The 113545-nt window shown below is 70.2% G+C and carries 96 protein-coding genes and 1 pseudogene (1 of these 97 cut by a window edge); 54 read left to right on the top strand and 43 right to left on the bottom strand.

Features of this window, described 5'->3' with window-relative positions; all coding sequences use genetic code 11:
• Positions 1 to 195 precede the first annotated feature (195 nt).
• Together V5F75_RS07620 and V5F75_RS07615 are read right to left on the bottom strand one after the other, a co-directional pair.
• Complete coding sequence (locus tag V5F75_RS07620; RefSeq protein WP_394035573.1) at positions 196 to 1590, bottom strand: glutamine synthetase family protein; 1395 nt, start codon at positions 1588 to 1590, stop codon at positions 196 to 198.
• A 175-nt stretch (positions 1591 to 1765) separates the two neighbouring features.
• Positions 1766 to 2107 carry a rhodanese-like domain-containing protein gene (locus V5F75_RS07615; RefSeq protein ID WP_394035575.1) on the bottom strand — a complete coding sequence of 114 codons (342 nt, stop codon included), beginning with the start codon at positions 2105 to 2107 and terminating at the stop codon, positions 1766 to 1768.
• 317 nt (positions 2108 to 2424) lie between these two features.
• Here V5F75_RS07615 and V5F75_RS07610 point away from each other — a divergent pair, with 317 nt between their 5' ends.
• The 3 genes from V5F75_RS07610 (at position 2425) to V5F75_RS07600 (ending at position 5304) form a co-directional block, all read left to right on the top strand.
• A complete protein-coding gene (locus V5F75_RS07610) occupies positions 2425 to 2751 on the top strand; it encodes a YMGG-like glycine zipper-containing protein (RefSeq protein WP_394035577.1) in 327 nt (108 codons plus the stop codon).
• 219 nt (positions 2752 to 2970) lie between these two features.
• Entirely contained in the window at positions 2971 to 3912 is a 942-nt protein-coding gene (locus tag V5F75_RS07605) for an ArgK/MeaB family GTPase (protein ID WP_394035579.1), read from the top strand.
• A gap of 174 nt (positions 3913 to 4086) precedes the next feature.
• A complete protein-coding gene (locus V5F75_RS07600) occupies positions 4087 to 5304 on the top strand; it encodes a cell wall hydrolase (RefSeq protein ID WP_394035581.1) in 1218 nt (405 codons plus the stop codon).
• Between the two features lie 780 nt (positions 5305 to 6084).
• Here the strand turns inward: V5F75_RS07600 and V5F75_RS07595 are convergent.
• The gene (locus V5F75_RS07595) at positions 6085 to 8367 is read right to left on the bottom strand and encodes an NADP-dependent malic enzyme (RefSeq protein WP_394035583.1); all 2283 of its coding nucleotides are present in this window, start codon (positions 8365 to 8367) and stop codon (positions 6085 to 6087) included.
• Between the two features lie 232 nt (positions 8368 to 8599).
• On the opposite strand from V5F75_RS07595, the gene V5F75_RS07590 reads away from it, so the two are divergent.
• Positions 8600 to 10675: an aq_1923 C-terminal domain gene (locus V5F75_RS07590; protein WP_394035585.1), complete on the top strand. Its 2076-nt coding sequence runs from the start codon at positions 8600 to 8602 to the stop codon at positions 10673 to 10675.
• A 349-nt stretch (positions 10676 to 11024) separates the two neighbouring features.
• Here the strand turns inward: V5F75_RS07590 and aspS are convergent, their stop codons facing one another.
• On the bottom strand, positions 11025 to 12797 hold the full coding sequence (gene aspS / locus V5F75_RS07585) for an aspartate--tRNA ligase (protein ID WP_394035587.1): 1773 nt from the start codon (positions 12795 to 12797) through the stop codon (positions 11025 to 11027).
• A gap of 466 nt (positions 12798 to 13263) precedes the next feature.
• Here aspS and V5F75_RS07580 point away from each other — a divergent pair, with 466 nt between their 5' ends.
• Positions 13264 to 15624, top strand: coding sequence for a putative bifunctional diguanylate cyclase/phosphodiesterase (locus V5F75_RS07580; protein WP_394035589.1), 2361 nt, complete (start codon positions 13264 to 13266; stop codon positions 15622 to 15624).
• 105 nt (positions 15625 to 15729) lie between these two features.
• Positions 15730 to 16878, top strand: a complete 1149-nt coding sequence (gene rnd, locus V5F75_RS07575; RefSeq protein WP_394035591.1) for a ribonuclease D — start codon at positions 15730 to 15732, stop codon at positions 16876 to 16878.
• A gap of 171 nt (positions 16879 to 17049) precedes the next feature.
• On the opposite strand, the gene V5F75_RS07570 is transcribed toward rnd, so the two are convergent.
• Positions 17050 to 17460: a gamma-butyrobetaine hydroxylase family protein gene (locus V5F75_RS07570; RefSeq protein WP_394035593.1), complete on the bottom strand. Its 411-nt coding sequence runs from the start codon at positions 17458 to 17460 to the stop codon at positions 17050 to 17052.
• A gap of 210 nt (positions 17461 to 17670) precedes the next feature.
• Here V5F75_RS07570 and moaA point away from each other — a divergent pair, with 210 nt between their 5' ends.
• Both moaA and V5F75_RS07560 read left to right on the top strand, forming a co-directional pair.
• Entirely contained in the window at positions 17671 to 18714 is a 1044-nt protein-coding gene (gene moaA / locus V5F75_RS07565; RefSeq protein WP_394035798.1) for a GTP 3',8-cyclase MoaA, read from the top strand.
• Between the two features lie 422 nt (positions 18715 to 19136).
• A complete protein-coding gene (locus tag V5F75_RS07560) occupies positions 19137 to 20114 on the top strand; it encodes a DMT family transporter (RefSeq protein ID WP_394035595.1) in 978 nt (325 codons plus the stop codon).
• Positions 20115 to 20338: 224 nt separating this feature from the next.
• Here V5F75_RS07560 and V5F75_RS07555 read toward each other — a convergent pair whose 3' ends face one another.
• The 6 genes from V5F75_RS07555 to V5F75_RS07530 form a co-directional block, all read right to left on the bottom strand.
• The gene (locus V5F75_RS07555; RefSeq protein ID WP_394035597.1) at positions 20339 to 20527 is read right to left on the bottom strand and encodes a hypothetical protein; all 189 of its coding nucleotides are present in this window, start codon (positions 20525 to 20527) and stop codon (positions 20339 to 20341) included.
• Positions 20528 to 20659: 132 nt separating this feature from the next.
• Positions 20660 to 21607, bottom strand: a complete 948-nt coding sequence (cysW, locus tag V5F75_RS07550; protein ID WP_394035599.1) for a sulfate ABC transporter permease subunit CysW — start codon at positions 21605 to 21607, stop codon at positions 20660 to 20662.
• 435 nt (positions 21608 to 22042) lie between these two features.
• Positions 22043 to 22783 carry a phosphoadenylyl-sulfate reductase gene (locus tag V5F75_RS07545; protein WP_394035601.1) on the bottom strand — a complete coding sequence of 247 codons (741 nt, stop codon included), beginning with the start codon at positions 22781 to 22783 and terminating at the stop codon, positions 22043 to 22045.
• A complete protein-coding gene (locus V5F75_RS07540) occupies positions 22780 to 23283 on the bottom strand; it encodes a DUF934 domain-containing protein (RefSeq protein ID WP_394035603.1) in 504 nt (167 codons plus the stop codon). Before V5F75_RS07540 ends, V5F75_RS07545 begins: the two co-directional genes overlap by 4 nt.
• Entirely contained in the window at positions 23270 to 24922 is a 1653-nt protein-coding gene (locus V5F75_RS07535) for a nitrite/sulfite reductase (RefSeq protein ID WP_394035605.1), read from the bottom strand. The genes V5F75_RS07540 and V5F75_RS07535 overlap by 14 nt, the downstream gene beginning before the upstream one ends.
• A 16-nt stretch (positions 24923 to 24938) precedes the next feature.
• Positions 24939 to 25268, bottom strand: coding sequence for a DUF2849 domain-containing protein (locus tag V5F75_RS07530; protein WP_394035607.1), 330 nt, complete (start codon positions 25266 to 25268; stop codon positions 24939 to 24941).
• 233 nt (positions 25269 to 25501) lie between these two features.
• On the opposite strand from V5F75_RS07530, the gene V5F75_RS07525 reads away from it, so the two are divergent.
• Positions 25502 to 26302 carry an enoyl-CoA hydratase/isomerase family protein gene (locus V5F75_RS07525; protein ID WP_394035609.1) on the top strand — a complete coding sequence of 267 codons (801 nt, stop codon included), beginning with the start codon at positions 25502 to 25504 and terminating at the stop codon, positions 26300 to 26302.
• A gap of 559 nt (positions 26303 to 26861) precedes the next feature.
• Here the strand turns inward: V5F75_RS07525 and V5F75_RS07520 are convergent.
• Positions 26862 to 27479: a protease inhibitor Inh/omp19 family protein gene (locus V5F75_RS07520; RefSeq protein ID WP_394035611.1), complete on the bottom strand. Its 618-nt coding sequence runs from the start codon at positions 27477 to 27479 to the stop codon at positions 26862 to 26864.
• A 333-nt stretch (positions 27480 to 27812) separates the two neighbouring features.
• Here V5F75_RS07520 and V5F75_RS07515 point away from each other — a divergent pair, with 333 nt between their 5' ends.
• From V5F75_RS07515 to ppx, 6 genes are all read left to right on the top strand, one after another.
• Complete coding sequence (locus V5F75_RS07515) at positions 27813 to 28589, top strand: SDR family NAD(P)-dependent oxidoreductase (protein WP_394035613.1); 777 nt, start codon at positions 27813 to 27815, stop codon at positions 28587 to 28589.
• Between the two features lie 105 nt (positions 28590 to 28694).
• Positions 28695 to 29225, top strand: coding sequence for a CDP-alcohol phosphatidyltransferase family protein (locus V5F75_RS07510; RefSeq protein WP_394035615.1), 531 nt, complete (start codon positions 28695 to 28697; stop codon positions 29223 to 29225).
• Between the two features lie 95 nt (positions 29226 to 29320).
• Positions 29321 to 30409, top strand: a complete 1089-nt coding sequence (locus tag V5F75_RS07505; protein ID WP_394035617.1) for an AI-2E family transporter — start codon at positions 29321 to 29323, stop codon at positions 30407 to 30409.
• A gap of 4 nt (positions 30410 to 30413) precedes the next feature.
• Positions 30414 to 31169 carry a P-loop NTPase family protein gene (locus V5F75_RS07500; RefSeq protein ID WP_394035619.1) on the top strand — a complete coding sequence of 252 codons (756 nt, stop codon included), beginning with the start codon at positions 30414 to 30416 and terminating at the stop codon, positions 31167 to 31169.
• Positions 31170 to 31246: 77 nt separating this feature from the next.
• On the top strand, positions 31247 to 33454 hold the full coding sequence (locus tag V5F75_RS07495) for an RNA degradosome polyphosphate kinase (RefSeq protein ID WP_394035621.1): 2208 nt from the start codon (positions 31247 to 31249) through the stop codon (positions 33452 to 33454).
• 40 nt (positions 33455 to 33494) lie between these two features.
• Positions 33495 to 34979: an exopolyphosphatase gene (ppx, locus tag V5F75_RS07490; protein WP_394035623.1), complete on the top strand. Its 1485-nt coding sequence runs from the start codon at positions 33495 to 33497 to the stop codon at positions 34977 to 34979.
• A 1188-nt stretch (positions 34980 to 36167) separates the two neighbouring features.
• Here ppx and V5F75_RS07485 read toward each other — a convergent pair.
• From V5F75_RS07485 to V5F75_RS07475, 3 genes are all read right to left on the bottom strand, one after another.
• A complete protein-coding gene (locus V5F75_RS07485) occupies positions 36168 to 37916 on the bottom strand; it encodes a formate--tetrahydrofolate ligase (RefSeq protein ID WP_394035624.1) in 1749 nt (582 codons plus the stop codon).
• 176 nt (positions 37917 to 38092) lie between these two features.
• Positions 38093 to 39295, bottom strand: coding sequence for a GGDEF domain-containing protein (locus V5F75_RS07480; RefSeq protein WP_394035626.1), 1203 nt, complete (start codon positions 39293 to 39295; stop codon positions 38093 to 38095).
• 88 nt (positions 39296 to 39383) lie between these two features.
• A complete protein-coding gene (locus V5F75_RS07475) occupies positions 39384 to 39785 on the bottom strand; it encodes a hypothetical protein (RefSeq protein ID WP_394035628.1) in 402 nt (133 codons plus the stop codon).
• A gap of 75 nt (positions 39786 to 39860) precedes the next feature.
• On the opposite strand from V5F75_RS07475, the gene V5F75_RS07470 reads away from it, so the two are divergent.
• The 4 genes from V5F75_RS07470 to radC all read left to right on the top strand — a co-directional run bounded on the left by V5F75_RS07470 (position 39861) and on the right by radC (position 43346).
• Positions 39861 to 40775 carry a diacylglycerol/lipid kinase family protein gene (locus V5F75_RS07470; protein WP_394035630.1) on the top strand — a complete coding sequence of 305 codons (915 nt, stop codon included), beginning with the start codon at positions 39861 to 39863 and terminating at the stop codon, positions 40773 to 40775.
• 118 nt (positions 40776 to 40893) lie between these two features.
• A complete protein-coding gene (sfsA, locus tag V5F75_RS07465) occupies positions 40894 to 41607 on the top strand; it encodes a DNA/RNA nuclease SfsA (protein ID WP_394035632.1) in 714 nt (237 codons plus the stop codon).
• 112 nt (positions 41608 to 41719) lie between these two features.
• Positions 41720 to 42547 carry a type I methionyl aminopeptidase gene (gene map, locus V5F75_RS07460; protein ID WP_394035634.1) on the top strand — a complete coding sequence of 276 codons (828 nt, stop codon included), beginning with the start codon at positions 41720 to 41722 and terminating at the stop codon, positions 42545 to 42547.
• A gap of 94 nt (positions 42548 to 42641) precedes the next feature.
• The gene (gene radC / locus V5F75_RS07455) at positions 42642 to 43346 is read left to right on the top strand and encodes a RadC family protein (protein WP_394035636.1); all 705 of its coding nucleotides are present in this window, start codon (positions 42642 to 42644) and stop codon (positions 43344 to 43346) included.
• A gap of 513 nt (positions 43347 to 43859) precedes the next feature.
• On the opposite strand, the gene V5F75_RS07450 is transcribed toward radC, so the two are convergent.
• The 3 genes from V5F75_RS07450 to V5F75_RS07440 all read right to left on the bottom strand — a co-directional run bounded on the left by V5F75_RS07450 (position 43860) and on the right by V5F75_RS07440 (position 46760).
• Positions 43860 to 44765, bottom strand: coding sequence for a TorF family putative porin (locus V5F75_RS07450; RefSeq protein ID WP_394035638.1), 906 nt, complete (start codon positions 44763 to 44765; stop codon positions 43860 to 43862).
• Between the two features lie 211 nt (positions 44766 to 44976).
• Positions 44977 to 45720 carry a protease inhibitor Inh/omp19 family protein gene (locus V5F75_RS07445; RefSeq protein WP_394035640.1) on the bottom strand — a complete coding sequence of 248 codons (744 nt, stop codon included), beginning with the start codon at positions 45718 to 45720 and terminating at the stop codon, positions 44977 to 44979.
• 83 nt (positions 45721 to 45803) lie between these two features.
• Positions 45804 to 46760: a 2-hydroxyacid dehydrogenase gene (locus tag V5F75_RS07440; protein WP_394035642.1), complete on the bottom strand. Its 957-nt coding sequence runs from the start codon at positions 46758 to 46760 to the stop codon at positions 45804 to 45806.
• 197 nt (positions 46761 to 46957) lie between these two features.
• Here V5F75_RS07440 and V5F75_RS07435 point away from each other — a divergent pair, with 197 nt between their 5' ends.
• The 4 genes from V5F75_RS07435 (at position 46958) to V5F75_RS07420 (ending at position 51303) form a co-directional block, all read left to right on the top strand.
• Positions 46958 to 47458, top strand: a complete 501-nt coding sequence (locus V5F75_RS07435; RefSeq protein ID WP_394035644.1) for a TIGR00645 family protein — start codon at positions 46958 to 46960, stop codon at positions 47456 to 47458.
• Positions 47459 to 47690: 232 nt separating this feature from the next.
• Positions 47691 to 47831 carry a DUF3096 domain-containing protein gene (locus V5F75_RS07430; protein WP_393988082.1) on the top strand — a complete coding sequence of 47 codons (141 nt, stop codon included), beginning with the start codon at positions 47691 to 47693 and terminating at the stop codon, positions 47829 to 47831.
• 129 nt (positions 47832 to 47960) lie between these two features.
• The gene (ppdK, locus tag V5F75_RS07425) at positions 47961 to 50630 is read left to right on the top strand and encodes a pyruvate, phosphate dikinase (protein ID WP_394035646.1); all 2670 of its coding nucleotides are present in this window, start codon (positions 47961 to 47963) and stop codon (positions 50628 to 50630) included.
• 97 nt (positions 50631 to 50727) lie between these two features.
• Complete coding sequence (locus V5F75_RS07420; RefSeq protein ID WP_394035648.1) at positions 50728 to 51303, top strand: hypothetical protein; 576 nt, start codon at positions 50728 to 50730, stop codon at positions 51301 to 51303.
• Positions 51304 to 51483: 180 nt separating this feature from the next.
• Here the strand turns inward: V5F75_RS07420 and V5F75_RS07415 are convergent, their stop codons facing one another.
• The 9 genes from V5F75_RS07415 to leuS all read right to left on the bottom strand — a co-directional run bounded on the left by V5F75_RS07415 (position 51484) and on the right by leuS (position 59631).
• Entirely contained in the window at positions 51484 to 51612 is a 129-nt protein-coding gene (locus V5F75_RS07415; RefSeq protein WP_394035650.1) for a hypothetical protein, read from the bottom strand.
• Between the two features lie 226 nt (positions 51613 to 51838).
• A complete protein-coding gene (gene rplI, locus V5F75_RS07410) occupies positions 51839 to 52420 on the bottom strand; it encodes a 50S ribosomal protein L9 (protein WP_394035652.1) in 582 nt (193 codons plus the stop codon).
• Positions 52421 to 52463: 43 nt separating this feature from the next.
• Complete coding sequence (locus V5F75_RS07405; RefSeq protein ID WP_394035654.1) at positions 52464 to 53411, bottom strand: DUF2232 domain-containing protein; 948 nt, start codon at positions 53409 to 53411, stop codon at positions 52464 to 52466.
• Positions 53412 to 53560: 149 nt separating this feature from the next.
• A complete protein-coding gene (gene rpsR / locus V5F75_RS07400) occupies positions 53561 to 53821 on the bottom strand; it encodes a 30S ribosomal protein S18 (RefSeq protein ID WP_393988076.1) in 261 nt (86 codons plus the stop codon).
• Positions 53821 to 54258, bottom strand: coding sequence for a 30S ribosomal protein S6 (rpsF, locus tag V5F75_RS07395; RefSeq protein WP_393988075.1), 438 nt, complete (start codon positions 54256 to 54258; stop codon positions 53821 to 53823). Before rpsF ends, rpsR begins: the two co-directional genes overlap by 1 nt.
• Before the next feature lie 237 nt (positions 54259 to 54495).
• Complete coding sequence (locus V5F75_RS07390; RefSeq protein ID WP_394035656.1) at positions 54496 to 55158, bottom strand: hypothetical protein; 663 nt, start codon at positions 55156 to 55158, stop codon at positions 54496 to 54498.
• Positions 55159 to 55316: 158 nt separating this feature from the next.
• A complete protein-coding gene (gene holA, locus V5F75_RS07385) occupies positions 55317 to 56348 on the bottom strand; it encodes a DNA polymerase III subunit delta (protein ID WP_394035658.1) in 1032 nt (343 codons plus the stop codon).
• Positions 56349 to 56351: 3 nt separating this feature from the next.
• Positions 56352 to 56981 carry a hypothetical protein gene (locus tag V5F75_RS07380; RefSeq protein WP_394035660.1) on the bottom strand — a complete coding sequence of 210 codons (630 nt, stop codon included), beginning with the start codon at positions 56979 to 56981 and terminating at the stop codon, positions 56352 to 56354.
• Positions 56968 to 59631: a leucine--tRNA ligase gene (leuS, locus tag V5F75_RS07375; protein ID WP_394035662.1), complete on the bottom strand. Its 2664-nt coding sequence runs from the start codon at positions 59629 to 59631 to the stop codon at positions 56968 to 56970. The genes V5F75_RS07380 and leuS overlap by 14 nt, the downstream gene beginning before the upstream one ends.
• 292 nt (positions 59632 to 59923) lie before the next feature.
• Here leuS and V5F75_RS07370 point away from each other — a divergent pair, with 292 nt between their 5' ends.
• Positions 59924 to 61375 carry a sodium:proton antiporter gene (locus V5F75_RS07370; RefSeq protein ID WP_394035664.1) on the top strand — a complete coding sequence of 484 codons (1452 nt, stop codon included), beginning with the start codon at positions 59924 to 59926 and terminating at the stop codon, positions 61373 to 61375.
• Positions 61376 to 61457: 82 nt separating this feature from the next.
• Here the strand turns inward: V5F75_RS07370 and V5F75_RS07365 are convergent, their stop codons facing one another.
• The gene (locus V5F75_RS07365; protein ID WP_394035666.1) at positions 61458 to 62729 is read right to left on the bottom strand and encodes a cyclopropane fatty acid synthase; all 1272 of its coding nucleotides are present in this window, start codon (positions 62727 to 62729) and stop codon (positions 61458 to 61460) included.
• Positions 62730 to 63201: 472 nt separating this feature from the next.
• Between V5F75_RS07365 and V5F75_RS07360 the strand changes: the two genes are divergently transcribed.
• Positions 63202 to 63783 carry a YqaA family protein gene (locus V5F75_RS07360; protein WP_394035668.1) on the top strand — a complete coding sequence of 194 codons (582 nt, stop codon included), beginning with the start codon at positions 63202 to 63204 and terminating at the stop codon, positions 63781 to 63783.
• A gap of 109 nt (positions 63784 to 63892) precedes the next feature.
• Here V5F75_RS07360 and V5F75_RS07355 read toward each other — a convergent pair whose 3' ends face one another.
• Complete coding sequence (locus V5F75_RS07355) at positions 63893 to 64699, bottom strand: hypothetical protein (RefSeq protein WP_394035670.1); 807 nt, start codon at positions 64697 to 64699, stop codon at positions 63893 to 63895.
• Positions 64700 to 65255: 556 nt separating this feature from the next.
• On the opposite strand from V5F75_RS07355, the gene gltB reads away from it, so the two are divergent.
• Positions 65256 to 69968: a glutamate synthase large subunit gene (gene gltB, locus V5F75_RS07350; protein ID WP_394035672.1), complete on the top strand. Its 4713-nt coding sequence runs from the start codon at positions 65256 to 65258 to the stop codon at positions 69966 to 69968.
• 282 nt (positions 69969 to 70250) lie between these two features.
• Positions 70251 to 71672, top strand: a complete 1422-nt coding sequence (locus V5F75_RS07345) for a glutamate synthase subunit beta (RefSeq protein WP_394035674.1) — start codon at positions 70251 to 70253, stop codon at positions 71670 to 71672.
• 209 nt (positions 71673 to 71881) lie between these two features.
• On the opposite strand, the gene V5F75_RS07340 is transcribed toward V5F75_RS07345, so the two are convergent.
• A complete protein-coding gene (locus V5F75_RS07340; protein ID WP_394035676.1) occupies positions 71882 to 72871 on the bottom strand; it encodes an AraC family transcriptional regulator in 990 nt (329 codons plus the stop codon).
• A gap of 163 nt (positions 72872 to 73034) precedes the next feature.
• Here V5F75_RS07340 and V5F75_RS07335 point away from each other — a divergent pair, with 163 nt between their 5' ends.
• From V5F75_RS07335 to V5F75_RS07310, 6 genes are all read left to right on the top strand, one after another.
• On the top strand, positions 73035 to 74705 hold the full coding sequence (locus tag V5F75_RS07335; RefSeq protein WP_394035678.1) for an acyl-CoA synthetase: 1671 nt from the start codon (positions 73035 to 73037) through the stop codon (positions 74703 to 74705).
• Positions 74706 to 74759: 54 nt separating this feature from the next.
• A complete protein-coding gene (locus V5F75_RS07330) occupies positions 74760 to 75527 on the top strand; it encodes an SDR family NAD(P)-dependent oxidoreductase (protein ID WP_394035680.1) in 768 nt (255 codons plus the stop codon).
• A gap of 24 nt (positions 75528 to 75551) precedes the next feature.
• Positions 75552 to 76742, top strand: coding sequence for an acetyl-CoA C-acetyltransferase (locus tag V5F75_RS07325; RefSeq protein ID WP_394035682.1), 1191 nt, complete (start codon positions 75552 to 75554; stop codon positions 76740 to 76742).
• Between the two features lie 171 nt (positions 76743 to 76913).
• The gene (locus tag V5F75_RS07320; protein WP_394035684.1) at positions 76914 to 78041 is read left to right on the top strand and encodes an acyl-CoA dehydrogenase family protein; all 1128 of its coding nucleotides are present in this window, start codon (positions 76914 to 76916) and stop codon (positions 78039 to 78041) included.
• A gap of 91 nt (positions 78042 to 78132) precedes the next feature.
• Positions 78133 to 79308 carry a CaiB/BaiF CoA transferase family protein gene (locus V5F75_RS07315; protein WP_394035686.1) on the top strand — a complete coding sequence of 392 codons (1176 nt, stop codon included), beginning with the start codon at positions 78133 to 78135 and terminating at the stop codon, positions 79306 to 79308.
• A gap of 226 nt (positions 79309 to 79534) precedes the next feature.
• Positions 79535 to 80188, top strand: coding sequence for an FABP family protein (locus tag V5F75_RS07310; protein WP_394035688.1), 654 nt, complete (start codon positions 79535 to 79537; stop codon positions 80186 to 80188).
• A 460-nt stretch (positions 80189 to 80648) separates the two neighbouring features.
• Here V5F75_RS07310 and V5F75_RS07305 read toward each other — a convergent pair whose 3' ends face one another.
• The 3 genes from V5F75_RS07305 to V5F75_RS07295 form a co-directional block, all read right to left on the bottom strand.
• A complete protein-coding gene (locus V5F75_RS07305) occupies positions 80649 to 81365 on the bottom strand; it encodes an SDR family NAD(P)-dependent oxidoreductase (protein WP_394035800.1) in 717 nt (238 codons plus the stop codon).
• A gap of 321 nt (positions 81366 to 81686) precedes the next feature.
• Positions 81687 to 82151 carry a phage holin family protein gene (locus V5F75_RS07300; RefSeq protein ID WP_394035690.1) on the bottom strand — a complete coding sequence of 155 codons (465 nt, stop codon included), beginning with the start codon at positions 82149 to 82151 and terminating at the stop codon, positions 81687 to 81689.
• Entirely contained in the window at positions 82148 to 82402 is a 255-nt protein-coding gene (locus V5F75_RS07295; RefSeq protein WP_394035692.1) for a hypothetical protein, read from the bottom strand. The genes V5F75_RS07300 and V5F75_RS07295 overlap by 4 nt, the downstream gene beginning before the upstream one ends.
• A 152-nt stretch (positions 82403 to 82554) precedes the next feature.
• Here V5F75_RS07295 and V5F75_RS07290 point away from each other — a divergent pair, with 152 nt between their 5' ends.
• Together V5F75_RS07290 and V5F75_RS07285 are read left to right on the top strand one after the other, a co-directional pair.
• Positions 82555 to 83181: a 2-hydroxychromene-2-carboxylate isomerase gene (locus V5F75_RS07290; RefSeq protein WP_394035694.1), complete on the top strand. Its 627-nt coding sequence runs from the start codon at positions 82555 to 82557 to the stop codon at positions 83179 to 83181.
• Positions 83182 to 83322: 141 nt separating this feature from the next.
• Positions 83323 to 83751 (top strand): hypothetical protein, encoded by a 429-nt coding sequence (locus tag V5F75_RS07285; RefSeq protein ID WP_394035696.1) that lies wholly within the window; start codon positions 83323 to 83325, stop codon positions 83749 to 83751.
• 12 nt (positions 83752 to 83763) lie between these two features.
• Here the strand turns inward: V5F75_RS07285 and V5F75_RS07280 are convergent, their stop codons facing one another.
• A complete protein-coding gene (locus tag V5F75_RS07280; RefSeq protein ID WP_394035698.1) occupies positions 83764 to 84720 on the bottom strand; it encodes an alpha/beta hydrolase in 957 nt (318 codons plus the stop codon).
• Between the two features lie 105 nt (positions 84721 to 84825).
• On the opposite strand from V5F75_RS07280, the gene V5F75_RS07275 reads away from it, so the two are divergent.
• From V5F75_RS07275 to leuB, 9 genes are all read left to right on the top strand, one after another.
• Positions 84826 to 85293 carry a secondary thiamine-phosphate synthase enzyme YjbQ gene (locus V5F75_RS07275; protein WP_394035700.1) on the top strand — a complete coding sequence of 156 codons (468 nt, stop codon included), beginning with the start codon at positions 84826 to 84828 and terminating at the stop codon, positions 85291 to 85293.
• A gap of 82 nt (positions 85294 to 85375) precedes the next feature.
• Positions 85376 to 86092, top strand: a complete 717-nt coding sequence (locus V5F75_RS07270) for a LuxR C-terminal-related transcriptional regulator (protein WP_394035702.1) — start codon at positions 85376 to 85378, stop codon at positions 86090 to 86092.
• A 120-nt stretch (positions 86093 to 86212) separates the two neighbouring features.
• On the top strand, positions 86213 to 87559 hold the full coding sequence (locus tag V5F75_RS07265) for an AmpG family muropeptide MFS transporter (RefSeq protein WP_394035704.1): 1347 nt from the start codon (positions 86213 to 86215) through the stop codon (positions 87557 to 87559).
• A 197-nt stretch (positions 87560 to 87756) separates the two neighbouring features.
• Positions 87757 to 88788 (top strand): sulfate ABC transporter substrate-binding protein, encoded by a 1032-nt coding sequence (locus V5F75_RS07260; protein WP_394035706.1) that lies wholly within the window; start codon positions 87757 to 87759, stop codon positions 88786 to 88788.
• 246 nt (positions 88789 to 89034) lie between these two features.
• Positions 89035 to 89391 carry a (2Fe-2S) ferredoxin domain-containing protein gene (locus V5F75_RS07255; RefSeq protein WP_394035708.1) on the top strand — a complete coding sequence of 119 codons (357 nt, stop codon included), beginning with the start codon at positions 89035 to 89037 and terminating at the stop codon, positions 89389 to 89391.
• A gap of 357 nt (positions 89392 to 89748) precedes the next feature.
• Entirely contained in the window at positions 89749 to 90990 is a 1242-nt protein-coding gene (gene argJ, locus V5F75_RS07250; RefSeq protein WP_394035710.1) for a bifunctional glutamate N-acetyltransferase/amino-acid acetyltransferase ArgJ, read from the top strand.
• A complete protein-coding gene (locus tag V5F75_RS07245; RefSeq protein ID WP_394035712.1) occupies positions 90987 to 91391 on the top strand; it encodes a (deoxy)nucleoside triphosphate pyrophosphohydrolase in 405 nt (134 codons plus the stop codon). Before argJ ends, V5F75_RS07245 begins: the two co-directional genes overlap by 4 nt.
• A gap of 281 nt (positions 91392 to 91672) precedes the next feature.
• Positions 91673 to 92545, top strand: coding sequence for an aromatic amino acid exporter YddG (gene yddG, locus V5F75_RS07240; protein ID WP_394035714.1), 873 nt, complete (start codon positions 91673 to 91675; stop codon positions 92543 to 92545).
• Positions 92546 to 92703: 158 nt separating this feature from the next.
• Complete coding sequence (leuB, locus tag V5F75_RS07235; RefSeq protein ID WP_394035716.1) at positions 92704 to 93816, top strand: 3-isopropylmalate dehydrogenase; 1113 nt, start codon at positions 92704 to 92706, stop codon at positions 93814 to 93816.
• Between the two features lie 293 nt (positions 93817 to 94109).
• Here the strand turns inward: leuB and V5F75_RS07230 are convergent, their stop codons facing one another.
• Positions 94110 to 95057 (bottom strand): peptidylprolyl isomerase, encoded by a 948-nt coding sequence (locus V5F75_RS07230; RefSeq protein ID WP_394035718.1) that lies wholly within the window; start codon positions 95055 to 95057, stop codon positions 94110 to 94112.
• A 303-nt stretch (positions 95058 to 95360) separates the two neighbouring features.
• Here V5F75_RS07230 and rpmF point away from each other — a divergent pair, with 303 nt between their 5' ends.
• On the top strand, positions 95361 to 95546 hold the full coding sequence (rpmF, locus tag V5F75_RS07225) for a 50S ribosomal protein L32 (protein ID WP_394035720.1): 186 nt from the start codon (positions 95361 to 95363) through the stop codon (positions 95544 to 95546).
• Between the two features lie 508 nt (positions 95547 to 96054).
• On the top strand, positions 96055 to 96459 hold the full coding sequence (locus V5F75_RS07220; protein ID WP_394035722.1) for a hypothetical protein: 405 nt from the start codon (positions 96055 to 96057) through the stop codon (positions 96457 to 96459).
• A gap of 509 nt (positions 96460 to 96968) precedes the next feature.
• Here the strand turns inward: V5F75_RS07220 and phaR are convergent.
• Positions 96969 to 97412 (bottom strand): annotated as a pseudogene (phaR, locus tag V5F75_RS07215) (polyhydroxyalkanoate synthesis repressor PhaR); the annotation flags it as partial.
• A 353-nt stretch (positions 97413 to 97765) separates the two neighbouring features.
• Between phaR and V5F75_RS07210 the strand changes: the two are divergent.
• Positions 97766 to 98944 carry an acetyl-CoA C-acetyltransferase gene (locus V5F75_RS07210; RefSeq protein ID WP_394035724.1) on the top strand — a complete coding sequence of 393 codons (1179 nt, stop codon included), beginning with the start codon at positions 97766 to 97768 and terminating at the stop codon, positions 98942 to 98944.
• A 160-nt stretch (positions 98945 to 99104) separates the two neighbouring features.
• Entirely contained in the window at positions 99105 to 99827 is a 723-nt protein-coding gene (gene phbB, locus V5F75_RS07205) for an acetoacetyl-CoA reductase (protein WP_394035726.1), read from the top strand.
• Positions 99828 to 99963: 136 nt separating this feature from the next.
• Here phbB and V5F75_RS07200 read toward each other — a convergent pair whose 3' ends face one another.
• The 3 genes from V5F75_RS07200 to V5F75_RS07190 form a co-directional block, all read right to left on the bottom strand.
• Positions 99964 to 100428 (bottom strand): acyl-CoA thioesterase, encoded by a 465-nt coding sequence (locus tag V5F75_RS07200; RefSeq protein ID WP_394035728.1) that lies wholly within the window; start codon positions 100426 to 100428, stop codon positions 99964 to 99966.
• Between the two features lie 50 nt (positions 100429 to 100478).
• A complete protein-coding gene (locus V5F75_RS07195; RefSeq protein ID WP_394035730.1) occupies positions 100479 to 101639 on the bottom strand; it encodes an iron-containing alcohol dehydrogenase in 1161 nt (386 codons plus the stop codon).
• Positions 101640 to 101839: 200 nt separating this feature from the next.
• Entirely contained in the window at positions 101840 to 102736 is an 897-nt protein-coding gene (locus V5F75_RS07190; RefSeq protein WP_394035732.1) for a methyltransferase domain-containing protein, read from the bottom strand.
• A gap of 119 nt (positions 102737 to 102855) precedes the next feature.
• Between V5F75_RS07190 and V5F75_RS07185 the strand changes: the two genes are divergently transcribed.
• Both V5F75_RS07185 and V5F75_RS07180 read left to right on the top strand, forming a co-directional pair.
• Positions 102856 to 103350 (top strand): MarR family winged helix-turn-helix transcriptional regulator, encoded by a 495-nt coding sequence (locus V5F75_RS07185; protein WP_394035734.1) that lies wholly within the window; start codon positions 102856 to 102858, stop codon positions 103348 to 103350.
• The gene (locus V5F75_RS07180) at positions 103347 to 103793 is read left to right on the top strand and encodes a hypothetical protein (RefSeq protein ID WP_394035736.1); all 447 of its coding nucleotides are present in this window, start codon (positions 103347 to 103349) and stop codon (positions 103791 to 103793) included. Before V5F75_RS07185 ends, V5F75_RS07180 begins: the two co-directional genes overlap by 4 nt.
• 81 nt (positions 103794 to 103874) lie before the next feature.
• Here V5F75_RS07180 and V5F75_RS07175 read toward each other — a convergent pair whose 3' ends face one another.
• From V5F75_RS07175 to V5F75_RS07165, 3 genes are all read right to left on the bottom strand, one after another.
• Positions 103875 to 105623, bottom strand: a complete 1749-nt coding sequence (locus V5F75_RS07175; protein WP_509212153.1) for an SbmA/BacA-like family transporter — start codon at positions 105621 to 105623, stop codon at positions 103875 to 103877.
• 219 nt (positions 105624 to 105842) lie between these two features.
• Positions 105843 to 106055 (bottom strand): alkylphosphonate utilization protein, encoded by a 213-nt coding sequence (locus tag V5F75_RS07170; RefSeq protein WP_394035740.1) that lies wholly within the window; start codon positions 106053 to 106055, stop codon positions 105843 to 105845.
• A gap of 1 nt (position 106056) precedes the next feature.
• On the bottom strand, positions 106057 to 107685 hold the full coding sequence (locus V5F75_RS07165) for an acyl-CoA synthetase (protein WP_394035742.1): 1629 nt from the start codon (positions 107683 to 107685) through the stop codon (positions 106057 to 106059).
• A 241-nt stretch (positions 107686 to 107926) separates the two neighbouring features.
• On the opposite strand from V5F75_RS07165, the gene V5F75_RS07160 reads away from it, so the two are divergent.
• Positions 107927 to 109843, top strand: a complete 1917-nt coding sequence (locus V5F75_RS07160; protein WP_394035744.1) for a propionyl-CoA synthetase — start codon at positions 107927 to 107929, stop codon at positions 109841 to 109843.
• A gap of 51 nt (positions 109844 to 109894) precedes the next feature.
• Here the strand turns inward: V5F75_RS07160 and V5F75_RS07155 are convergent, their stop codons facing one another.
• A complete protein-coding gene (locus V5F75_RS07155; protein ID WP_394035746.1) occupies positions 109895 to 110197 on the bottom strand; it encodes a hypothetical protein in 303 nt (100 codons plus the stop codon).
• Between the two features lie 385 nt (positions 110198 to 110582).
• Here V5F75_RS07155 and V5F75_RS07150 point away from each other — a divergent pair, with 385 nt between their 5' ends.
• The 3 genes from V5F75_RS07150 to V5F75_RS07140 form a co-directional block, all read left to right on the top strand.
• Positions 110583 to 111335: an outer membrane protein gene (locus V5F75_RS07150; RefSeq protein ID WP_394035748.1), complete on the top strand. Its 753-nt coding sequence runs from the start codon at positions 110583 to 110585 to the stop codon at positions 111333 to 111335.
• Positions 111336 to 111789: 454 nt separating this feature from the next.
• Entirely contained in the window at positions 111790 to 112500 is a 711-nt protein-coding gene (locus tag V5F75_RS07145; RefSeq protein WP_394035750.1) for an outer membrane protein, read from the top strand.
• A 292-nt stretch (positions 112501 to 112792) separates the two neighbouring features.
• Positions 112793 to 113545, top strand: the 5' portion of a protein-coding gene (locus V5F75_RS07140; RefSeq protein WP_394035752.1) for an MBL fold metallo-hydrolase. It continues 162 nt past the right edge of the window; 753 of the gene's 915 nt are visible here — the first part of the coding sequence; the start codon lies at positions 112793 to 112795; the stop codon falls past the right edge of the window.

The following is a 113545-nucleotide window of genomic DNA, read 5'->3' as shown; positions in this document are numbered from 1 at the left end:
GCTCTTCTCCTCTGAGAGACGACGGGATTGTCTCTCCCGCCTGCCCTTGGAGGCTATTGCGTCATGCGGTAGCGCTCAACCGGAAAAGTCAAAATATGCCGGCAAAGAGCAAAGCGCGGCCGCCCAAGGGACGGCCGCGCCCGGCGGCAAGGAAAACGAGCCGCGATGCACCTGCATCTTCGCCGGCTCTTGTCGTCACAGGTAGGTTTCGTACTCCAGCGGCAGGATGACGCGCGTAAAGGCAGCGAGTTCTTCGGCCTTCATCACCGCATACACCCTGCGGTACTCCTCGCCGAATGCCCGCGCGATGAAGGGCGAGGAGGCGAAGCGCGCCACCGCATCCGCCATGGAGGGGCTGAGCTTGGGCGCCTCGCGGTCATAGGCGTTGCCCGCGAGCGCGGCCGGCGGCTCGATCCTGCGCTCCAGCCCCTCCAGCATGCCGGCGAGGATGGCCGCGAGCACGAGGTGGGGATGGGCCTCCGCCCCGGCGATGCGATGCTCCAGCCGGCGCGCCTTGGGCGGGCCGTTGGGCACGCGCACAGCCACCGAGCGGTTGTCGTAGCCCCAGGTGACGGACACCGGCGCATAGCTGCCGGGCACGAGGCGGCGGTAGCCGTTGAAGCTCGGCACGAACAGCAGCGTGGAATCGATCATGGTGGCGAGCAGGCCGCCCGCCGCGTGGCGCAGCGCGTCGTCCCCCTCTCCGGGGCGGGCGAAGAAATTCTCGCCGTCCCTGTCCACGAGGCTGACGTGCACATGCATGCCGTTGCCGGCGAATTCGGCGAGCGGCTTGGCCATGAAAGTGGCGCGCAGGCCGTTGCGCCGCGCCACGCCGTCGATGAGCCGGCGCAGCAATATGGCATCGTCGGCCGCGCCCATGGGGTCGACCCGGTGGTAGAGATTGACCTCGAACTGGCCGGGCGCCGCCTCGGAGATCACGGTGTCGGCGGGCAGGCCCTGGGCCACGCAGGCCTCGCGGATCTCGTGCAGCACCTCGGCGAAGGCGTCGAGATCGGACATGGAATACATGTTCTGCCGCGCCTGCCCGGTGGCGGGAAACACCGGCTCCGGCACGTCGCCGGGGGCGCCGGGCTTCAACAGGTAGAACTCCAGCTCGAAGGCGACGCAGGGGGTGAGCCCCAGCTCCGCGAAGCGCGAGACGATCTTGGCGAGCTGCTGGCGCGGATCGAGCCGCCAGGGCCGCCCGCGGGGCGAGCCGTCGGGCTCGTGCATGGTGATGAGCACCTGGGCGGTGGGGCGCGAGGCCCACGGCACCGGCCTCAGCGTGCCAGGAACAGGCCAGCACAGGCCGTCCTTGTCGCCGGTCTCCAGGTGGATGCGGGTGGCTTCCACCTCGCAGCCCCACACGTCGAGGCCGAAGATGGACAGAGGAATCGCGACCCCGTCCTTCCACACCTTGCCGAGGGATGCGCCGGGCAGCCATTTGCCCCGGAGGATGCCGGACGTGTCCGGCAGCAGGACCTCCACCACATCGGGGGTGCCGAAGGCATTCAGATAGGCCGCGGCCTCATCCAGCGGCGCATCCGGCGCCGCGGGTTCGAGAGGCTGGCCGGACGCAGGTGCCGGCATGATGCTCCAGATGACAGTTTGCACACGCCGTCATCCAAGCGCGAAGCCGCGAAACCTTCAAGCGCGACGATGACCCAGGCGCGCATCACCCTGCGAAAATTCGCGCGGCGGCCCGCTCGCGCCCGGCGAGGCCCGCCGCCGGCCGGGTGGGCCGGCGGATCGGGAAACGGCGGGCTCAGCCGCGCTCGACGTCGTAGCCGGCGGCCTTCCAGGCCAGGATGCCGCCCTGCATGTGCTCCTCGAACGGCAGGCCGGCCCGCTGGGCGGCCGCCAGCGCCTGCTGGGACCGCTGGCCCGAGCGGCAGGAGAAGACGAGGCGCTTGCCAGCCGGGTCCGGAAGGGGTTCGGCCGCGAAGCGGCTCAGGGGCAGGTTCACGGCGCCGGGAATGCGCTCGGCCTGGGTTTCGTTGGGCTCGCGCACGTCCACCAGCAGGATGGTGCCGTCGGCCAGGCCGGCCTTCACGTCGGCGGGGGTGAGGTGGGTCACACGCCCGCCGAAGGGGTTTGTCTCGCTCATGAATGCGGTGTCCTCGAAAGAAGGCGCAAACCCTGCACCCGGGAGCGACCGCCGCGCAAGCCCCCTACCGCGGTGCAATCACCCGGCGCGCGGCGGTTGACGCGGGCGCGCGGGCGATGCACAACTTACACGCGCATACTTGACCAGAAGCATCCTCCCACCTGTGTGCAGAAGGGGCGGCGGCGGGCGCGGGAGCGGCGGACACGCCGCATCTTCGCCCCATATGTCCGCCCATCTGGCGCCGGGTTCGCGCGGCCAGCCGCGCGTCGTCATCGCGGCCCGGGGCCAGTCCCGCCGGGCGACAGGGAATCAAGACCATGCTGATCCGCGCCGGGCTCGTCGCCCTCACGCTCGCCGGCCTCGCCACCACCGGCCTCGCCACCTCGGCGCAGGCGCAGAACAATACGGCGGCGGGCGCCGTCATCGGCGGCGCCACCGGGGCGCTGATCGGCGGGGCCGTCACCGGGCGTGCCGGCGGCGCGGCGGTGGGCGCGGTGCTCGGCGGCGCCACCGGCGCCATCCTCGGCGCCCAGTCGGAGCAGCGGGCGCCCCAGCCCCTCTATTTCTGGGGCCAGGACGGGCGCTGCTACCTCCAGGACCCCGACGGCGAGGTGATGCGCGTCTCGCGCTCCTATTGCCGCTGATTCCGTTCGTGGATTGTTGATCGGCTCCGTTCCCCCGCACGGTTCCGATGAGCAGGAAGGCGCCGGCTCCCATGCCGGCGCCTTTTTGCTGCGGGCGCGGCCCTGCCCGCCTGCCCCCCGGCCCTGCCCCCCGGCCCTGCCCCCGCGACCTGCCCCCTGGCAGCGGATGGGCAAAGCTGCTGAGATGGCGGCCGATTCACCTCACCCGATTCTGCTCCCATGCCGCTCCCCCCGCCGAACCCGCCCGACCTCGACGCGCTGCGCGCCGGCGGCAAGCGCGCCGTCGCCCAGGCCCTCGCCGCCGTGGAGACACGCCGCGGCCAGCCCGATCTCGTGACCCTGCTCGATGCCGCCGCCAAGGCCGCCAAGGCCCATGTGCTGGGTCTCACCGGGCCGCCCGGCGTGGGCAAGTCCACCCTCACCAACGCGCTGGTGCACCGCGCCCGCGCCGCCGGGCAAACGGTGGCGGTGCTGGCGGTGGACCCCTCCTCCCGCCGCACCAAGGGCGCCCTGCTGGGCGACCGCGCCCGCATCCAGACCGACCCGGAGGACCGCGGCGTGTTCGTGCGCTCCATGGCCGCGCGCGACCGCCTCGGCGGCCTCTCCGACGACGCCATCGCCGCCGTGGTGCTGCTGCGCGCGGTGTACGACCTCGTGATCGTGGAGACGGTGGGCGTCGGCCAGTCGGAAGCCGACATCTCGCTGGTGGCGGACACGGTGGTGCTCTGCATCCAGCCCGCGTCGGGCGACAGCCTCCAGTTCATGAAGGCGGGGGTGATGGAGCTGCCGGACATCATCGTCGTCACCAAGGCCGACATGGTGGAGATCTCCCGCCGCGCCGCCTCGGAGGTCGCGGGCGCCCTCTCCCTCTCGGGCGGGGGCGAGGGCTGGACGGTGCCGGTGGTGCGCCTCTCCGCCGCCAGCGGCGAGGGGCTCGAAGCCTTCGACGCCGCCGTGGACACCCACCGCGCCTTCCTCGCGGCCGAGGGCCGGCGCGAGGCCCTGCGGGCCGCGCAGGAAGGCAAATGGGTGGAGGAGGCCGTCAAGGTGCGCTTCGGCACCCACGGCCTCGCCCGCGCCCGTGGCATTTGCGCCACGGCCGGCGGCCCCTTCGCCCGCGAGGCCGAATTGGCGGCGCGGTTAACCTCCGATCAACGCTGATCGGCCAATGTTCTTGCCTGTCGCCGGCTCGCAACAGCCGGCGCGCTGAGGGCGTTCGCGAGCGGCGTGGACTTATCGGTTCACCCGCCCGAACGCATGAGACACGGCAGTTCCGAGCGGCCGCCGCGCCCCCCGCGCGCAGGCCCCGGCGCGTGAGCGGACGAGGCAGGACCCATGGCTTCCCCGGATGTGTGGCGGCGCACGCTGCCGCTCGTCGTGGCCCTCGGCGCGCTCGGCGCCGGGCCGGCCCCGCTGAAGGCGGGCGAGGCGACCCTTGCCGACAGCGCCGGCGCCGTCCTCATCTCCGCGCCCCTGGCCGCGCCCATGCGCAGCCTGAAGGTCGCGACCCTCGACCTGCCCCGCCCCATCGGCACCGCCCGCGCCGTGCCCGACCTGCCGGCGCCGCCCCCGCCACAGCCGGCCGCCATTCCCGTCACGCCCGACCGGGAGTTCCAATATCCCCCGCCGCTGGTGCTGGGCGCCCCGCAGGCCGCCCCTGCCCCCGTGGACGAGGCGGCGGAGCCGGCCGCGGCTCCCGCCGTGAACGCCCATCTGGAGCTGGCCCTCGACCTACTGCTGGAATTGCCGGTGATCCAGGACGACGGCGCCGGGCTCGCCGCCTCCACCGCGTTCGGCACCGACTTCGACGGCATGGAGGCCGCCGACGTGACGCTGCCCCCCGCGCCCGAGATAGTGCCCGAGGAGGCGCCCGCCAACAACGCATTAGCCGAGGTCTCCCCCGGCGAGGCGAGCGAGCCGGCGGTGCTCCACGACACCACCACCGTGTTCGCCAGCGATCCGCGCCAGTTCCCGCCGCTCGCCTTCGAGTATCACGCGCTCGCGGACCAGGGCTTCGTGCCGCAGCCGCTCTCGCCCCCGGCGCCCGCGCCCACCCTCACACCCGCGGTGGCGGAGGAGCAGAGCCCGGAGCGCGACGGCATCTGGCCCTCCCCCGCCCAGCGTCTGCGCCTGGAAGGCGCCACTCTTGCCCGCGCCCAGAAGTGCCTGGCGGAAGCCATCTATTTCGAAAGCCGCGGCGAGCCCAAGCGCGGGCAGATCGCGGTGGCCCAGGTGGTCGTGAACCGCGTCTTCTCCGGCTACTACCCGGCCGACGTGTGCGGCACCGTCTACCAGAACGCCCACCGGCACCTCGCCTGCCAGTTCACCTTCGCCTGCGACAGCGTGAAGGACGTGATCCGCGAGCCGGACATGTGGGTGCAGGCCAAGGAGATCGCCGCCGACATGCTGGACGGCAGGCTCTGGCTCGACAGCGTGGGCCGGGCCACCCACTACCACGCCTATTGGGTGCATCCGAGCTGGGTGCGGGAGATGCGCAAGCTCGACCGCATCGGCGTGCACACCTTCTACCGCCCCCGCCGCTGGCAGGGCTGAGGCCGAAAGCCGGCGCGGAGGTATATGGGCGAAATCCGCTTGGCGTCGGTTGAAGACCGAGGCCGACCGTTGTCGCCTCACGGCAACCCCGCGACGGTGAAGGACCGGAGGCGGTGGCGGGAGACGATCCCGCCGGGCAAGCCGCCAATCTGAGTGATAGGTGCCGGCCGGCATCGGCTGGGCACGCGGCGGCAACGCTCGGCCGTGTGCCGATCAGGGCATGCGCCGGATGCGCGGTCCAGACGCATCGGGCAATGCGCGGAAACGCCGGGGCGCGCCCGCATCGACCCATCAGGCTAACCCACCACGCTCACCCACCAGACCCTGCCGCGCGCACCCGTGATGCCGGAGCCCGAGAGCCTTCCTCCCGCCCCTTTGCGCAAGCCCGCCCGCGGGGCCTGCGCGAAACCCGCAGCTCCGGCGAGAGACCGGAGCTGACGGGATGGGCCATTCACCGCCAAGACGCGCCTGTCGCGGCGCACGCTCGGCGCGCGCGCCGGCAAGACGCGGGATCGAGGCAGGCTGGAAGCCGTGCTCGGGCACGAGGCCGGCCTGGATTTGCGCCACGACTGCGCCGCACGGCTGCCCCCTACCGGTAGGCGGGAGGGGGAGCATCCGACCGAGATGATTTTTCCGGGGAAGCGAAGGCTGCTTCGCCGCAGGGCACGCGACGGGAAAACGCCGGTTCGCGCCCCCGGCCATCGGCGCGCCGTCTCTCCTGACCCGGGTGCGCCCGGAAGGGCGACGCCTCCTCCCCCGCACGGGGAGGAGGCGCGGCGCTCAGGGACCGGTCTGGGCTTCCACCACCGCCACCGCCGTCATGTTGACGATGCCGCGCGCGGTGATGGACGGGCTGAGGATGTGGGCGGGCTTGGCCGTGCCCATCAGGATGGGCCCGACAGGCAGGGAATCGCCCAGCACCTTCAGCATGTTGTAGGCGATGTCGGCGGCGTCGAGGTCCGGCATCACCAGCACGTTCGCCACGCCCTGGAGGCGCGAGTGCGGCAGGGCGCGCTTGCGGATGTCCTCCACCAGAGCGGCATCGGCCTGCATCTCGCCGTCCACCTGCAAGTCGGGCGCCCGCTCGCGCAGGATCTCCAGCGCCGCGCGCACGCGCTTGGCCGCGAGCGTCTCGTGGCTGCCGAAGTTGGAGTGGGAGAGCAGCGCCACCCGCGGCTCCAGGCCGAACCGGCGCACATGGGCCGCCGCCAGCACGGTCATCTCCGCGAGGTCGGGGGCGGTGGGCTCGGTCTGGATCTGGGTGTCGCAGATGAAGAAGTTGCCCTTGGGGGTGATGAGCAGCGAGAGCGCCGCCAGCTCCTTCACGCCCGGCGCGCGGCCGATGATGTCGCGCACCTGGCGGAAGTGCCGGGTGAAGCGCCCCTCGATGCCGCACAGCATGGCGTCCGCCTCGCCGCGCCGCACCGCCAGCGCGGCGATGACGGTGGGATGGGTGCGCACCAGGGTGCGGGCCGCGTCCGGCGTCACGCCCCGGCGGCCGGCGACGTCGATATAGTCGCGCACATAGTCGCGGTAGCGCGGATCATCCTCGGGATTGATGAGCTCGAAGTCCTGGCCGGCGCGGATGGACAGGCCGAAGCGCTTGATGCGCGTCTCCACCACGTTGGGCCGGGCCACCAGGATGGGACGGGCGATGCCCTCTTCCACCACCGCCTGCACGGCGCGCAGGACGCGCTCGTCCTCGCCCTCGGCGTAGATCACGCGCATCTTGTCCTGCTTCGCACGGGCGAACAGGGGGCGCATGATGAAGCCGGAGCGGAACACGAAATCGTCCAGCACCGCTTGGTAGTGCTCGAAATCGGCGATGGGCCGGGTCGCGATGCCGGTGTCCATGGCCGCCTTCGCCACCGCGGGGGCGATGCGCAGGATGAGGCGCGGATCGAACGGCGAGGGAATGAGCGAATCGGCGCCGAACATGCGCGTCTCGCCGCCATAGGCGCGGGCCACCACGTCGGACGGCGCCTCCCGCGCGAGGGCGGCGATGGCCTCCACCGCCGCCATCTTCATCTCGTCGTTGATGTCGGTGGCGCCCACGTCCAGCGCCCCGCGGAAGATGTAGGGGAAGCACAGGACATTGTTGACCTGGTTCGGGAAATCCGAGCGGCCGGTGCAGATCATGGCGTCGGGCCGCGCCTCGCGGGCCAGCTCGGGCATGATCTCGGGGGTGGGGTTGGCGAGGGCCATGATGAGCGGATGGTCCGCCATCTTCTTCACCATCTCCGGCTTCAGCACGCCGCCGGCGGAAAGGCCGAGGAAGATGTGCGCGCCCTCGATCACCTCGTCGAGGGTGCGCTTCTCGGTCTGCTGGGCGAACTTTTCCTTGTAGGGGTCCATGAGGGTGTTGCGGCCCTCGTAGACCACGCCCTCGATGTCGCAGACCCAGATGTTCTCCTTCCGGGCGCCGAGCTTCACGAGAAGGTTCAGCGAGGCGAGGGCGGCGGCGCCGGCGCCCGAGGCGACGATCTTGAGATCCTCGATCCTGCGGTTGCCCACTTCCATGGCGTTGCGCACGGCGGCGCCGACGATGATGGCGGTGCCGTGCTGGTCGTCATGGAAGACCGGGATCTTCATGCGCTCGCGCAGCTGGCGCTCCACCTCGAAGCACTCGGGGGCCTTGATGTCCTCGAGGTTGATGCCGCCGAAGGTGGGCTCCAGCGCGCTGATGACCTCCACCATGCGGTCCACGGTGAGCGCGTCGATCTCGATGTCGAACACGTCGATGCCGGAGAACTTCTTGAACAGGACCGCCTTGCCCTCCATCACCGGCTTGCCGGCCAGCGGGCCGATGGCGCCGAGGCCGAGCACGGCGGTGCCGTTGGAGACCACGCCCACGAGGTTGGCGCGGATGGTCAGCTCGGCCGCCTGCAGCGGATCGGCGGCGATGGCCTCGCAGGCCGCGGCGACGCCGGGTGAATAGGCGAGCGCCAGGTCCCGCTGGTTGCCGAGCGGCTTGGTGGCCTGGATCTCAAGTTTTCCAGGCCGGGGCAGGCGGTGATAGACGAGCGCTCCGGAACGCAGATCCTCGGAAATATTCGACGCCATCCTTGCTCCTGCTCCTTCACCATCGCCGCGCTACTTGAGTACCGCGCACCCACGGCCGCGTGTGTACGCCCGCGCGATCTCGATATGATCTCTCTTGCGTCAGTCCTGAAACGGGCGCGAAAGGTAGCGGCGCGGTTCGCCGATGTCACGGCCCACCGCACAAATTGAGCAATGCTGCGAACGCACAGGAAGTCTGTGCGATCCGCAGAGGTCGGCGACGAGGACTTTTCCCATGAAGAAACCGCTTGTCATCGGCATCGTGGCCGTTCTCGTCCTCGGCGCCGGCGGATATGCCGGCGTGCAGTATTGGGCGCAGCACAAGGCCCGTGCCGTCATCGACGAGGCGCTCGCCAACGTGCGCGCCACCGGCGCCAAGGCCAGCCTCGGCTCCAGCGCGGTTTCGGTGAAGGATCGCAGCCTGACCCTGGGCGACCTCTCGGTGACCTCAGCCGACGGCGCCCTCTCCCTCACCGTCTCCCGGCTCGCCGCGCGGGGCATGGGCACGCCGCAAGACGGGCGAATCACCGCCGACACGGTCGAGCTGGAGAACGTCACCATCACCCGCACCGGCGGCCCCGGCGGCGCGCGCCTGGTGGAGACCCTGCCCCACGTCGCCATCGAGCGCTACGCCGGCCCGCTGGTGGTGACCCCCACCGCCGGCAATGCGGCCGACCTGGTGGCCGCAAGCCCGGTGGTGCTCGCCCTGCGCCAGCTCGCCGGCGTGGACGCCGCCCGCATCGACGTGCCCCACGCCGTCACCCGCAAGATCGCCGGCAAGGACGATCCCCTGCCCGGCCGGGCGCGGGAGCTGACCCTCGACGGCATCGCGGCCACCGATGTGCGCTCCGGCCGGATCGCCCGCTTCTCCATCGCCCGCCTCGCGGCCGAGGGCCAGCCGACGGATCCCGCCAAGGCGGACGCGGGGGCGGCGGCCCCCGGAAAGGCCGGCAGCGGGCAGGCGGACAGCGGCACCGGCGCGGACGACGCCGCGGATGCCGACGACGGCAGCCTGCCGCGGGTGGAGGTGAGCGCCATTCTCGCCCGCGACATCGACATCACCCCGCTGCTGGCCACTCCCGCCGACGGGGGCCTCAAGCCGGTGCTCGGCGCGCTGGAGACCGGCGCCTTCACCGTCGAGCAGCAGGACGACATCCGCACCGAGGGCGCGAGCCTCAAGCTCACGTCGGTGGCGCTGAAGCCTGCTGCGATCACCGCCGCGCGCCTCGACGCACTCGACGCCCTCTCGGCGGACGAGCCGCCGGCCAACCCCGCGCCGCTGCTGGCGGAGGCCGACGCGCTGCTGCGCGGCATCGCCTTCGCCAATTTCGAGGTGCGCGACATGCGCACCATCGAGCCCGTGGGCGGCGGCCGCGCCGCCCTCTTCGCCCTGAACAAGTTCGAGGGCGGGGTGCTCTCCGAGCTGCGGTTCGAGGGGGTGGAGGGCGACAGCGACGGGCGCGCCGTGAAGTTCGGCAGCATCTCGCTGACCGGGCTCGACCTGCCGCGCCTGCTCGCCCTCGCCCATGCCTCCGACCCCACCCGGCCGGACGTGGCGCTCGGCGGCTTCCGCGTCCTCACGGGGGTCACCCTCGCCGGCATCGAGGTGCCCGCCGACACCACCGGCGACAAGCCCGCCGACCCCATCCGCATCGGCCGCGCGGGGCTCACCTGGGGCGATTTCCCGGATGCCTCCGGCGTGGTGCCCGGACGCATCCGCTTCGAGCTCACCGACGTCACCGGCCCCATCGACGCGGAGGACGGCGAGCCCTTCAACACGCTGGCCGCCGCCGGCCTGAAGGAGGCCACCTTCTCGCTCGCGCTCGGCGCCGTCTATGATCCGGCCACCAGCAGCATCAGCCTCAGCCCCGCCGAGGTGGAGGTGAAGGACGCCTTCCGCACCGCCTTCACCGCGCGGCTGGACAACCTGCCCCTCTCCGCCCTCGCCTCCGAGGAGGCGCTCACGGCGGCGATGCCGGGCGTGAACATCGGCCCGCTCGGCCTCACCATCACCGACCACGGCCTCGCCAGCCTGATGCTGCAGCGCCTCGCCGAGGCGGAGGGGGTGAGCCCGGACGAGTATCGCGCCCACCTGCTCGACCTCCTGAACCAGGGCATCGCCGCGGCCGCTTCCGGCGCGCCCGAGGCCGCCGCCGTGGGCGAGGCCATCGCCCGCTTCATCCGCGACCCGAAGACGCTGGAGATCACCGCGACCCCCAAGGGCCGGGTGCCGCTGCTCGCCTTCATCAACTCCGACGACCCGACCGCGCCGCTGCAGCTCTTCAGCTTCACCGCCGTCAACAAGCCCTGAGGCGCGCGGGCGGGCGTCCGCGCCCGCCCCAAGACACCGGCCGGCGGGCGCCGGAGCCTTGCCGGCCGGCGCGGGCCCTGGCGGAGCGCCGTCCGCCCGCATGGGCGTGCGGCAATCGCGACAGCTGTCGAGACAACGCATCTTCTTCACGCGAGCCGGTTTCCGCGGCTCTTGAAATGCGGCGGCGGCGATGGTCCCGAGCGGCGGCCCTCTCTTTCGCCTGCCGTCCGCGACGGCCGTGACGGCACCTCGGCGCCGGAGCCCGCCGCCCACAGGTCAAAAGAAAGCCCCCGCGCCGGGTGGCGCGGGGGCGATGCAAAACCGGAACCCCGCGCGGCGGGGGCGCCCCTCACTTCTGCGGCGGCACCGGGCGGATGTGCAGCTCGCGCAGCTGCTTCGGCGATGCCTCGTTGGGCGCGCCCATGAGCAGGTCCAGGGCCTGCTGGTTCATGGGGAAGATGGAGATCTCGCGCAGGTTGGTGGTGCCGCACAGCAGCATCACGATGCGGTCCACGCCCGCCGCCATGCCGCCATGGGGCGGGGCGCCGTACTGGAACGCGCGATACATGCCGCCGAAGCGCTCGATCACCGTTTCCTCGTCATAGCCGGCCAGCTCGAACGCCTTCACCATGGCCTCGGGGCGATGGTTGCGGATGCCGCCGGAGGCGATCTCGTAGCCGTTGCAGGCGATGTCGTACTGGAACGCCTTGATGGTGAGCGGATCCTGCGTCTGCAGGGCTTCCAGCCCCCCCTGCGGCATGGAGAAGGGGTTGTGCGAGAAGTCGACCTTCTTCTCGTCCTCCGACCACTCGTAGAAGGGGAAGTCCACGATCCAGGCCAGCTCGAAGCGCTCGGTGTCGATCAGGTTCAGCTCCTCGCCCACCCTGGTGCGGGCGGCGCCGGCGAACTTCACGAACTTCGCGGGATCGCCCGCCAGGAAGAATGCGGCATCCTCCGCCTGGAGGCCGAGCTGCTGGCGGATGGCCTCGGTGCGCTCGGGGCCGATGTTCTTGGCCAGCGGGCCGGCGCCTTCATTGCCCTCGCGCCACATGATGTAGCCGAGGCCGGGCTGGCCCTCGCCCTGGGCCCAGGCGTTCATGCGGTCGCAGAAGGCGCGGGAGCCGCCCTTGGGCGCGGGGATGGCCCACACCTCGTTCTTCTCCACCTCCAGCAGGCGGGCGAACACCTTGAAGCCGGACTCGCGGAAGTGCGCCGACACCTCCTGCATCTCCAGCGGGTTGCGCAGGTCCGGCTTGTCGGTACCGTACTTGCGCATGGAGACGGCATAGGGAATGCGCGGCCAGTTCTGCGTCACCGGCTTGCCGTTGGCGAATTCCTCGAACACGCCGCGGATGACCGGCTCCACCGCCGCGAAGATGTCCTCCTGCTCGACGAAGCTCATTTCCAGGTCGAGCTGGTAGAACTCTCCGGGCAGGCGGTCGGCGCGCGGGTCCTCGTCGCGGAAGCACGGGGCGATCTGGAAGTAGCGGTCGAAGCCGCTCATCATGATGAGCTGCTTGTACTGCTGGGGCGCCTGGGGCAGCGCGTAGAACTTGCCGGGATGCAGCCGCGAGGGCACCAGGAAGTCGCGCGCGCCCTCCGGAGACGAAGCCGTGAGGATGGGGGTCTGGAACTCGAAGAATCCCTGCGCCTTCATGCGGGCGCGCATGGTGTCGATGATGGCGCCGCGGGTCATGATGTTCTTGTGCAGCTTCTCCCGGCGCAGGTCGAGGAAGCGGTACTTCAGCCGGGTCTCCTCCGGATACTCCTGGTCGCCGAACACCGGCAGCGGCAGCTCGGCGGCGGTGCCCAGCACTTCCAGCTCGGTGGCGTAGATCTCGACGGCGCCGGTGGCGAGGTCCGCATTCCCGGTGCCCTCGGGGCGCAGACGCACCTTGCCGTCGATGCGGATGACCCACTCGGAACGCGCCTTCTCGGCGTCCTTGAAGGCGGCGCTGTCGGGGTCCACCACCACCTGAGTGAGGCCGTAATGGTCGCGCAGGTCGATGAACAGCACGCCGCCGTGGTCGCGGATGCGGTGGCACCAGCCGGAGAGCCGGACGTGCTCGCCCACCTCGGCGGTGGTGAGCGCGCCGCAGGTATGGGAGCGATAGCGGTGCATCAAATTGCCCTTTCCAGGCTGAGCGGATGGGACGCGGGAAGCCTTGAAGCTCCTCCCGCGGGCCCCGCGCGCAGCCGGCCGGGCGCGCGCAGCACCGCGCGGGCACAGCCCATGCCGGCCGATGCGCGCACGCACCGCGGCGCGGGCTGTCCGCGTCTGAAGCGGGGCGAAGGTGCATGCGCCCCGCGCCGTGTCAAGCTTTTGACAATGGGAGAGCGGCGATAAGGACGCCTGGACGCAACGAAGACACCGCAATACGTCTATGAACGGATCAAGCGGCGTCGGGATCGTCGATCGCCAACCTGAGCCGGCGCTTTTCGATATGGGCGGGCAATTGTCAAATTTTGTCGGGGGCCTGTGACAGCCACGGTCCTGTTTCGCGCGGCAGCGGCGTGGTATGACCATCCGCACGTGAGGCGCGCGCCGGACCGGAGGCGGCGGCCGGCACCCAAACACGGGATACCGAGTGAGTTCAGGCCCTTCCCCTTCCGGCACCGCTTCGCCCGCCTCCCGCCTGGAGGCCGCCGCCGCCGATGACCTCCGCGAGGATGCCGCCCTTGCGCCCCCGCCGCGCCTGCTGCGGCCACGGGCGCTGCTGGTCGGCCTCGGCGTCGTCATCTGCGCGATCATCTGCATCGGCACCGCTGCGCTCGTCACCTCGCTCTACCGGCAGAGCTATGCGGAGCACCGGCGCGAGGTCCGCAATCTCGCCATCTCGCTCGCGGAGCAGACGGACCGGGCGCTGCAAAGCCTCGACCTCGTGCAGCGCAGCCTCGCCGAGCGCGTCGCCGACGCGGGCATCGCCACGCCCCAGGAGTTCGCTGCGGCCATGGGGCAGCGCTCCATCTACCGGCTGATGCGGGAAAAGATGTCCGGCCTGCCCCACGTGGATGCCCTCTCGGTCATCGGCAGCGACGGCCGGCTCGTGAGCACCACCCGCCGCTGGCCGACCCCGGACATCGACCTCGCCCACCGCGACTACTTCATTGTATTGAGCAGCATGAAGGGGCCGCCCACCTTCATCGGCGAGCCGGTGCGGAACACGGTGACGGGCACCGTCACCATGTTCCTGGGGCGGCGCGTCACCGCGCCCGACGGCACCTTCCTGGGCATCATCCTCGGGGCCATGGAGCAATCCTCGTTCGAGGAGAACTTCGCCAACATCGACCTCGCCCCCTCGGGCCTCATCGCCCTGCTGCGCGACGACGGCGCCCTCCTGGCGCGCGTGCCCGGCAGCGCCGCCCAGTTCCCCCGCGACGCGGCGGTGCGGGCCGGGATCGCTCGCGCCCTGTTCGCGCGCGCGGGCGGCGACGAGGTGATCCCCGCCGGCATCCTCGATGCGCGCGAGCGCGTGGTGGCGGTGGAGAAGCTCGCGAACTTCCCCCTCGCCGTGGTCATCAGCGACAGCGTAGACTGGCTGGAGGAGCAGGCTTGGCGGCAGATGCTGCCCGTCATCCTGGCGGCCGTGCTGGTGTGCGGCCTCATCGGCCTCGTCATCTATTTCGTCATCCGCCAGCTCGACAGCGAGCGGGCCTTTTCGGAGATGGAGCGCCGCCGGGCGCGCTACGACGCCCTCACCGGCCTGCCCAACCGCCTGTTCTTCGCCGAGCGGCTGGCCACCCGCCTCGCCCATGCCGGCGACCGCAGGATCGCCCTTCTCTTCATCGACCTCGACTATTTCAAGAGCGTCAACGACACCCTGGGCCACGACATCGGCGACGCCCTGCTCCAGGCGGTCGCCGAGCGGCTGCTGGATGCGGTGGCGGAGCACGACTTCGTGGCGCGCCTGGGCGGCGACGAGTTCGCCGTGATCTGCGGCGAGGCCGAGGACGACGCGCAGGCGGAGGCCGCCGCCCTCGCCGTCATCGAGGCCCTGAGGGCGCCCTTCATGCTGGAGCACCACCAGGTGCTCACCGGCGCCAGCGTGGGCATCGCCATGTTCCCGCGCGACGGAACCGATGTCGCCACCCTGCTCAAATGCGCCGACCTCGCCCTCTACGGGGCCAAGAACGACGGCCGCGGCACCGCGCGCCTGTTCGAGGCCAACATGGGCGACACCGCCCGCGCCCGGCGCGACATCGAGCTCGACCTGCACGAGGCCTGGGAGAACAGCCAGTTCCGCATGGCCTACCAGCCCATCTTCGAGGCCGCGAGCGGGCGGCTCGCCGGGTTCGAGGCGCTGCTGCGCTGGCGCCACCCCGTGCGCGGGGAGGTGCCGCCCGAGCGCTTCATCCCGGTGGTGGAGGAATCGGGCCTGATCCTGAAGGTGGGCAGCTGGATCCTCGACCAGTCCTGCCGCACCGCCGCCGGCTGGCCGGAGCACCTCTTCATCTCGGTCAACGTCTCCCCGGCGCAGTTCCGGGGCGGGCACACGGAGCAACAGGTCCGGGACGCGCTGAAGCGCAGCGGCCTGCCGCCCGCCCGGCTGGAGCTGGAAATCACCGAATCGCTGCTGCTGAAGGCGGACTCTTCCGTCCGCGCCCTGCTGGACCGGTTCCGCGCGGAGGGCATCATCCTCGCCCTCGACGATTTCGGCACCGGCTATTCCTCCCTACGCTACCTGCAGGTGCTGAACATCAGCCGCCTGAAGATCGACCAGAGCTTCATCCGCCGCGTGGTGGACGATCCCCATACGCGGGCCATCGTGAAGGCGATCCTCAGCCTCGCGCAGGCGCTGGAGCTCAAGAGCACGGCCGAAGGCATCGAGGACCAGGCCCAGCTCGACTTCCTGAAGCAGGAAGGCTGCACCCATTTCCAGGGCTTCCTCCTGGGCCCGCCCATGTCGGAGGAGGAGGCGACGCGCCTCGCCCGCGCCTCCGCCGGCTGAGGCGGGGACCGAGGCAAGGCCGCCCGCGCCATCATCCCGCCGCAGCCGGACAAAATCACGCCACAATCCCTTCCGCCCGCGCTCCGACGCGGATATGGTCGCCTTATGGATCTCATCACCACGACCGACGCTCTCGTATCGGCTTGTGAGCGTCTCGCCCGCCATCCCTTCGTCACCGTGGACACGGAATTCCTCCGCGAGACCACGTTCTGGCCCAAGCTGTGCGTCGTGCAGCTGGCCTCCCCGGAGGAGGCCATCGTGGTGGACGCGCTGGCCGAGGGGCTCGACCTCGCGCCCGTCTACCAGCTCATGGCCGACACCCAGGTCATGAAGGTGTTCCACGCCGGCCGGCAGGACATCGAGATCATCTGGCACCAGGCCCGCCTCATCCCCCACCCGGTGTTCGACACCCAGGTGGCGGCAATGGTGCTGGGCTACGGCGACAGCATCTCCTACGACCAGCTCGTGCAGCGGGTGTGCGGGCACGCCATCGACAAGTCCTCCCGTTTCACCGACTGGTCGCGCCGTCCCCTCAGCCCGGCGCAGGTGGCCTATGCGGTCACCGACGTGACCCACCTGCGGGACATCTACATGCGGCTCACGGCCGACCTCGACACCCGCGGCCGCGGCGAATGGGTGGGCGAGGAGATGCATGTGCTCACCTCCCCCGCCACCTACGACCAGAACCCCGACACCGCCTGGGAGCGCCTGAAATCCCGCGTGCGCAAGCCGCGCGAGCTGGGGGTGCTGGTGGAGGTGGCCGCATGGCGCGAGCGCGAGGCCCAGAGCCGAGACCTGCCGCGCGGCCGCGTCATCAAGGACGAGGTGATCGGCGAGATCGCCGTGCAGCAGCCGCAGACCCCCGAAAAGCTCTCCGAGCTGCGCTCCCTGCCCAAGGGCTTCGAGCGCTCGCGCTATGGCGAGGCGGTGCTGGAGGCGGTGAAGCGCGGCCTCGCCCGCGACCCGCGCGCGCTCCCGCGCATCGAGCGCGACAAGCCGCTGCCCAACGGGGCCAACGCCACCGTGGAGCTGCTGAAGGTGCTGCTGCGCATGACCGCCGAGCAGAACGCGGTGGCCGCCAAGGTGATCGCCACCACCGACGACCTGGAACGCATCGCCGTGGATGACGAGGCCGACGTGCCCGCCATGAAGGGCTGGCGGCGCGAGCTGTTCGGCGAGCGCGCCCTCGCCCTCAAGGCCGGCCGCATCGCCCTGGCGGTGGAGAAGGGCCGCGTGATCTCCGTGGAGCGCTGACGGGCGCTCCCCTCCCGCCCCAGGCCGGGCAGGCGGAGCAGCGCGCCGACCGCAGGCCGGAGCGCTTCACCAAGGAGGACGGCGGGGCGGCCCTGAGCGCGCCGCGCGCCTCATGCCATCGGCCCCGGCTCTGTCCGGTGCCGCCTCAGTTCCGCTCAAACACCTCCAGTCTCAGCCGCGCGAGAGGCCCCGCGCCGCCAGCACCTCGGCATAGGCGGTGAGCAGCGCCTCCTGGTCCCGCCCGTAGCGGTAGAGCAGCGCCCAGGGGTAGATGCCGGTGGAATGGCCGTCGTCGAAGGTGAGGCGGAGGGCGTAATTGCCCACCGCCTCCACGCCGGTGATACGCACCGCGCGCTTGCCGGCCACCGTCACCTTCTCGTGGGGCGCATGGCCCTGCACCTCGGCGGAAGGGCTCTCCACCCGCAGCAGCTCGGCGGGAATGCGGAAGCGCGCGCCGTCGTCGAAGGCGATGTCGAGGGCATCCTTGTCGTGCGCCAGTCGAATCTCGGTGGGCCAGGCGGCGGGCACCGGCTCGGGCGCGGGGGGCTGGGGCGTCTCCTGCTGGGTGATGTTCCCGGTCATTGCGGGCGGTCCTTGTGTTGGAGCACGGCTTGTCTTGAAGCACGGCTTCGTGCGCCGGCTCCCTGTTCATGTCGCCGTTGCATACGATATAAGGATCAGGCGCCGAAGTCCGCGCGCTGCCGCAGGCAGGACGGACCCTTCGAGACCGGCGGCAAGCCGGCGGACGGGACGGCGCGGGCGGATGGCGAGGAGAGCGAGGCGGTGAGTGCCGTGCTGAGGGACCTGATCGACCGGCCGAGCGTCGCCGCCGGCCGCGATGCCGGGCCGCTGGTGGATACCTTCGGCCGCGCCGTGACCTACCTGCGGGTCTCGGTGACGGACCGCTGCGATTTCCGCTGCGTCTATTGCATGTCCGAACACATGACCTTCCTGCCGAAGCCGGAACTGCTGAGCCTGGAGGAGCTGGACCGGCTGTGCGGCGCCTTCGTCATGCGCGGGGTGCGCCGGCTGCGCCTCACGGGCGGCGAGCCGCTGGTGCGGCGCGACGTGATGACCCTGGTTTCGAGCCTCTCGCGCCACCTGGAGACCGGCCGGCTGGACGAGCTGACGCTCACCACCAACGGCTCCCTGCTCGCCCGCCACGCGGCCGACCTCGCGGCCTGCGGCGTCCGGCGCATCAACGTCTCCCTGGACACGCGCGATGCCGCCCGCTTCCGCGCCGTGACCCGCTGGGGCGACCTCGCCCGCGTGATGGAGGGCATCGCCGCCGCCAAGGCCGCGGGCATCCGGGTGAAGATCAACACCGTGGCGCTCAAGGGCGTGAACGAGGAAGAGATCCCGAGCCTCGTGGAATGGGCCCATGGCGAGGGGCACGACCTTTCCCTCATCGAGGTGATGCCGCTCGGCGAGGTGGGCGAGGAGCGCGCGGACCAATACCTGCCGCTCGATGCCGTGCGCGCGCGGCTGGAGCAGCGCTTCACCCTCTCGGACATCGCCTACCGCACCGGCGGGCCGGCGCGCTACGTGGAGGTGAAGGAAACCGGCGGGCGGCTCGGCTTCATCACTCCGCTCACCCACAATTTCTGCGAGGGGTGCAACCGGGTGCGGGTGACCTGCACCGGCACCCTCTACATGTGCCTCGGCCAGGAGGACGCCGCCGACCTGCGCGCGCCGCTGCGCGCCTCCCCCACCGACGAGGCCCTTCACGCCGCCATCGACGCCGCCATCTTCCGCAAGCCCAAGGGCCACGACTTCGTCATCGACCGCGCCCATGGCCCGGCGGTGAGCCGGCACATGAGCGCCACGGGCGGCTAGGGCAATTCCAGCGAAAGCGCGTGGCGGTTTCGCGTCCGCAATTGCGATGAACGAAAGACCTGGAGCATGTTCGGCCAACCGGTGTTCGGCGCACATGCCTTAAGGTGCGCTTCAGCATTGCGGCGCGACTGGGGCGCGGCCATGCGCGCCGCGCAGGGCCGCCGGCCGAGCGGCCGGAATTCCGCAAGGTCGCCGCGCGGGCGAATACGCTAAGTACGAAGCATGATCCGCTTTCCGCCGCCGGCCTCCGGCGGCGCGGCGCGGGAATGTCCTCCGGCGCGACTGGCCGGCGGGAACGGGAAAGCGCGGACAGCGTGTCCCGGCTCCGCCCACGCCCGCGGCAGGAGGCCCCGCGCGCAGGGGAGACGCCGCGCACCGGCGCTCCGGCGCGGATCCGGGGAAGCGCGTTCGAAGGGCGAGAGATGACGAACGGGACGGGTGGCAACCAGCCGGCCGGCGGCGCGCCGGGCATGGCGCTGAAGGGCGTCATCGCCATGGCGCTGGCCATGGCCATGTTCATCACCAACGACACCTGCCTGAAGGTGGCGGTGCGCGAGCTGCCGCTGGGCGAGGCCATCTTCCTGCGCACCCTGCTCTCGGTGCTGATGATCCTGGCGCTGGTGGCGCGGGGTGGGGACCTTCCGGCCCTGCCCATGGCGTTCCGCCCGCGGGTGCTGGCGCGCTCGTCGCTCGATTCGCTCACCACCTTCCTCTACGTGGCGGCGCTGGCGGTGATGCCCATCGCCTCCTCCACCACCATCTACATGGTGGCGCCGCTGATGACGACGGCGCTGGCGGTGCCCATGCTGGGGGAGAAGGTGAGCTGGCGCAGCTGGTGCGCGATCGTCATCGGCTTCTGCGGCGCGATCATCGTGACCCGGCCGGACCCCGCCACCTTCTCCGCGTTCGCCCTGCTGCCGGCGTTCGCCGCCTTCTGCGGCTCGGCGCGGGACGTGATGACCCGCGGCATCGGCATGGACATTCCCGGCCCGGTGGTGGGCTTCTCCTCGGGCATCGTGCTGGTTTCGAGCGCCGCCCTGTTCGCGCTTTGGGAGCCGTGGCACGCGCCCTCCCTCCAGGTGCTGGGCGTGGTGTGCATCGCCTCGACCGCATTCGCGGCGGGCACGCTGCTGCTGGTGTTCGCCTTCCGACACGCGCCGGTGGCCTCGGTCTCGCCCCTGCGCTACCTCATGGTGTTCGGAGCGCTGGTCTCCGGCTACCTGGTGTTCGGCGACCTGCCGGACATCTGGACCACGGTGGGCATGGTGCTGGTGGTGGGGGCCGGGCTCTATGCGCTCACCTGCGAGCACCGGCGCAGCATGAAGGCGCGGCGCGCTGCGGCCGGGTGCGGCAATGCCGCCATCGGCGCCGCGGTCGCCTGCGCCCCGGCGAAGGACTGAGGCATTTTTCGCTCGCACCGGCTTCCGGAGGGCGTTCTCAGGGGCGTTCTCTCGGGGCCGCGCGACCGGAAGCCACCGCGCCCGACACCGCCGTGATGCCGAAGGCCCGCCAGACGCTCAAGCCAAGCCGGTGTCGCGCCCGCCACGGACCGGCCTCCAGTGCCGCAGCCGATGGCATGACCTTCCACCGCGGCCCGCTCTCGAATCGGCCAGCGCCGGCCGCGTCAGTGCGGGCGGGGGCGGTATTCGCCGGTCACGGGGTCGCGCTCCAGCGGGATGGTCTTCAGCGCCCCGTCCTCGGCCGCCCGCTGGCGGTCCATGCGGGCGTTGACGCGGCGCGCCTCGTTGGCGATGACCTTCACCAGGGCGGCGGCGCCGAAGGCGCCCAGGGCGACGACGAACAGCGGCGGCACGGCGGTTCTCCTCGATCCTGCGGCAGGCCCGGTGCGAGGCCTCAGTCCGCATCCGCCGCGGGCGGGCCGGAAGGCCCCCGCGGCGTCATTCCACGGCACCCGGCCCTTATAGCACCCGCGCGGGGCGCGACGTCAGCGGTCCGCCTCGGCCAGCCGGTGCTCCAGCACGGTCTTGGCCACCAGCGTCACCAGCGCCAGCAGCGCCAGCAGCGAGGCCACCGCGAACGAGGCCACGAACTGGTATTCGTTATAGAGGATCTCGATGTGCAGCGGCATGGTGTTGGTGAGGCCGCGAATGTGCCCCGACACCACCGAGACCGCGCCGAACTCGCCCATGGCGCGCGCGTTGCAGAGCAGCACACCGTAGAGCAGCGCCCATTTCACGTTGGGCAGGGTGACGCGGAAGAAGGTGGAGAGCCCCGACGCGCCGAGCGAGACCGCCGCCTCTTCCTCGGACGTGCCCTGCTCCTGCATCAGCGGAATCAGCTCCCGCGCCACGAACGGGAAGGTGACGAACACGGTGGCGAGCACGATGCCCGGCAAGGCGAAGATGATCTTCACGTCCCACGCCGCGAGCCACGCCGCGAACAGGCCGTGGGAGCCGAACAGCAGCACGAACATGAGGCCCACCACCACCGGCGAGACCGAGAACGGCAGGTCGATCAGCGAGATCAGCAGGCTCTTGCCGGGGAACTCGAACTTGGCGATGGCCCAGGAGGCCGCGAGCCCGAACAGGAGATTGGCCGCCACCGAGATGGCCGCCACCACCAGCGTGAGGCGGATGGCCGCCAAGGCATCGGGATCGACAAGGGCGGCGAGATAGGCGGGAACCCCGCGCTTGAACGCCTCCACGAACACCGCCAGCAGCGGCAGGCCGATGAACAGGCCGAGGAAGGCCAGCGCCAGCACCGTGAGGGTGATGCGCACCGCCGCCGGCTCGGTGTTCACCGGGCGGTGGCCATGGCGGGCCAGGGCCCGCCCCTCGGAAAGCCCGGAGGGCGGCCCCTCGCTCACGCCGAGGGCCGGGGGCGCCGCGCGCGGCGCATCTCGGGGCGGCGCATCCTGGGCAAGCAAGCTCATGGGCAAGGTCCTCTGCGGCCGCGGGCGCGGACGGGTTCCGGCGAGCGGCAGGCCACCCGCGCAGCCGGGCGGTCTTGCCGCGTTTCGGGGCGGACGGCCATGCGGCGCCGCGTCATGGGCGGGCGCCGCCCGGACGCCCCCGAAGGGACGGCCGGCGGCACGGAACGGCCGAGGGGCGAGGCGGCGGAAGGGCGAGGCCCCCAATGCCGCCATCATAGGACGATCCCGCCCCAAACGCATGATCGGCAGGCACCGGCTCGCCGAACATGCTCCAAATCCTTGTTTTGTCGCAACTCCACACGCAAAGCCGCTACGCGCTTTGCCGGACTTGATCGAGGGCATCTTCAAGCGCGGCGGAACCGTTTCGCGTGAAGAAAATGCGTGGCCTCAAGCGCCAGAAGCGACTTCCCTGCGCCGGTGCGCGCAGGAAGCGCCCTAGATCCCCTCTCCCAGGTGGATGCCGCACTCGGTCTTGGCGCGGCCGCGCCAGCGTCCGGCGCGCGGGTCCTCGCCGGGCTTCACGCGCGAGGTGCACGGCATGCAGCCGATGGAGAGGAAGCCGTGCTTCTCCAGCGGATGATGGGGCAGCCCCTGGCGCTCCATGTAGGCGAGGAGGTCCTCGCGGCCCAGGGTGGCGAGGGGGTTGAACTTCACCCGCGCGCCGTCGCCCTCCACCACCGGAATGGTGGAGCGGGTCTGCGCCTGGTAGCGCTTGCGGCCGTTGATCCAGGCCGCATAGGGGGCGAGCGCGCGGGCGAGCGGCTCCACCTTGCGCACGGCGCAGCAGGCGTCCGGGTCCTCGGCCCACAGGCCGGCGTCCTTGTCCCGGTCGGCCAGGGCCTGCGGATCGGGCGAGAACGTGAGCACCTGGGTGAGCCCCAGCAGCTCCACGAGCTGGTCGCGATAGGCCAGGGTCTCGGGGAAGAGATGCCCGGTGTCGAGGAAGACGATGGGCGCCGCCTTGCTCACCTGCGCGATCATGTGCAGCAGCACCACCGATTCGGTGCCGAAGGACGACACCGCCGCGATGCGCCCCGGAAACAGCGCCAGCGCGATCTCGATTATCTTCTCCGGCTCGCTCCGGCGCAGCGCGGCGTCGAGGGCGAACACGTCGAGGGGCAGCGGCTGGGAGGGGAAGGCCGGGCGGTCCCCGGCACTTCCGGCGGTGGCGTTCATGCGGGTCGCTCCTGCAGCGCGCGGCGCGCCTCGGCGACAGTGCGCCGGCCGTCGCCCGTGGGCTGGTAGAAGAGGGAGTAGCTGCCGAGCGCCTGGGCGGCCGCGGCGGCATCGGCCTCCTTCTCCACCACCAAAGCGTCGAAGCCGGAGCGGACGAGCATCAGGAGCTGGTCGCGCAGCACGTTGCCGGTGGCGCGCAGCTCGCCCCTGAAGCCGTAGCGCTCGCGCAGCAGCCGCGCCTGGCTGTAGGCGCGCCCGTCGCGGAACTTGGGCAGGGACAGGACGATGAGCGACAGGCGCGACAGCAGCGGCTGCAGCTCGCCCACGTCGCGGTCGTTGGGCCAGGCGACCCCGATCTCGCCGTTGCGGGCGAGGAGGCTTTCCTTCTCCGCCGCGAGGCGCGCGGCCGAGACGATCACCGGCCCGTCGGGCAGGGCCTCGCCGTCGGCCACCGGGGTGAAGGGATCGGCGATGGTCGCGCCGGACTTAACGAGGGGCATAGGCGCGCTCCTTGAAGGGGTCGATGCCGAGGCGCTCCACCGCGGCGATGAAGGTTTCGGCCGGCGAGGCGCGCAGCTCCAGATAGGTCTCCACCAGCCGCTCCACCGCGTCCACGATCTCGCTCTCGGGGATGGCGGGCCCGATCAGCTCGCCCAGGCGCGCCTTGGAATTGCCCTTGCCGCCCAGGGTGATCTGGAAGAACTCCTCGTCCTTCTTCTCCACCCCGAGAATGCCGATGTGGCCGATGTGATGGTGCCCGCAGGCGTTGATGCAGCCGGAGATGTTGACGTGCAGCCGGCCGATGTCGGCGATGCGCGCGTCGTCGGCGAAGCGCTCCGTCAGCTTCTGGGCGATGGGGATGGAGCGGGTGTTGGCGAGCGAGCAGTAGTCGAGGCCGGGGCAGGAGATGATGTCGCTCACGAGGCCCACGTTCGGGGTGGCGACCCCGATGGCGTCGAGCGCCTTCCACAGGGCCGGCAGGTCCTTCTGCCGCACGTGGGGGAACACGAGGTTCTGCTCGTGGGCGACGCGGATCTCGCCATGGGCATAGCGCTCGGCGAGGTCGGCGATGGCGTCCATTTGGTCGGCCGTGCAGTCGCCGGGCGGGCCGCCCACGGGCTTCAGCGAGAGGGTGACGATGGCATGGCCGGGCGCCTTGTGGGGCGCCACGGAATTGGCGTGCCAGCGGGCGAAGGCCGGCTCCGCCAGCGCCGCGGAAAGCTCCGCCGGGCCGTCGGCCAGGGCCTCGAAATCGGGAATGGAGAAGCGGCCGGCGATGTCGGCGATGGCCGCGTCATCCAGCTTCAGGGCGCCGTCGCGGATCTCGCGCCACTCGGCCTCCACCTTCTGCGCGAAGGCCTCGGCGCCCAGCTCGTGCACCTGGATCTTGATGCGCGCCTTGTAGATGTTGTCGCGCCGCCCGCCGAGATTGTAGGTGCGCAGGATCGCCTCCAGGTAGGAGAGCAGGTCCTCCTTCGGCAGGAAATCGCGGATGGTCTTGCCGATATAGGGGGTGCGGCCGAGCCCGCCGCCCACCATCACCTCGAACCCGGTCCTGCCGTCGCGCTGGTGGAGGCGCAGGCCCACGTCATGCACGCGGGTGGCGGCGCGGTCATGCTTCGCCGCGGTGATGGCGATCTTGAACTTACGCGGCAGGTAGGTGAACTCGGGGTGCAGCGTCGACCACTGGCGGATGATCTCCGCATAGAGGCGCGGATCCTCGATCTCGTCGCGCGCGGCGCCGGCGAAGGCGTCGGTGGTGGTGTTGCGGATGCAGTTGCCGGAGGTCTGGATGCCGTGGATGCCCACCTCGGCCAGCTCGGCCATGGCGTCCGGCAGCTCGGAAAGTTTGATCCAATTGTACTGGATGTTCTGGCGCGTGGTGAAATGGCCGTAGCCGCGATCATAGCGCCGGGCCACACGGGCGAGCCGGCGGAGCTGGTCCGCGCTCAGCGTGCCGTAGGGAATGCACACGCGCAGCATGTAGGCGTGGAGCTGCAGGTACACGCCGTTCATGAGGCGGAGCGGCTTGAACTCCTCCTCGTTCAATTCGCCGGACAGGCGGCGGGCCACCTGATCCCGGAACTCGGCGACACGCTCCTGAAGGAAGGTCCGATCGAACTCGTCATAGACGTACATGGGGTGCGAACTCTCTTCAGGCCGCGGCGGCGGCGGCCGCGCGGGGGGCGCCCACGGTGGGGCCGAGCACGCGGATGCGCTCGCGCAGGTTGGCGGGGGCGGCGCGCCCCTCCCTGGTGAGGACGACCGAGGCCGCATAGGCCCCGACGGCCGTATTCTCGTCGCCGTGGGCGATGGCGAGCAGGCGCTGAACCTCCTCGCCAGTGGTGGCCACCGCCGCCTCGGCGATGGCAAGGCTCCAGGTGCCGGCGGGCGTGAGCCACACCACCACGCCGTCCGCGAGGCGGTTCGCGGTGACGGCGGTGGGGCCGGAGATCTTCAGCTTGCGTTGCAGCGGCGAGGTCATCGCGCCCGGCTCCCGGTTTTGAAGTTGACAAATTCTGTGGAATTAACACGTCGCCATATCGTAGTTACAAGCTAAAACATCGAATATGTATGTGCAATAAATAAAATCACACACACATGTCGCGTGAAATGCAGTCCCCGTCTTGCGATGCGGGAGACGCCGGTGCAGGCTCGGCCGTGGCCGGCCCTCGCGCCCGCCCATGAACGAGACCAACGAAACCGCCGGGAGGCTCCATGACCGACGCCGCGACATCCGCGCCCATCCTGCTCGACATCTCCGAAGGCATCGCCCGCATCCGCTTCAACCGGCCGGAGGTGCTCAACGCCCTCGACGAAGCCACCATCCTGGCCTGGAAGGCGGCGGTGGACCGGGTAGCGGACGACGACACCGTGCGCGCCGTGGTGCTTTCGGGCGAGGGGCGGGCCTTCCTGGCCGGCGGCGACGTGGGACGCTTCCACACGGCTGGCGCGGCGGCGCCGCAGGTGGTGGCGGCCATCATCGATCCCTTCCACCAGACCATGCTCGCCCTCGCCGGCCTGCCGGCACCGGTGATCGCGAGCGTCCACGGCGCGGTGGCGGGCGCCGGCCTCTCCGTGGCCCTGGCGGCGGACCTGGTGGTGGCCGCCGACGATGCCCGCTTCACCATGGCCTACACCCGCATCGGCGCCACGCCGGACGGCTCGGGCACCTTCTCGCTGCCGCGCGTGGTGGGCCTGCGCAAGGCCATGGAGCTGACCCTGCTCTCCGATGCGGTGGATGCCGCCGAGGCCCTGCGCCTGGGGCTGGTGAACAAGGTGGTGCCCGCCGCCGACCTCGCCGCCGAGACCGACGCGCTGGCGCGGCGCCTCGCGGCCGGGCCCACCGCCGCCTACGGCCGGGTGAAGCACCTGCTGCGCGCCTCCTTCTCCCACACCCTGGCGGAGCAGCTCCACGCCGAGCGGGAAGCCTTCATCGCCAGTGCCGGGACGGCCGATTTCGCGGAGGGGGTGGCCGCCTTCGTGGGCAAGCGGGCGCCGGCCTTCACCGGGCGCTGAGGCGCTCTCCACCGGGCGAGGGACACTCCATTTAACGCATGGAATTTGTTTATTGACAAATTCACATGACTTTATCATGTTCATGGAAAATATGGATCTGCGAACATGACCCTCGCCCAGCGCCAGCTTCTTCGCGACAGCCTCTTCTTCGCGGCCGCCTATGCGGTGATCGTCGCCGCCGTCATCTTCGGCTGAGCGGCCTCGTTCACCCCGCGCTCCGCGGCGCACGCCGCCGGAGACGCCTGCGCCGGGCCACGGCCCGGCGGCATCCCGCAGCCATTGCGGCGGGACCATTCCTGAAATCAGCGTCCCGAAACGCCGCTCCACCGGCGTAGCCGCCGTGCCTGCACGCGAGCGAGACGGCAACGGCCCTTCCCTCCCCCACACGGCGCATGGCCGATGCGCAGGCGTCCCTTGCCCCCGCCTCACGTCCGGACGCAGCGCACCGCGCCCTGCCCCGCGCGGGTTCAGGGACAATTCCAAGGCTCCGATGTCTCTGAAAAGGCCCGCTTCGAGGCCCCATTCCGCCCTGGCGCGCCCAGGGCGCCGGGCCGCGCGCTCAGCGGGCGAGCGCGACCTGCTGGCTGGTGTCGGTCATCACGCCCACGTAGCGGTTGGGACCGGCCGGCACCAGGCGCGCGGTCACCTTGCCCTGGTGGTTCTCCAGCACGATGTCCGGGCCCATCATGTCCCAGCCCTTGGTCATGAAAATCTCGCTGGGGCAGGAGACGTCCGCCTGCGCCGACATGCCGCTGAGGCCGCGGGTGGTGGACAGGGTGACGGGGCAGGTGTTGCGCCCGTTGTCCCAGGAGAAGCTCCACGCGCCCGAGATCTGCTCCTTGGCGGCGGTGGGGGCATAGGCCGCGCCGCCGGGGTTGGCGGGCGGCGGGGCGAGGGGCACGTTGTTGGCCGTGGTGCGCGGGGCGATGGCATCGGCGGCGGAAGCGGTCCGCACCGGTGCGGCCTCGGGCGCGGCGGCGGAAGCCTGGGCGGCAGCCGGAGCGGGAACCTGCGAGGTCTCCACCGCGCCGGTGGGCGCGGCGAGCGGCTGGGGCGCCTCCACCCGGTTGGCGGCGACGGCCGAGGGCTTGCCGCCGAAGCCGTCCAGCTCGGTGCTGCAGCCCGCGAGGAGCGCCGCGAGGCCGCCGGCGGCCAGCACCGCGCCCGTCCCGGACATGACCCCGCGCCGGGCTTGCCCGCGCCATACCGCCTTGCACCAAAAATCCCGCATCAACACTCTCCGGACGCGCCCCGCATCCCCCGGCCACCCGCTGCTGCCACCTTCCGGCGGCCACCATCGCGAGCCCGTTCGACGTTCGGATCCCAGCCCGTTCCGGCGCTCGGCGCGCGCCCGCACGGGGGTGAACGGTGCACCCTTTCCGCAGAACATGGCAGCAGCATGGCTACTCGGCTAAGCTTCCACCACAATGCGCCGGCGGATGGACGCTTGGTTTCCGCCGCGTTATCCAGCACCGGCCACGGCCCCGCTTTCCGCCCGCAGGAGGATGACATGTCCCAGCACCTCGACCCCCGTACCCTCACCCTCCTGGTCACCGGCGCCACCTCCGGCATCGGCGCCGCCACGGCGCGACGCTTCGCCGAGGCCGGCGCCCGCGTCATCGCGGTGGGCCGCCGGGCCGAGCGCCTGGACGCCCTGAAGGCGCAATACGGGGACCTCGTCCACACCGGCGTGCTCGACACCCGCGACCTGCACGCGACGCGGGACTTCGTGGACGCCCTGCCCGAGCCCTTCCGCGCCTACAATATCGTGTTCGCCAATGCCGGCCTCGCCCTCGGCCTGGAGCCGGCCCAGGCGGCGAAGATCGAGGACTGGGACGACATGGTGGACACCAACGTCTCCGGCCTGCTCTACACCGTGCGCTCCACCCTGCCCGCCATGGTGGCGCGGGGCGAGGGCCACGTGGTGCTCACCGGCTCCGTGGCCGGCGACTATCCCTATCCCGGCGGCAACGTCTACGGCGCCACCAAGGCGTTCGTGAAGCAGTTCGCGCTCAACCTGTGGGCGGACGTGGCCGGCACCGGCGTGCGCGTCACCAACATCGAGCCCGGCCTCACCGAGACCGAGTTCTCCGTGGTGCGCTTCCACGGCGACAAGGACCGCGCCGACACCGTCTATGCCGGGGCCCAGCCCATGACCGGCGAGGACATCGCCGAGCAGGTGTTCTTCGCCTGCACCCTGCCCCGGCACGTGAACATCACCCGCATCCAGGCCATGGCCTCGCAGCAGGCGTTCGGCCCGCTGGCGGTGAAGCGCAACCCGGCCTGAGCGGGACGCACGGGCCGGCGGCGCGGAAAGCCCCGCGCCGGCCATGAGGAGGCCCGCCGCCCGGCCGGGCGGCGCGGCGCACGACAAGACGAGGGAGACGGCGGCGTGAGCGTGCCCAACCTCATTACACTGTTCCGCATCCTGCTGGTGCCCACCATCGTGTGGGCCATCGGCGTGGGCGAGATGCAGCTCGCCTTCTGGCTGTTCCTCGCCGCCGGCCTCTCCGATGCGCTCGACGGCTTCATCGCCAAGCGCTTCAAGATGCAGACCGAGCTCGGCGCCTATCTCGACCCGGTGGCCGACAAGGCGCTGCTGGTGTCCATCTACGTGGCGCTGGCGGTGGTGGGGCTCATTCCGCGCTGGGTGGCCATCGCCGTCGTCTCGCGTGACGTGATGATCGTGGGGGCGGTGGTGCTCTCGCTGGTGATGGCGAAGCCGGTGGCGATCCGCCCGCTGCTGGTCTCCAAGCTCAACACCGCCGCGCAGATTTCCTTTGCCACCTTCGTGCTGGCGAGTTCCGGCTTCGACGTGGCGGTGCCGCAGGCCTTCTCCCTCGGGCTGGTGGCGGTGGGGCTCTTGACGGGGCTTTCGGCCGCTGCCTATCTCGCGGAATGGATGCGCCACACGGCCAGTTGAACGGCGAGCCCGGCGGGCGGGGCGAACGCCCCGCGCCCGCGCTGCCCGTGCACGCCGCCGCCGCTCCGGCGGGCCACGACGAGCGGGGGGAGCCCATGCCGGTTCGGATTCGCCTGTGGTTCTGGTTCGGCGCGCTGGCGGCGGTGGTGGCCTCGATGTGGCTGCTCAGCGGCATCCTGCTGCCGTTCGTGGCGGGCATCGTGCTCGCCTATTTCCTCAACCCCATCGTGATTCGCCTCCACCGGCTCGGCGTCGGGCGCACCATCGCCTCGCTGGCGGTGGTGGTGGTGATGCTGCTGGTGGTGGTGCTGTTCTTCCTGCTGGCGCTGCCCATCCTCGCCTCGCAATTGTTCGAGTTCATCCAGCGCCTGCCGGCCTACGTGGCGCGGCTCCAGGGCCTGCTAACGGAAGAGAACCGCGAGTGGCTGAGCCACATCGTCGGCGACCGGCTGCCCGACATGCAGCGCTCCATCTCCGAGCTGATGACCCAGGGCGTCACCTACCTGCTCGGGCTGCTGTCCTCGGTGTGGGCCGGCGGGCAGGCGGTCATCTCCATGTTCGCGCTCATGGTCGTGACCCCGGTGGTGATGTTCTACATGCTGTGCGACTGGGACAGCATGGTGGAGTTCGTGGACGGCCTGGTGCCGGTGCACCACCGGCAGGCGGTGCACGGCCTCGCCCGCGACATGGACGGCGCGGTGGCCGGCTTCGTGCGCGGGCAGGCGCTGGTGTGCCTCGCGCTCGGCATCTACTACGCCGTCGCCCTCTCCATGACGGGGCTGAACTTCGGGCTGCTCATCGGCATCGTCTCGGGGGCGGTGTCGTTCATCCCCTACGTGGGCTCGCTTACCGGCCTCGTGCTCTCCACCGGCGTCGCCATCGTGCAGTTCTTCCCGGACTGGACCATGATCGGCATCGTGCTCGCCATCTTCGTCACCGGCCAGACCATCGAGGGCTACGTGCTCTATCCCAAGCTGGTGGGCGACAGCATCGGCGTGCACCCGGTGTGGCTCATGTTCGCGCTGCTGGCGTTCGGCTACCTGTTCGGCTTCGTCGGCCTGCTGCTGGCGGTGCCGCTGACGGCGGTGGCGGGGGTGCTGGCGCGGTTCGCCATCGCCCAATACCACGCCTCCTCCCTCTACCGCGGCCCGGTCGACGACCCGTCGGCGCCGGAGGGGCGCTGAGCCCATGGCGGCCCGCGATCTCGCCCCGCGCCAGCTTCCGCTCGAATGGCCCGCGCAGCCGGCGCTGCGGCGCGAGGATTTCCTCGCCGCTCCCGGCAACGCCGCCGCCCTCGCCCTCATCGACGCCTTCCCCGACTGGCCCTCGAAGGTGGCCTGCCTGGTGGGGCCAGAGGGGGCGGGCAAGAGCCACCTCGCCGCCATCTTCGCCGCCCACGCCGGCGCCAGGATCATTCCCGCCCGCGCGCTCGACCGCGACGGCGTGCCGGCCGCCCTCGACACCGGCGCCCTGGTGCTGGAGGACCTCGACACCGGCCCGGTGGAGGAGGCGGCCCTGTTCCACCTGCTCAACCTCGCCCGCGAGCAGGGCGCCTTCCTGCTGATGACCACCCGCACCCCGCCGGCGAAGCTCGCCTTCGCCACCGCCGACCTCGCCTCGCGGCTGCGGGCCGTGCCGGTGTTCGAGATCGCGCCGGCGAACGACGACCTGCTCGCCGCGCTGCTGCTGAAGCTGTTCGCGGACCGCCAGGTGGCGGTGGACGAGGCCACCGTGAGCTACCTCCTGCTGCGCATCCCGCGCTCGGTGGCCGGGGCGCAGAAGGTGGTGGAGGAAATCGACCGCGCGGCCCTCGCCGCCCATCGGCCGGTCACGCGCGCCCTCGCCGCCCAGGTGCTGAAGGCGCGCCCCGACCTCGCCGCCGCGGAGGACGACGGCGAGGACGAGGCCGACGCACCCCCGCCGGGAGGCCCGCCGCCGCAGTGACATGCGGCCCTCGCCGATCCGTCATAGAGTAGTCACCTAACACGGCCATGGTCCGCCCGGACATCAGGGAGCCGACGATGAGCGCACAGGAAGCCGCCGCCTTGCAGGAAGACGAGATCCTCCCCGAGAACGCCCGGAGCGCGACCGTCGAGGAGGCGCTCGCCCTGGCGCAGTCGCCGCACCGCTTCATCAACCGCGAGATCTCCTGGCTCCACTTCAACCGCCGGGTCCTGGAAGAGGCCTCCAACCGCAGCCACCCGCTGCTGGAGCAGCTGCGCTTCCTCTCCATCTCCGCCAACAATCTCGACGAGTTCTTCATGGTCCGCGTGGCGGGCCTGAAGGAGCAGATCCGCGAGGGCGTGCAGACCCGCAGCCCCGACGGCCTCACGCCTTCCGAGCAGCTCACCAAGATCATGGCGAGCGCGGCCCAGCTCATCGCCGACCAGCAGACGCGCTGGCGCGAGCTGCGTGGCGACCTCGCGGGGGCGGGCGTGAGCCTGGTGGACGGTGCCGACGCCTCCGCCAGCGACCGCGCGGCCCTGGAGAGGCACTTCCTGAACCACGTGTTCCCGGTGCTCACCCCCCTCGCCATCGATCCGGCGCATCCCTTCCCGTTCATCCCCAATCTCGGCTTCTCGCTGGCGCTGCAGCTGGTGCGCGAGTCCGACGGGCGGGGCATGAACGCCCTCATCCGCGTGCCCGCCAAGGTGGAGCGCTTCATCCGCCTGCCCGACAGCGCCGTCACCCCCGGCGCCCGCTTCATGACCCTGGAGCAGATGATCGGCCTGTTCATCGACAGCCTGTTCCCCGGCTACAAGGTGAAGGGCCAGGGCGTGTTCCGCGTCGTCCGCGACAGCGACCTCGAAATCGAGGAAGAGGCGGAAGACCTGGTGCGCCTGTTCGAGACCGCGCTGAAGCAGCGCCGCTACGGCGAGGTGATCCGCATGGAGGCGGACGCCGCCATGCCGGAGGAGCTGCGCAACTTCGTGGCCCGCGAGCTGGGCGTGCACGATGACGAAATCTTCGTGGTGAACGGCGTGCTGGCGCTGAACGAGTTTTCCCAGCTCGTCTCGGTGGATCGGCCGGACCTGAAATTTCAGGCCTACAATGCCCGATTTCCCGAACGCATTCGCGAGAATGGCGGAGACTGCTTTCTTGCCATTCGCGAAAAGGACATTCTTGTTCACCACCCTTATGAATCCTTTGACGTGGTGGTTCAGTTCCTTCGCCAGGCCGCAAGAGACCCCAACGTCGTCGCCATCAAGCAGACCCTCTACCGAACCTCCTCCGACAGCCCCATCGTGAAGGCGCTGGCGGAAGCCGCCGAGGCCGGCAAGTCCGTGACCGCGCTGGTGGAGCTGAAGGCCCGCTTCGACGAGGAAGCCAACATCCGCTGGGCCCGCGACCTGGAGCGCGCCGGCGTGCAGGTGGTGTTCGGCTTCATCGAGCTGAAGACCCACGGCAAGCTCTCCATGGCGGTGCGCCGCGAGGGCGGCACGCTCGCCACCTACGTGCACGTGGGCACCGGCAACTACCACCCCATCACCGCGCGCATCTACACCGACCTGTCGTTCTTCACCGCCGACCCGGTGATCGCGCAGGACGTGGCGCGGGTCTTCAACTTCATCACCGGCTATGCCGAGCCCGGCGAGCTCGACGCCATGGCGGTCTCCCCCGTCTCGCTCAAGCCGCGCCTGCTCCAGCACATCCGCGAGGAGATCGAGCACGCGCGCGCCGGGCGGCCGGCGGCCATCTGGCTGAAGTGCAACTCGCTGGTGGACCCGGTCATCATCGACGCCCTCTACGAGGCGAGCGGCGCCGGCGTGCAGGTGGACTGCGTGATCCGCGGCATCTGCTGCCTGCGCCCCGGCATCCCCGGCCTCTCGGAGAACATCCGGGTGAAGTCCATCGTCGGGCGCTTCCTGGAACACTCGCGCATCTACTGCTTCGGCGCCGGCCACGGCCTGCCGAGCCCGCACGCGCTGGTCTACATCTCCTCCGCCGACCTGATGCCCCGCAACCTCGACCGCCGGGTCGAGACGCTGTGCCCCATCACCAACCCGACGGTGCACGAGCAGGTGCTGGACCAGATCATGGTCGCCAACCTTATCGACAACCAGCAGAGCTGGCGGGTGTTGCCGGATGGCTCCTCGGAACGCATAGTCCCCGCGCCGGGCGAGGAACCTTTCAACGCCCATCAATATTTCATGACCAACCCGAGCTTGTCAGGACGTGGAAAGTCTCTCAAGGATTCTTCGCCGCGCAGTCTTCTCGTCCGCCGCTGAGGCGGTCGACGATCCCCACCGGGCGCCGGGACGGCTGTCGGTGGGGGCGCCCGTCGCGGTGATCGACATCGGTTCCAACTCCGTGCGCCTGGTGGTGTACGAGGGGATGAACCGCGCGCTCACCCCGGTTTTCAACGAAAAGGCGCTTTGCGGCCTCGGCCGCGAGGTGCTGTCCACCGGCCGGCTGGCCGAGGACGCGGTGCAGCGCGCCTTCTCCGCGCTGCGCCGCTTCAAGGCGCTGTGCAACGCCATGGGCGTGGGCGCCATCCACGCCCTCGCCACCGCCGCCGCCCGCGACGCGGAGAACGGCCCCGCCTTCATCGCCGAGTGCGAGGCCATCTGCGGCACCACCATCGAGCTGCTCACGGGCAAGCGCGAGGCGGAGCTGGCGGCCTGCGGCATCCTGGCCGGCGTGCACGAGCCCGACGGCGTGGTGGGCGACCTCGGCGGCGGCTCGCTGGAGCTGGTGAACGTGAAGGACGGCCGCATCGGCACCGGCATCACCATGCCGCTGGGCGGCCTCGCGTTGCAGGACCGCTCCTCGCGCTCGCCGCGCAAGGCCGAGAAGATCATCAAGGAAACCATGCCCGACGCGGGCGTGCTGAACGATCTCGCCGGGCGCACCTTCTACGCCGTCGGCGGCACATGGCGGGCGCTGGCGCGCCTGCACATGTTCCAGAAGGGCTATCCGCTGCACGTGATGCACGGCTACGTGATTCCCGCCCGCGAGGCGCTGGACTTCACCCGCATCGTGCACCGGGCCGATGCCGAGACGCTCGCCCATATCGACGTCGTCTCCGACGCCCGCCGGCCCCTGCTCGCCTATGGCGCGCTGGTGCTGGAGAACGTGGTGCGCCTGGGCCGGGCCTCGCAGGTGGTCATCTCCGCCCTCGGCGTGCGCGAGGGCCTGCTCTACTCCCTGCTCCCGCCCGAGGCGCGGGCCGAGGACCCCCTGCTGCTGGCGGCGGCCGAGCTCAACATGCTGCGCTCGCGCTCGCCGCGCCACGGCGGGGAGCTGGTGGGCTGGACCGACGCCTTCTTCGCCTCCTCCCCCGTGCTGGAGGAAAGCGCCGACGAGACACGCCTGCGCCAGGCCGCCTGCCTGCTCTCCGACGTGAGCTGGCGCGCCCACCCCGACTACCGGGGCGAGCAGAGCCTCAACATGATCGCCCACGCGGCCTTCGCCGGGCTCGACCACGCGGGCCGCGCCTATCTGGCGCTCTCGGTCTACTTCCGCCACGTGGGCATCGGCGCCGACGATGCGGAGACCCGCATCCTGGAGATGGTGAGCACCGGCCAGCTCGACCGCGCCCGCATCCTGGGCGGGGCCATGCGGGTGGCCTACCTGCTCTCCGCCGCCATGCCGGGCACCCTGCCGCGCACGTCGCTGGAGGTGCGGGGCGAGCAACTGGTGCTGAGCATGCCGCGCGACCTCGCGTCGCTGGTGAACGAGCGCGTGCAGGCCCGCCTGCGCCAGCTCGCCAAGCTCATCGGCCGCGAGCCGCAGACCGAGGTGATCGACTAGCGCATATTCAGGCGAAGCGGATACCGGTTCGCCTGAATATGCGTGATATCAATAGTCTAGAGCGATTTCCGCGAACCAATGCGAGCGGAAATCGCTCTATCTCCGGCGGGCGCGCACGGCAATGGCGGACCCCCCGCTCATCTCTTTAGGGCAGCGCCCTGGAGCCTCCGGCGAGCCTCACCCCGGCGCACCGGAGGAGACCATGCCGGCCCGCATGCGCCGCCGGAAGCGCCCACCGCCTGCCCCGGCCCGCCGGGCAAGGCCATCCGGAGCCGGGCCGCGTCTCGCCTGACGCCTCGGCGGCGCGCAGCCGCACACGGCCGTCCGCACACGCCACGGCCGGGAACACGAACGTCGCCAAGGCATCCCGCCAGCGCGCTCGCTTCAGCCTTCAGCCACGTCAGCAGGCTTCGGGCCCGTCAGGTTTTCGGCTGACTGAAGGCCTCAGCGCCTCCCCCTGTCGAAACAGCGCCCCTGCGATTCGCAGTGCCATGGCCGAGAACACGAACGTCGCCAAGGCATCCCGCCAGCGCGCTCGCTTCAGCCTTTCGCTGGGTCGGCGGGCTTCAGGCGCGCCAGTCTTTCGGGTGACCGAGGGCCGCAGCGCCTCGCCGCTCTCAAGACAGCGCTCAACCGGCGTTCTGCGATTTGCAATGGCACGGCCTCAAGCGCGGGCGTCGCCCAGACATCCCGCGCCGGCGCGGCCCTCTCAGGTGTCCCGGAAGTCGGCCCTTCAGCCATTACCGTTCACGGCATCTCGCGAGCCGTCGAACAGGCAGCCGGGCCGCGACGGTCGACCCGCGCGACGGCGGCAGGCGCGAACGTCGCCCGACACGTCGCCCCGATGCCTCTTCCATGGGCCTCACGCGAACCGGTCCCGCCGCTGGCCGGGGCCCGCGGTCCCTCGCACGCCGTGCGGGCGGCGGAGCAAGCTTCCCTCAGGCGTCACGGGAGCCGGGCTTCGGCCGTCAGCGCCGGCAGAGTCCCGCCAGTTGCCGCAGCAACGCTGGGCCGGGCGTCGCCGCGGGCCCACGTCACGGCGGAGAGCGCATGCGTCACCCCAGACATCCATCGGTTCCGTCACGCAGCCGGTTTCGGCTGGCCGAAGCCGGCGGAAGCACCGGGCCGGCGGGGACCGGAGGCCGAAGCCCGGCCTTCATGCCCATCCCGGCCCGAAGGCGCCGCTCCTCAGGACAGGCCGGCGATGAAGCCGTCGGGCGTGACGAAGATGTGCTCCGCCGCCGGGTGGGAGGGCAGGCCCGGCATGGTCATGATGTCGCCGGCCAGCGCCACCACGAAGCCGGCGCCAGCGGAGAGCCGCACGTCGCGGATGGGCAAAGCGTGGCCGCTCGGCGCGTTGCGCAGGGTGGGGTCGGCCGAGAAGGAATACTGCGTCTTCGCCATGCACACCGGCAGGCGGCCGAAGCCCGCCGCCTCGAACTCCCGCAGCCGGCTCAGGGCGGTGGCGGAGAAATCCACCCGCCCGGCGGCGTAGATCTCCCGCGCCACGGTCTCGATCTTGTCCTTCAGCGGCATCTCGTCGGGATAGAGGAAGCGGAAGTCGGCGCCGCGCGCGGCAAGGTCCATCACGGCGCGGGCAAGGCCCTCGGCGCCGCGCCCGCCATCAGCCCAGTGGGAGCAGACGTGGACCTCCACCCCCATGTCCGCGAGGGCGCCGCGCACCGCCTCCACCTCGGCCGCCGTGTCGGTGGTGAAGCGGTTGAGCGCCACCGCCACCGGCAGGCCGAACTTGGCGAGGTTCTCCACATGGCGCCTGAGGTTGGCGGTGCCGGCCACCACCGCTGCCACGTTCTCGGGCGCCAGTTCCTTCACCGGCACGCCGCCATGCATCTTCAGCGCACGGATGGTGGCCACCACCACCGCCGCCGAGGGCGCGAGCCCCGCCTGCCGGCACTTGATGTCCAGGAACTTCTCGGCCCCGAGATCGGCGCCGAAACCGGCCTCGGTCACCACATAGTCGGCCAGCGCCAGGGCGCTCTTGGTGGCCATCACGGAATTGCAGCCGTGGGCGATGTTGGCGAAGGGCCCGCCGTGCACCAGAGCGGGCGTGCCCTCCATGGTCTGCACCAGGTTCGGCTGGAACGCGTCCCGCAGCAGCGCCACCATGGAGCCGATGCTGCCGAACTCGGCCGCGCTCACCATGCGGCGGCCGCGGGTCTGGCCCACCACCATGCGGGAGAGGCGGGCGTCGAGGTCTTCCAGGCTGTCGGCGAGGCAGAAGATGGCCATCACCTCGCTCGCCACCGTGATGTCGAACCCGTCCTCGCGCGGGAAGCCGTTGGCCGGGCCGCCGAGGCCGACGGTGATGGCGCGCAGGGCCCGGTCGTTGAGGTCCATCACCCGCCGCCACGCGATGCGCCGGGCGTCGAGGTCGAGGCCGTTGCCCCAGTAGATGTGGTTGTCGATGAGGGCCGACAGCAGGTTGTGCGCGGCCGAGATGGCATGGATGTCGCCGGTGAAGTGCAGGTTGATGTCCTGCATGGGGATGATCTGGGCGCGCCCGCCGCCGGTGGCCCCGCCCTTGGCGCCGAACACCGGGCCGAGGGAGGGCTCGCGCAGGCACACCGCGGTCTTGGCGCCGAGCCGCGAGAGGGCGTCGCCGAGGCCGATGGTGGTGGTGGTCTTGCCCTCGCCCGCCGGAGTGGGGCTGATGGCGGTGACGAGGATGAGCCGCCCCTGCCCCGCCCCTTGCCCCGTCCCCTGTTCTGGGCCCTGCCCCGCGCCCTCCCCCGTCCGCGCGTCGAGATCGGCGATGAAATCGAGCGAGAGCTTGGCCTTGTAGGGGCCGTGGCGGAAGATGGCGGCGGCCGGAATGGCGAGCCGCGCCGCCACGTCCTCGATGGGCAGCGGCGTCACGCTGGCCGCGATGGCGGCATCGGAGGCCGGATCGACAGGACGGGCGGTTCTTTGGTGCATCAGAAGATTCCCAGGCAGGCTTGCGCGCCGACCCTAATGCACCCTTTGCTTCTCCCGCAACGCGGCAGACGAGGAGAAACCGTCGGAAAAACCGCCCGGCGGCGCAAAATCCACGCGCGGAGAGGGAAAACGGTCGCCGCACGGCCCGGTTCCGGGCGGAATCCCCGATTTTGCCCTCAGGGGTGGGGCACCTCGGGCGCGAGCAGGCTGCGGTCGCGCCCCGCGCGCTTGGCGGCGTAGAGCATGCGGTCGGCCCGATGGATGGCCTCGGCCAGGGTCTCGGTCGGCCCCACCTCCGCGACACCGAAGCTCACGGTCACGGCCCGCCCGTCGCTCAGGTCCTCGATCACCATGTCGCGCACGGCGCGGCGCACGCGGTCGGCGATGGCGAGCGCCTTCGCCCCCTCGGCACGCGGCAGCAGCAGAACGAACTCCTCCCCGCCGAACCGCGCCGCCACGTCCCGGTGCCGCAGCTCGGAGGAGAGCAGCTCCGCGAACTGCCGGAGCACGCGGTCCCCGGCGGCATGGCCGAAGCTGTCGTTGATGGCCTTGAAGTGGTCGAGGTCGCCATAGGCGACGCTGAGCGGCCGCATCTCGGCATCGGCCCAGACCTGCCCCGCCTCCAGGAGGAAGCCGCGCCGGTTGAGCAGGCCCGTCAGCGTGTCCACCCCGCTCTCGCGCCGGAAATCCTCGATCAGGTCCAGCGCCACGGCGAGGAACAGCATGAGCGCGATGAGCAGGCCGGCGATGAAGACGGAGAAGTTCAGCACCTGCCAGAAGGCGCTGTCGGCGAAGCCGCGGCGCATCTGCACGGGATCGGCGCCGGCGGCGATGAGCTGGTCGTAGCGCGCGAGTTCTCCGGCGATGGGAGCGGTCAGCACGGTCCGCACGAAGAAATGCAGGCCGAACAGCAGCAGCACCCAGAAGAAGGCGCGGTCGAGCACGCTCCGCTCGGCCCGCGCGCGCACCCGCAGCGCCGCCGCCACCACGATGATGCCGTAGCCGAAGTTCTGCACGTAGATGCGCGCCAGCAGGCTGGGCTCCACGTAGAAGAAATAGATGCTGAGCCCCACCACCGCGACCGAAAGGGCGGCCGTGAGCCGCTCGCGCCCCGGCCCGCCGAACCTGAGGCCGATGCCCTTCACCAGCAGATAGATGCACAGCGTGTAGACGGCGGTGGACACCACCGCGTTCAGCCCGCTGTCGCGCGGGATGAACAGCATCTGCGAGAGCGCCGCGACCATGAAGCAGAAGAAGGCCAGCGACAGCAGCAGGATATAGGCGCGCTCACGCCGGTGGAGCCAGATGCCGAGATAGAGCGCGCTGAGGAAGAAGGCGACGATCGGCCCAGTGTAGAGATAAAGGCCCCCCGCGGGCATGATCGTCTCCACTCCCCCACGCCCCGCACGGGGGGCGCGAAACCGCAGCGCGAGGCTCTATCTTCGCAGGGGGGGAAGTCAAGCGCCGTCAGCGCTTGTAGAGCCAGAGCCGCAGCTCGTCCTTCAGGCGGCGGAAATCGTAGAAGGTGAAGGCGAGGAGAGCGGTGGCGGCGAGCGCCAGCAGCGCCGAGACGGCGCCCGGCCATTCGAGCGCCGAGGCGCAGAAATCATAGACGAGATAGGCGAGCAGGGCCGTGACCGCGAACGCCACGCCGAAATAGATCCGCGGGTCGAGCCGCGCGAGGGCGATGCCCACCCCCACCCAGATGACGGCGGCCACCAGGATCGCCCAGCCCCAGCCGAGCCCGAACTGACGCGCCACGAAATTGCCGCCCGCGCCGCACAGGAGGACGAAGCCGACGAGCAGCAGCAGCCCGGCGCGCAGGCGGAGGATGGAGGCCTTCTGCGCTCCGGTCGATGGGCTGGACATGATGCCTTTCCTTAAGGTGAGATCGCGGGTCCCGGACGGGGGCCGCCGGGGACGGGGACGCGTACGATGCGGCGAATGCTCGTGGTACTCAATGCCAAAGCGGGCCATCTGCTCGATCTCGGGGCCGAGCCGATGCGCCGGCAGGTGGATTCCGCCCTCTCCCGCGCCGGCATGGACGTGAAGGTGGAGGTGGCCGCCGGCGACGATCTCGCCGCCCTCCTGCGCGAGGCGCCCGAGGCCGGCTACGACACCGTGGTGGTGGGTGCCGGCGACGGCACCCTTTCCGCCGCCGCCGCGCTCTATGCCAATACAGGAACCGTGCTCGGCGTGCTGCCGCTCGGCACCATGAACCTTCTCGCCCACGATATCGGCCTGCCGCGCGATCTTGCGGGCGCGCTCGCCGCCCTGGCGGACGCCCGGCCCATGCGGATCGACCTCGGCACCCTCAACGGGCGGCCGTTCCATTCGGTCTCGGGGGTGGGCTTCTTCAGCCAGATGGCGCTGGCACGCGAGCAGGAGCGCGAGCGGCACGGGCGCGTCGCGGGCTGGCTCATCGCCTTGGCCAAGGCGGCGTTCCGGGCCGGGCGGATGTCGCTGGAGCTGGAGCTGGCCGGCGCCTCACACCCGGTGGAGGCCTATGCCGCGCTCGTCACCGTCAACGCCTTCGACGCGCCGGGCCTTCACCGCTCGCGGCTCGACGGCGGGCTGCTGGAGGTGCTGGTGGCGGAGGATCGCGGCGCCCTGGCGCGGCTGAGGGCGGGGGCCGACGTGCTGGTGGGCGGCTGGCGCGACAATCCCGGCATCCACGTGCTCACCGCCCGGCGTGTCACCATCCACGCGCGGCGCAGCCGGGCCTGGGTCGCCACCGATGGCGAGGCGGCGCGCGAGAGCCTGCCGCTGCGCTATGCCATCGCCCCCGGCGCGCTGAACCTGCTGGTGCCGCGCGCCGCGCCCCAGTGGCGCGTGCACGTGCGGGAGGACATCACCTGAGCCGCCGGGCGGGGATCGCGGGCGGGGCCGCCGCCCTCTATGGTGGCCCGGTCCCTTCCCGCCGAGTCGCCGCCATGCGTTCCGAAATGCCCCATCCCTTCCACCCGCGGGCGGCCTGATGCGCTTTCCCGCCCCGCTCATGCCCGCGCGGCTGGTGCGCCGCTACAAGCGCTTCCTCGCCGACGTGGTGCTGGAGGACGGCACCGAGACCACCGTCCACGTGGCCAATTCCGGCGCCATGCTGGGGCTGGACGCGCCCGGCAGCCGGGTGTGGCTTTCCCGCAGCGCCAGCCTCACGCGCAAGCTGCCCCTGAGCTGGGAGCTGGTGGAGGCCGACTTCGGCGCCGGGCCGGAGCTGGTGGGCGTCAACACCATGCACCCCAACGCCCTGGTGGCGGAGGCCATCGCCGCCGGGCAGGTGGCGGGCCTTTCCGGCTATGGCCGGCTGCGGCGGGAGGTGAAATACGGCGTCAACAGCCGCATCGACATCCTGCTGGAGGAGGAGGGGCGCCCCGCCTGCCTGGTGGAGGTGAAGAACGTGCATCTCATGCGCGCGCCCGGCGCCGCCGAGTTTCCCGATTGCGTCACCGCGCGCGGGGCCAAGCACCTGGTCGAGCTTTCGGCCGAGGCGCGGGCCGGGCGGCGGGCGGTGATGGTCTACATCAGCCAGATCGGCTCGGCCCGCGCCATCGGCCTCGCGCGCGACCTCGACCCGGCCTATGGCGCCGCCTTCGACGCCGCCCGCGCGGCGGGGGTGGAGGCCATGGCGCTCGCCTGCGCGATCACGCTCGAAGGCATAAAGGTCGCGGCCGAAATCCCCATGATCGGCTGAAAGGCGGCCCGGCGCTTGCTTTGGCGGCGAGTTGGCATAAATCTTGGGGGTACAGCATCCGACAGAACGGTTCCGGCCACGCCCCGGCGGCGCCCGGCGAGAAGGCGACATCATGACCTACGTGGAAGCGGCGGACGCGCCGCTCAGAAAGACCGGACACATCAAGCTCTACGGGCCCGAGGGCTTCGAGGGCATGCGCAAGGCCGGCCGCCTCGCCGCCGAGATCCTCGACGCCATCGCCGAGATGATCGGGCCGGGCGTGACCACCGCCGCCGTCGACACCCTGGTCTATGATTACGCCGTCGCCCGCGGGGCCTATCCGGCGACCCTGATGTACCGCGGCTACCGCTACTCGGTGTGCACCTCCATCAACCATGTGGTGTGCCACGGCATGCCCAACGCCAAGCCGCTGCGCGAGGGCGACATCGTGAACGTGGATGTCACCGTGGTGCTCGACGGCTGGTACGGGGATTCGAGCCGCATGTACGCCATCGGCGAGATTCCCCGCCGGGCCGAGCGGCTGCTGGACGTGACCTATGAATCCATGATGCTCGGCATCGCCGCCATCAAGCCCGGCGGCCATGTGGGTGACATCGGCGCCGCCATCCAGGAATTCGTGGAGCCCCAGCACATGAGCGTGGTGCGGGACTTCTGCGGCCACGGCGTGGGCCGGGTGTTCCACGACGAGCCCAACATCGTGCACGTGGGGCGCCGGGGCGAGGGCCCGCAGCTGGTGCCGGGCATGATCTTCACCGTGGAGCCCATGATCAACCTGGGCCGCCCCCACGTGAAGGTGCTCTCCGACGGCTGGACCGCCGTGACGCGGGACCGCTCGCTCTCCGCCCAGTTCGAGCATGCCGTGGGCGTGACCGAGACCGGGGTGGAGATCTTCACCATCAGCCCCAAGGGCTACCACAAGCCGCCCTACGCCACCGCCTGACGGCGCGGGCATGGCCCGGCGGCGGGAAATCGCGCACCATGCGGGCGGATCGATTCGCGCCCGCGTGTCCGCGGGCGGCGGGGGATGAGGACCCATGGCTGGAGAGCCCGAAGGCGGCCTGAACGAGGCGCCGCACTTTCACGGCCACCGCGACCGCCTGCGCGCCCGCTTCCGCGAGGCCGGCGCCCAGGCGCTGGCCGACTATGAGCTGCTGGAGCTGATCCTGTTCCGCGCCATTCCCCGGCGTGACGTGAAGCCCCTCGCCAAGGCATTGCTGGAGCGGTTCGGTTCGTTCGCGGAGGTCATCACCGCCCCCGCCCTTCTCCTGGCCGAGATGCCCGGCGTGAAGGACGCCGTAGTGACCGAGCTGAAGCTGGCCGAGGCCGCCGCCCAGCGGCTCGCCAAGGGGCAGGTGAAGCGCCGCCCCGCCCTCTCCTCCTGGAGCGCGGTGGTGGATTATTGCCGCACCGCCATGGCCTATGCCGACCGCGAGCAGGTGCGGGTGCTGTTCCTCGACAAGCGCAACCAGCTCATCACCGACGAGGTGCTCCAGACCGGCACGGTGGACCACGCCCCCGTCTACCCGCGCGAGGTGGTGAAGCGGGCGCTGGAAGTCTCCGCCTCCGCGATCATCCTGTGCCACAACCACCCGTCCGGCGACCCGACCCCTTCCCGCGCCGACATCGACATGACCAAGCGCATCATCGACGTGGCCAAGCCGCTGGGGATCGAGGTGCACGACCACATCATCGTCGGCAAGGACGGCCACGCGAGCCTCAAGGGCCTGCGGCTGATCTGAAACCGCCGGCTCCGGTCCCGGCTGGCGCCAGATGGGTGCGTTCGGGTTGCTGGGCAGGCTGATCCGAGGCCCTGTGTCAGGCCCACGCCGTTTGGCGCGACACGCTCCGCGCGGGACATTCGCGAGACGCCTTGCGCGCCCGGCAGTCCGCGCACGATGCCCTCCAGCCGAGTACGCCGGCCTCGCGACGGCCGTCGACATGCCGTAACGTGGCACGCCGCAAGGCGGCATGCTTCCCCCGCCGGGCCTGTATGGCGGCGCGCCGAGAGGCGGCCTCTGGCGGCGGCGTGCCGCGAGGGGACCGGCCGATCCATCCGCCTCTCGAGCACACATGCCGGGCGCACGCGACCTCTGAGCAGCGGACGCCCCCTCGCGCATCGCTCCTGCGGCGGGCACGGGCCGCGCTGCGCCGTGGCGAGATGACCGGCACAGCGACGCGGAGAGGCCCGCGCAACAAAAAGGGCGCCGCGCGATCACGCGGCGCCCTGTTCCGTCGGGAGACGGAGGTTCAGATCACTTCAGCGCGTTCAGGCTGGTGTCGATCGAGAGGCTCGCCACGAAGCGATCGCCGCAGGCGTTCGAGAGGCCGGACACCTGGCCGCAGGTGTTGAACGAGCCGTTGGGCAGGTAGCCCTCGGAGAGATCCGAGCCGTAGTAGCGCAGGTCGAGGGTGGCAGCCTTGTAGGTGAAGGCGGCGCCGACGTTCCAGGTGGTGTAGGAGGGCAGCTCGTAGTTCGCAACGAAGATGTTGCTGTAGTTGGTCGTGCCCAGCCACTGGTAGCCGACCTCACCCGACACGTAGAAGCCGACGTCCTTGACGGGGCTCCACTTGGAGAAGTCCACCTTCAAGGTACCGGACAGGTAGGTATCGTCCGAGCCGGTGCCCACATAGTTGCTGGAGTAGTACAGGTTCGCGCCGACGGTGAAGATGTCATTGATGACATAGGTCGGCTTGAAGTACACTTCCCAGTAATTCATGTTCGCGGCGGGCACGCCCAGCGCGTAGGAATTCTCGGAGAGCTGGCCGGGATAGTAGTAGTAGACGTAACCGACGTCGAGGGTGAGGCCACCCCAGGTGTGACGCAGGCCGCCGTAGATGTCCATCTCGGCGGACGGATCGGTGAGGCCAGTAACCTGGTAGTTGTTGATGACCGCCGGGAAGTTCACGCTGGACATGAACAGGCCGCCGTACACCCAGTCGAACAGGCGCAGCTCGGCATAGCCCTGCACGGCCGGATCGCCGTTGGTCTGGGTCATGCCGCGGAAGATGTAGTCGCTGGTGAGCTTGGCGCCGAACGCGAGGTCCCACACGGGAGTGGGCTCAGGAGCAGGGGCCGCCTTGACGGGCATGGTCAGGTCGGCGGCCGAGGCCGAGCCGGCGATGAGCATGGAAGCGGCGACCAGTGCAATCTTCTTCATATGTGTTTACCCCCGCAGAGAATTAAGGTGATAAAAACCAGCTCTGCGGCCGAAGTCCAACGCGAAAAATCAGGCATGGCCTGCCAGCGTATTAGGCAAACCCGCATGAACGCTGGATTTTCGTGTTGCTTTTGAGCAACGCCGGAATAGGAAGTGAAATTCGCATCTCTTCCTGAGAGGAAAATCCGGCGCTCTTGAACCCCGGCCGTTGTCACGGACGTGTCATGAGGAGGGGGCGATTGCGTTCCGGGACCCGCGCCCAGGTACCGTCCTCCTGCCGGGCGAAGCGAATCGTCGACCCATCTGCAACACCCCGCACCAGGATATTGCCCCCGGACAGCTCCCAGCTCCCGGCACCGAAGCGGGTGAGGGATTCGTCGCAGTCCGGCGCCACCTCCATCCGGTAGCCGCCGCCGGGCGCGCGCGCCTCGCCCAGGGTCCAGCGGCACACCGCGGGCCCCGCCCCGCGCGAGAGCAGCCACTCTCCCATCACTTCCTCAGGCGTGGCCGGCAGGCCCTCGCCGGTGCCGGGCGGCCCCAGGAAATAGACACCGTCTCCCTCGCGCAGCGCCTCGAAGCTGCCGCCGGTCGCCTCGGTGAACTCCGCCACCGTGCGCCCCTGCGCGTTCAGCAGGCGGATGGAGCCGGCCGCATCCGGCGCCCAGGCCCGCACCAGAGTGGCGAAGGAGATGGCGGCGCACGCCGCCGGATCGAGCGTCACCGAAAAGCCGCCCTCGACCGGCGACGCGGCGAGGGTCAGGTCGCAGCGGCGCTCCCCATCGGCGCTGGCGAGGCGGAACTGTCCGGCGAGCCGCGCGGCCGCCTCCTCGGCGCGGAAGGCCGGAGCGACCGCGCCCGGAGCGACCTCGCGCGGCTGCGCGCAAGCCGCCTGCGGCGCCCACCACCACGCCATCGCGAGCACCGCCACGGCGGCAGCCCTGGACCGGACCGGCATCACATCCCTCCCTCGACCCATCTGCGCGAGGATAGAGCTTTCCACATCCGCGCGCGCGTACTTCATATAGGGAAGCCGCCGGCTCAGGGCTTCGGCCAGGGGGTTTCGAGCACCGGGGTCAGGGGGCCCTTGCCGTCGAGCCAGGAGAAGAGATTGTCCACCACCAGCTGGCCCATCGCCTCGCGGGTGAAGGTGGTGGCGGAGCCCACATGCGGCAACAGCACCACGTTTTCGAGGGCGAAGAAGGCCTCCGGCACCCGCGGCTCATCGGCGAACACGTCGAGCCCGGCGGCAAGGAGCGTGCCCGCCTGGAGCGCGGCGAGCAGCGCCGCCTCGTCCACCACCGAGCCGCGCGCCACATTCACCAGCACACCCTGCGGCCCCAGCGCCGCCAGCACCGCCGCGTCCACCATGTTGCGGGTGGCGGGACCGCCGGGCACGATCACCACCAGCGTGTCCACCGCCGCCGCCATGGCCGTGAGGTCCGGATAATGGGGATAGGCCACGTCCGCTACCGGCCGGCGGCTGTGATAGGCAAGGCCGACCCCGAACGCCTCCAGCCGGCGGGCGATGGCGCGGCCGATGCGCCCCATGCCCACCAGCCCCACCGTGCGCCCGCGCAGGGTGGCGGTGAGGGGGAAGGCGCCTTTCAGCCAGCCGCCCGCGCGCACGAAGCGGTCGGCCTGCGGCAGGCGGCGCACGGCGGCCAGCAGCAGGCCGACCGCAAGGTCCGCCACCTCCTCGTCCAGCACGTCGGGCGTGTGGGTGACGAGCACGCCGCGGGCGGCGGCGGCCTGGGCGTCCACGGTATCGTAGCCGACGCCGAAATTGGCGACGATCTCCAGCGCCGGCAGGCGGGCCATCAGCGCCGCGTCCACCGGGCGGCCGCCGCGGGTGGCGATGGCGCGCACCGTTCCCGCGTCCAGCCGGTCGAGATCGGCGAGCGGCGCCAGGGTGAAGCGGTCGGCGAGCTGGCGTTCCACCACGGATTCCATGATGGAGCCGGTAAGCAGGAGGGTCGGGCGGGCGCTGGAGGTCATGCGGTTTCGGCTCCCGGTGTGTGGCGGCCTCCTGTCTTAAGGCATTTGCGCGCGCGGGGGAGCCCGGCCGCAGGGGAAGCCGCGCCTTCCCCTGCGAAGCTTTGACCGCTTGCCGCGCGGCACGGCCCATGGCACCCCTGGGGAAACAGGCCGGCGCGCGGGCGCGGCGTTTCCATTCGGGCGAGAGGGCGAGGGTGATGGTCGAGCGGGTGATCGAGTCGATACTGTTCCGCAGCCGCTGGATCATGGCCCCCTTTTATCTCGGGCTGGTGATCGCGCTGTTCGTGCTGCTGTTCAAGTTCGGCTCCGAGTTGGTGCACTTCGTCACCCATGCCCTCGGCGCCTCCGAGAGCGACACGATTCTCGGCATCCTGGCGCTGGTGGACCTGACCCTCACCGGCAACCTCGTGCTCATCGTCATCTTCTCGGGCTACGAGAACTTCGTCTCGAAGATCGACCCCGCCGGGCACCCCGACTGGCCGGAATGGATGACGCGGGTGGACTTCACCGGGCTCAAGCAGAAGCTGCTCGCCTCCATCGTCGCCATCTCCGCCATCCAGCTCCTGAAGGCATTCATGGACCTGCCCAAGGGCTACAGCCAGGAGACGCTGACCTGGCTCGTCATCATCCACGTGGTGTTCGTGGGGTCGAGCCTGCTGCTCGCCTGGTCGGACAAGCTCTCCAGCGACAAGCACTGAGGATCGCCACGGAGCGGTAGCGGCGTGCTCCGGTGACGCCGCCCGCGCCACGGGCCAAGAAACAGGCACGCCCTGTTCTTCGGCAGCCGGGTACATCGCGCGCGGGGGAAGCGGGCGTTGCGGCCCTCTTCCTGCCGCAATGCGAAAATCCCCGAGCCGGCGCCGCATCTCACCTTGAGAAATCCTGCGTGAGGGTGCAGAACGTTGCGCGCCCAGGGGCGGAGCGTTCACGATGCATTTCGACATGGTCATCATCCAGCCGGCGGTGGCGCTGATCGCGGGGGTGCTGATCCTCGTCTTTCCCCGCCTGCTCAACGTGCTGGTGGCGCTCTACCTGATCATCGTCGGGGTCACGGGCCTGCTGGGCCACTAAGGATTTCGCGCAAACAGGACGAAAGGAGCGCCCTAGAACCTGCCGGTGCGGTTGATGCCTTGCGTGCCGCAAGCTAAAGCATCCGCCCATCCCGCATGTCCCGCGCCCCTCCACAAGGGATCTCTCTAGATGACGAAATGGGTCTACACCTTCGGCGACGGCAAGGCCGAGGGCAAAGCCGACATGAAGAACCTGCTCGGTGGCAAGGGCGCCAACCTCGCCGAGATGTCCAACCTCGGCCTGCCCGTCCCGCCCGGCTTCACCATCACCACCGAAGTGTGCACCTATTATTACGCGCACGGCGAGACCTATCCGGCCGAGCTGAAGGGCGACGTGGAGAAGGCCCTGGCCCAGGTGGGCGAGCTCACCGGCAAGTCCTTCGGTGATGCCGCGAACCCGCTGCTGGTCTCGGTGCGCTCGGGCGCCCGCGCCTCCATGCCCGGCATGATGGACACGGTGCTCAACCTCGGCCTCAACGACGAGACCGTGGACGCCGTCGCCAAGCTCGCCGGCGACCGCCGCTTCGCCTACGACAGCTACCGCCGCTTCATCACCATGTATTCCGACGTGGTGATGGGGGTCGCGCACCACCACTACGAAGAGATCCTCGAGCACTACAAGTCCGAGAAGGGCTACACCCTCGACACCGAGCTCTCGGCGGACGACTGGGCCTTCCTCATCACCAAGTACAAGGCCAAGTACCAGGAAGAGCTGGGCAAGCCCTTCCCGCAGGACCCGAACGAGCAGCTCTGGGGCGCCATCGGCGCCGTGTTCGGCTCCTGGATGAACAACCGCGCCATCACCTATCGCCGCCTGCACTCCATTCCGGAGAGCTGGGGCACGGCTGTGAACGTGCAGTCCATGGTGTTCGGCAACATGGGCGAGACCTCGGCCACGGGCGTCGCGTTCACCCGCAACCCCTCCACCGGCGAGAACGCGCTCTATGGCGAGTTCCTGGTGAACGCCCAGGGCGAGGACGTGGTGGCGGGCATCCGCACCCCCCAGGACCTCACCGAGAAGGCCCGCATCCACGCCGGCTCCGACAAGCCCTCCATGGAAGTGGCGCTGCCGCAGGCGTTCAAGGAATTCGAGCGCATCTCGCACGTGCTCGAAAACCACTACCGTGACATGCAGGACCTGGAATTCACGGTGGAGAAGGGCAAGCTCTGGATGCTGCAGACCCGCTCCGGCAAGCGCACCGGCAAGGCCGCCCTGCGCATCGCCGTGGAGCTGGCGAACGAGGGGCTCATCACCCAGGAGGAGGCCGTGGGCCGTGTCGAGGCCAGCGCGCTCGACCAGCTCCTGCATCCGGCCATCGACCCCAAGGCCCCGCGCGAGGTGCTGACCACCGGCCTCCCGGCCTCTCCCGGCGCCGCCGCCGGCGCCATCGTGTTCTCCGCCGACGAGGCCGAGCAGTGGAAGGAGAAGGGCCGCAAGGTCATTCTCGTCCGCGCCGAGACCTCGCCGGAGGACATCAACGGCATGCACGCGGCCGAGGGCATCCTCACCTCCCGCGGCGGCATGACCTCCCACGCGGCCGTGGTGGCCCGCGGCATGGGCAAGCCCTGCGTCTCCGGCGCCGGCGCCGTGCGCATCGACTATGCGGCGCAGACCATGACCGTGACCGGCCAGGTCTTCAAGAAGGGTGATTTCATCACCATCGACGGCGGCAACGGCCAGGTGCTGAAGGGCGAGGTCGCCATGCAGCAGCCCGAGCTGTCCGGCGAGTTCTCCACCCTCATGGGCTGGGCCGACAAGGTCCGCCGCCTGAAGGTGCGCGCCAACGCCGAGACCCCGGCCGACGCCCGCATGGCCCGCTCGTTCGGCGCCGAGGGCATCGGCCTGTGCCGCACCGAGCACATGTTCTTCGATGCCGGCCGCATCCTCGCCGTGCGTGAGATGATCCTCGCCGACGACGAGGCCGGCCGCCGCGCGGCCCTCGCCAAGCTGCTCCCGATGCAGCGCGACGACTTCGTCGAGCTGTTCGAGATCATGAAGGGCCTGCCGGTCACCATCCGCCTGCTCGACCCGCCGCTGCACGAGTTCCTACCCCACACCGAGGCGGAAACCCTTGAAGTGGCCAAGAGCCTGGGCGTGGACGTGGAGCGCATCGAGCGGCGCAACAAGGAGCTGCACGAGACGAACCCGATGCTCGGGTTCCGTGGCTGCCGCATCGCCATCGCCTATCCCGAGATCGCCGAGATGCAGGCCCGCGCCATCTTCGAGGCGGCCGTCATCGCCGCCAAGAAGACCGGCGAGACCGTGGTGCCCGAGATCATGGTGCCGCTCATCGCCACCAAGGCCGAGCTGGACATCGTGGGCGCCGTCATCCGCAAGACCGCCGCGGCGGTGGAGGAGGAGACCGGCACCAAGCTCACCTTCCAGGTGGGCACCATGATCGAGCTGCCGCGCGCCGCCCTCCAGGCGGACAAGATCGCCGAGAGCGCCGAGTTCTTCTCCTTCGGCACCAACGACCTCACCCAGACCACGTTCGGCGTCTCGCGCGACGACGCCGGCACCTTCCTCGGCACCTATGTGCAGAAGGGCATCGTGGAGACCGACCCGTTCGTCTCCATCGACGTGGACGGCGTGGGCCAGCTGGTGAAGCTCGGCGCCGAACGCGGTCGCGCCACCCGGCCGCACCTCAAGCTCGGCATCTGCGGCGAGCATGGCGGCGACCCGGCGTCCGTGCGCTTCTGCGACAGCATCGGGCTCGACTACGTGTCCTGCTCGCCGTTCCGCGTTCCGATCGCGCGGCTCGCGGCGGCCCAGGCCGCCCTCGCCAACCGCAAGGGCTGAGACACAGAGCATCCTCCCGCACGGGCACGCCCGTGCGGATCCCCGCGCCCCCATTCGCCCGCCGTGCGCCACAGGGCGGCGGCGCGGAGGACCCAGAATGACGATGATCTCATTTTCCCGGATCACCGCCCAAAAGGCAGCGCTGGCCATCGCCTCCGCTGCCTTTTTCATGGCCACGGCACCGGGCCGGGCGCTGGAGCTCGACACCTTCCTCGTCGGCGTGGAGGAATGCGCCCTGCCGGCGCCGCAGAGCCCGCTCGGGGCCTTCGTGCATTCCATCGTCCAGCGCTACGGCAACGCGCCGGGCAACCCCCGCGCCTACGCCGCCGACCGCACCAACGTCGCCATTGTCCTGCCGCCGGAAGTCGCGCCCGCCTTCGGGCCCGCCACCACCCGCAATTTCGGCGAATACACCCAGGTGACGGTGCCCGTGGACGGCACCCTCGGCGGCCTCCCGCTCAGCCACATGACCCTCCGCATCGGCAACCGGAACGGCATCAAGGCCTTCATGCTGGTGTTCTCGGCGAGCCGGGCGGACGTGGTGGACGTATTCGGAGATTCCATCGAATACGCCGACAACCGCGGCCAGGATGCCGGCCGCAGGGGGGACGGCTATTCGGCCGAGATCCCGTTCGGCGAGCCGGGCCGCATCACCTGCGACTGGTCGAGCTGAGCGCTTCGCCGGTTCCGATTTCTTAACCAAGACCGCCTAAGATCCTGGACATCGAACGGCGCGGCTGCCGGACGCGGCGCTGCGCGAGAGGCCCTGAAAAGCAATTCGCCCGCCGAGAGGTCCCGGCGGGCGAATGGATACTCTTGCCTTGATGTCACGCCACCGAAAGGGCGGCGCCGTCTACTCTACCACGCTCGCATCGGCCGCCACCGGCGCGCCGGTGTTGCTCGTCTGACTGGCGTTGAGCGCCATGCCGGTGAGCGCATAGCCGAGCACCAGAGCGGCAAACACGGCAATTCGCTTGAACATCGCTTCTACCCCGACCCAGAATATCACGCCGGGGCTCTCGGCCCCCGTCGACGAATCCCGGCGCGGGGTGTGTTCTAGCGCCACAAATCCCAACGGACGATGAACACCGCACGGAAATCCGCGCGGTGCCCCAAATGCCTGCCACCCTGTTGCAGGGATGACACAACCGCTGCCGCTGCGTCCGCCCTTCAGGCCGACGCAGCGGGCGGAAAGCGGCCGTCCGGCCTCAGGCTTCCTCGCCTTCTTCGGCGGCGACTTCCGCGGCCACCTCGGCGCGGGCCACGGCGAGCTCGGCCTCGATCTCCGCATCTTCGTCACGGGCCGTGCGCACATCCTCACCGCGGGCCTGGCGCTCGCCTTCCTCGGCGTTGCGGGCGATGTTGACGGTGACGGTCACCTCGACCTCGGGGTGCAGGGTCACCGGCACCACATGCAGGCCCAGGGTCTTGATGGGATGGTTCAGCACCACCTGATGGCGATCGATGGTGAAGCCGGCAGCCGCCAGGCCGTCGGTGATGTCACGGGTGGAGACGGAGCCGTAGAGCTGGCCGCTCTCGCCCGCCTGGCGGATCATCAGGACCACCTGGCCGTTGAGCTTCTCGCCCACGGCCTCGGCCTCCTGGCGGCGCACCAGGTTGCGGGCCTCGAGCTCCACCTTCATGTGCTCGAAGCGCTCGCGGTTGGCCTTGGTGGCGCGCAGGGCCTTGCCGCCCGGCAGCAGGAAGTTGCGGGCGAAGCCGTCGCGCACCTTCACCACATCGCCCATCTGGCCGAGCTTGGCGACGCGCTCAAGAAGAATGACGTCCATTTCTGTCTCCTGGAATGTCTGGATTTCGGATTGAGGGAACCGGTCAGCGATCGTTGGCCGCCGGCGGACCGAGGCCGGAGGGAAAGCGCGACCGGAAATCGAAGAGGGCATCGGCGAAGCCGAGCACCGCCATGGCCAGCACCGGCCAGCCCAGCACCAGGGTGATGAGCCAGAGGCCGGCGAGGATGAGGAAGCGGGCGGAATGGCCGATGGTGAGCGCATGCACCACCGCGAAGCCCACGAGCGCATACGCGAACACGAGAGTGGCCGCAGCCACGGAGCCCAGCAGTCCCGGCATGCCGGGCAGCAGCGTCACCACCAGCGCGCCGGCCAACAGGTACGCCGCCTTCTGCGGCAGCCGCATGCCCGAGATCACCGGCCAGGGCCGCGCGAGGCGCTGCGAGATCCGCGCCGCCCGCCCCGCGAGATAGAGGCACGCGAGCTGGGAGAGCATGGTGATGAGCCCGGCCATGGGCGGCAGCACATGAGCCATGAAAGCGCCCATGGCGTCCCGCTCCTGCGCGGAACCGCCGGGCCCCGGCCCCACCATCGCGTCGAAGACCGTCGTCACCGCCGCCTTGTAGCTCTCATAGTCGGTGGCCATGGCGAGCAGGGCCACCCACACGCTGACGGTCGAGAAGACCGCAGCCAGCAGCACAAGGCTTCCCACCGGATACCACTGCAGGTTCTCCCCGCCCGCCTCATCCTGCTGAGCCAGCAGGGCTGCATAGGCGAGCGCGAAGGCGGGCACGCCCATGCCCATCGCGTAGGCCAGCAGGAAGGTGCCGCCGAACATCACCCCGAGGCCGATGCTGGCGAACACCACCGCGAGCCCGGCCGCGACGGGGGAGAAGGCGACCCCGGCGATCATCACCGGCAGGGGCGCGAGATAGAAGAGAGGGACAGCCAGCACCGAGCCCGCCGCGACACCGGCAGCGAGGAGGGCGGACGCCGCAGCGGCCGCGATGGCGATGAGAAGCATGGGTCCCATGGCGACGAGCTGTCCCGCATCGTGCGGTTAGAGGCGGCACTTCCGCCCCAGCCACCGCCCCGGGGCTCATTCCCCGCGGCGTGTCGATAAAGGAAGGGCCGCCGGAGCGGCCCTTCGCGTGTCTTGCCCTGTGAGCCGACCTTGAGCGGTCAGCGGATCACGAAGGGCAGCAGGCCCAGAAAGCGGGCGCGCTTGATGGCCGCAGCCAGCTCGCGCTGCTTCTTGGCGGACACCGCCGTGATGCGCGAGGGCACGATCTTGCCGCGCTCGGAGATGTAGCGCTGCAGGAGCCGCACGTCCTTGTAGTCGATCTTCGGCGCATTGGGGCCGGAGAACGGGCAGGTCTTGCGACGACGGAAGAAGGGACGGCGCTGGCCGCCGCTGGCGCCACCGGCAGAAGCGAAAGCCATCAGTTCTGCTCCTCGCTCTGGGTCTCTTCAGTCGGACGCGGGCGGCGCGGACGATCCTCACGGCCGCCGAAACCGCGCTCGCCACGCTCACCACGCTCGCCGCGGTCATCGCGGTCGCGCTTCTGCAGCATGGCGGACTGGCCTTCCTCGTGCTCCTCCACGCGGAGGGTGAGGATGCGCAGCACGTCCTCGTCGATGCGCTGCTGGCGCTCCAGCTCCTGAACGGCCGCCGCCGGGGCGGTGATGTTCATGAGCGTGAAGTGCGCCTTGCGGTTCTTGTTGATGCGATAGGTCAGGGACTTCACGCCCCAATACTCGGTCTTGCCGACCGAGCCGCCGTTCGCTTCGATGACGCCCTTGAACCGGGCGGTGAGTTCCTCGACCTGCTGCGCCGTCACGTCCTGGCGCGCGAGGAACACGTGCTCGTAAAGCGGCATGTGCTCTTTTCGCCTTTCGTTTCCTCCGTCCACCGGCGCCGAGCCCTTCTCGCCTTTTCCGAAAGGCGCGAAGCACGGAAGGCGGGGACACGGGACGACGGGCTCAGCGCCCTGCCCTTGCGCTCACCCCTGGGGATGCACGCAAGAACCGTCCGTTCAGCCCCCGGCCGGGTGCGACGGAAGCGGCGCGTATAGCAGGTTCGGCCGCAAAAGCAAGGGCGGCGCGGCGCCAGCCGCTCACGCCGCCTGCCGGATGGCGGCGTCGAGCGCGGCGCGGTTGGCCTCGATCTGGACGATGACGGCGGCGAGCTGACGGCCGGACGACTTCAGGCGGTGCAGCTCCGGCGGCTCCGTGGGCATGCCCGCTTCGAGAAATTCGGCGATTTCCTGCTCGCCGGCCATGAACCGGCGGTAGACGGACCACTCGTCGGAGGCCATGGCATCGGGAACGATGTCCTGCAGGTCCGCACCGAGCGCATCGATCCTCTTGAGCGCCGCCACCACGCCGTCGCGACAGCGCTCCCACTCGTGGGCGAGCGTCTCCCATTTACGCTCCCGGCGGCGGTTGAAGTCCTCCTCGTCCTCGTCTGGGCGAGGCGCCAGCATCAGGAGCGCGTCATGGCGCGCCAGCCACACCTGCAGCCGGCTGCGAAGCGGGCGCTTCGCGCCGGGGTCCTCAAGATTGCGGCGCACCTCCTCGAGCCGCGCGCGCGCGTCCACGAGGAAGCGATAGCGGCGCTGGCGCAGGAGATAGTAATAGCACTCATCCAGCGTGGGCGGCGCGAGCGAGACCGTGGCGGTAAACCACGCCAGCTCCGTCTCCGGCCATGCCGCCCGCAACGGCCGGGGCAGCGCCACGAGACAGACCGCTGCCGCGAGCACACGACGCCGTGTCGGCATCTCACACTCCACGCCGCAAGGAGCTTGAAGTCTGGCGCAGGCGCGCCCCAGACGCAACTCCACGAGAACAGAACAGGCCACCGGCGAAACGCCGGCGCCCGAGGCATCGCGCCGGCGCCGCACCGCGCGACGGCCGGAAACCGTCTCGCCCGCCGCCCTCAGCCGCCGCGACGGCGGCCGGCGAGCTGCGCCACCTGGAGCACCGCGCGCTCGCAGATGGCGGGAGCGAGCGCCGCATTGCGGCGAGCGGCCAGCACCGCCTCGTCCACCGCCAGCAGCGCCTTCAGGCAGCGGGCGGGGTCGAAGGCGCGCAAGGCCTTCTCCAGCTTGGGCTTGCGCGAGAAGTGCACCATCGGCCGCGCGCTGTCGATCACGCGGTCCGGGCTCTGGCCCGCAGCCACATGGAGGGTCATCTGGTGCAGGCTGGCGAGGGCCCGCAGCACCGCGCCCAGCACCGCGTCCGGCCGCGTCGCCGCGCCGAAGGCCTTGGCGAGCGCCGCCACCGCCTCGCCCGTGGCGCCGGAGAGGGCGGCGTCCACCACATCGTCCAGCGCCAGGGCCGATGCATCACCGACGATCGTGCGCACGTCATCCACCGTGACGCGCCCCTGCCCCTGGGCATAGAGCGCGAGCTTCGCGATCTCCCCGCGGGAGGCCAGCCGGTCGCCGCCGATCAGCGAGACCAGGAGCTCGCGCGCGTCACGATCGATGGCGAGGCCCGCCTCTGCCATCATGGTGTCCACGAGGCGGGCGAGGTCGCGCTCGGTGTCCGCGTAGCAGGCGATGGCGAGGGCGTTGGGGGATGATTCGCAGGCGGAGCGCAGCGGGGCGCCGCGTTTCAGGTCGCCCGCCTCCACCACCACCAGCGTGCCGGAGGGATGCTCCAGCACCGGCTGCAGCGCCGGCACGAAATTGCGGCCGCCGGCACGCACCCACACCACGCGCTCGCCGCCGAACAGGCCGATGGTGGAGGTTTCATCGATCAGGCGGCGGGGATCGGAAGCCAGCTCGTCGCCTTCGAGCCGCACCAAGGCGAAGGGGTCGTGCGCATCGGGAATGGAGCGGCGCACCAGCCCCTCGGCGCGCTCGCGCACCAGCCCCGCGTCGGGGCCGAAGATGAGCACCACATGGCGCTTGGGATCGCGCCGGGCGAGGGCCGCCTCGGCGTCGCCGGGGCGAACCGCCACCATCGCTCAGTGCCCGGCCGCCTTGGCGGGTTCGGGCTTCGGCTGCTCCTTGCCCAGGCCGAGGAAGTAGGCCGCGAGCTGCGTCTTGATCTGGTCCACCACCTCGTGCGAGGCGCGGGTCTCCGCGTCGTTCTTGGCGCTGTAGTTGGCGAAGCGCTGGTCGCTCAGGTCGATGGTGGCGGTGGCCACCGCCGAGCCGCCGGTGACCGGCTTCTTCTGGGGATCGTCGCCGCGCACGAGGCGCCAGTTGGCCGAAACCTTGATGATGGCGTTCTCGGGCAGGCCCGAGGACGAGTTCACCAGGGCGCTGGTCGCGGAGGTATCCGCGGCGATGTAGAGCTGGAACGGCGCGCCCTTCGGGTTTCCGGCGCCGCCGCCCAGGCTGTAGATCATCTCGTTGCGCAGATCGTTGCCGAGCCGGCCCTGGATCTGCATCACCTCGATGTCCGCCAGCTTCTGCTGGAGGCCGGGCCCGCCCACGGTGGCATTGTCCGCATAGAGCGGCTGGAAGCAGCCGGCGAGCGCTGCGGAGAGAAGCCCCACCACGGCGAGGCGCGCCAGCAGGCGCGCGCGGGGGCGGGAGACGAGGCCGGGCGCCAGCGCGGCCCCGGCGGAGGAGGTGTCAGGCGACGACATTCACGATCCTCTGCGGCACCACGATGATACGCTTCGGCGCACGGCCGTCGAGAGCCCGCTGCACGCTTTCCAGCGCCAGCACCGCCGCTTCCACCTCCGAGGGGGTGGCGGCGCGGGGCACCACGATGTCGTCGCGCTTCTTGCCATTGATCTGAATCGGCAGCGTGACGGTGTCCTGCGTGAGCAGCTCCGGCTCGGTGGCGGGCCAGGGGGCCTCGGCCACCAGCTCGCCATGGCCCAGCAGCGCCCAGCATTCCTCAGCGAGGTGCGGGGTCATGGGCGCCACCACGCGCACCACCATCTCCGCCGCCTCGCGCAAGGCGAAGGCGAGATCGGCGGGAACGCCGTCCTTCGCCGCGCGGGCGGCCGCGACCACGCCGCCGAACACGTTGGCGAACTCGTGCACATGGGCCACGCCCACGTTGAAGCGCAGGCGCTCGATATCCTCAGCCACCGCCGCCACCAGGCCGTGGGAGGCGCGGCGCAGGCCGAGCGCCGCCTCTCCGAACGCCTCCGGCTTCGCCGCTCCCGGCGCGGCGCCGAGCTCGATGGCCTCGCCCACCAGGCGCCACACGCGCTGCACGAAGCGCCAGGCGCCCTCGATGCCGCCCTGGGTCCACTCGCTGTCGCGCTCGGGCGGGGTGTCGGAAAGCATGAACCAGCGGGCGCAATCCACGCCGTAGGTGTCCGCCACCACTTCCGGCGCCACCACGTTGCGCTTGGACTTGGACATCTTCTCCGGAGGGGAGACCGCCACCGGCGTGCCGTCGGAGAGCTTCACCGCCTTGCCCGGGCCGGTGATCTTCACCTCCTCGGGGAACAGCCACTTGCCGTCCTGGTCCTTGTAGGTCTCGTGGACGATCATGCCCTGGGTGAAGAGGCCGGCGAAGGGCTCGCTCACGTCCACCCGGCCGCATTTCTTCAGCGCGCGGGTGAAGAAGCGCGAATAGAGCAGGTGCAGGATCGCGTGCTCGATGCCGCCGATATACTGGTCCACCGGCAGCCAGTGGGCCACCGCCGCCTTGTCGAGGGGCTTTTCCGCGGTGTCGGAAGCGTAGCGCAGGTAGTACCAGGACGAATCCACGAAGGTGTCCATGGTGTCCGTCTCGCGCCGGGCGGGCTTGCCGCACTTCGGGCACGGAACATCCCGCCACGCCGTGGCGCGGTCCAGCGGATTGCCCGGCTTGTCGAAGCTCACATCATCCGGCAGCTGCACGGGAAGCTGGTCGCGCGGGACGCCCACCGGGCCGCAGCTCTCGCAATGGACGATGGGGATGGGGCAGCCCCAGTAGCGCTGGCGGGAGATGCCCCAGTCGCGCAGGCGGAAGTTCACCTTGCGCACGCCCTGGGGCGCCTCCCCCACCCGGAAGCGCTCGAGCTGGCGGGCCACCGCCTCCTTGGCCTTCTCGATGGTCATGCCGTCGAGGAAGCCGGAATTGAACAGCGTCCCCTCGCCGTCATAGGCGATGTCCTCGACGCGGAAGGCGCCGGGGTCGGTGTCGGGCGGCAGCACCACGGGCACCACGGGCAGGTGATACTTGCGGGCGAAATCGAGGTCGCGCTGGTCGTGGGCGGGGCAGCCGAAGATGGCGCCGGTGCCGTAGTCCATCAGCACGAAGTTGGCCACGTAGACCGGCACCGTGCGGCCCGCCTCCAGCGGATGCGCCACCTTGAGCCCGGTGTCGAAGCCCTTCTTCTCCTGGGTCTCGATGGCCTCGGCGGAAGTGCCGCCCTTCTTGCACTCGGCCACGAAGGCGGTGAGCGCCGGATTCTTCGCCGCCAGCGCCTGGGTCAGCGGATGGTCCGGCGAGAGCGCCACGAAGGCGGCGCCGAACAGCGTGTCCGGCCGCGTGGTGTAGACCTTCACCGCCTTCTCGCCGCTCGCGGGCGAAAAGCCCTTGGCGAACTCGAACAGGACCTCCAGGCCCTCCGAGCGGCCGATCCAGTTGCGCTGCATCAGGCGCACCTTCTCGGGCCAGCGGTCGAGGGTGTCGATGGCGTCGAGCAGCTCCTGGGCGAAATCGGTGATGCGCAGGAACCACTGGGAGAGCTTGCGCCGCTCCACGATGGCGCCCGAGCGCCAGCCGCGCCCGTCGATCACCTGCTCGTTGGCGAGCACGGTGTGGTCCACCGGATCCCAATTGACCTCGCTCTCCTTGCGGTAGGCGAGGCCGTGGTCCAGGAAATCGAGGAAGATGCGCTGCTGCTCGACATAATAGCTGGGATCGCAGGTGGCGATCTCGCGGCTCCAGTCGAGGGAGAGGCCAAGCAGCTGGAGCTGCTCGCGCATGGAGGCGATGTTCTCGTAGGTCCAGCTCTTGGGGTGGATGCCGCGCTCGATGGCGGCATTCTCCGCCGGCAGGCCGAACGCATCCCAGCCCATGGGGTGCAGCACGTTGAAGCCCCGCATGCGCTTGTAGCGGGCCAGCACGTCGCCCATCACATAGTTGCGGCCGTGGCCGATGTGGATGCGCCCCGACGGATAGGGGAACATCTCCATCACGTAGAATTTCGGCCGCGGGTCGTCATTGCGGGTGCGGAAGATGCCTCGCTCGGCCCAGGTCTTCTGCCAGCGGGGTTCCGCCTCGCGGGCGTTGTAGCGCTCGGAGCCGCGCTCCGCGTTGCGATCTTGGGTCCGATCTTGAGTCATCGTGCCGTTCATATACCTTGGCGCCGGGGCCTTCCCGGCAGAAAGATCAAGCGCCGTGCGGGCTTGTCCGATGGCTGCGGGCGACTCGCGAGAGCGCGCGCGGGCCTTCGGCATCGGGGATCTCGAAAGCGGCGGGACTAGGACAGAAACCGGCGCGCCGGTCAACCACCGCATCGCAGCGGAACGTGGCGCCGCCGGCCTCCACCCCGCACGGCGCCGGCTGCGGCCTGGGTCCGGTTTGACTTGCCTCAATCGTCGCCATCGTCCATCAAGCCTGGGCAATGAGGAGGGGATGGCGATGGGGCTCGTGCGCCACGGAACGCTGCTGAAGCTCGCGACGGCGACACTCGCGACCCTGGCGACATCGGACGCCGCCCGCGCGGCGGAAGGCGCGGCGAGCATCAACGGCGCCGCGCTCTCGCCCCTGTGGGCCGTCCCCTTCGCGGGGATGCTGCTCTCCATCGCGCTGTTCCCGCTGCTGGCCGGGCGTTTCTGGCACCACCATTACGGCAAGGTGGCGCTGTTCTGGGCTGCCGCCTTCGCGCTCCCCTTCGCCCTCACCTACGGCCCGGAGCTGGCCGCCCGCGAGGTGGTGCACACCGCGCTGCTGGAATACATCCCCTTCATCATCCTGCTTTATGCGCTGTTCACGGTTTCCGGCGGCATTCTCATCACCGGCAACCTGCACGGCAGCCCGGCGGTGAACACCGCCATCCTCGCCTTCGGCACGGTGATCGCGAGCCTCATCGGCACCACCGGCGCCTCGATGGTCCTCATCCGCCCGCTGCTGCGCGCCAACGACAACCGCCGCTATAACGTGCACACGGTGGTGTTCTTCATCTTCCTGGTATCGAACATCGGCGGCTCGCTCACCCCGCTCGGCGATCCGCCCCTGTTCCTGGGCTTCCTGAAGGGCGTGAACTTCTTCTGGACCACCACCCATCTCCTGCACGACACGGTGGTGATCGCGGTGCTGCTGCTCGCCGCCTTCTACCTGCTCGACCGCTATTTCTACGCCAAGGAGGGCGCCAGCCGGCCGAAGGCGGACCCCACGCCCGACACCGAGCGCCTGGGCCTGCGCGGGGCGCAGAACCTGCCGCTGCTCGGCGGCGTCATCGGCGCCATCCTCCTCTCCGCCCTGTGGAAGCCCGGCATCGTCTTCGACGTCTACGGCACCCATGTGGAGCTGCAATGGATGGTGCGCGACGTGCTGCTGGTGCTCATCGCCCTGGTCTCGCTCTCCATCACCCCCAAGATCATCCGCGAGCGCAACGGCTTCGACTGGGAGCCCATCCTGGAGGTGGCCAAGCTGTTCGCCGCCATCTTCCTCACCATCATTCCCGTCATCGCCATCCTGAAGGCCGGGCTCTCCGGCGCCTTCTCGCCGCTGGTGCAGCTGGTGACGGACGCCAACGGCGAGCCGGTGAACGTGTGGTACTTCTGGCTCACCGGCGCGCTCTCCGCCTTCCTGGACAATGCGCCGACCTACCTCGTGTTCTTCAACCTCGCCGGCGGCAACCCGCACCACCTCATGGGGCCGCTGGCGGTGACGCTGGAGGCCATCTCGGCCGGCGCGGTGTTCATGGGCGCCATGACCTACATCGGCAACGCGCCGAACTTCATGGTGCTCTCCATCGCCCGCCACCGCGGCGTGAAGATGCCGAGCTTCTTCGGCTACATGGCCTGGTCCATCACCTTCCTGCTGCCGTGCTTCGCCCTGCTCACATACCTCTATTTCCTGTGAGGCGCGCCCGCGCCTGAAACGAAGGCGCCCGCCCGGAAGGCCGGGACCGGCGAGCGGCTCCCATCCGATTCGCGGCGGCGCCTCACTCCCCCGCGAGGCGCAGGGGCGAGGGCTGGCGCGCCTCCAGCCGCCTCAGCCGCGCCTCCGCCTCCTCGATGTAGGCGCGGGTGAGCGGCACCGCTTCCTGCCGACGCGCGATCTGGATGTGGAACACGTCCAGCCCCTGGTGGCGGAAGCCCATCTCGCTGCCGGCGAGGTAGAATTCCCACATGCGGCAGAAGCGCTCGTCGGTGAGGCGCACCGCCTCGTCCCAGCGGGCGAGGAAGCGCTCGCGCCACGCCTTCAGCGTCTCGGCATAATGCAGGCGCAGCAGCTCGACATCCGTGACCACGAGCCCCGCCCGCTCGATGTGCGGCAGCACCTCGGACAAGGCGGGAATGTAGCCGCCGGGGAAGATATACTTGGCGATGAAGGGGTTGGTGATGCCGGGCGGGTCCGAGCGGCCGATGGCGTGCAGCAGCATCACCCCGTCGTCCTTCAGCAGGGCGCGGACCTTGCGGAAGAACTCGCCGTAATGGTCCACGCCCACATGCTCGAACATGCCCACCGAAACGATGCGGTCGAAGGTTTCGGGAATGTCGCGATAGTCCTGCAAGCGGAACTCCACCCGGCCGGCGAGCCCGGCGTCATCAGCCCTCTGGCGGGCGAGCGCGAGCTGCTCCTTCGAGAGCGTGACGCCGGTGACCTTCGCCCCCGCCGTCTGCGCGAGATAAAGGCCGAGCCCGCCCCAGCCGGAGCCGATGTCGAGCACCGAGAGCTTGCCGCCCTCCAGCATCAGCTTGGCGGCGATGTGGCGCTTCTTGGCGAGCTGGGCGTCGTCCAGGCTCTGGCCGGGATATTCGAAATAGGCGCAGGAATATTGCCGGTCGGCATCGAGGAAGAGGGAGTAGAGCCGCCCGTCGATGTCGTAATGGTGCGCCACGTTGCGCCGGGAGCGGTCGCGCGGGTTGAACTGGGCGATGCGCCGCACCAGCATGCGCGCCCAGAACAGAAGCCTGGCGCCGAAGGTGGTGGAGGCGCTTGCGGTCGCCGGCTGCGCCATCAGCAGCGCGAGGAGATCGGCGATGGACCCCTCCTCCAGCACCAGCGCTCCGTCCATGTAGGCTTCGCCGAGCCTCAGCTCGGGATCGAGGAAGATCGCGCGCTCCGCCGCGCCGGTGGTGAAGCGCACCGACAGCGGCGGCTGGTCCGGCTGCGGCCGGCCGATGGTGACGGCGCGGCCATCGGCCATCGTCACCTTCAGGCCGCCGTTGACAACCACGCGACGCAAAACGTTCTCAAGCAACCGCGACATCGGCCGCCTCCGCGTTCATGGTCCGAGATCGTTGCCCTGGTCGTTCTCCCGTGGCGGCGCCGTCCGCGGCCTGGAAATCCGTCGAGATACGCCGGCTTCCCGCCGCGCCGCGCACCCGCCATGCGAGTGCAACCGCCGTTGTTTTCTCATGCCCGAAAAACCGGCAGCTGCACATCTACCGGATGGGGTATCCCGAAAGCTCACCGGTCCGGTTGCGGCCGGAAGGGCGTAGCCGGTGGAATGAAACCATCAAGATTCCCGGAGGGCAAGTTTCGCGCCCGCCCCGGCGCATAATTTTTCGCCGGCCGGCGGCGGCGCCCAAGGGAGAGGCAGCCCGATCCCGCGATGCGGGCGCCAGATACCGCGCCGCCGGCGCGGCCCTTCCGCCTGCGGCCTCGTGGCGGGAGCTTCGCCTTTACTCCGCCGCTCCGGCCGCTTAAGCGGAGGCACCTTCGGAAAAAGAAGTCCCCCGATGCTCCGCAAGCTCTACGACTGGGTCATCGCCTATTCGGCGAAGCCCTCCGCCCCCTGGGCCCTCGCCTTCGTCTCGTTCGCGGAGAGCTCCGTCTTTCCCATCCCGCCCGACGTGCTGCTGGTGCCCATGACCCTGGCGCGCCCCGACCGGGCATGGCGCTACGCGCTCATCGCCACCATCGCCTCGGTGCTGGGCGGCCTCGTGGGCTACGCCATCGGCGCCCTGCTCTATGAAAGCGTCGGCAAGTTCCTGATCGATCTCTACGGCTACGGCAACAAGGTGGATGCCTTCCGCACCGCCTATGCCCACTACGGCCACTGGGTGATTCTGCTGAAGGGGCTCACCCCCATCCCCTACAAGCTGGTGACGATCACATCCGGCTTCGCCGAATACAGCCTCGGCTGGTTCATCGTGCTCTCGATCATCACCCGCGGCGCCCGCTTCTTCCTGCTGGCGGCGCTGCTGCACTACTTCGGGCCCATGGCCCGCGAATTCATCGAGAAGCGGCTGGGGCTCGTCACCCTCGGCCTGCTGGCGGTGGTGGTGCTGGGCCTGCTGGCGGCCGCCTACGTGATCTGAGGCGCGACGCCGAAGGCCCCTGAGCTTCTCTCATGGGCCTTCGGCCAGCCCCGCGCGGCACCCAGGCAAAACCGCCGTTGGCCCCGGCTCTTGACCGGGGCGAGGGGCGTCATTGGGTGCCCGACGGCCGCGACAGGATCGAAGCGGAGCCCGCCGTGGTGTCGCCCGGCGTGGCGCTGCCGGCGGAGGTCGGTTCCGATGCCGGCGCCACCTCCGGGCCCGCGGCCACGGGCGGCGGCGTCCCGGTATCCGGCACCGACGCCGGGGCCGCTTGTGGCGCGGCGGAGGGCGGCGCGACGGCGGTTTCCGGTGCGGGCGCGGCTTCCGCGGGGAGCGGCACCGCCGGCGCAGAGAGCGCGATATCGGCCTCCGGGGGGCGCGACGGTGGCAGCGGAGCGTTCGCGGGCGGCCCCACGGGGCGCGGCGGCGCGGCCATGATCCTCGCCGGCGGCACCATGGGCGCACGCCCGGCGGGCGGCGGCAGCGCGCCCACGGGACGAACCCGCAGCACCTCGCCGGAATAGGCGTCCACCTGCAGGCTCAGCAGCCCTTCGTTATCCGCCGCCGTGAGTGAATAAACCCGCCCGGTGAGCACCGGGCGCGAGATCTGCCAATAGCCCATGGCCTGGAGCCGGCGCCGGACCTCGGACGGCGGCAGCATCACATAATGCAGCGGGCCGCGCGGCGCGGGCACATAGACGGGCGGACGCTCATAGCCATAAGGCGCCGGCTCATAGCCATAGGGCTGCTCGTAGATGAGATACTGGGCCGCGGCGGGAGCGGGAAAGGCCGCGGGAAGCACGGCCACGCCGCAGGCGAGCAGCAGGGCCGCGCGTGGGCGGGCAGGCGCAAGGCGCGCGGGAAAAGCGGCGCTGGCCGTTCGGCGGGCGCGCCGCAGGAGGGCGGGAAGGGGCATGGTCCGTTGTCACCTGCGCAGGCTGAAAATCCGTGGCGGCACTACATCCGCCCAATGCGGCACCGGTGGGACGGCGAGACGGCGGCATCGGCCCCGTGCGTGACGCTCCTTTGCCGGCCGCCTTCCGGCGCGCCGCAAGGCCGTTGCGTGCCGGGGCATGCGCCCGCACCCTATCTTTCGCAGCAGACGAGCCATGCGCAATTTTTGGTCATAAAGGTGTCAGAGACGCCACTGCACCGCTTGTGAAATGTTCAGTTTTCTGGCATCTTCCGATGGATAGGGAAGTCGTGCTGCCCTATCCCCCACATCGCAAGGCTCCTTCCGCGCAACGCACGCGCATGCGGATGGGCGCGCTCGGGCCTTATGGCGTGGAAGTTGCAGTGCACGGCGAGACAGATAGGCCATTGCGCCGGGGGCGGCCGCGCGGCAGTTTGGGGCGAACGGCACGAGCCGGACCGCGCCGCGGACCGCCGGGCGAAACCGCCGAAACGCAATGGGATCAGCCGGGCCGGAGGCGGAACGCACTTCGGCCCGACAATTGAAAAAGGGACGTAAAATGGCAGGGACTGATCGCAGGGATGGCTTGAGCGGAAGCGTGGCGACCGGTGCCGCCGCCGTGAAAGGCACGGCGATCGTCGGTCGTCCGGCCCCGTTCGGCCTGTTCGACCCGGCCCACGAGCGGGACGCCTGCGGCGTCGGCTTCGTGGCGGACATCAAGGGCCGCAAGTCCCACAAGATCGTCGAGGACGGGATCAAGATCCTCCTGAACCTCGAGCACCGCGGCGCCGTGGGCGCCGACCCGCGCGCCGGCGACGGCGCCGGCATGCTGGTGCAGATTCCCCACAGGTTCTTCGCCAAGGAGGCCGCGCGCCTCGGCTTCACCCTGCTCGAGCCCGGCAAGTACGCGGTCGGCCACATCTTCATGCCCCGCGACGCGGAAGGCCAGGAGATCGTGCGCGCCACCTATGAGCGCGTGGTGGCGGAAGAGGGCCTGGTGCTGCTTGGCTGGCGTGAGGTTCCCACCGACAATTCCTCCCTCGGCGTCAGCGTGCTGCCCACCGAGCCCGAGCACGTGCAGGTGTTCATCGGCCACGGCGAGGACATTACCGACGAGGACACCTTCGAGCGCCGCCTCTACGTGCTGCGCAAGGTGATCTCCAACAGCGTCTACAACGCCGGCGACGCCCGCATCGCGGGCTATTACCCGGTGTCGCTGTCGTGCCGCACCCTGGTCTACAAGGGCATGTTCCTGGCGGACCAGCTCGGCGCCTATTATCCGGACCTCTCCGACCCGGACTTCGAAAGCGCGCTCGCCTTGGTGCACCAGCGCTTCTCCACCAACACCTTCCCCGCCTGGCCGCTGGCCCACCCCTATCGCATGGTGGCCCACAACGGCGAGATCAACACCCTGCGCGGCAACGTCAACTGGATGGCGGCGCGGCAGGCGAGCGTGGATTCGGAGCTGTTCGGCGCCGACATCTCCAAGCTCTGGCCCATCAGCTACGAGGGCCAGTCGGACACCGCCTGCTTCGACAACGCGCTCGAATTCCTGACCCAGGGCGGCTACTCCCTGCCCCACGCGGCCATGATGCTGGTGCCCGAGGCCTGGGCCGGCAACCCGCTCATGGACGAGGAGCGCCGCGCCTTCTACGAGTACCACGCCTCCCTCATGGAGCCGTGGGACGGACCGGCCGCCATCGTCGCCACCGACGGCCGGCAGATCGTCGCGACCCTGGATCGCAACGGCCTGCGCCCCGCCCGCTACATGGTGACCACCGACGACACCATCGTGCTCGCCTCCGAAATGGGCGTTCTCACGCTCCCCGAGGAGAAGATCGTCACCAAGTGGCGCCTCCAGCCCGGCAAGATGCTGCTGGTGGACCTGGAGGAAGGCCGTCTCGTCCCTGACGAGGAGATCAAGTCCGAGCTCGCCAAGGCGCACCCCTACAAGGAGTGGCTGAAGCACACCCAGCTCGTCCTGGAAGACCTGCGCCCCGTGGAGGCGCGCGAGGTGCGCACCGACGTGTCGCTGCTCGATCGCCAGCAGGCGTTCGGCTACACCCAGGAAGAGCTGAAGCTGCTCATGGCGCCCATGGCCATCACCGGCCAGGAGGCGGTGGGCTCCATGGGCACCGACACGCCCATCTCCGTGCTCTCCAACAAGTCGAAGCCGCTGTTCTCCTACTTCCAGCAGAACTTCGCGCAGGTGACGAACCCGCCCATCGACCCGATCCGCGAGGAGCTGGTGATGAGCCTGGTGTCGTTCATCGGCCCACGGCCCAACATCTTCGATCTTGAGGGCACCGCCCGCCGCAAGCGGCTGGAAGTGCGCCAGCCCATCCTCACCAACGAGGACCTGGAGAAGATCCGCTCCATCGGCTTCATGGAGGAGCGGTTCGACACCCGCACGCTGGACATCACCTACGCCGCCGACAAGGGCGCTGCGGGCCTCGAAGGCGCGCTGGAGCACCTGTGCGACCGCGCCGAGGCGGCCGTGCACGGCGGCTACAACATCATCATCCTCTCCGACCGCATGACCGGGCCGGATCGCATCCCGATCCCGGCGCTGCTGGCCACGGCGGCGGTGCACCATCACCTCATCCGCAAGGGCCTGCGCACCTCCGTGGGCCTGGTGGTGGAGACCGGCGAGGCGCGCGAGGTGCACCACTTCGCCTGCCTCGCGGGCTATGGCGCCGAGGCCATCAACCCCTACCTCGCCTTCGAGACCCTGCTCGCCATGAAGGACGAGATTCCGGAGGAGGTCGACGACAAGGAGATCGTCAAGCGCTTCATCAAGTCGGTGGACAAGGGCCTGCTGAAGGTGATGTCCAAGATGGGCATCTCCACCTACCAGTCCTATTGCGGCGCGCAGATCTTCGACGCGGTCGGCCTCAACTCCGAGCTCGTGAACAAGTATTTCTTCGGCACCGCCACCACCATCGAGGGCATCGGCCTTGCCGAGATCGCCGAGGAGACGGTGCGCCGCCACCAGCTCGCCTTCTCCGACGCGCCGGTCTACCGCCTCGCCCTCGACGTGGGCGGCGAGTACGCCTTCCGCATGCGCGGCGAGGACCACGCCTGGACGCCGGACACGGTGGCCACCCTTCAGCACGCCGTGCGCGGCAACGCGCAGGACCAGTACCGCGCCTTCTCCGGCATGGTGAACGCCAGCAACGAGAAGCTGCTCACCGTCCGCTCGCTGTTCCGCATCCGCGAGGCGGAGGAGATCGGCCACCAGCCCCTCGACATCACCGAGGTCGAGCCCGCCTCCGAGATCGTGAAGCGGTTCGTCACCGGCGCCATGTCGTTCGGCTCCATCTCGCGTGAGGCGCACACCACGCTCGCCATCGCCATGAACCGGATCGGCGGCAAGTCGAACACCGGCGAGGGCGGCGAGGAGCCAGAGCGCTTCAAGCCCCTGCCCAACGGCGACAGCATGCGCTCCGCCATCAAGCAGGTGGCCTCGGGCCGGTTCGGCGTCACCGCCGAATACCTCGTCAATTCCGACGTGATGCAGATCAAGGTGGCCCAGGGCGCGAAGCCCGGTGAGGGCGGCCAGCTTCCCGGCCACAAGGTGGACGCGGTGGTCGCCAAGGTGCGCCACTCCACCCCCGGCGTGGGCCTCATCTCCCCGCCCCCGCACCACGACATCTACTCCATCGAGGATCTCGCGCAGCTCATCTACGACCTCAAGAACGTGAACCCCGACGCGGACGTGTCGGTGAAGCTCGTGTCCGAGGTCGGCGTGGGCACGGTGGCTGCGGGCGTCGCCAAGGCGCGCGCGGACCACATCACCATCTCCGGCTTCGAGGGCGGCACGGGCGCGAGCCCGCTCACCGCCATCAAGCACGCGGGCTCGCCGTGGGAGATGGGCCTCGCCGAGACCCAGCAGACGCTGGTGGCCAACGGCCTGCGCTCGCGCGTCGCGCTGCAGGTGGACGGCGGCTTCCGCACCGGGCGCGACGTGGTGATCGGCGCGCTCCTGGGGGCGGACGAGTTCGCCTTCTCCACCGCGCCGCTAATCGCCGCCGGCTGCATCATGATGCGCAAGTGCCACCTCAACACCTGCCCGGTGGGCGTCGCCACCCAGGACCCGGTGCTGCGCAAGCGCTTCAAGGGCACGCCGGAGCACATCATCAACTACTTCTTCTTCGTCGCCGAGGAAGTGCGCGAGTACATGGCCCAGCTCGGCTTCCGGAAGGTCGAGGACATGGTCGGCCGCGCCGACGTGCTCGACCAGCAGAAGGCCATCGACCACTGGAAGGCCAAGGGCCTGGACTTCTCCAAGCTGTTCGCCCGGCCCGAGCGGCCGGCCGACGAGCGCCTCGCCGGCATCCGCCACACCGAGCGCCAGCACCACCCCATCGAGAAGGTGCTCGACCGCACCCTCATCGAGAAGGCGGCGCCGGCCCTGGAGCGCGGCGAGAAGGTGGTAATCGAGACCCCCATCCGCTCGGTGGACCGTTCCGCCGGCGCCATGCTCTCTGGCGCGGTCGCCAAGCGCTACGGCCATGCGGGGCTGGCGGACGACACCATCCACGTGAAGCTCTCCGGCACGGCGGGCCAGGCCTTCGGCGCCTTCCTCGCCGCCGGCGTCACCTTCGACCTCGTGGGCGAGGCCAACGACTACGTGGGCAAGGGCCTCTCGGGCGGGCGCATCATCGTGCGGCCGCCGGCCCATTCGGCCATCGTGCCGGAGCACTCCATCATTGTCGGCAACACCGTGATGTACGGCGCCACCGAAGGTGAGTGCTACTTCCACGGCGTGGCGGGCGAGCGCTTCGCGGTGCGCAACTCCGGCGCCATCGCGGTGGTCGAGGGCACCGGCGACCATGGTTGCGAGTACATGACCGGCGGCGTGGTGGTGGTCATCGGCCTCACCGGGCGCAACTTCGCGGCCGGCATGTCCGGCGGCGTGGCCTATGTGCTCGACGAGGACAAGACCTTCGCCAAGCGCTGCAACCTCTCCATGGTCGACCTGGAGCCGGTGGAGGAGGAGGAGGACCTGCTGGAGCGTCTCCACCACCACGGCGGCGACCTGGAGTTCAAGGGCCGCATCGACGTGCACTCCGACATGTCCCGCCACGACGAGGAGCGCCTGCACCAGCTCATCGCCAAGCACCTGCACTACACGGGCTCGGCGCGGGCGCAGGCCATCCTCGACAATTGGGCGGACTACCGCTCCAAGTTCGTGAAGGTGATGCCGGTGGAATACCGGCGCGCCCTGCGCGACATGGAGAAGCTGCGCGGCCTCGTGGCGGCGGAGTAAGCCGACATCCGCCCTCGCCCGGCTCCCCCGCCCGCAAGCGGGGAGGGCCTGAGCGGGGGCGCCGCCGGCGGCCGCGGAGCGCCTCTCTCCGCGCGGCCCGGCCCGGCAGGGGCTCGCCCCTTCCCCCGCAAGCCGGCCGCCCGCTCGGCCCTCGCATCCGGCTCGGACCGGCGCAACACGTTCCGGCACGCCAATTCCGAGTCCTCAAGCTGTTATAATTCTTGTAATGGAGCAGAAGTGCGCAGACGCGGCGCGCGCGGCGGCTCCCGCAACGAGGTTCCAATGGGCAAGGTCACGGGTTTCCTGGAAATTGATCGGCGCGAGCAGAAGTATCAGCCCGCCTCCGACCGCATTCGCCATTTCCGCGAATTCACTCTGCCGCTGCCCGAATCCGAGGTGGTGAACCAGGCCTCGCGCTGCATGGATTGCGGCGTGCCCTTCTGCCACGGCCCCACCGGCTGCCCGATCCACAACCAGATTCCGGACTGGAACGACCTCGTCTATCGCGGCGAGTGGGAGGAGGCGGTCCGCAACCTGCACTCCACCAACAATTTCCCCGAGTTCACCGGCCGCGTCTGCCCCGCCCCGTGCGAGGAGGCCTGCACGCTGAACCTTGAGGACATGCCCGTCACCATCAAGACGGTGGAGCAGTCCATCGCCGACATGGGCTGGAAGAAGGGCTGGATCCGCCCCGAGCCCGCCGCCGTGAAGACGGGCAGGAAGGTCGCCGTGATCGGCTCCGGCCCCGCCGGCCTCGCCGCCGCCCAGCAGCTCGCCCGCGCCGGCCACGAGGTGCATGTCTACGAGCGCGAGCCCAAGGCCGGCGGCCTGCTGCGCTATGGCATCCCCGATTTCAAGATGGAGAAGAAGCACATCGACCGCCGCGTGGCGCAGATGGAGGCAGAGGGCGTCACCTTCCATTACGGGGTGAACGTGGGCGTCACCACGCCGCTCCAGGCGCTGCTCGACGGCCATGACGCGGTGCTGCTCGCCGGCGGCTCCGAGGCCCCGCGCGACCCGCAGCTCACCGGCCAGGAATTTGAGGGCGTGCACTTCGCCATGCCCTATCTCGTGCAGTCCAACCGCCGCGAGGGCGGGGAAGAGGTGCGCGAGCTTCCCATCATCGCCGCCGGCAAGCACGTGGTGGTGGTGGGCGGCGGCGACACCGCGTCCGACTGCGTGGGCACCGCCTTCCGCCAGGGCGCGCTCTCGGTCACCCAGCTCGACATCCGCCCGGTGCCGCCCATGAAGGAGGACAAGCTGGCGGTTTGGCCGTTCTGGCCCACCAAGTTCCGCACCTCCTCCTCCCAGGCCGAGGGCGCCGAGCGCGAGTTCGCCTGCGCCACGCTGGGCATCGAGGGCCGCAACGGCCGCGTCACCGGCGTGAAGTGCGCCCGCGTGGACGCCAAGCGCCAGCCCGTCGCCGGCACCGAGTTCGTGCTGCGCGCCGATCTCGTGTTCCTGGCCATCGGCTTCGCCCACCCCCTGCACGCGGGCATGCTGGCCGATACCGCCGTCGCCCTCGACAAGCGCGGCAATGTCAGCGCCAACGACGAGGACTACGCCACCTCCGTGCCCAAGCTGTTCGCGGCCGGTGACATGCGGCGCGGCCAGTCGCTCGTGGTGTGGGCCATCCGCGAGGGCCGCCAGGCCGCCCACGCCATCGACAAGGTGCTCATGGGCGCCTCGACCCTGCCGCGCTGAGCCCTTCAGCCCATCGCCGACCCGAGATCGGCCCCCTCTCCCGGCCGGGAGAGGGGGCTTTTTCATGCCCTGACGGCGATCACCGGCCCCGCAATCTTCGCCCTTGCCCCGCCCTTGCCCCGCGCCGGGCAGGTCCGCTCAAGTTTCGCGCGGGCTGGGCCTGGAGGCATTGAGCACGGCCGGCGAGAAAAGCTCACCGGCCTCCGGCATCAGCCCGCCGCCTCGGTGCGCCAGGCCCCCGGACTCTTGCCGGTCCATTTGCGGAAGGCGCGGTGGAAGGCGCTGGGCTCGGAGAAGCCGAGATCGACGGCGATCTCGGCCACGTCCCGCCCGCCTTCGGACAACGCCGCCATGGCGAGCGCGCGCCGCATCTCATCCTTGATGTCGCGATAGGCCTGCCCCTCCAGGCGCAGGCGCCGGCGCAGGGTGGGCTCCGGCATGCGCAGCTGGGCCGCCAGTTCATGGAAGCTCGGCCACCGGGCCGGCGGCGTGGCGCGCAGCCGCGCGCGCACCTTGGCCACGAGGCCCGCATCGTGCCGGTAGCGCACCAGGATGTTGGCCGGGGCCCGGCGCAGGAACTCGCGCAGCGCCCGCTCGTTGCGGATGGCCGGCAGCTTCAGGAAGTCGGCGTCGTAGGCAAGCCGGCTCTCGGGCTGGCCGAAGCGCACCGGCGCGCCGAAGAACTGGCCATAGTCCGCCCCATGGGCCGGCGGCCCGCAGCGGAAATCCACGCGCCTGAGCGGCACCCGCCGGCCCACCAGCCAACAGGTGATGCCGTGCACCACGATCCAGAACGTGCGGTAGGCAAAGGCCGAGCGCGGCGAGCCGGCATCCTTCAGCACCACCTGGGCGAGGCCATCGGCCACCACCAGCTCGCCGTGGGGGTCGTCCATCACGAGGCGCAGGAAGCGCAGGGCCCGCCGCAACGCCTGCTCCAGCGTCCGGGCCGAAAGGATGGCGTGGCACAGCAGGGTGAAGCTGCCGGAGCGCATGGGCCGCGCCCCCTCGCCGAAGAATTCGTCATCGATGGTGGCGGCGATGGCGAGCCACAGGGCGCCGTAGCGCTCGGCCGAGACCGGCTCGCGCACCACTTCCGGCAGGCCGGCACGGGCCAGCAGCGGGCGCTCGTCGATGCCGCGGCGGCGCAGGCATTGCAGCGCGTCCTCCACGAAGCCGGGCGAGATCATGCGCCGCTCCATGCGCTCCTCCCTCGCGCCGTGCCTGCCGGCCACACATGGCAAAACCGATCACGAATTTAGCTCCATTCGGTCATCGTATGCCACCCATCTTCGTCGCTAGATCGAGCCAACCGAGAATGCGTCCCCGCCCGTCCGGAAGCCGGGGACCGATGGAGGAACGAAAATGGCCGACGCCACGAATCCCGCCCCCTCCCATGCGGAGGCCACCCGCGACTTCCGCCTCGCCGACGTGGCGGCCCTGCTCGACGGCGACCTGGAGAGCGGCCTCAACGCCTGCGTGGAATGCTGCGACCGCCACGTCGCCTCCGGCGGCACCGCCCTCGACTGGGAGAGCGCCGACGGCCGGCGCGCCAGCTACACCTTCGCCCAGATGAAGGCGCTGTCCGCCCGCTTCGCGAACCTCATCACCGCCCAGGGCATCAAGCCCGGCGATGTGGTGGCGGGCCTCCTGCCGCGCACGCCGGAGCTGCTCATCACCATTTTGGGCACCTGGCGGGCGGGAGCGGTCTACCAGCCCCTGTTCACCGCCTTCGGCCCCAAGGCCATCGAGCACCGGCTGAAGACCTCCGGCGCGAAGCTGGTGGTCACCGACACCCACAACCGCCCCAAGCTGGACGAGGTGGAAAAGGCGCCCCAGGTGGCGCTCGTCACCCGCCCCGGCGAAGGCGCGCCGCGGCCGGGCGACCTCGACTTCCACGCCGAGCTGGCGCGCCAGGGCGAGGAATTCGAGCCCGTGCTGCGCAAGGGCACGGACCTCTTCCTCATGATGTCCACCTCGGGCACCACCGGGCTGCCCAAGGGGGTGCCGGTGCCGCTCAAGGCGCTGCTCGCCTTCCTGATCTACATGCGCGACGCGGTGGACCTGCGGCCCGAGGACAAGTTCTGGAACATCGCCGATCCCGGCTGGGCCTACGGCCTCTATTACGCGGTGACGGGCCCGCTGCTGCTCGGCCACGCCACCACCTTCTATGACGGCCCCTTCACGGCCGCCGGCACCTATGACGTCATCAAGCGCCACGGCATCACCAACCTTGCCGGCGCGCCCACCGCCTACCGCCTGCTCATCGCCGCCGGCCCCGAGGCGGCGGCGAAGGTGAAGGGCCAGCTGCGCGCCGTCTCCAGCGCCGGCGAGCCGCTGAACCCGGAGGTGATCCGCTGGTTCGCGGAGCATCTCGACGCCCCCATCTTCGACCATTACGGCCAGACCGAGCTGGGCATGGTGGTGAACAACCACCACCGCCTGAAGCACGCGGTGCACCCCGGCTCCGCCGGTTTCGCCATGCCGGGCTACCGGGTGGCGGTGCTGGACGAGGCGGGCCGGGAGCTGCCGCCGAACGTGCCGGGCGTGCTCGCCATCGACATGGCGCGCTCGCCGCTGCTCTGGTTCACCGGCTACTGGCGGCAGGAGACCCCGGCCATGGCCGGCGGCTACTACCGCACCGGCGACACGGTGGAGCTGGAGGACGACGGACGCATCAGCTTCGTCGGCCGTGCAGACGATGTCATCACCTCGTCCGGCTACCGCATCGGGCCGTTCGACGTGGAAAGCGCGCTCATCGAGCATCCGGCGGTGATCGAGGCGGCGGTGATCGGCAAGCCCGACCCCGAGCGCACGGAGATCGTGAAGGCGTTCGTGATCCTGCGCGAGGGCGTCGCCCCCTCCGAGGCGCTGGCGGAGGAGCTGCGGCAGTACGTGAAGCACCGCCTCTCGGCCCACGCCTACCCGCGCGAGATCGAATTCATGGCCGAGCTGCCGAAGACGCCGAGCGGCAAGCTGCAACGCTTCATGCTGCGCAACCGGGAAACCGGCAAGGGCAACACCGGCGCCGCCTGAGGCGAAGCCCGCGCGGCCCGAGGGGCCGCGCCCAACGATAAGGGGGAGGAACCCATGCAGACCAAGGACCGCGTGTTTCTCGTCACCGGCGCCGGCTCCGGCCTCGGCGCCGCCGTCTCCCGCCTGCTGGTGGGCGAGGGCGCGAAGGTGGTGGGGCTCGACATCAACACCGCGGCCGGCGAGGCCGTCGCCGCCGAGCTGGGCGAGAGCTTCCGCTTCCAGAAGGCGGACGTGACCAGCGAGGCGGACGGCCTCGCCGCCGTGGCGCTGGCGAAGGCGGCGTTCGGCCACGTGCACGGCCTCGTCAACTGCGCCGGCGTCGCGCCGGGCGAGAAGGTGGCGGGCCGCGAGGGGCCGCACAAGCTGGAGAGCTTCGCCCGCGCCGTCTCCATCAATCTCGTCGGCACCTTCAACATGCTGCGGCTCGCGGCCGATGCCATCGTGAAGGAGGAGCCGGGCGCCGACGGCGAGCGCGGCGTCATCATCAACACCGCCTCCATCGCCGCCTTCGACGGGCAGATCGGCCAGTGCGCCTATGCCGCCTCCAAGGGCGGGGTGGCGGCCCTCACCCTGCCGGCGGCGCGCGAGCTGGCGCGGTTCGGGGTGCGGGTGGTCACCATCGCCCCCGGCATCTTCGAGACCCCGATGATGGCCGGCATGGCCCAGGAGGTTCAGGACGCGCTGGGCAGGAGCGTGCCGTTCCCGCCCCGGCTCGGCCGGCCGCCGGAATATGCGGCGCTGGTCGCGCACATCATCGGGAACATCATGCTGAACGGCGAGGTCATCCGCCTCGACGGCGCGCTGCGCATGCCGCCGCGCTGATCGCAAGAAGGGAGGAAACAACACATGACGGCTTCTGATCCCATCGTCATCGTCGGCGCCGCCCGCACCCCCATGGGCGGCTTCCAGGGCGATCTCAAGGATGTGAACGCCTCCACCCTGGGCGCCGCCGCCATCGGCGCCGCGCTGGAGCGCGCGGGCCTTCCGCCCGACCAGGTGGAGGAGGTGGTGTTCGGCTGCGTGCTGCCGGCCGGCCAGGGCCAGGCCCCGGCGCGCCAGGCGGGGCTCGGCGCCGGGCTGCCGCTTTCGGCGGGCGCCACCACGATCAACAAGATGTGCGGCTCCGGCATGAAGGCGGCCATGTTCGCCCACGACCTGCTCACGGCGGGCTCGGCCGGCGTGGTGGTGGCGGGCGGCATGGAGAGCATGACCAACGCCCCCTACCTGCTGGACCGCGCCCGCGCCGGCTACCGCATGGGCCACGGCCGGGTGCTGGACCACATGTTCCTGGACGGGCTGGAGGACGCCTACGACAAGGGCCGCCTCATGGGCACCTTCGCGGAGGATTGCGCGCAGGAATACCAGTTCACCCGCGAGGCGCAGGATGCCTTCGCCATCGCCTCCCTCACCAAGGCGCAGAAGGCCATCACCGACGGCTCCTTCGCGGCGGAGATCGTTCCCGTGACGGTGAAGGCCGGCAAGGCCGAGCGCGTGGTGGCGAGCGACGAGCAGCCCCCGAAGGCGAAGCTCGACAAGATCCCCACCCTCAAGCCCGCCTTCCGCGAGGGCGGCACGGTGACGGCGGCCAACTCCTCCTCCATCTCCGACGGCGCGGCGGCGCTGGTGCTGATGCGCCGCTCGGAGGCGGAGCGGCGCGGGCTCACCCCGCTCGCCGCCATCGTCGGCCACGCCACCCACGCCCAGGCGCCGAGCCTGTTCACCACCGCCCCCGTCGGCGCCATGCGCAAGCTCGCGGAAAAGACCGGCTGGGCGCTCGGGGATGTGGACCTGTTCGAGATCAACGAGGCCTTCGCCGTGGTGCCCATGGTGGCCATCAAGGACCTCGCCCTGCCGGAAGAGAAGGTCAACGTGCACGGCGGCGCCTGCGCGCTGGGCCATCCCATCGGCGCTTCCGGCGCGCGGGTGATGGTGACGCTGCTGGCGGCGCTGCAGAAATATGGCCTGAAGCGCGGCATCGCCTCGCTCTGCATCGGCGGCGGCGAGGCGACGGCGGTCGCCATCGAGCGCCTGAACTGAACCCTGGCGCCCCGGCCCCCTCCGCGGGGGATGGCGGAGCCGGGGCGCCGGAGGGCGGCATCCGGACCGGGCCTGCGCCTGGGGCGGGGTGCCGCCCTCCCCCCACCCACCACAAGGCCAAGAACCAACAAGAAGACGCCGCCAACAAGAAGCCGCCAAGGGAGTGAAGCCGTGATCCTCACCGACACCCAAAGGGACATCCGCGACATGGTCCGCGCCTTCGCCGGGGAGCAGCTCGCCCCCGGCGCCGCCGCGCGCGACCGGGCGCACGCCTTCCCCCGCGCCGAGCTTGCCGAGATGGGGACCCTGGGCTTCCTCGGCATGCTGGTGCCGGAGGAATACGGCGGCTCGGCCGCCGATCTCGTCTCCTACGCCCTGGCGCTGGAGGAGATCGCGGCGGCGGACGGCGCCACGTCCACCATCGTCTCCGTGCATTCCTCGGTGGGCTGCGGACCCATCGTGAAGTTCGGCACCGAAGAACAGAAGCAGCGCTTCCTGCCCAGGCTCGCCTCGGGCGAATGGATCGGCGGCTTCGCCCTGACCGAGCCGCACACGGGCTCGGACGCCGCCGCCATCCGCACCCGCGCCCGGCGCGACGGCGACCATTACGTGCTGAACGGCGCCAAGCAGTTCATTACCTCCGGCAAGAACGGCAATCTCGTCATCGTGTTCGCGGTGACCGACCCGGACGCGGGCAAGAAGGGCATCTCCGCCTTCATCGTGCCCACCGACACCCCCGGCTACGAGGTGGTGCGGGTGGAGGACAAGCTGGGCCAGCATTCGTCCGACACCTGCGCCCTCGCCTTCAACGACATGCGCATCCACGAGAGCCTGCGCCTGGGCGCAGAGGGCGAGGGGCTGAAGATCGCGCTCGCGAACCTGGAGGGCGGGCGCATCGGCATCGCCTCCCAGGCGGTGGGCATGGCGCGGGCGGCGTTCGAGGCGGCCCTCGCCTACGCGAAGGAGCGCGTGACCTTCGGCAAGCCCATCTTCGAGCATCAGGCGGTGGCCTTCCGCCTCGCCGACATGGCGACCCGCATCGAGGCCGCGCGGCAGATGGTGCTGCACGCCGCCAGCCTGCGGGAAGCGGGCCTGCCCTGCCTCACCGAGGCCTCCATGGCCAAGCTCCTGGCCTCGGAGACGGCGGAGCAGGTGTGCTCGGCCGCCATCCAGATCCACGGCGGCTACGGCTATCTCGCCGACTTCCCGGTGGAGCGCATCTACCGCGATGTGCGGGTGTGCCAGATCTACGAGGGCACCAGCGACGTGCAGCGCATCGTCATCGCCCGCAGCCTTTGAGACACGAAGCTCTCTCCCGCACGCGGAAGAGGGCCCCTCGCGCAGAGCCCGAAAACGGGCCGCGAGCAGACCACACCCGAGGAAACGCCAGATGACCGATCCCCAACCCGCCAACACGCCCGAAAGCACGCCCGCCGGCCCTCTCGCCGGCCTGCGCGTGGTCGATCTCTCCCGCCTCGCGCCGGGCCCCTACTGCACCATGCTGCTCGCGGACCTCGGGGCCGAGGTGATCGTGGTGGGCGGCGGGCGCGCCGGCGTGCCCATTCCCGAGCTGTCGCGCGGCAAGCGCTTCATCTCCCTCGACCTGAAGGCGCCCGAAGGGCGCGCCGCGCTGCATGCGCTGGTGAAGACCGCCGACGTGCTGGTGGAGGGCTTCCGCCCCGGCGTCGCCGACCGCATCGGCGCCGGCTACGAAGAATTGGCCGCACTCAACCCGAAGCTGGTCTACTGCTCCGTCACCGGCTTCGGCCAGGATGGGCCGCGCGCCCAGGAGGCGGGGCACGACATCACCTATCTCGCCCTTTCCGGCGTGCTCGGCGGCCTGGGGCCGAAGGAGGCCCCGCCCACCGCGCCGCTCAATCTGGTGGCCGATTTCGCGGGCGGCAGCCTCATGGCGGCCATCGGTGTCCTGGCGGCGGTGATCGAGGCGCGCCGCTCGGGGCGGGGCCAGAAGATCGACGCCGCCATGCTGGACGGCGCCCTCTCCCTCATGGCCATGCACCTGCCCCTGTGGCGCACGCCCCACTGGCCCGCGCGCGGCGAGGGGCTGCTGGCGGGCGACACGCCCTTCTACCGCACCTATGCCTGCGCCGACGGGCGCTTCATCGCCGTCGGCGCCCTGGAGCGCGGCTTTTTCGAAACCCTGTGGCGCACCCTGGAGCTGGGCGAGGCGCCCGACCACATGGCTCGCGCCAACTGGCCGGACATCGAACGCCGGCTCGCCGCCGCCTTCCTCTCCCGCCCGCGTGACGCCTGGGCCGCCGTGTTCGCCGGAACGGACGCCTGCGTCGCCCCGGTGCTGGAACCGCACGAGGTGTGGGACGAGCCCCACAACGCCGCCCGCCACCCCGGCTCCGGGCCGAACCGGGTGCCGGCGGTGCCACGCCTCTCCCGCACCCCGGCGGTGGCGCGCCCCCTGGACGAGACCGACCAGAGCCGCGCCATCCTCGGTGCCCTGGGCCTCTCGGAAGCGCAGATGGATGCGGCCATAGCCCCTTCGGGGCAGGGCCAGCGCACCGGGCTCGACTGGCCGCCCGCCCTGCGCTGACCGGCGGGGCCACGGGGCCGCACCGCCGGCGGAACCCGTGGCCCGCCGTCACACGGCCTTTGGTCGCATCGACTATTTCCCGAGCTTGAAACGCCCCGGACCCGTTTCGCCGTCCTTGTCGCGCTCCCCCCGCCCGCCTTAAACAAGCGGAGGCGTCGCAGGAGCGCCGAGGCCGGTCGGGACAACGGCCCGGCAGGCGAAATCATGTCTCTCAGGATGTTGCCCGATGTCGAACATTGTCGATGACATTTATACTGAGCCCGAGGATTACTCCCCCGACACTCTCGCCAATCTCGGTCCCCTGCGCCGCCTCGCCGGCACCTGGCAGTCCGACACCGGTGTGGACGTGAACCCGAAGGCCGACGGCCCGGAGCGGCGCGTCTTCAGCGAGGTCGTCCGCATGGAGCCGATCGACCCGCAGACCAACGGCCCGCAGCTGCTCTACGGCCTGCGCTACCATGTCCACATCACAGCGCCGGGCGAGGCGGGCACCTTCCACGACCAGGTCGGCTACTGGCTGTGGGAGCCGGCGACCGGCCTCATCATGCAGACCATCGCCATCCCGCGCGGCCAGGTGGTGCTGGCCGGCGGCAAGGCCGGCACCGACGACAAGACCCTCACGGTGGAGGCGCGGCGGGGGGATACCCGCTTCGGCATCGCCTCCACCACCTTCCTCGAGGAAGCCTTCCGCACCGATTATTACCGCATCGACATCACCTTCAACGATGACGGAAGCTGGACCTATGTGACCCGCACCGATCTCGCGATCCGCGGGCAGGTGCCGGCATTCAACCACACCGACACCAACACCCTGCGTCGCATCCTGCGCCCGCGCCCGAACCCCATGGCCGCCCCGCCGCTGGAGCCCGCCGAGGCCTGAGCGGCCTCCACGCATGGAAAGTGGGGAGAGGCGCGTGGCCCGCACGCGGCGCGCCTCTCCGCCGAGCCCGAGGGCGGGGTGCGCCCCTCGCGATCGGCAGACGCGGCGCCATGCCGAAGCATCATGCCCGAGGCCCGCGCGCGGACCCGGCGCCGCGACCAGGGAAGGGACGCGAAGGGCTGCGACGCGGGCAAGAAGACCACCCTCCGCAAGCCCGGCATCACGACCGACGCCAACCGACGCTTGGAGCATTTTCCGTTCGCGACGGCTCACGGATGACGCTCTCGAAGCTTGAGTTTGCGCATGTTCTTCACGCGAACCTGTGTCCGCTTCGCTTGAAAATGCTCTGGAGCGTTTTCCGCGCGCTCCCGCACGCGGCGACCGCTCCAGATTCATGAGATCACGCATTTTCTTCAAGCGAACCTGTGTCCACTTCGCTTGAAAATGCTCCTGGGCGCGCTCAGACGTGCTGCCCGCCGTTGATGTGGATCTCCGCGCCGTTGAGGTAAGACGAAATGTCCGTGCACAGCACGTAGATGATCTTGGCCACTTCCTCCGGCGTGCCCAGGCGCTGCATGGGGATCTGCGCCACGATCTTCTCCGTGCCCGGCGAGAGGATGGCGGTGTCGATCTCCCCCGGCGCGATGGCGTTCACGCGGATGCCCCGGCGCCCGAAATCGGAGGCCATCTCCCGCGTCAGCGCCGCCAGCGCCGCCTTGGAGGTGGCATAGGCAGCGCCCGCGAAGGGATGGACCCGCGAGCCGGCGATGGAGGTGACGTTCACCACCGAGCCCCGCGCCTTCTCAAGCTCCGCAGAAAGGCCCCGCGCCAGGATGATGGGCGCGAAGAAGTTCACCTGAAACACGTCCACCCAGGTTTCCAGGTCCGTGTCGAGGGTACCGAGGCGCGAGCCGCCCTCCCCCTTGGGCGAAATGGCGGCATTGTTCACGAGCGCATGAAGGGCGCCGTCGGGCAGGCGGCGCTTCACCTCCGCGATGGCGGCGAGCGTGCTCGCCGGGCTCGACAGGTCCACCTGCAGGTGGTCCTCCGGCCCCGCGCCCCAGGGGCACTGCTCGGGAAAGGCATGGCGCGAGCAGGTGATGACCCGCCAGCCGGCGGCTGAGAACAGCTTCACCGTGGCATGGCCGATGCCGCGCGAGGCACCGGTGAGCAGCATCACCGGCTGCCCGCCCTCGCGCACGCTGGCGCGCGGCATGGCGCCATCATGGGTCGCGTCCGCGGGCATGCCGCCCGTGGGCGCCGCCGCCCCCATGGATGCGCCGTGCGCCACCGGGCAGCGGGGCGCTGGAGGCTCGGAAGAGGGGGACGCGGAAGGCGATGGCGCGGCACCGGCGGCGCTCGCATCGCCGGCGGCGGCAGGCGCCGCATGGGGGCATCGGGGCGCGTCGGTCATTGGGCATCCTCCCGTGACCCGTCCGGCGGCGGAGGGCACCACGCGGGGGTGCCGCAGCGCGGCGCGCGGGTCAAGGGCGCCGGCTCAACCCTTCCGGCGAAAGCCCTTCAGAACGGTATTGAGCAACGACAGCGCCACCGCCGGCAGGGCGCTGTCCAGCGGGTTGCGCACGAAGGCCGCCAGCCGCGACGCCCCCGCCCCGACGGACTGGAGATCATTGTTGACGGCGGCCAGGGCGGCGGCGTGCACCTCGTTGGCGATCCCAAGCTCGCGCCCCGGCTTCACCTGGGCGCCGAGAAGGGCGAGCAGCCCCGCCAGCACCACCGCGCCGCCGCCGACGATGAGAGCGGCGAGGATGGGGCCGTAATGCGCCTCCAGCGCCAGGAAGCCGGCGATGCCCAGCATCACCAGCCCGAACGCGCCCACCACCCCCGCCACGGCGAAGAAGGCGGACTTGGTGGCCGCCCGTCGCAGGTGGATCTCGGCGATGATGAGGTCCGCGCGCAGCAGCACGCGCGCATTCCGCACCAGGGTATCCAGATCGGTCATCGTCCCCTGCCCCATTTCCAAAGGCCGCCGGCCACCACCCCCGCCAGCAGGCACAGCCCCGCGCTCGCGAGCGGATGCGCCTTCACCCACGCCGTGGTGCGGGAGAGCGCGGCCTCCGCATCCCTCAGCTCCACCCCGGCGGCGGCGCGCGCCCGCTCCACCGCCGCGCGGGCGGCCTCCCGCGGGCGGGCGGCGTCGAGATCGGCCCGGAGCGCCGAGAGCCGTGCGGCGAGGGAGCTGCTGTCGGTCATGCCATTTCCCACCGGGACGCGGGGCGCGTCCACCCCAGCATGGACCGCCCGGGGCCCCGCGGGCAAGCGCCGCGCGGCGCCCGAGCGTAACCACTCGGCACCGGTCAAAGACCGGGGCCGATGGTATAAGGGCCGGCAACGGAGAATCACCCATGGCGCGGCGCATCGACTATTACTTCTCCACCATCAGCCCGTGGGCCTTCATCGGCCACGCGCCCTTCACGGCCGTCGCCGCGCGGCACGGCGCGGAGGTGGCCTTCCACCCGGTGGCGCTCGGGCCCGTCTTCGCCGAGAGCGGCGGCCTGCCCCTCGCCAAGCGCGCGCCCCAGCGCCAGCGCTATCGCATCCTGGAATTGCAGCGCTGGCGCGTGAAGCGCGGCATCGATTTCCATCTCCACCCCGCCTTCTGGCCGTTCGATCCGGCCCTGGCCGACCGCACCGTCATCGCCTCGCTCCAGGCCGGCCACGGGGTGGAGCGGCTGCTGCCGGGCCTGTTCGCGGCGGTGTGGCAGGGCCAGCGCAACCTTGCCGATCCCGCGGAGGTCGCCGCCATCGCCGATGCCGCGGGCCTGCCCGGCGCGGCGCTGGTGGAGGCGGCAACCGGCGCGCGCGCCTCCGACACCTATGCCGACAATCGCGCCAAGGCGATCGCGGCCGACGTGTTCGGCGCCCCCTCCTATGTGCTCGACGGCGAGGTGTTCTGGGGCCAGGATCGCCTCGACCTGCTGGACGACGCCCTCGCCAGCGGGCGCGCGCCGTTCCGCGCCGATGCCGGCTGAGACCAGGGGCCCGTGCGCATGACGCACGGGCCTTTGCTCAAGCCCGCGCGGCGTCTGAGCGAAACGGCGCGCGGGCGCCCCGCTTCGGCCCCGATCCTGCCGGACAGTCCAGGCCGAAGGGTTCCCCCGCAAGGAGGCGCGATGACCATGCCCGCCCGTTCCGCCGTGCCCGCCCTGATGGCCCTCACCATGGCGGGGCTGCTCGCCTCGTCGGGCGCCGCCCGCGCCGAGGGCGAGCCGCCGCAGCAGCCGCGCTTCGCCTTCGCGCCGGTGGAGGGGGGCGCCCTCAAGATGGACACCCAGACCGGGCAGGTCTCGCTCTGCACCAAGGGCGCGGGCGGCTTCGCCTGCACAGCCGTGCCCGACACCCGCGACGCCTACGAGGCGGAGATCGCCCGCCTTCAGGCCGAGATCGCCGCCCTGAAGAAGGGCGCGGCGGCCCCCGGCGCCCCGCCGCAGGCGGAGCCCTCCGACGTGGACCGCGCCCTGGACTACGCCACCCACCTCTACCGGCGCTTCCGCCAGCTCATCGACGAGATGAAGGCCCCCGACCAGAGCGAAACGCTCTGAGCCGGCTTCACGTCAGAAGGTGGAGAGGAACTCGTCCATCTTCTTCAGCGCCTGATCGGCCAGGGTGCCGGGAAAGCCGATGAAGACGTGGCAGCCGCCGGGATAGACGCCGAGCGAGGTCTCGTTGCCGGCCGCGAGCCAGGCATTGGCCATGAACAGCGTGTCGTCGAGCAGCGGGTCGCGGGTGCCCACCGTGAACATCGCCTTCGGCAGGCCCTTCAGGTTGGCGAGCAGGGGCGAGACGTCCGGATCGTCCGCGCGGCCTTCGAGGCGCAGGTAGCCGGCGACGAAATGCTCGACGTCGCTGCGGTTGATGACGAGCGGCAGGTCGCCCCAGTTGCGCACCGAGGGGGTGAGGCGCAGGTCGTAGCAACCGGCGGTGAGGTTCGCGGCGGAAAAGGGCGTGAGGCCGTGACGGTCGCGCAGGCGCACCAGGGTCGCGACCACCAGCGTCGCCCCGCCCGATTCGCCGCCGATGGCGAGGCGGGTGGTGCCGAAGCGGTTCTGCGCCTCGCCGAGCAGCCACAGGGCCGCCGCCTCGCAATCGTCCGGGCCGGCGGGATAGGGCTCTTCCGGCGCGAGCCGATAGTCCACCGATACCACCGCCAGGCCACAGCGCGCGGCGATGCGGTCCGTGAGGTTCTCGTTCTCGCGGGCCGAGCCGAGGGTCCAGCCGCCGCCGTGGATGTGAAGGTAGACGCCCTTCGGCGCCCCGTCCGGCATGAGGATGCGCAGCGGGATGGGCCCGCGCGGGCCGGGAATGGTCTCCACATGGGCGCGCTTGCTCTCGGGCGGCAGGGCGAAGGTGCCCTTGCCGGCGAGCCGCGCCGCCCGCACCAGGGGCAGCGGCACCAGCCAGCGGTCGGGCACCGCCAGCATCGCCTTCACGATGGCGTCATTCACCATGCGCGTGTCGGTGGCGACGGCGGAATCCTCAAACACCACGGGATCGAGAACGAGCTTCGACATCGGGGCTCCTGCCTCGGGCGAGTCACTTCAGGCGGCGCCAAGGTTGCAGGCCGGGCCGCGAGAGGCAATACAGTCCCGCAACCGATGCAGCGCAGGCATGCTCCCATGTTCCGTCTCGACCGTACCCCCGCCCGCGTGAGCCCCATCAATACCCACGCCGAATGCCGGCTGACGGTGCCGACGGAGGGCGAGGGCTTCACCGAGATCACCCGCGAGGCGGAGGCCTTCCTGGCGGAGATCGGCGCCCGCGAAGGCGTGCTCGCCGTCTTCTGCCGGCACACCTCCGCATCCCTGACCATCCAGGAAAACGCTGATTCCGACGTGCAGCGCGACCTGCTCACGGCCCTCCGCCGGCTCGCCCCGCAGGATGCCGGCTGGGTGCACGACACCGAGGGGCCGGACGACATGCCCGCCCACATCCGCACCTTCCTCAGCGGGGTGTGCCTCTCCATTCCGGTGAGCGAGGGGTGCCTCGCCCTGGGCACCTGGCAGGGCGTCTACCTCGTGGAGCACCGGAATGCACAACACAGACGGGAAGTGGTATTTGCCTTCACCGGTCATGCTGGAGCTTGAGGCATTCGCTTGCCACAGCTTCGCCACGGATCGATGATTTCGAAAGATGATTCGTTGCGCGGGCGGTGCGCGGCGAGGAAGAATGTGTCCGGGAACGGGTCAAAACGCAGAAACTTCCGGGGAGGGTGCATTGGGAGAAGCCGCGGGAAGTGAATTGCGTCTCGTCATCGCCGACGACCATCCCCTGTTCCGCGGCGCCCTCAAGGAAGCTGTGCTGAGCCACCACCCGCGCGCGGCCATCATCGAGTTCGGCACCTTCGACGCGCTCACCGCTTTCCTGGACCGCGACAGCGAGCTCGATCTCGTGCTGCTGGACCTCACCATGCCCGGCGCGCGCGGCTTCTCCGGCCTCATCTACTTGCGCGCGCAGTATCCCGCGCTCCCGGTGGTGGTGGTTTCCGGCAACGAGGAGCCGGCGGTGATCCGCCGCTGCCTCGATCTCGGCGCCTCCGGCTTCATTCCCAAGACCATGGACACGCGGCAGATGCGCGACGCCATCTCCGACGTGCTGAAGGGCGAGGCCTTCGTGCCGCCGGACATCGCCCCCGGCGCCGGCGGCGACGGGGAGACCGACGCCATCATCGCCCGCCTCTCCACCCTCACGCCCCAGCAGGTGCGGGTGCTGATGATGCTGGCCGAGGGCCGCCTCAACAAGCAGATCGCCTATGAGCTCTCGGTTTCCGAGGCGACGGTGAAGGCCCATGTCTCCGCCATCCTGCAGAAGCTCGGGGTGGAAAGCCGCACCCAGGCGGTGATCGCCGTTTCCAAGGTGGAGACCGGCCTGTGGACCCAGGCCTGAGCCCGGCGTGGGGGCACCCGGCAAAGGCGTTTTCTTAACGCGGCCGGTGTTCACTGCCGCCCCAGGCGCGGCGCACCGCCGCCGCGGCAGGCAACCGACCGGATTTCGCGTGGACCCACGATGAGCGACGACACCGCCCCCTCGACGCCCGCGGCGCGGCGCTCCTTCCTCGATGCCCTCACCGTCTATGCGCGCCCGAGCGTGCTGGTGGTGATCCTGCTCGGCTTTTCCTCCGGCCTGCCGCTGGCGCTCACCGGCACCACGCTCTCGGTGTGGATGACCGAGAGCGGCGTGAGCCTCGGCAGCATCGGCCTGTTCTCTCTGGTGGGCCTGCCCTACACGCTGAAGTTCATCTGGGCGCCGCTGGTGGACGCGCTCGACGTGCCCGTGCTCTCGCGCCTGCTGGGGCGGCGGCGGGGCTGGCTGCTGGCGACCCAGCTCGCGCTCCTGGCCGGCATCCTCTTCCTGGGCGCGCAGAACCCGCTCGCATCGCCCTTCATGGTGGCGCTGGGGGCGCTGGCGGTAGCCACAGTCTCCGCCACCCAGGACATCGTGGTGGACGCCTTCCGCGTGGAGCGGCTCGACACCTCCGAGCAGGCGGCGGGCATGGCCGGCTATGTGGCCGCCTACCGCATCGGCATGCTGGTGTCCGGCGCCGGCGTCATCGCCCTCGTGGCCTATCTGGAGGCGCACGGCGCCGTGCGCGCCGATGTGTGGTTCTGGGGCTATGTGGCGGCGGCGGCGTTCGTCGCCGTGGGCATAATCGCCACCTTCATGGCGCGCGAGCCCGCCGCCCCCGTGCGCGAGGAGGGGGTGGGCGCGGTCGCCCGCGTGGTCTCCACCGCGGTGGGCGCCTTCAGCGAGTTCCTGGCCCGCGAGCAGGCGGTGGCGATCCTGCTGTTCGTGCTGCTCTACAAGTTCTGCGACGCCTTCGCCGGCGTGCTCACGGCGCCGTTCGTCATCTCCATCGGCTTCGACAAGGCGACCTATGCCGGCATCGTGAAGGGCGTGGGGCTGGGCGCGGCGCTGCTCGGGGGCTTCGCCGGCGGCTTCATCGCCCGCGCCCTGCCGCTCGCCACCTGCCTGTGGGTGGGCGGGGTGCTGCAGATCCTCTCCAACCTCGCCTTCACCGCCCAGGCCCTCATCGGCGTGAACACGGCGGCGCTCACCGCCACCATCGTGGTGGAGAATTTCACCGGCGCCATCGGCACCGTGATCTTCGTGGCCTACCTCTCCGCCCTGTGCGGCGCGCGCGCCCACACCGCCACCCAATATGCCCTCCTGACCGCGCTCACGGCGGTGGGACGCACCTTCCTGGCCTCCGGCGGCGGCTTCATCGCGGAAGCCACGGGCTGGCCGGTGTTCTTCGTCATCACCGCCCTGGCGGGACTGCCGGGCCTTGTGCTGCTGGCCTTCCTCCAGGCGCGCGGCCACTTCCGCACCCTCGCGCACGAAGACCGGGACTGAGGGCGCCCCGCCTACCTACCCTCCCCGTTTCGCGCTCCGGTCTCCCGGCGCTGCCGCGCCCGCAGGCGCACGTCCTTAAATCGACAATGACGATAGGTGATGAGAGGTAGTTCACAGACCCATTTTCACATGCTATCCATGTCTCACGTGAAATACGTTTTTAAACGTACGTGAAATGTGAAATTGGGAGTCCATCCATGATCCACCGCCGGGCCTTCCTCGCCACGGTGCTCGCCGGCGCCGTCGCGTCCGCCGCGCTGCCCGCCCTCGCCCAGACGGCCCAGCCCGCGCCGGGGCCGGACTCCATCCTCAACGTCTCCTACGACATCGCCCGCGAGCTGTTCGCGGCCGAGAACGCGCTGTTCATCCCGGCGTGGAAGGAGAAGACCGGCCAGCAGCTCACCGTGAACCAGAGCCACGCCGGCTCCTCCCGCCAGGCCCGCGCCATCCTGGAGGGGCTGGAGGCCGACGTGGTGACCTTCAACCAGGTGACCGACGTGGACGTGCTGGCCAAGGCCGGCTTCGTCGCGAAGGACTGGCAGAAGAAGTTCCCCAACAGCGCCTCGCCCTACTATTCCTTCCCCTCGTTCCTGGTGCGCGAGGGCAACCCCAAGAACATCAAGGACTGGGACGACCTCGTGCGCGAGGACGTGAAGGTCATCTTCCCCAACCCCAAGACTTCCGGCAACGCGCGCTACACCTACCTTGCCGCCTATGCCTACGCGCTGGAGAAGAACAAGGGCGACACCGCCAAGGCCGACGCCTTCGTGAAGAAGCTGCTCGCCAACGTGCCGGTGTTCGACACCGGAGGCCGCGGCGCCACCACCACCTTCGCGGAGCGCGAGACTGGTGACGTGCTGGTGACCTTCGAGGCCGAGACCCGCGCCATCCAGGGCCTCTACCCCGACCGCAAGCTCCAGGCCGTCGCCCCCTCGGTGAGCCTGCTCGCCGAGTTCCCGGTGGCGGTGGTGGACAAGGTGGTGGACAAGCGCGGCTCGCGCCCCGCCGCCACCGCCTACCTGGAGTTCCTCTACTCCCCCGCCGGCCAGGAAGTGGCCGCCAAGGCCTTCCACCGGGTGGTGAACCCGGAGGTGGCCGCCAAGTACAAGGACCAGTTCCCGCCCGTGCGCCTCGTGAAGGTGGAGGAGGTGTTCGGAGGCTGGGACAAGGTCCAGGCCGACCATTTCGCCTCCGGCGCCAAGCTCGACGAGGTGTTCGTGGGCCGCTGAGGTCCTTGCCTCACCCACCGACGGCCGGGCCCCGCGCCCGGCCGTTTGCGTTCCGGCCCGTGCGAACCGGGACAATCAGCACCCGCCCGTGTCGCACTTGCCCCATGCCTGCCGGTCGGCCGGCAACGCCGCCCATGTCCGGGGAACGCCCAACACATTGCGGGATTTGACTTATCTCAAACCCAGCCCGCGGCGGCATGGATTTTGAATGGTTCCAGGCTCCGGAGCCCTAATCGAAGAGCCGCCATGTCTGAAGTCGCCGAGAGCGTCGAAGTCCTGGAGATCCCCCAGGTCTACACGCACCATGTGTTCTGCTGCTTCACCCAGCGCCCGCCGCAGCATCCGCGCGGCTCGTGCGGCGCCAACGGCGCCCAGCCCCTGTGGGACCGCCTGGGCAAGCAGCTGGAGGCCTCCGGCCGCCGCGACATCGCCATGACCGCGTCGGGCTGCCTCAGCTTCTGCTCGGCGGGGCCCATCATGGTCGTCTACCCCCAGGGCATCTGGTACACGCCCAAGACCCCCGAGGACATCGACGAGATCGTCTCCTCCCACCTCCTGGGCGGCAAGCCCGTGGAGCGGCTCATCATCGTCCCGCGCATCTGAGACCATCGGCCCCGGTCTTTGACCGGTGCCGGGAAGGTCCGCTCAAGCGCCGCGCGGGCTTGAGCAAAGGCCCGTGCGCCACACTCATGAGCCTTTGGCATGATCCCCACCGGGACCGCGCCACGCCGACGCCGGCCCGGCCCCCTTAGCCGGCATGCCGGCCAGTGCCGCGAAAGCGCCATCACGGCGCCCCTTGCCAGCGCCCGCCGGGTGCGGCACACGAGGGGCGCCGGGAGCGCCCGTTTGCCGCGAGGCGGAACGAACATCCCGGTTCCTGGGCCCGTCGCCCATCTGCTCTCGGAGACCGCGCCGCCCCGCCGCCCGGCGGGAGGACGGACCTCTTGCGGGGATCGCCTCATGTCGTCGTCCATCTCGCCTCTCGCCCCCCAGTTCGTGCCCCAGCTCCTGCCGGTGCCCGGCGTGGCCTTCACCACCGCCGCCGCGGGCATCCGCTACCAGGGGCGCACGGACGTGCTGGTCATGTCGTTCGCGCCGGGCACCACCGTGGCCGGCGTCACCACCCGCTCGCTGTGCCCCTCGGCGCCGGTGGAGTGGTGCCGCGACCTGCTGAAGAAGGGCAAGGCCCGCGCGCTGGTGGTGAACTCCGGCAACGCCAACGCCTTCACCGGCCGCAAGGGCCGCGAGGCGGTGAAGCTCACCGCGGAGATCGCCGCCGCCAAGCTCGACTGCAAGCCGGGCGAGGTGTTCCTCGCCTCCACCGGCGTCATCGGCGAGCCGCTGGACGCCACGAGGTTCGAGCCCGCCCTGGCGGAGGCCGCGGAGCGGCTGGTGGACTACCCCTGGATGGACGCCGCCCGCGCCATCATGACCACCGACACCTTCCCCAAGCTCGCCACCGCCGAGGTGCTGCTGGACGACGTGCCGGTGCGCATCAACGGCATCGCCAAGGGCGCCGGCATGATCGCCCCCGACATGGCGACCATGCTCTCCTTCGTCTTCACCGATGCGCCCATCGCCGCCGACGTGCTGCAGAAGCTGCTCTCCAAGGGCGTGAAGGACTCGTTCAACGCCGTCACCATCGACGGCGACACCTCCACCTCCGACACCCTGCTCCTGTTCGCCACCGGCGTGGCCGAGGAGCGCGGCGCGCCGCGCATCAAGGATATGGACGACCCGCGCCTCAAGGCCTTCCGCCGCGCCCTGTTCGAGCTTCTGGCCGACCTCGCGGAGCAGGTGGCCCGCGACGGCGAGGGCGCCCGCAAGCTGCTGCGCGTGCAGGTGAACGGCGCCGTCTCCAAGAAGTCGGCGCGGCGCGTCGCCATGTCCATCGCCAACTCGCCTCTGGTGAAGACCGCCATCGCCGGCGAGGACGCCAACTGGGGCCGCGTGGTGATGGCCATCGGCAAGGCCGGCGAGCCGGCCGACCGCGACCTGATCTCCATCTCCTTCGGCGATATCCGCGTCGCCCACCAGGGCGCGCGCGACCCCGATTACGACGAGGCGGTCACCTCCGCCTACATGAAGAACCCGGTGGTGGACCTCACCGTGGACCTGGGCCTCGGCCGCGGCTCCGACCGGGTGCTCACCTGCGACCTCACGAAGGAATACGTCGCCATTAACGGGGACTACCGCTCGTGAAGATCACCCTGGTGGTGGCCTGCGCGCTCATCGATGCCGACAACCGGGTGCTGGTGGCCCAGCGCCCGGAGGGCAAGGCGCTGGCCGGCCTGTGGGAGTTTCCCGGCGGCAAGATGGAGCCGGGCGAGCGGCCCGAGCAGACCCTCATCCGCGAGCTGGACGAGGAGCTGGGCATCACGGTGAAGGAGGCCTGCCTTGCCCCCCTCACCTTCGCCAGCCACGCCTATGAGGACTTCCACCTGCTCATGCCCCTGTGGATCTGCCGGCGCTGGGAAGGCCCGGTGACCCGCAAGGAGCACCAGGACCTCAAGTGGGTGCGGCCGGGCAAGCTGCGCGAGCTCGCCATGCCGCCCGCCGACGAGCCGCTGATCCCGCCGCTGATCGACCTGCTCGGCCCCTGAGGCGGCTTGCCGGCATCGACGATGGCCGCGCCTGTGTTTCCCGCGGCGCCGGCCGGCGGAAGCGCCCGCGCCGGAGGCGCCCGGCTCCGGGCCGCCGATGGTCTGGCGCAGGGGGCCGGCGCCTCTGCCGGGTGCTCCTCCGCGCGGCGGCCGTTCGGCCCGGACCGAACGCCCGCGCCCTCCCCCGAGGCGCGGCTTCTCCCCCGCCGCGCCAGCCATCGCAGCCTGCCGGCGCGCCGCCAACCGGCCCCGCCGCGGGCGCCCCGTCCGGACCTCCCGCCATGACCCCGGCCATCGCCACCCGCATCGGTCTTCTCGCCATCGCGCTCTGGGCGACGCTGGCCTTGCTCACCGCCGCCACCGGGCGGGTGCCGGCCTTCCAGCTCACCGCCCTCACCTTCGCCATCGGCGGCGTGGTGGGGCTCGGCGCCGCGCTCGCCGGGCCGGGGCTGAAGGTGCTGGTCCAGCGGCCCATGGCCTATGTGCACGGGGTGGGCGGCCTGTTCGGCTACCATTTCCTCTATTTCGCCGCGCTGAAGCTGGCGCCGCCGGCGGAAGCCGGGCTCATCAACTATCTCTGGCCGCTGCTCATCGTGCTGCTCTCCGCCACCCTGCCGGGCGGGGGGCTGCGGCGCGCCCATGTGCTCGGCGCGCTCCTGGGGTTCGCCGGCACGGTGGCGCTGCTGCTGGGCAAGGGCGGCTTTTCCGGCATCGAGGGGCGCTATGTGCCCGGCTATCTCGCCGCCTTCGCCTGCGCTTTCATATGGGCGGTCTATTCGGTGGCGTCCCGCCGCTTTGCAGACGTGCCCACCCCTGCGGTGGCCGGCTTCTGCCTCGTCACGGCGCTGCTCGCCGGCCTGTGCCACCTGGCCTGGGAGGAGACCGTGTGGCCGGCGGGCGTTACCGAATGGGCGGCGGTGGCCGCGCTCGGCCTCGGGCCGGTGGGCCTCGCCTTCTATGCCTGGGACATCGGCATGAAGAAAGGCGACGTGCGCCTGCTGGGCGTCGCCTCCTATGCGGCGCCGGTGCTCTCCACCCTGCTGCTGGTGGCCGCCGGATATGCCACGCCCACCCCCGCGCTGGCACTCGCCTGCGCGCTCATCGTGGGCGGCGCCGTGGTGGCGACGCGGCGCGGCGGACGGCGCGCGCCATGAGCCGGCCGCGACCCGCCGGACCGCCCGGCGGCGCCTTGCGCTCGCACCGCTAAAGTCCTAGCACTCCGGCCGGTCGCCCCAGGGCGAGGCCCCGCCGCCGGCGCCGCGCGCGCCGGGATCGCGGCGAGCCGCCCCTGCAACAGACGAAGGAAACATCCATGGCCACCCACAAGCTTCTTCTTCTCGCCGGCGACGGCATCGGCCCGGAAGTGATGACCGAGGTGAAGCGCGTCATCGCCTGGCTGGAGCGCGAGGGCCTCGCCTCCTTCGCCATCGAGGAGGACCTGGTGGGCGGCAGCGCCTATGACGCGCACAAGGTGGCCATCACCGATGCCGCCATGGACCGCGCCAAGGCGGCCGACGCCGTGCTGCTCGCCGCCGTGGGCGGCCCCAAGTGGGCGAACGTGCCCTATGAGGCGCGTCCGGAAGCCGGCCTGCTGCGCCTGCGCAAGGACCTGCAGCTATTCGCGAACCTGCGCCCCGCCATCTGCTACCCGGCGCTGGCGGACGCCTCCTCCCTCAAGCGCGACGTGGTGGAGGGGCTCGACATCCTCATCGTGCGCGAGCTGACCGGCGGCGTCTATTTCGGCGAGCCCAAGACCATCACCGACCTCGGCAACGGGCAGAAGCGCGCCGTCGACACCCAGGTCTACGAGACCTACGAGATCGACCGCATCGCCCGCGTGGCGTTCGATCTCGCCCGCACGCGCCGCAACAAGGTGACCTCCTCCGAGAAGCACAATGTGATGCGCACCGGCGTGCTGTGGAAGGAGGTCGTCACCCAGGTGCACGACGCCGACTACAAGGACGTGGAGCTGGAGCACAACCTGGCCGATTCGCTCGCCATGCAGCTCGTGCGCTGGCCCAAGCAGTATGACGTCATCGTCACCGACAACCTGTTCGGCGACGTGCTCTCCGACATCGCCGCCATGCTCACCGGCTCGCTCGGCATGCTGCCCTCGGCCTCGCTCGGCGCGGTGGACGCCGCCACCGGCAAGCGCTCGGCCATGTACGAGCCGGTGCACGGCTCGGCCCCCGACATCGCCGGCAAGGGCATCGCCAACCCCATCGCCATGATCGGCTCCCTGGCCATGGCGCTGCGCTACTCCTTCAACCAGGGCGAGGTGGCGGACCGCATCGAGGCCGCCATCTCCGGCGTGCTCGATGCCGGCAAGCGCACCGCCGACATCCGCACCCCCGGCGCCGACGTGATCTCCACCCAGGCCATGGGCGAAGCCATCGTGGCGGAGCTGGACGCCGCCCGCGCCTGAATCTGAGGCCGGCATGGCAAACGAAGGGGCAGGCCATGGGCCCGCCCTTTTTCGTTTGCGTTTCTCCCGAGGAGGGGCAGGGCCTTAAGCTCGGCGCGTTTCACACGCGGCGCGCCACTCTTTGCCTTTCGCCTTTCCCAGAGCGTTTCATGAAAACGCCGAAACGCTCTATCCCATTGCAATGACGCGTTTTCTTCACGCGAACCGGGTTCCGCTTCGCTCGAAAACGCTTTCCCACGGCGGACAAGAAAAAGGGGCGCCGGAGCGCCCCTTTCAGAACCGGACGGCCGGCCTCACTTCTTGGCCGGATCGGCCGGCGCGGCAGCGGGAGCCGCAGCGCCGGGGGCAGCAGCGGGAGCCGCGGGCGCGGCGCCGGCGGCCTTCTCCACCTTGGCATCGGCGCGCAGCTTGGTGACGAGATCGGCCTGGGCCTTGCGCACCAGATACTGCTCCACCTGCCCTTCCACCTGCTCATAGGTCGGCACGGGCTTGTTGCGCTTGTCCTCGATCTTGATGATGTGCCAGCCGAACTGGCTCTTCACCGGATCGGACACCTGCCCCTTGTCGAGCTTGAAGGCGGCCTCGGCGAACTCGGGCACCATCTGCTCCTTGGTGAAGTAGCCGAGGTCGCCGCCGTCGTCGGCGCCGTCCTTCGAATATTCCTTGGCGAGCTTGGCAAAGTCCTCGCCGGCCTTGGCCTTCTTGGCGATTTCCTTGGCCTTCGCCTCGTCATCCACCAGGATATGGCGCGCGTGCACCTCCTGGTCGGCGGGGGAGGACTTCACGAATTCCTCGTAGGTCTTGCGCTTCATCTCCTCGGAGACCGCCTTCTTGGCCTCCTGGGTCATCAGCGCTTCCATGAGGGCCTTGGTGCGGGCGTAGGCGAGGCGCTCCTTGAAGGCGGGCGTCTGGTCCAGCTTCTGCGCCTCTCCCGCCTGGGCGAGGAGGGTCATGTCGGTCAGGAAGGAGAGCACGTATTCCTGGCGGGCCGCGCCCTGGAGCTGCGGCGGCAGGCCCGGGCCGATATCCTCGGCGGCGATGGCCACCTCGCTCGCGCGGATGGGCGTTCCGTTGACGGTGGCCACCACCGCGTCGGGATCGACGGCCTTCGCGTCCGCGGCCTTGGCGGCGGGCGCCGCAGGCGCCGCCGACTGGGCGAGGACCGGACCCGAAAGGGAAACGAAGGCGACGGACGAGGCGAGAGCAGCCGCGAGCGCGGCGGTGTGGACGGAACGCTTCATGGGTCCGGTTTCCTCGGGGATTGGGGCGAGCCCCATAACGGCGCACACCCGAATGGCGCGCGCCGGAACGGGGCGCACCGTTGCGCAGCTCTCCTTGACTGGCAAGTGGGCATTGTTGAGGCGCGCCTTATACGGTTCTATACGAGCTCCTACGTATAAGCCCCCGTAAAGGGGCTTCCGCTTCGGCTCAAGAGCCTGTATAAGGCGCGCCTTCAGATAAGAAGAGGTTTCGCAGAGGCTCGCGCGAACCGCCGCAGTGGGCGAGACCTGTCTTAGGATGTCTCGTCTTCAGGAGTTTGGACAATGGCCGTCCCCAAGAGAAAAACCTCGCCGTCCCGCCGCGGCATGCGCCGCTCGGCCGACGCGCTGAAGCAGCCTACCTACGTGGAGGACAAGGATTCCGGCGAGCTGCGCCGCCCCCACCACGTCGATCTCAAGACCGGCATGTACCGGGGCCGCCAGATCCTGAAGCCCAAGGCCGAGGTCTGATCCAAAAGGGGTGATCGGCCGCGGCCGATCGCCCTCGATCACATATGATCGGGCCTGGGCCCGATTCTCTATCCCGCACCGCCCGCGGCCATTCCGCGGGGGTGCCCAGCCGGCAACCGGGCCGCTGCGCGATTCGGTGCGAATACGCGGGTGCCGGTGCAGAGAATGGCCGGGCACCACAGGCCAGGCGCGATGGCGGCGCGCGATTCTCCCGCCTGATCTTCACGCCAGCCAGCCGCAAGATGCTTCCGGGCGATCTTTCCCCAACAGAATGCACGCGCCGCGCGGCGCTCTGAAGCGCGCAGAGCGATCCTCGCCCCGACGGCGGCGGCCTCACACCGCGCCCCGCGCTCCCACCTGTCCCATCACGCCTTTCAAGGCCGAGGCCCGCGCCACGGAATGCACGCGGCCGTGCGCGGCGGCAACGGAACGGTGACACTCCCCGGAGCAATGTGCCGGCCATGTCCGGCCTCGCCCGTCACGCGCGGGCCGTTCCAAGGAGCATCATATGCTGACGCCCGTGCCGCTGCTGATCATCCCCCTGGCGCTGTTCAATATCGTCGCGTTCCTGACGCCGAGCCTCGACTGGAGTTCGCAGCTCGCCCTCATCTCCATGCTGTCCGGCGCGCAGTGGAAGATCACCCTCGCCGAGGCGTTCGTGGCGGTCTGCCTGCTGTTTCTCTTCTTCGAGATCATCAAGTCCACGCGCATCAGCTCCCGCTCGCTCATCGACCACATGCTGTCGATTCTGCTGTTCGTGGTGAGCCTCGCCGAATTCCTGCTGGTGGCGCAGGCGGGCAACTCGGTGTTCGCCCTGCTGCTGTGCGTGATGCTGGTCGATGTGGTGGCCGGCTTCTCCGTGTCGATCCGCGTCGCCCAGCGCGATCTCGCCGTTCGCCCGGACGCGGCGTGACGCAGAGGGCCCGTGAGACTTTCTCGCGGGCGTTCTCATGGGCGTTCAGCCGAGCCCGCGCGGCGATTGAGCGGGACTGAACTGCGCGGGTCGAAGCCCGAGGCCCATGGGCTGAAGCCCCACACCCCGCGAAAACCTCTCCAGAAACGCGGACGGCCCATCCCGGCGGGCGGGATGGGCCGTCGATCGCTCAGGTCGAAAGGCCGGAATCAGCCGTTGCCGCCGAAGCCCTCGCCCGGCTTCGGCGCATCCTGCGCCTCTTCCGCCGGCGGCGCGGCAGCGGGAACCGTCTCGACGGGGGCCGGAGGAATGGGGGCCGGCGGCGCCGGCTCGGCGGGGCGCGCCACGAGCTGCTCCAGCTTGGCTTGCATGGCCGCCATCTGCCGCTTCAGCACGTCGAGCTCATCCTGCCCGCCGGACACGGGCGCCGGCTGCGACGCCTGGGCGGGCGGCACGACGCCCGCGGCCTGCGGCTCGGCGCCCTCGCCCCCCTCCTCGTCGGTCTTGGGGAACGGCAGGAACATGTGGAAGGCGCGCTCGAACATTTCCATGTTGCGCCGCACGTGATCGTCGAGCCCGGTGAATCCAGTCCCGGTCATTGTCTTCGTGACATGATCCCGAAACTTGCCCTGGTCCTTCGTGAAGCTGTCGATGGACGCTTCCAGATAGCGGGGCACCAGCATCTGCATGCTGTCGCCGTAGAACCGGATGATCTGCCGCAGGAACGTGATGGGCAGAAGATTTTGCCCCTTGTTTTCCTGCTCAAAGATGATCTGCGTGAGAACCGAGTGAGTGATATCGTCGCCGTTCTTCGCGTCGTAGACGACGAAGTCCTCGCCATCCTTCACCATGTTGGCGAGATCTTCGAGAGTCACATAGGTGCTCGTGCCGGTGTTATACAGGCGTCGGTTGGCGTATTTCTTGATGGTGACTGGCTCTTGTGATTTTGCCATCGTCCGGTCATCCACTTTCCTTGGGGGTGCCATCAGGTTAGGGCGTTTCCACTCCCATAGCTACCAAATTATGTGCAGCGCGCGTGAAGGCTGTGCGATGCAACCGCGACCTCCGCCACATGTGGGGCTTGCCAGCGCCGGCCACGACGTGACATCGCTTCATGACAGGAGATCGTTCCATGACGCCGCACCCTGTCATTATTCCATGGAGCCACCGCCGGCGGGCGTTCCATGACATGGATCATTGACACAAAGTCGTGGCCGATCTCGATATAATGCCCGGCATCCATAAAGCGGCGCAAAGCCGTCCCGCCTTTCCAGAGTCCGCCAGTCCCAAGCCCCAGGAGAAGATCATGAAGGACGAGGTCGTCATCGTCGCCGCGGCGCGCACCCCCGTCGGCTCGTTCAACGGCGCCCTGGCGCCGCTGCCCGCGCATGAGCTCGGCGCCATCGTCGTGAAGGCGGCGCTGGAGCGGGCGGGCGTTCCCTCCGCGAACGTGAGCGAGGTCATCCTCGGCCAGGTGCTCACCGGTGCCCAGGGCCAGAACCCCGCCCGCCAGGCCTCCGTCAAGGCCGGCGTCCCGATCGAGAGCCCGGCCTGGACCGTGAATCAGGTGTGCGGCTCGGGCCTGCGCACCGTCGCGCTCGGCGCCCAGGCCATCGCCAACGGCGACAGCGACGTGGTGGTGGCCGGCGGCCACGAATCCATGAGCCAGTCCGTGCACGCCGCGCACCTGCGCAACGGCCAGCGCATGGGCGGCCTCGAGTTCGTGGATACCATGATCAAGGACGGCCTGTGGGATGCCTTCAACGGCTACCACATGGGCGTCACCGCCGAGAACGTGGCGAAGCAGTTCCAGATCACCCGCAAGGAGCAGGACGAATTCGCCGTCGCCTCCCAGAACAAGGCAGAGGCCGCCCAGAAGGCCGGCAAGTTCAAGGATGAGATCGTCCCCGTCGTCATCTCCACCCGCAAGGGCGACGTGGTCGTCTCCGAGGACGAATACATCCGCCACGGCGCCACGCTGGAAAGCATGGAGAAGCTGAAGCCCGCCTTCGCCAAGGACGGCACCGTGACCGCCGGCAACGCCTCCGGCATCAACGACGGCGCCGCCGCCGTGGTGCTCATGAGCGCCGCCAAGGCCAAGGCCGAGGGCAAGACCCCGCTCGCGCGCATCGTCTCCTGGGCCCAGGCCGGCGTCGATCCGTCCATCATGGGCACCGGCCCCATCCCGGCCTCCAAGCTCGCGCTGGAGAAGGCCGGCTGGAGCACGTCCGACCTCGACCTCATCGAAGCCAACGAGGCGTTCGCCGCCCAGGCCATCGCCGTCAACAAGGGCCTCGGCTGGGACACCTCCAAGGTGAACGTGAACGGCGGCGCCATTGCCATCGGCCACCCCATCGGCGCCTCGGGCACCCGTATTCTCGTCACTCTCCTGCATGAAATGCAGAAGCGGGATGCGAAGAAGGGCCTTGCCACGCTGTGCATCGGCGGCGGCATGGGCATCGCCATGTGCCTTGAGCGGGATTGATTCGTCACGCTACTGTCAAAAATCGGGCCGCGATCGAAGGTCGCGGTCCGAGACACTCGCAACCGTTTCGAGAAGTCCTTAGATACAATCCGAGCGTGGCTCGATCCGCTTCGGAATGTTCACTTTAAACTTGGTCGAGCCAACATGTATGGAGGGAACTATGGCGCGCGTCGCATTGGTTACGGGTGGCACCCGCGGGATCGGTGAGGCCATCTCGATCGCGCTCAAGACGGCTGGCTACACCGTGGCCGCCAACTACGCCGGCAACGACGATGCCGCCAAGGCCTTCACCGAGAAGACCGGCATCCCCAACTTCAAGTGGGACGTCTCCAATTTCGACGCCTGCAAGGAAGGCATCGCGAAGGTGGAGGCCGAGGTCGGCCCGGTCGACGTTCTGGTGAACAACGCCGGCATCACCCGCGACGCGCCCCTGCACAAGATGTCGCTGGAGCAGTGGAACGCGGTGATCGGCACCAATCTGTCGAGCTCCTTCAACATGTCCCGCAACGTGATCGAGGGCATGCGCGCGCGCGGCTTCGGCCGCATCGTCTGCATCTCCTCCATCAACGGGCAGAAGGGCCAGTTCGGCCAGACCAACTATTCCGCCGCCAAGGCCGGCGAGATCGGCTTCGTGAAGGCCCTCGCCCAGGAATCGGCCAAGCACGGCATCACCGTGAACGCCATCGCGCCCGGCTACATCGGCACCGAGATGGTGCGCGCGGTGCCGGCCGAGATCCTGGCCAAGATCGTCGCCACCATCCCGGTCGGCCGCCTCGGCGAGCCGGAGGACATCGCCCGCGGCGTGGTCTTCCTGGCCTCGGACGAAGCCTCCTTCGTCACCGGCTCGACCCTGACCATCAACGGCGCCCAGTACATCTGCTGAGAGCGCCCCGCTCTACTGTGGGAAGAAAGCCGGCCCGCTCACGCGGGCCGGCTTTTTCTTTGCGCCATGCAGCTTCTTTGGACGCGCCTGCGCCTGCCGAATCAGGCCGAAGGCCCGCGCGCCCACGGGCCTTTACTCAGACCGCGAGGGGCTGGAGCACCCGGCGCACCGCCTCGGGAACGGGCACCGGCCGCTGGCTTGCCCGGTCCACATAGACATGGACGAAATGCCCCTGCGCCGCCGCCCGCGGGTCCTCCCCCTGGAACAAGGCGATCTCGTAGCGCACGGAGGAGGAGCCGAGCTTCGCCACCCGCATCCCCGCCACCACCGGCGCCGGAAAGGTGAGCGAGCGGAAATAGGTGCAGCGCGTCTCCACCACCAGGCCGATCACGGCGCTCGCCTGCGGGTCGAGCACGCCGTGGGCGATGAGGTGCTCGTTCACCACCGTGTCGAAGTAGGAATAATAGACCACGTTGTTGACATGGCCGTAGACGTCGACATCCGCCCATCGGGTGCTGAGGGTGAGGACGTGGGAAAAATCACTCCGCAGGGCAGGCTCCTCCCGCCCCGCCTGCCTGGCCGTCGCCTCGGTGCCGCTCATGGTGTCCTCCCCGCTCGCGGGGGTGCCATGCGGGCGCCGAAGCCCTCGCTTTACCCCCATGCCGCCTTGTAGAGCGCCGAGATGTCCTGCGCCAACAGCGGGCGTGGATTATTGGCGAGAAGCCGCCCCTGGCGCTGCGCGGCGCCGGCGAGGGCGGCAAGGTCGTTCCGCCCGAGGCCCGCGCCATCCAGCGTCTCCGGCAGGCCGATGAGGGAGAGCAAGGCGCTGAGCCGCGCAGCGAACGCCTCCGCCCGCACCTGGGAATCACCCGCCGCCGGCGCCTCCGGAAACAGGCGGGGCAGCAGATCGGCATAAGCGTGAGCGGCGGCCGGCATGTTGAAGCGCACCACGTGCGGCAGCAGCAGCGCCGCCGCGAGCCCCGCCGGCAGGCCATGGCGCACGCTCAGGGGATAGGCGAGCGCATGGGCCGCGCCCGCCGGCGCGTTGGCGGTCGCCTGCCCGGCCATGAGCGAGGCGGAAAGCAGCGCCTGGCGCGCCCGCCGGTCCGTCCCCTCCCGCACCGCCAGCGGCAGCGCCCAGGCGAGAAGGCTGAGCGCGCCTTCAGCCAGGGCCCGTGAGAGCGGGTTGGCGTTGGCGTGGGTGGAGGTGAAGGCCTCCACCGCCAGCGCCACCGCGCCCACGCCCGCCGCCGCCGTCTCGGCCGGTGGGGCGGTGAGGGTGAGGTCCACGTCCAGCAGGGCGGCATCGGCCACGAGGCAGGCGGCCACCACCGCCTTCTTCTCCCCGCCCGCGCTCACCAGCGCCATGGGGGTCGCCTCCGCGCCGCTGCCGGCGAGGGTGGGTGCCAGCACCAGCGGCAGGCGCGGCCCGGCGGCGAGGCCGACGCCGTAGATCTCAGAGAGGGCATCCCGCCCGGTGGCGAGCAAGGCGGCGAGCTTCGCGACATCGAGCACCGAGCCGCCGCCGAGGCCGAGCACGCCCTCCGCCTTCATCTCCACCGCGGCGGCAGCCGCCGCCGTCGCCACCCCGGCATCGGGGCCGCGCGGCACCTCCTGGAACACGCGATGGGCCACGCCCGCCGCGCGCAGGGCATCGAGCACGATGGCAAGCCCGCCCGAGCGCGCGACGCCGGCATCCGTCACCACCAGCACGCGGTTCACCCCGGCGGCGCGGAAGTGCTCGCCCGCCTGCCCTGCCGCGCCGGCGGCGCAGACGATCCGCGCCGGCGTGTTGAAGACGAAACCGGCCATGCGCGCTCCCGCTGTCGGACGACGTTCCGGCGGTGATGCTGCCGCTTTGCCGCCGCGCGTCAAGGCCGCGGCGGACCGAGCGCCGCGCGAGGCCCCCCAGGCCACCCGCGCCGGCCATCCCCGCCGGCGGCCGAGTTTCGCCGAAACGTGGCGCCGGGGCTCGGCTAAAGACCCATGAAAATGCTCACGGGCCTTTGATATCAGTCTTCGCCGCCGGCGGGCGGCACGGTGGCGTTCAGGGCGGCGGCGAGGCTCATCCTGGCGGAACCGGGCGCGAGCGGCTTCTGCTGGCTCTCGTGCGGCGCCCAGCCGGAAAGCCAGACGATGTCGAAGGTCACGCGCAGGCGCCCGTCCGAATCGCCGAAGCGCTCCCCATAGACCTCCGCCGCGCGCATCAGCGTGTCGCGCCGCAGGGGCACGCGGCGCCGTTCCGCCAGCGCATTGGCGGCGCCCATGCGGCGCAGCTCGGCGAACAGGGTGAAGGGCGAGCCATAGCGCACCACGATGCGATCCGTGTCCGCCACCGGCAGGGCGAAGCCGGCCCGCTGCAGCAGCCCGCCCAGGTCCCGCACATCCGCGAACGGCGCGACGCGGGGCGAGATGCCGCCGGTGGTCTCGCTCTCGGCGATGGCGAACGCCTGCCGCAGCTCGGTGAGGCTGGAGCCGCCCACGAAGGCGGCAAGGAACAGCCCGTCGGGCCGGAGCGCGCGGCGCACCTGGGCGAGCACGCCCGGCAGGTCGTTCACCCCCTGCAGGGCCAGCGCCGACACCACGAGATCGAGCGAGCCGGGCGCGAAGGGCAGCGCCTCCTCGTCCGCCACCACGGCCGCGCGGCGGATGCCCAGCCCTTCCGCCAGCGGCGCGGCCGAGAACAGGCGCTCCACCGCGGGGTGCCCGGCGAGGGCCCGCGCCAGCGCATCGGTGGGCGTGCCGAGATCGAGGGCGGTGGCGAAGCGCCGCTTCACGGCCGAGAGCCGGTCGGCCAGATCCTCGGCCACCCGGTCCAGAAGGAAGGTCTCCGGCCCCAGCCTGCCGGCGCGGGCGAGGCGGCGGCGCAGCAGGGCGCGATCGAACACGAGGGGCGGCGTCTGGCTCATGGGGCGCATATAGGCGCTTCCCGCCGCCGTTGCACGCGGTGCGCCCCCACGCGCCGCCAAAATGACAGCATATTGTCGATATTGACAGCTACATGCCATTTTGACATAACACTGTCGTTATGAAGCCAACCTTCGATCCCTTCACCCATCCCACCAGCCAGCTGGTGCTGGAGGTGTTCCGCCTCAACGGCGCGCTCATCGCCGCCGGCGATGCGCTGGTGGCCCCCCTCGGGCTCACCAGCGCCCGCTGGCAGGTGCTGGGCGCCATCACCGAGGCCGGAGGCGGGCTGCCCACCGCCGGCATCGCCCGCAACATGGGCCTCACCCGCCAGTCGGTGCAGCGGGTGGTGGACGACCTTTCCGCGCTCGGCTTCATCCGGTTCGCGCCGAACCCGCACCACAAAAGGGCCAAGCTGGTGCAGCTCACGCCCGAGGGCTCCGTGGCCTTCGCGGCTGCGAGCGCCTGCTGGGCGCCGCTGGCGGACGCGCTCGCCGCCACCGCCACGGTACCGGCCATGGCGCAGGCGCGGGACGTGCTCCACCGCCTCGCCGAGGCCCTCGCCAGCCGCGCCGAACCCGCGCCGGACAACGACGGCACAGGAGAGACAGCATGATGCGCCGCATCCACCCCGTGGCCGGGGGCATCGCCCTCGCCACCATCCTCCTGTTCTGGACGTCCACGGTCGCGGCAGAGGCTTTCGGTGACGGGGCCCTGGTGGCGCGGGTGAAGACCGCCATCCTGTGGGGCATGCTGGTGCTGGTGCCGGCCATGGCCACGGTGGGCGCCACGGGCTTTCGCCTCGCCGGCCGGGCGCAGGCGCCGCGCATCCGCGCCAAGAAGCGGCGGATGCCCGTCATCGCGCTCAACGGCCTGCTGGTCCTGCTGCCCTGCGCCGTGTTCCTTCAGGCGCGCGCCGCCGCCGGCCTGTTCGATACGGCCTTTGTCGCGGTCCAGGCCCTGGAGCTGGCCGCCGGCGCGCTCAACATCACGCTGATGAGCCTCTCCATGCGCGACGGCCTTGCCCTCGCCCGCGGCCGCCGCCCGGCGGCGGGTTGAGGGCGCCGCCGGGCGGGTTTCGCTCACGTGCCGCGCGAGCCCGGCCGGAGACCCGCGGGAAAAGCGCGCGGGCCCCTGGTGTCACACCGGCTGGAGCCGGGGCGCGGTGGCCGGCTTCAGGATGCGCGGGGCGGCATCTCCGTCGAGATGCAGCACCCGGTCATGCAGGCCCACCAGGGTCGAACGGTGACCGATGGAGATGAAGGTGGCGCCGGGCAGGGCCGTGCGCAGCAGGCGGTAGAGCTGCGCTTCCGCCGCCTCGTCGAGGGCGGAGGTCGCCTCGTCCAGCAGCAGCACGTCCGGCTTCTCCAGGAGCGCGCGGGCGAGGGACAGGCGCTGCTGCTCCCCGAGGGAGAGCACATGGGGCCACAGCGCCTCCTCATCCAGCCGCGCCACGAGCCCGGAAAGGCCCACCGCCTGCAGCGCGGCCTCCGCCGCATCGCGCGGCACGCTCTCGGCCGGGCGGGGATAGGCGAGCGCCGCGTCGAGCCGGCCGGCGGGCACATAGGGCTTCTGCGGCAGCACCATCACCGTCTGCCCCGCCATGCGGGCGATCCGCCCCTCGCCATGCGGCCAGATGCCGGCGATGGCGCGCAGCAGCGTGCTCTTGCCCGCCCCCGAGGGACCGGTGATGAGCACGCATTCACCGCGATCGATGGACAATTCGCCGGTGGCCACCAGCGGCGCGCCGCCGGGCAGGCGCACCTCCACTCCCGAGAGGCCGAGCGCGGGCCCCTCCGCGTGGGCGGCCGCGGCGAAGGCGGGGTTTTCCGCCTGGGCCCGTGCGCGGGCGATGGCCTGCTCGAAGCCGGTGAGGCGCTGCACCACGGAAACCCATTCCGCCAGTGTCACATAGCTCGCCACGAAGAAGGAGAAGGACCCCTGCACCGAGCCGAAGGCGGAGGCGGTCTGCATCAGCTGCCCGAGCTGGATCTGGCCGGAGAAATAGGCCGGCGCCACCACCACATAGGGGAAGATGGTGGAGATCTGGTTGTAGCCCGCGGTGAACCAGGTGAGGCGCTTCTGCGCCTTCATCAGCGAGAAGAAGTTGCCCCACACGCGGGTGAAGCGGCTTTCCAGCTTGCGGTCCTCGGCGCCTTCGCCATGGAGCAGCGCGATCTGCTCGCCGTTCTCGCGCACGCGCACCAGGTCCACGCGGAAGTCCGCCTCGTAGCGCTGCTGATCATAATTCAGGCGCACCAAAGGGCGGCCGATGAAATGGGCGATCCAGGTGCCCGCCGCCGCATAGACCAGCGCCGCCCAGAACAGATAGCCGGGCACCGAGAGCTCGTGCCCGAACAGGGAGAAAGCGAGCGGGCCGGAGAGGTTCCACAGGATGACCGAGAAGGAGATGAGCGACACCACCGTGCCGAGCAGGCCGATGCCCACCCCGATGGTGCGCCCCACGAACAGCTGCACGTCCTCGGCGATGCGCTGGTCGGGGTTGTCGGCGGCGTCCCCGGAGAGGCGCAGGCGGTAGTGGACCTCATCGGAAAGCCAGGCATGAAGGTAGCGCCGCGTGAGCCAGCGCCGCCAGCGGATCTCCAGCCACTGCTTCAGGTAGATCTGGTAGACCGCCACGCAGATGGCGCACACCGCGATGGCGCAGAAAATGAGAAGCTGCTTCTGGAAGGCGGCGAAGTCCTTGTCCTGGATGGCGTTGTAGAAGGCGACGTTCCATTCGTTGAGGATCACCGTCGCGCCCACCCACGCCAGTTCCAGCGCGATGACCGCCGCCAGAAGGCCGATGGCCACCCACCGCTCCTCGCTCCTGAAATAGGGCACCGCGAGGCGACGGATGTCGCCGAGAAGGGACAGAAGGGCGCGCACCGGCATCGTCTCCGCTGAAGGGTCCGCCACCCTTGTGGCGCCGCGAACCTGACCGCACCATGGCGGCCGCATGAACGATTGGAAAGGTGGCGCTGGGGAAGGCGCGGGCGCGCGCCGCCGCGCGCCCGGAGAGCCGCCGCCCTGCCCCCGCAACGAAAAATGCCCGGACGCTGTCCGGGCATTTTTCTTATGGTTCCGTAGGCCGGCGGCGGGGAAGGCTCACGCCTTCTTCACGAACTCGGTGCGCAGCACCAGGCCCTTCACCTTCTCGACCTTGCAGTCGATCTCCTCCGGGTCGCCGGTGAGGCGGATGCCCTTCACAAGGGTGCCCCGCTTCAAGGTGACGGAGGTGCCCTTCACCTTGAGGTCCTTGATGAGGGTGACATTATCGCCGTCCTTCAGGACGGCGCCGTTGGCGTCCTTGACTTCCACTTCAGACCTCCTTCGCCAGCTCGCGCAGGCGGAACTTCTGGATCTTGCCGGTGGAGGTCTTCGGGATCGGCTCGAACACGATGTGGCGGGGGCACTTGTAGCCCGCAAGGTGGGTCTTGCAGTGGGCCAGCAGTTCCTCGGCCGTGACGCTCATGCCGTCGCGGAGCTCCACGAAGGCCACCGGGGTCTCGCCCCACTTCTCGTCGGGCTTGGCCACCACCGCGGCGGCGCTCACCGCCGGGTGCTTGTAGAGGGCGTCCTCCACCTCGATGGACGAGATGTTCTCGCCGCCGGAGATGATGATGTCCTTGGAGCGGTCCTTGAGCTGGACATAGCCATCGGGGTGCTTCACGCCCAGGTCGCCCGAGTGGAACCAGCCGCCGGCGAAGGCATTGTCGGTGGCGGTGGGGTTCTTGAGGTAGCCCTTCATCACCGTGTTGCCGCGGAACATGACCTCGCCGAGGGTGGTGCCGTCCGCCGGCACGGGCTGCATGGTCTCGGGGTCCAGCACTTCAAGGGCGTCGAGGGCGGCGTAGCGCACGCCCTGGCGGGCCTTCTTCACGGCGCGCTCGGCGGCCGGCAGGCTGTCCCACTCCGAGTGCCAGTCGTTCACCACCGAGGGGCCGTAGACCTCGGTGAGGCCGTAGACGTGCACCACGTTGAAGCCCGCGTCCTGCATGGCGGCGAGCACCGCCTCCGGCGGCGGGGCGGCGGCGGTGATGAACTCCACCTTGCCGGGCAGCGGGCGCTTGTCGGCCTCGGGAGCGCCGAGCAGGGTCGACATCACGATGGGCGCGCCGCACATGTGGGTGACGCCATAATCGGCGATGGCATCGAACATGGCCTTGGCGCGCACCTGCCGCAGGCACACATGGGTGCCGGCCACCAGCGTGATGGACCAGGGGAAGCACCAGCCGTTGCAGTGGAACATGGGCAGCGTCCAGAGATAGACGGGATGCTTGCCCAGGGCGCAGGTCACCACATTGCCCACCGCCAGCAGGTTCGCGCCGCGATGGTGGTAGACGACGCCCTTGGGGTCGCCGGTGGTGCCGGAGGTGTAGTTGAGCGCGATGGCGTTCCACTCGTCGTCCGGGCCGCTCCAGACGAACTCCGGATCGCCGGTTTCGAGGAAGGCCTCGTAATCCGTGGTGCCGATGCGGTCGCCCTTGCCGGTGTATTCCGGGTCGTCATAGTCGATGACGATGGGCTTGCGCACGGCCATGGCGAGCGCCGCCTTCATCACCGGCGAGAACTCGCGATCGGTGATGAGCACCTTCGCCTCGCCGTGGTCGATGGTGAAGGCGAGGATGGCGGCATCGAGCCGGGTGTTGAGGGAGTTCAGCACCGCGCCCGTCATGGGCACGCCGTAGTGGGCCTCCAGCATGGCGGGGGTGTTGGTGAGCATCACCGCCACCGTGTCGCCCTTGGCGACGCCGAGCTTGGAAAGGGCCGAGGCGAGGCGCCGGCTGCGGGCGTAGAAATCGCGATAGTTGCGCTTGAGCGCGCCGTGGATAATGGCGGTGTGGTCCGGAAAGACGCTGGCGGCGCGCTCCAGGAAGCCGAGCGGGGTCAGGGGCTGGTAATTGGCCTGATTGCGGTCGAGATGCAGGTCATAGATGCTACCGGCCATGATGTTCCCCTAAAATCCTCAAGTCCGCTCCCGGCCGAGCGGCGGTCGCGAAGGAGCATGGAATAGCGCGCGTCGCGCGGGGTGCAACCTAGCCACGGGCCGGGAACCGCGCAATCGGCGGGCACGATAGAACAAGGCCTTTATCCATCCAACCAAGGTCGTACGCAGTTGTGCGTACTTGCCCCGCCGGAGGGGCCCCGGCACTAACCACAATAAAGATACGCCGATAAGGGAGACGTCCATGGACAGCACAAGCAGCAGCCGGTACGCGCAAACCTATGCCCGCTGGCGCGACGATCCGTCCGCCTTCTGGGGCGAGGCGGCGAAGAAGATCGACTGGACCCGCCCCGCCGACAAGGTGTTCGACGCCGAGGCCGGCGTCTACGGCCGCTGGTTCGTCGGGGCCACCGGCAACACCTGCTTCAACGCCGTGGACCGCCACGTGGCCGGCGGGCGCGCCGGGCAGGCCGCCATCATCTATGACAGCCCCGTCACCGGTTCCAAGCGCACCGTCACCTATGCCGAGCTGAAGCACGACGTGGAGACCCTGGCCGCCGTGCTGCTGGATCTCGGCGTAACGAAGGGCGACCGCGTGCTCGTCTACATGCCCATGGTGCCGGAGGCGCTGGTGGGCATGCTGGCCTGCGCCCGCATCGGCGCCATCCATTCGGTGGTGTTCGGCGGCTTCGCCGCCAAGGAGCTGGCCACCCGCATCGAGGACGCCGAGCCCAAGGTGATCCTGGCCGCCTCCTGCGGCATCGAGCCGAACCGGGTGGTGCCCTACAAGCCCCTGCTCGACCTCGCCATCTCCATGTCGGCGGTGAAGCCGGAGCATTGCGTGGTGCTGCAGCGCCCGCAGGGCCCCGCCACCCTGGCGGAAGGCCGCGACATCGACTGGGCCGGGGCGTGCGCCGCCGCGGCCGCCGCCGGCAAGGCCGCGCCCTGCGTGGATGTCGCCGCCACCGATCCGCTCTACATCCTCTATACCTCCGGCACCACCGGCAAGCCGAAGGGCGTGGTGCGCGATACGGGCGGCCACATGGTGGCGCTCGCCTGGACCATGGAGAACCTCTACGGCATCAAGCCGGGCGAGGTGTTCTGGGCCGCCTCCGACATCGGCTGGGTGGTGGGCCATTCCTACATCGTCTATGCGCCGCTGCTCGCCGGCTGCACCACCCTCGTCTACGAGGGCAAGCCCGTGGGCACGCCGGACCCCGGCGCCTTCTGGCGGGTGGTGGAGGAGCACAAGGTGGTGGCGCTCTTCACCGCCCCCACCGCCCTGCGCGCCATCAAGAAGGAAGACCCGGACTGCACCTTCAAGACCGGGCACGACATGTCCCATTTCCGCACCCTGTTCCTGGCCGGCGAGCGCGCCGACCCGGACACCGTGAAGTGGGCCGAGGAGAAGCTCGGCGTGCCGGTGGTGGACCACTGGTGGCAGACCGAGACCGGCTGGGCCATCGCCGCCAATCCGGTGGGGCTCGGCCTCCTGCCCGTCAAGCTCGGCTCGCCCACGGTGCCCATGCCCGGCTACGACGTGCAGATCGTGGACGAGGCGGCCAAGCCCGTGCCCGCCGGCACCATGGGCTCCATCGTGGTGAAGCTGCCGCTGCCTCCCGGCTGCCTGCCCACCCTGTGGCAGCAGGACGAGCGGTTCAGCGAAAGCTACCTCGCCGACTATCCCGGCTACTACAAGACCGCCGACGCCGGATACATGGATGACGACGGCTACGTCTTCGTCATGGGCCGCACCGACGACATCATCAATGTCGCCGGCCACCGCCTCTCCACCGGCGGCATGGAGGAGGTGATCGCCTCCCACCCGGACGTGGCCGAGTGCGCCGTCATCGGCGTCAAGGACTCGCTGAAGGGCGAGGTGCCCTGCGGCTTCGTGGTGCTGAAGGCGGGCGAGCGCCGGGCGCCGGAGGTGATCGAGAAGGAGCTGGTGGGCCTGGTGCGCGACCGCATCGGCCCGGTGGCCGCCTTCAAGCTGGCGGTCACCGTGAACCGCCTGCCCAAGACGCGCTCCGGCAAGATCCTGCGCGGCACCATGAAGAAGATCGCCGACCACGATGCTTGGTCCATCCCCGCCACCATCGACGACCCGGTGGTGCTGGAGGAGATCGAGGGCATCCTCAAGGATCGCGGCATCGGCTGAACCGGAGGGGGCGCCCCCGCGGCGCCCCTTTCGTTTGCTGCGGCGCGCGGCTCAGCCGCCGCCGCGCCCGCCGTTGCGCGCCGGCTCGAAGCAGGTGTAGCCCACGAAGCACTGCGGGTTGTCGCGGGTCGGCACCCATTCCGGCTTCAGCTGCTGGTCGTACATGCAGAAGCTCAGGTCGCGCACGTAGCGGTCATAGAGGGTGGGCGAGGTGGCGAGCACCACCGCCCCGCCCTTCTGCACGAGCGCGGCCGTCTGCGCGCAGCTCATGTCGGTGCTGCGGGGCATGGCCTGGGCCGCCGCCGCGGAGGCGGCCATCACCAGCGCCCCGGTCGCGAGCACTTTCAGCATCATCTCTCCATCCTCCGGCACCGGAGCGCCGGCCTTGCGGCCGCGCGCCCGCGCATCGCCGCACCCGCCTCGGGCGGGCCTCGCGCCCACCCCGGATGCTTCCCACAGATGGGCGAGCCCGCGCCCGCGCGCAACGCGACAAAGGTGCGGACACGTCACGCTCGGCCAGCCCCCGGAAACGTTCCCGCCACGGGCAAAAGCTGGCGGGCCGCCTCCGTTTACCTCCCGTTTACCATGACATGGTTACCAAATGCTTGAAACGCCTTCCGGGTGGCGTGCTCCCGCGCGCCGGAGGCACGCGCTCCAGCGCCCGCCTGGACGCGCCCACGCCACCGGCCCGCCGAAGCATCCGGCGCCGCCACGCGGCCTTCAGCTTCGGGGTTAGCGCATGAAGTCCACCGCCCTCGCCGCCCTCGCGGCCACCGTCCTCGTCCTGCCCGCCGCGGCCGCGGACGTGATGGACCGCGCCACGCTCATCAAGGCGCTGATGCCGCGCACCTTCTCCTGGACCGGCGCGTATGCGGGCGCCAATGCGGGTTATGGCGGCGGCGACGTCTCTTCCGATTCCCTGCTTTTCAGCGCCAATTCCCTCACCACCCTCTCCACCTTCAAGGGCGCCACTGCCAACGCCTCCGGTTTCGTGGCGGGCGGCCAGGCCGGCTTCAACTACCAGCTCCCGAACCGCTTCGTGCTGGGCGCGGAGGCGGACATGCAATGGAGCGGCATCGCCGCCCGCGACCAGCAGCAGGCATTTTCCCCGCCGGGCGCGATGCGCTCCGCATCCGCGGATCTGGATTATTTCGGCACCGTGCGGGCGCGGCTCGGCTACGCCATGGACCGCTTCATGCCCTATGTCACAGGGGGCGTCGCCTACGGCCGGGCGGGATTCGGCCATACCGCGCGCGATCTCACCGGCGGCTTTTCGGCATCCTCCTCATCCGCCCTGCGCTGGGGCTGGGCCGCCGGCGCCGGCGCGGAGGCCGCGCTCACCGACCATTGGACCATGCGGGCGGAATATCTCTACGTCGATCTCGGCAGCCTCGAAGAGGCCCGCTTCGATCCCGCCGCCGACCTCGCGGCCCTCACGGCGGCGGACCTGCGCTTCCAGACCCTGCGCGCGGGCGTCAACTACAAGTTCTGAGGACGCCGGCGTGTTTCCAGCCCGTCCAAAGGCCACCTGAAGAGGCTGCAACCCGCTTGTCTCCCGGAAGCGCGCCGCCACACCCGACCATACTACCAACACCCGAATAGGTTGCAGAAAAAGCTGCCCTTACGGCCGCTTTCCGTCCCCTCCGGGCTGCCTCAACGGCGGCGAGAATGTGGCGCAAAGTGCTTAGTTTGCAAATAATTTACCACAATTGGTCACGTTGGGCGGCGCCGGAGGCCCGGCACAATCAGCGTTCGCGCCGAATGCACCATCATGGTACCGTTATCTTGGTTGCATGGCGTGGATTTCGATGCACTGTGGCAGGAAAGCTACGGAATCTTTCCGCGGCCTCTGCTACATCACTCTCACTGGGCGGAACGAAACGGCTGCACACGCAATCGACGTCATCGCCTGATAGTCGTGTAACCCAAAAATGGGGGATTAAGTTATGAAGCGTTTCCTTCTCGCCACTGTCGCGCTGGCGGCGCTCTCGGCTCCGGCCGCGGCTGCTGACCTGGCGACGAAGTACCCCGTCAAGGCCATCGCCGCCCCGGTCTTCTCCTGGACCGGCTTCTACATCGGCGCGAACTTCGGTTACGGCGGCGACAACTTCGACTACAACGAGTACACCGCCTACACCCTGGTGAACACCCGCTCGATCACCTCTTCGGGCTGGTTCGTCGGTGGTCAGCTCGGCTACAACTACCAGTTCGCCAACAACGTGGTGGTCGGCCTCGAGACCGACATCCAGTGGTCGAACATCTCCGGCACCGTGTCGGACACCTCGCCCTTCTTCTACCAGTCGTTCGGCTCGACCGTTGACTACTTCGGCACCATCCGCGCCCGTCTCGGCTATGCCTTCGACCGGTTCCTGCCGTACATCACCGGTGGTGCCGCTTACGGCCGCACTTCGACCGACATCACCGGCGGCCTCTGCGGCGCGCTCCTGAGCTGCTCGCAGGCTTCCACCAACTGGGGCTGGACCCTGGGCGGCGGCGTCGAGTACGCCATCACCAACAACTGGACGTTCAAGACCGAATACCTGTACGTCGACCTCGGCAACAACGATGTCGTGGGCGGCAACTGGGCTCTCGGCGACTCCATCAACGTCGACACCAAGTTCCACACCATCAAGGCCGGTGTGAACTACAAGTTCTGATCCTTCGGATCGAACACGACGAGAGAGGGCCCGCCGCTTGCCGGCGGGCTTTCTTTTTTTGAAGCCCCCTCGGTGTGGTGAGCACGTTCACCTGCAAGCCGCCCCGCACGGAAGCGCCTTTGATCCGGCCCATGCGAATGCCGCGGCGGCGCGCTCCTCACGAAAGCCCCTGCCTTCTCCCGTGTGAACCTGAAGCGTTGCCCTGCCCATGGCGCGGCGTTGGCCCTGGCGATGAGAGCGGCCCGCTCTTTTGCCGTTTCAATGCGGCACCGAAATGCTCTAGCCTCCAGGCATGAGCGCCGACATTTCCTTCGACCGCGATTTCGATTCCCCCACCGGGCTGGCCGTTCCCGTCACGCCCCTGGTGCGGCGCATCGTGGCACCGAATCCCTCCGCCTTCACCTTCACCGGAACCTGCACCTACATCATCGGCCACGGCGAGGTCGCCATCCTCGATCCCGGCCCGGATGATCCCGCCCATGTGGCGGCGGTACTGAAGGCGATCGCGGGCGAAAGCGTCTCCCACGTAGTGGTCACCCACACCCACCGCGACCATTCCCCGGCGGCCGGCGCCATCAAGGCCGCCACCGGCGCCGCCATCGTGGGCTGCGGGCCCCACCGCGCGGCACGTCCCCTCCATATCGGCGAGATCAACCCCCTCGACGCCAGCGCCGACACCGATTACGCGCCCGATCACGCCCTCGCGGACGGCGAGACCGTCTCCGGCCGCGGCTGGAGCTTGACCGCTGTCGCCACCCCCGGCCACACCGCCAACCATCTCGCCTTCGCGCTCACCGAAGATGCGCTCCTTTTCTCCGGCGACCATGTAATGGCCTGGGCCACCTCCATCGTCGCTCCGCCGGACGGCGCGATGGGGGACTATATCCACTCGCTGGAGCGGCTTGGCCTAAGGGAAGAGAAGGTCTACCTGCCGGGCCACGGCGGCCCGGTGCGCGACGCGCCCGCCTTCGTGCGCGACTATCTCGACCATCGAATCGCCCGCGAGACCGCCATCCTGCGCGGGCTCGACCGCGCGGCGGAAACG

The organism is Xanthobacter albus (assembly GCF_043194895.2).
In the GTDB taxonomy this organism is placed as follows: domain Bacteria; phylum Pseudomonadota; class Alphaproteobacteria; order Rhizobiales; family Xanthobacteraceae; genus Xanthobacter.
This window is presented reverse-complemented; position numbering and strand designations above follow the sequence as displayed.

What these genes read in the sequence shown, in the direction of transcription:
- V5F75_RS07180 (WP_394035736.1), top strand. Translation starts at nt 103,347, where the DNA reads ATGATGCGCCGCATCCACCCCGTGGCCGGGGGCATCGCCCTCGCCACC.
- V5F75_RS07590 (WP_394035585.1), top strand. Translation starts at nt 8,600, where the DNA reads ATGAAGAAACCGCTTGTCATCGGCATCGTGGCCGTTCTCGTCCTCGGC.
- V5F75_RS07355 (WP_394035670.1), bottom strand. Translation starts at nt 64,699, where the DNA reads ATGCCCCTTCCCGCCCTCCTGCGGCGCGCCCGCCGAACGGCCAGCGCC.
- V5F75_RS07185 (WP_394035734.1), top strand. Translation starts at nt 102,856, where the DNA reads ATGAAGCCAACCTTCGATCCCTTCACCCATCCCACCAGCCAGCTGGTG.
- V5F75_RS07500 (WP_394035619.1), top strand. Translation starts at nt 30,414, where the DNA reads ATGGCGGCCCGCGATCTCGCCCCGCGCCAGCTTCCGCTCGAATGGCCC.
- V5F75_RS07570 (WP_394035593.1), bottom strand. Translation starts at nt 17,460, where the DNA reads ATGACCGGGAACATCACCCAGCAGGAGACGCCCCAGCCCCCCGCGCCC.
- aspS (WP_394035587.1), bottom strand. Translation starts at nt 12,797, where the DNA reads ATGCACCGCTATCGCTCCCATACCTGCGGCGCGCTCACCACCGCCGAG.
- V5F75_RS07485 (WP_394035624.1), bottom strand. Translation starts at nt 37,916, where the DNA reads ATGCACCAAAGAACCGCCCGTCCTGTCGATCCGGCCTCCGATGCCGCC.
- V5F75_RS07295 (WP_394035692.1), bottom strand. Translation starts at nt 82,402, where the DNA reads ATGACCGACAGCAGCTCCCTCGCCGCACGGCTCTCGGCGCTCCGGGCC.
- V5F75_RS07545 (WP_394035601.1), bottom strand. Translation starts at nt 22,783, where the DNA reads ATGAACGCCACCGCCGGAAGTGCCGGGGACCGCCCGGCCTTCCCCTCC.
- V5F75_RS07525 (WP_394035609.1), top strand. Translation starts at nt 25,502, where the DNA reads ATGACCGACGCCGCGACATCCGCGCCCATCCTGCTCGACATCTCCGAA.
- V5F75_RS07155 (WP_394035746.1), bottom strand. Translation starts at nt 110,197, where the DNA reads ATGATGCTGAAAGTGCTCGCGACCGGGGCGCTGGTGATGGCCGCCTCC.
- V5F75_RS07190 (WP_394035732.1), bottom strand. Translation starts at nt 102,736, where the DNA reads ATGAGCCAGACGCCGCCCCTCGTGTTCGATCGCGCCCTGCTGCGCCGC.
- V5F75_RS07520 (WP_394035611.1), bottom strand. Translation starts at nt 27,479, where the DNA reads ATGTCCGGGACGGGCGCGGTGCTGGCCGCCGGCGGCCTCGCGGCGCTC.
- V5F75_RS07390 (WP_394035656.1), bottom strand. Translation starts at nt 55,158, where the DNA reads ATGCCGACACGGCGTCGTGTGCTCGCGGCAGCGGTCTGTCTCGTGGCG.
- phbB (WP_394035726.1), top strand. Translation starts at nt 99,105, where the DNA reads ATGGCGCGCGTCGCATTGGTTACGGGTGGCACCCGCGGGATCGGTGAG.
- V5F75_RS07615 (WP_394035575.1), bottom strand. Translation starts at nt 2,107, where the DNA reads ATGAGCGAGACAAACCCCTTCGGCGGGCGTGTGACCCACCTCACCCCC.
- V5F75_RS07420 (WP_394035648.1), top strand. Translation starts at nt 50,728, where the DNA reads ATGACGATGATCTCATTTTCCCGGATCACCGCCCAAAAGGCAGCGCTG.
- map (WP_394035634.1), top strand. Translation starts at nt 41,720, where the DNA reads ATGACCTACGTGGAAGCGGCGGACGCGCCGCTCAGAAAGACCGGACAC.
- V5F75_RS07290 (WP_394035694.1), top strand. Translation starts at nt 82,555, where the DNA reads ATGGCGCGGCGCATCGACTATTACTTCTCCACCATCAGCCCGTGGGCC.
- V5F75_RS07195 (WP_394035730.1), bottom strand. Translation starts at nt 101,639, where the DNA reads ATGGCCGGTTTCGTCTTCAACACGCCGGCGCGGATCGTCTGCGCCGCC.
- radC (WP_394035636.1), top strand. Translation starts at nt 42,642, where the DNA reads ATGGCTGGAGAGCCCGAAGGCGGCCTGAACGAGGCGCCGCACTTTCAC.
- V5F75_RS07260 (WP_394035706.1), top strand. Translation starts at nt 87,757, where the DNA reads ATGATCCACCGCCGGGCCTTCCTCGCCACGGTGCTCGCCGGCGCCGTC.
- cysW (WP_394035599.1), bottom strand. Translation starts at nt 21,607, where the DNA reads ATGAGCTTGCTTGCCCAGGATGCGCCGCCCCGAGATGCGCCGCGCGCG.
- V5F75_RS07220 (WP_394035722.1), top strand. Translation starts at nt 96,055, where the DNA reads ATGCTGACGCCCGTGCCGCTGCTGATCATCCCCCTGGCGCTGTTCAAT.
- V5F75_RS07405 (WP_394035654.1), bottom strand. Translation starts at nt 53,411, where the DNA reads ATGGGACCCATGCTTCTCATCGCCATCGCGGCCGCTGCGGCGTCCGCC.
- V5F75_RS07435 (WP_394035644.1), top strand. Translation starts at nt 46,958, where the DNA reads ATGGTCGAGCGGGTGATCGAGTCGATACTGTTCCGCAGCCGCTGGATC.
- V5F75_RS07450 (WP_394035638.1), bottom strand. Translation starts at nt 44,765, where the DNA reads ATGAAGAAGATTGCACTGGTCGCCGCTTCCATGCTCATCGCCGGCTCG.
- yddG (WP_394035714.1), top strand. Translation starts at nt 91,673, where the DNA reads ATGACCCCGGCCATCGCCACCCGCATCGGTCTTCTCGCCATCGCGCTC.
- V5F75_RS07165 (WP_394035742.1), bottom strand. Translation starts at nt 107,685, where the DNA reads ATGGCCGGTAGCATCTATGACCTGCATCTCGACCGCAATCAGGCCAAT.
- leuS (WP_394035662.1), bottom strand. Translation starts at nt 59,631, where the DNA reads ATGACTCAAGATCGGACCCAAGATCGCAACGCGGAGCGCGGCTCCGAG.
- V5F75_RS07610 (WP_394035577.1), top strand. Translation starts at nt 2,425, where the DNA reads ATGCTGATCCGCGCCGGGCTCGTCGCCCTCACGCTCGCCGGCCTCGCC.
- V5F75_RS07365 (WP_394035666.1), bottom strand. Translation starts at nt 62,729, where the DNA reads ATGTCGCGGTTGCTTGAGAACGTTTTGCGTCGCGTGGTTGTCAACGGC.
- V5F75_RS07515 (WP_394035613.1), top strand. Translation starts at nt 27,813, where the DNA reads ATGTCCCAGCACCTCGACCCCCGTACCCTCACCCTCCTGGTCACCGGC.
- V5F75_RS07480 (WP_394035626.1), bottom strand. Translation starts at nt 39,295, where the DNA reads ATGCCCGCGGGGGGCCTTTATCTCTACACTGGGCCGATCGTCGCCTTC.
- V5F75_RS07280 (WP_394035698.1), bottom strand. Translation starts at nt 84,720, where the DNA reads ATGTCGAAGCTCGTTCTCGATCCCGTGGTGTTTGAGGATTCCGCCGTC.
- V5F75_RS07445 (WP_394035640.1), bottom strand. Translation starts at nt 45,720, where the DNA reads ATGCCGGTCCGGTCCAGGGCTGCCGCCGTGGCGGTGCTCGCGATGGCG.
- V5F75_RS07275 (WP_394035700.1), top strand. Translation starts at nt 84,826, where the DNA reads ATGTTCCGTCTCGACCGTACCCCCGCCCGCGTGAGCCCCATCAATACC.
- V5F75_RS07310 (WP_394035688.1), top strand. Translation starts at nt 79,535, where the DNA reads ATGTCGAACATTGTCGATGACATTTATACTGAGCCCGAGGATTACTCC.
- V5F75_RS07495 (WP_394035621.1), top strand. Translation starts at nt 31,247, where the DNA reads ATGAGCGCACAGGAAGCCGCCGCCTTGCAGGAAGACGAGATCCTCCCC.
- V5F75_RS07315 (WP_394035686.1), top strand. Translation starts at nt 78,133, where the DNA reads ATGACCGATCCCCAACCCGCCAACACGCCCGAAAGCACGCCCGCCGGC.
- V5F75_RS07330 (WP_394035680.1), top strand. Translation starts at nt 74,760, where the DNA reads ATGCAGACCAAGGACCGCGTGTTTCTCGTCACCGGCGCCGGCTCCGGC.
- gltB (WP_394035672.1), top strand. Translation starts at nt 65,256, where the DNA reads ATGGCAGGGACTGATCGCAGGGATGGCTTGAGCGGAAGCGTGGCGACC.
- V5F75_RS07160 (WP_394035744.1), top strand. Translation starts at nt 107,927, where the DNA reads ATGGACAGCACAAGCAGCAGCCGGTACGCGCAAACCTATGCCCGCTGG.
- V5F75_RS07230 (WP_394035718.1), bottom strand. Translation starts at nt 95,057, where the DNA reads ATGAAGCGTTCCGTCCACACCGCCGCGCTCGCGGCTGCTCTCGCCTCG.
- V5F75_RS07360 (WP_394035668.1), top strand. Translation starts at nt 63,202, where the DNA reads ATGCTCCGCAAGCTCTACGACTGGGTCATCGCCTATTCGGCGAAGCCC.
- ppdK (WP_394035646.1), top strand. Translation starts at nt 47,961, where the DNA reads ATGACGAAATGGGTCTACACCTTCGGCGACGGCAAGGCCGAGGGCAAA.
- V5F75_RS07530 (WP_394035607.1), bottom strand. Translation starts at nt 25,268, where the DNA reads ATGACCTCGCCGCTGCAACGCAAGCTGAAGATCTCCGGCCCCACCGCC.
- leuB (WP_394035716.1), top strand. Translation starts at nt 92,704, where the DNA reads ATGGCCACCCACAAGCTTCTTCTTCTCGCCGGCGACGGCATCGGCCCG.
- V5F75_RS07340 (WP_394035676.1), bottom strand. Translation starts at nt 72,871, where the DNA reads ATGGAGCGGCGCATGATCTCGCCCGGCTTCGTGGAGGACGCGCTGCAA.
- V5F75_RS07145 (WP_394035750.1), top strand. Translation starts at nt 111,790, where the DNA reads ATGAAGCGTTTCCTTCTCGCCACTGTCGCGCTGGCGGCGCTCTCGGCT.
- V5F75_RS07325 (WP_394035682.1), top strand. Translation starts at nt 75,552, where the DNA reads ATGACGGCTTCTGATCCCATCGTCATCGTCGGCGCCGCCCGCACCCCC.
- V5F75_RS07370 (WP_394035664.1), top strand. Translation starts at nt 59,924, where the DNA reads ATGGCGATGGGGCTCGTGCGCCACGGAACGCTGCTGAAGCTCGCGACG.
- V5F75_RS07430 (WP_393988082.1), top strand. Translation starts at nt 47,691, where the DNA reads ATGCATTTCGACATGGTCATCATCCAGCCGGCGGTGGCGCTGATCGCG.
- V5F75_RS07380 (WP_394035660.1), bottom strand. Translation starts at nt 56,981, where the DNA reads ATGTCGTCGCCTGACACCTCCTCCGCCGGGGCCGCGCTGGCGCCCGGC.
- V5F75_RS07535 (WP_394035605.1), bottom strand. Translation starts at nt 24,922, where the DNA reads ATGTACGTCTATGACGAGTTCGATCGGACCTTCCTTCAGGAGCGTGTC.
- V5F75_RS07440 (WP_394035642.1), bottom strand. Translation starts at nt 46,760, where the DNA reads ATGACCTCCAGCGCCCGCCCGACCCTCCTGCTTACCGGCTCCATCATG.
- rnd (WP_394035591.1), top strand. Translation starts at nt 15,730, where the DNA reads ATGGATCTCATCACCACGACCGACGCTCTCGTATCGGCTTGTGAGCGT.
- V5F75_RS07540 (WP_394035603.1), bottom strand. Translation starts at nt 23,283, where the DNA reads ATGCCCCTCGTTAAGTCCGGCGCGACCATCGCCGATCCCTTCACCCCG.
- V5F75_RS07605 (WP_394035579.1), top strand. Translation starts at nt 2,971, where the DNA reads ATGCCGCTCCCCCCGCCGAACCCGCCCGACCTCGACGCGCTGCGCGCC.
- V5F75_RS07300 (WP_394035690.1), bottom strand. Translation starts at nt 82,151, where the DNA reads ATGACCGATCTGGATACCCTGGTGCGGAATGCGCGCGTGCTGCTGCGC.
- V5F75_RS07475 (WP_394035628.1), bottom strand. Translation starts at nt 39,785, where the DNA reads ATGTCCAGCCCATCGACCGGAGCGCAGAAGGCCTCCATCCTCCGCCTG.
- V5F75_RS07560 (WP_394035595.1), top strand. Translation starts at nt 19,137, where the DNA reads ATGACGAACGGGACGGGTGGCAACCAGCCGGCCGGCGGCGCGCCGGGC.
- V5F75_RS07620 (WP_394035573.1), bottom strand. Translation starts at nt 1,590, where the DNA reads ATGCCGGCACCTGCGTCCGGCCAGCCTCTCGAACCCGCGGCGCCGGAT.
- V5F75_RS07200 (WP_394035728.1), bottom strand. Translation starts at nt 100,428, where the DNA reads ATGAGCGGCACCGAGGCGACGGCCAGGCAGGCGGGGCGGGAGGAGCCT.
- rplI (WP_394035652.1), bottom strand. Translation starts at nt 52,420, where the DNA reads ATGGACGTCATTCTTCTTGAGCGCGTCGCCAAGCTCGGCCAGATGGGC.
- holA (WP_394035658.1), bottom strand. Translation starts at nt 56,348, where the DNA reads ATGGTGGCGGTTCGCCCCGGCGACGCCGAGGCGGCCCTCGCCCGGCGC.
- V5F75_RS07335 (WP_394035678.1), top strand. Translation starts at nt 73,035, where the DNA reads ATGGCCGACGCCACGAATCCCGCCCCCTCCCATGCGGAGGCCACCCGC.
- V5F75_RS07600 (WP_394035581.1), top strand. Translation starts at nt 4,087, where the DNA reads ATGGCTTCCCCGGATGTGTGGCGGCGCACGCTGCCGCTCGTCGTGGCC.
- V5F75_RS07595 (WP_394035583.1), bottom strand. Translation starts at nt 8,367, where the DNA reads ATGGCGTCGAATATTTCCGAGGATCTGCGTTCCGGAGCGCTCGTCTAT.
- V5F75_RS07505 (WP_394035617.1), top strand. Translation starts at nt 29,321, where the DNA reads ATGCCGGTTCGGATTCGCCTGTGGTTCTGGTTCGGCGCGCTGGCGGCG.
- V5F75_RS07285 (WP_394035696.1), top strand. Translation starts at nt 83,323, where the DNA reads ATGACCATGCCCGCCCGTTCCGCCGTGCCCGCCCTGATGGCCCTCACC.
- rpmF (WP_394035720.1), top strand. Translation starts at nt 95,361, where the DNA reads ATGGCCGTCCCCAAGAGAAAAACCTCGCCGTCCCGCCGCGGCATGCGC.
- V5F75_RS07265 (WP_394035704.1), top strand. Translation starts at nt 86,213, where the DNA reads ATGAGCGACGACACCGCCCCCTCGACGCCCGCGGCGCGGCGCTCCTTC.
- V5F75_RS07470 (WP_394035630.1), top strand. Translation starts at nt 39,861, where the DNA reads ATGCTCGTGGTACTCAATGCCAAAGCGGGCCATCTGCTCGATCTCGGG.
- rpsR (WP_393988076.1), bottom strand. Translation starts at nt 53,821, where the DNA reads ATGGCTTTCGCTTCTGCCGGTGGCGCCAGCGGCGGCCAGCGCCGTCCC.
- rpsF (WP_393988075.1), bottom strand. Translation starts at nt 54,258, where the DNA reads ATGCCGCTTTACGAGCACGTGTTCCTCGCGCGCCAGGACGTGACGGCG.
- V5F75_RS07150 (WP_394035748.1), top strand. Translation starts at nt 110,583, where the DNA reads ATGAAGTCCACCGCCCTCGCCGCCCTCGCGGCCACCGTCCTCGTCCTG.
- V5F75_RS07255 (WP_394035708.1), top strand. Translation starts at nt 89,035, where the DNA reads ATGTCTGAAGTCGCCGAGAGCGTCGAAGTCCTGGAGATCCCCCAGGTC.
- V5F75_RS07270 (WP_394035702.1), top strand. Translation starts at nt 85,376, where the DNA reads ATGTGTCCGGGAACGGGTCAAAACGCAGAAACTTCCGGGGAGGGTGCA.
- V5F75_RS07210 (WP_394035724.1), top strand. Translation starts at nt 97,766, where the DNA reads ATGAAGGACGAGGTCGTCATCGTCGCCGCGGCGCGCACCCCCGTCGGC.
- sfsA (WP_394035632.1), top strand. Translation starts at nt 40,894, where the DNA reads ATGCGCTTTCCCGCCCCGCTCATGCCCGCGCGGCTGGTGCGCCGCTAC.
- argJ (WP_394035710.1), top strand. Translation starts at nt 89,749, where the DNA reads ATGTCGTCGTCCATCTCGCCTCTCGCCCCCCAGTTCGTGCCCCAGCTC.
- V5F75_RS07415 (WP_394035650.1), bottom strand. Translation starts at nt 51,612, where the DNA reads ATGTTCAAGCGAATTGCCGTGTTTGCCGCTCTGGTGCTCGGCTATGCG.
- V5F75_RS07345 (WP_394035674.1), top strand. Translation starts at nt 70,251, where the DNA reads ATGGGCAAGGTCACGGGTTTCCTGGAAATTGATCGGCGCGAGCAGAAG.
- V5F75_RS07305 (WP_394035800.1), bottom strand. Translation starts at nt 81,365, where the DNA reads ATGCTGCTCACCGGTGCCTCGCGCGGCATCGGCCATGCCACGGTGAAG.